Origin of the sequence: Leifsonia sp. NCR5 (assembly GCF_002105485.1) — a bacterium.
In the GTDB taxonomy this organism is placed as follows: Bacteria; Actinomycetota; Actinomycetes; order Actinomycetales; family Microbacteriaceae; genus Leifsonia.
Window position 1 is genome coordinate 1 of record NZ_NCSR01000018.1, and the last position, 85,761, is coordinate 85,761.

Below are 85,761 nucleotides of genomic sequence, written 5' to 3' on the forward strand. Positions count from 1 at the left end.
GCGGGGTGGGTGGGGGCGGCTCGCGTCAGTCGGCGGCGCGCAGCTGCACGCGCAGCGAGTCCACGCGGGTCGCGATCACGTCGTCGGCGGCCCAGCGCTGAGCGAGTCGGCCGAGGACCGCATCCAGTTCCTCCCTGGTCAGCCCGGCGGAGAGCGTGAGGCGCACGACCAGTTCTTCCCCAGCCAGCCGGGCGCCGGGGTCGCCGGCGATCAGCTCGATGTCGTGCACGCCGAGCTCCGACCCGATGGATGCGGTGAACGCCGTGAACACCTCCGGGTCGCGGTCGCTCGGCAGCCAGGGGCGGCTCTGCGCGATCGCCCACAGCGCTGGGCGCCGCAGCACGAACTCGGTCTCCGAGGTCGGGTCGAGCACGACCAGCTCGGTGTCCTCCGCGGCGGCGGCGAGCGCGACGCGCATCCCGTCTGCCGGCACAGGACGCGCATCCCTGTTCCAGGTCTGCATCGCGGTCACCGAGGAGAACACGGGCAGCACGGTGCGTCCGTCCGGACCGGCGACGGTCACGATGGCGAGTTCCTGGGTCTTGTCGATCAGCAGGCCGTCGTCGGTGGTGTCGCTCTCGCCGAGCCGCGCCATCAGCGGGATCAGCAACCGCGACGCGCGCACGGCGTCCACGACGGCTTCCGCACCCACTTCGCCGGCGCGGAACGCCGCCAGCGCACCGAGCAATGCGGGAGGCGCGCTGCCGTCGTCGTCGCCGAACGCGTTGTCGTCGAACTCCCGGCCCTCCCACGGCTGGCCCGCCGAGTCCGCCAGACGACCGGCGTCGGCCGCCAGCTGCGCCGCGAAGCCGCTCAGCCGCGCGGCGCCCTTCGCGCTCGGGCCCGTGGATGCGTGGTCGTCGCCCGACCCGTCGCCCGGCTCAGTTCCCTGCGACATCCAGCGCCTCGGGCAGCGTGAACGCGCCGGCGTAGAGGGCCTTGCCGACGATCGCGCCTTCGAGGCCGCGCGGAACCAGTTCGCGCAGGGCGGCGATGTCGTCGAGGTTGGAGATGCCGCCGGACGCCACCACCGGGCGTGCCGTGCGGTCCATCACCTCGCGCAGCAGGTCGAGGTTGGGGCCGCGGAGGGTGCCGTCCTTGGTGACGTCGGTGACGACGTAGCGGGCGCATCCCGCGTCTTCGAGGCGGTCGAGGACCTGCCACAGGTCGCCGCCGTCGCGGGTCCAGCCGCGGGCCGCGAGGGTGGTGCCGCGCACGTCGAGGCCGACCGCGATGGCCTCGCCGTACTGGCCGATCACGTTCGCCGCCCACTCGGGGTTCTCGAGCGCCGCCGTGCCGAGGTTGATGCGCTTCGCGCCGATCTCGAGCGCCGACTCCAGGGAGGCGTCGTCGCGGATGCCGCCGGAGAGTTCCACGTTCACGCCGCGGACCTGCTTGATGACCTTCTTCAGGATGGCGTGGTTGTCGCCCCGGCCGAACGCCGCATCCAGATCGACCAGGTGGATCCACTCCGCGCCCTGCTCCGCCCACTCCGCTGCCGCGTCGACCGGGTCGCCGTAGCTCGTCTCCGAGCCTGCCTCGCCCTGGGTCAGGCGCACCGCTTTGCCGTCGGCCACGTCGACCGCCGGCAGCAGGACGAGCCGGGGGGTGTTGTTGAATTCGCTCATGATCTTCCTCGGTTGGGTCCGCGCGTCCGCGCGGGCTCGGGGTGTTGCCTGTCGGCTTAGAGGGTGCCGATCCAGTTGCGCAGCAGCTGGATGCCCGCGCGTCCGGACTTCTCCGGGTGGAACTGGGTCGCACTCAGCGGCCCGTTCTCGACGGCCGCGATGAACGGCTGGCCGTGCGTGGCCCAGGTGACACGCGGCTTCGGGAACGGCGGGACCACATCCAGAGTCCAGTCCTGCGCGGCGTAAGAGTGGACGAAGTAGAACCGTTCGTCGTGCAGCCCGTCGAACAGCGCGGAGTTCTCCGGAGCGTCGACCGTGTTCCAGCCCATGTGCGGCACCACGTCGGCCTTCAGCAGGTCGACCGTGCCCGGCCATTCGCCGAGCCCCTCGGTTTCGAGACCGTGCTCGACGCCGTGCTCGAACAGCACCTGCATGCCGACGCAGATGCCGAGGACCGGCCGTCCGCCGGCGAGGCGCCGGTCGACGACCTCGTCGCCGTGGGATGCGCGCAGCGCGTCGATGACGGCGGCGAACGCACCGACACCGGGAACGAGCAGCCCGTCCGCCTCCTGGGCGCGCTTGCGGTTGCCCGTCAGCTCGACGTTCGCACCGGCCTCTTCGAGCGCCTTGACGGCCGAGTGGACGTTGCCCGTCCCGTAGTCGAAGACGACGACATCGGGTTTCGTCACAGCGCCCCCTTGGTGGAGGGGATGCCGGTGATCAGCGGGTCGAGCGCCTTGGCCTGGCGGAACGCGCGGGCGAACGCCTTGAACTCGGCCTCCGCGATGTGGTGCGGGTCGCGCCCTCCGACGACGGTGATGTGCGTGGTGATGGCGGCGTTGAACGAGATGGCCTCGAAGACGTGGCGCACCATCGACCCGGTGAAGTGACCGCCGATGAGGTGGAACTCGAACCCGGCGGGCTCGCCGGTGTGCACGAGGTACGGACGTCCGGAGATGTCGACGACCGCCTGCACCAGCGCCTCGTCGAGCGGGACGAGGGCGTCGCCGTACCGGGAGATGCCGCGCTTGTCGCCGAGCGCCTGCTTGATGGCCTGACCGAGGACGATGCCGATGTCTTCGACGGTGTGGTGCACGTCGATGTCGGTGTCGCCACTCGCGCGGACCCGGAGGTCGGTGAGCGAGTGCTTCGCGAACGCCGTCAGCAGGTGGTCGTAGAACGGCACGGACGTCTCGATGTCCGTAGCGCCCGTGCCGTCGAGGTCGATGCTCAGCTCGATGCTGGACTCGCTGGTCTCCCGCTGCAGGGTGGCGATGCGATTCGTCATGACAGCGAGTTTACCGGGGCGCCCGGACGCCCGAGCGCCGCGAGAGCGTCGAGGAAAGCGGTGGTCTCCTCCTCGGTGCCTGCTGTAACGCGCAGTTGGTTCGGGATGCCGACATCCCGAATGAGCACCCCGCGTTCGAGCAGCGCTTCGAACGTCGCGTGCGGGTCGGCGACGCCGCCGAACAGCACGAAGTTGCTGCCGCTGCGGTGCGGCTGGTAGCCGAGCCGCGCGAGCTCGGTGACGAGCCGGTCGCGCTGGGTGCGGATCTCGCCGACCATCGCCAGCATCTCGGCGGAGTGGGCGAGCGCCGCGACGGCGGCGGCCTGGGTCAGGGCGGAGAGGTGGTACGGCAGGCGGACGAGGCGGAGTGCATCCACCACGGCAGGATCGGCGGCGAGGTACCCGACGCGCGCGCCGGCGAACGCGAACGCCTTGCTCATGGTGCGCGAGATCAGCAGCCGCGGACGCCCCGGCAGCAGGCTCAGCGCCGTCTGTTCGCCGTCGGGCATGAACTCGGCGTACGCCTCGTCCACGATCACGATGCCGCGCGCGGCGTCGTATGCGGCCTCGATCGTCGCGAGAGACAGCGGCGTGCCGGTCGGGTTGTTCGGCGAGCACAGGATCACGATGTCCGGGTCTTCCCGCCGGATCTGCTCGGCCGCGGTCTCGGCGGAGAGCTCGAACTCGTCGTCGCGGGCGGCGGCGATCCAGCCGGTGCCTGTTCCGGATGCGAGGAGCGGGTACATGGAGTACGTCGGGGAGAACCCGAGCAGGGTGCGGCCCGGTCCGCCGAACGCCTGCAGGATGTGCTGCAGCACCTCGTTGGACCCGTTCGCCGCCCAGATGTTCTCGGCGGTGAGCCCGTGCCCGAGGTACCGCGCGAAGCTCTCGCGCAGCTCGGTGAACTCCCGGTCGGGGTAGCGGTTGACGCTCCCGATCGCGGCGGAGATGCGGGCGACGATGTCGGCGGCGACGTCTGCCGGCACCGGATGCGTGTTCTCGTTCACGTTCAACGCCACGGGAACGACCTTCTGGGGCGCTCCGTACGGGGTCTTCCCCCGCAGGTCATCACGAATCGGCAGATCGGAAAGAGAGGTCACCCATCAATGCTAGTCACGCCGCGAGCCGTGTGACGCCGGGCTGCGCGGGCCCGGGCAGCTCCGCAACCCACCGCGCGCATCTATCCGCTCAAACGGAGTCCCCCGCCGACACGCCGCCAGCCCCTCCGCCCAGACGGAGAATACACGCACGACCGCCAAAAGTTCCGTATGAGCGGATTCCCGTCGCACGCGCTGCCCTACGGCCCATTCCGCCCATTCGACCCCCCACTTTCTCCGGTCAAACGGAACCCTGCTGAGACACGCCGCCAGCGCCTCCGCTCAAGCGGAGAACGCGGCCCACGTTGCCACACGTTCCGTGCGAGCGACGCCCGGCGTGGCACCCATCGCAGCCTTCCAGCTCGATCCCCACAGCCGCGTAGATCCCCMCCCCCGCGGGCACCCGGGAGCGGACGCCCCCGCCGTAACTTCGCTCACGCCTCCCCCGCAACTTCGCGAAGGCCCCTTCTCTGCTTCGCGCACGGACTACTTCTCGAAAGGGGGCCCACTTCGCGCACGGACTACTTCTCGAAAGGGGGCCCACGTCGCGTACGGACTGCTTCGCGTACGGCCCTACTTCGCGTACTGGGACGGGATCGCGAGCTGCTGCCCGGGCGAGACGACCGCGGTGTCGAGCTGGTTCAGGGAGACGATGCTGGCGATCACGTCGCGGGGGTCGGCACTCGGCGCGACCTTCTCGGCGATGCTCCACAGGGACTGGCCCGACTCGACCGTGACGTACTGGAAGCGCACGTGGGCCTGGTCGCCGGAGGCGAGGGCTCCCCCGCCGTTGAGGGCGAAGACCAGGGCCCCGACGATGAGCGGGACGGAGGCGAGCGTGGTGAGGACCGCGCGCCCACGGCGCGTGAGACGCAGGCGCGTGCGAGCGCCGGCGGGCGTCTGGAACTGCGACGACGACATCGTGACCGTTGCTGTGCTCATGCTGTTGACCTCCTAAGATTCCGCACCCGGTGCTTGGCCGGCAGGCCGGATGCGAAGCTGTGTTCCGAATATATCTTCGAATGTTCGAAACCACAACTGTGATTCAGTGGCGAAAACATCCGGGCGATTTCGAGACACGCTCGAACACATGTTTGTTTTAGCCCTGCATCGTGGATACAGTTTCGATTGTCTGGACTTCACTCAACCAGGCACCACCGACATTCGGGCCGGCCGGATGCGCAGACGGGTCACGAAAGGGACGACCGTGGCGAACGACAACCAGGGAGCACGCGAGCGCGGAGGCACGCGCAGACGTAAGAACCTGAGCGACAAGCAGCTGGCCATCCTCGACGTCATCCAGCGCTCGGTGAGCCAGCGCGGCTATCCGCCGAGCATGCGCGAGATCGGAGACGCCGTCGGCCTCTCCTCCCTGTCGAGCGTCACGCACCAGCTCAACCAGCTCGAGTTGAGCGGATACCTGCGCCGCGACCCCAACCGGCCGCGCGCGCTCGAGATCCTGATCGACCTGCCGTCCACCTCGTCCGAGTCCGTCGACTACGAGAACCAGACGCCCGTGGGCGACGCCGCGATGGTGCCTCTGGTCGGCCGCATCGCCGCCGGTGTCCCGATCACCGCCGAGCAGCAGGTGGAAGAGGTCTTCCCTCTCCCCCGCCAGCTGGTCGGCAACGGCGAGCTCTTCATGCTGAAGGTCGTCGGGGAGTCGATGATCGACGCGGCCATCTGCGACGGCGACTGGGTGGTCGTCCGCACCCAGAAGACGGCGGAGAACGGCGACATCGTCGCGGCCATGCTCGACGACGAGGCAACGGTCAAGGTCTTCCGCCAGCGCGACGGCCACACCTGGCTGCTGCCCCGCAACTCCAACTTCGAACCCATCCTGGGCGACTACGCCGAAGTCCTCGGCAAAGTCGTCGCCGTCCTCCGCGCCGTCTGACCCACCCCCAAACAATCGAGTCCGAAGTTGTTCACCCTCGCCACCGGCGTGGCGCGTGAATAACTTCGGACTCGATTGTTTTTGCGAGGCGAGGCGGGACGAGCGGGGCGCGGGGTCAGGCCCAGCCGAGTTCCTGGAGGCGGGCGTCGTCGAGGCCGAAGTAGTGGCCGATCTCGTGGACGAGGGTGATCCGCACCCGGGCGCGCAGCGCATCCATCGTCGACACGCTCGCGGCGAGATTGTTGCGGTACAGGGTGATCCGGTCGGGCAGCTCGCCGAAACCGTACACGCCGCGCCTGGTCAGTGGATGCCCGCTGTACAGCCCGTAGAGCCGCGGCCGCGCGCCAGGGGGCTGGTCTTCGATCAGGATCGCGACGTTCTCCAGCGGCTCGACCATGTCGGCCGGGAGCGCATCGAAGACCTCTCCCACCAGTGCCTCGAACGCGTCGGCGTCAATCTCCACCATTCCCCCATCCTCGCCCCGCACGCGACAGAGCCCGGGGTTTTTCGCCGCAGACGAACAGACTGCGGCGAAAACCCCGGGCTCAGAAGCGAACGTGCTACACGGGAGTCGGCGCCGAGGCGGAGGCGCGCACGGCACGCGTCGCCTCAATGATGTTGCGCAGCGACGCAACGGTCTCGTCGTAGCCGCGCGTCTTCAGCCCGCAGTCCGGGTTCACCCACAGCTGCCGCCCGGGGATCGCCCCGAGCGCCGTCTCCAGCAGCTCGGTCACCTCGGCCACCGACGGCACGCGCGGCGAGTGGATGTCGTACACCCCCGGGCCGATGCCGTGCTCGAACCCGGAGCTCTGGATGTCGTGCACGACCTCCATGCGCGACCGGGCCGCCTCGATGCTGGTGACGTCCGCATCCAGGTTGCGGATCGCGTCGATGACCACGCCGAACTCCGAGTAGCAGAGGTGCGTGTGGATCTGCGTCTCGTCGCGCACGCCGGAGGTCGCGAGCCGGAACGATCCGACCGACCAGTCCAGGTAGGAGGCGTGGTCGGACTTCTTCAGCGGCAGCAGTTCGCGCAGGGCAGGCTCGTCCACCTGCACCACCCGGATGCCCGCGGCCTCCAGGTCGGCGATCTCGTCGCGGAGCGCCAGCGCCACCTGCCGCGCCGTCTCGCCGAGCGGCTGGTCGTCGCGCACGAACGACCAGGCGAGGATCGTCACCGGCCCGGTCAGCATGCCCTTGACCGGCTTGGGCGTGAGGCTCTGCGTATACGTCGACCACTCCACGGTGATCGGCTTCGGCCGAGACACGTCACCCCAGAGGATGGAGGGGCGCGTACAGCGCGAGCCGTACGACTGCACCCAGCCGTTCTGCGTCACCGCGAACCCGTCCAGGTTCTCGGCGAAGTACTGCACCATGTCGTTGCGCTCGGGCTCGCCGTGCACGATGACGTCGATGCCGATCTCCTCCTGCAGGTCGACGACGCGCTTGATCTCGTCGCGCATCCTGCCCAGGTATTCGGCCTCGGTGATGAGTCCCTTGGCGAACTGCGCACGCGAGCGGCGGATGTCGCCGGTCTGCGGGAACGACCCGATGGTGGTCGTCGGCAGGAACGGCAACCCGAGGGCTGCATCCTGGGCGGCCAGCCGGTCGGCGTACTCTCCGCGGGCGAAGTCGGCCTCCGTCAGCGCCTCCTCGCGCTCGCGAACGGCCGCCACGCGCACGCCCGGCGCCGACGCGCGGTCCGCCAGGGCGGCGGAGGCGGCGCTCAGCTCCTCCTGAATGGCCTCGTGGCCGTCCACCAGCCCGCGCGCCAGCGTGGCGACCTGCGCGACCTTCTGGTCGGCGAAGGCGAGCCAGCTCTTCAGCTGGTCGGACAGCTCCGGCTCGTCGTCCACGTCGTGCGGAACGTGCTGCAGCGAGGTGGAGGTCGAGACGGCGACGTCCGGGCTCAGCGAAAGCAGTTCGGTGAGGGTGCCGAACGCGGCTTCCAGGTCTCCGCGCCAGATGTTGTGCCCGTCGACCACCCCGCCGACGACGGTCTTGCCCGACAGCCCGGATGCGGTCGCCGCGTCGAGCCCGCGCGGCACGGCCCCGCGCACCAGGTCGAGCGAGATCGCCTCGACCGGGGAGGCGGCGAGCACCGGGAGCGCGTCGTCGAGGCTGCCGTACGGCGCTGCGACGAACAGGGCGGGACGGCCCGGCACCGCGCCGAGCGTGTCGTACGCGGTCGCCAGGGCGGCGAGCACCGCATCCCGCGGCTCGTCGATGGACTCGCTCACAAGCGCGGGCTCGTCGAGCTGCACCCACGGTGCACCGGCAGCGGCGAGGCGCGACAGCAGCTCGGCGTAGACCGGCAGCAGGTCGCCGAGGCGCGACAGCGGACGGAAGCCCTCGGGCGCCTCGTCGCTCGCCTTGCTGAGCAGCAGGAAGGTCACCGGCCCGACGATCGCCGGACGCGTGACGAAGCCCGCGGCCTTCGCCTCCTCGAACTCGCGCACGATGCGGTCGGACGCGAGCCGGAACTCGGCCTCCTGCCCGATCTCCGGCACGAGGTAGTGGTAGTTGGAGTCGAACCACTTGGTCATCTCCAGCGGCGCGTTCTCGCCCTCTCCGCGGGCGATCGTGAAGTATCCGGCGAGGTCGACGGACCCGTCGGCGTGCGCGAGCGCGGCGAACCGGGACGGGATGGCGCCGACGGTGACCGCGGCGTCGAGCACCTGGTCGTAGTAGCTGAAGCTCTCCGGAATGGATGCGTCGTCGCGGCCGAGGCCGAGCGCGGCGAGCCGGTCCCTGGTGGCGGCGCGGAGGTCTGCGGCCGTGGCTTCGAGTTCGTCGGCGGTGATCGTTCCCGCCCAGAAGCTCTCGACGGCCTTCTTGAGCTCGCGGCGGCGCCCGATGCGCGGGTAGCCGATGATCGTCCCCGTGGGGAACGGGATGCGGGGAGTGGTGTCGGTCATGCTGGTTCCCTTTCGGTGGTGCTGGCGTCGGTGGTGCTGGCGTCGGTAGGTCTGGTGGTGGTCGTCGTGGTCTGCTGCACGGGCGCGGCGGCCCCGAGCAGCCCCACCCGCTCCAGCACCGACAGCACCGCCTCGTGCTGGTTGAACGTGTACAGGTGGATGCCCGGAGCGCCCCCGTCGAGCAGCTTCTGCGCGAAGTCGGTCGCCCAGGCGATCCCGATCTCCCGCTGCCCCTCCTCCGTCGGCTCGACCTCCAGCTGGATGGCGAGCTCGCTCGGCAGGTCCTCCCCGCTCAGTTCGAGCATCCGCGTGAGCCTGGCCGGGCTGGTGACGGGCATGATGCCGGGCAGGATCGGGAACAGCACTCCGGCATCCCGGGCCTTCTGCGCGAAGCCGAGGTAGTCCTCCGGGTGGAAGAACAGCTGGGTGATGCCGAGGTTCGCGCCCGCCGCCTGCTTGGCGAGGAGGGTGTCGATGTCCTGGCTGACGCCGTGCGACGTCGGGTGGCCGTTCGGGAAAGCCGCGACCGCGATCTGCACGTGCTCGCGGTGCGACAGCACGGTGCTCGCTGGCAGGCCGGGCACGGGCAGTTCGCCGTACGGCACCCGCTCCGCCTGCACCCGGTGGATGAGCTGCACCAGTTCGGCGGAGCTGTGCAGGTCGCCGAGGCCGGTCTCCCCCGGCGCCAGGTCGGCGGGCGGGTCGCCGCGCACCGCGAGGAACCGCCGGATGCCCGCATCCAGGAACTCCCGGATGAGCTGGGCCGCCTCCGCGTGCGACGAGCCGACGCAGGTGAGGTGCGCCATCGGGCTCACGTGGGTGTGGTCGAGGATGTAGCGCAGCACGTCGAGCGACGACGACCGGGACGACCCGTTCGCGCCGTATGTGACGGAGATGAAGTCTGGATGCGCGGCCGCGAGCTTCTGGATCGTCGCGGGCAGCGCCTCGGCGGCGCGCGCATTCCGCGGCGGGTACAGCTCGAAGGAGAACCGCGCGTCCGTACAGCTCATGGCGTCCTCTGGTGTCGGTGGTGTGACGCTGAACCCCGCCCGGGGCCGCGCCCGCCTCGGTCAAGGTGGGACCCCGCCGCCCGGCGCAAGCCGGTCGGTGAGGTGGTTCGCGGGCGGGTGCCGGGCTCGGCTGTCGCACCACCGAGCGGGTGCCCGCTGCGGTTGAAAGGCAATCTACAACCCTTTGGACCCGGTGTCGCCGTTCTGTGTCATCGTGTGACGATCGAGGGCTCCGGAAACACAGAAGCCGGGACAGGATGACCCTGTCCCGGCTTCGTGACGTCCCGGCTTCGTGACGTCTCGACGTCAGACGGTCTGCTCCACGGCGAACGCCTCGAACACCGACAGGTATTCGGGCATCACCTTGGCCTTGACCCTGGTGCCGTCTTCCACGTAGTCCGTGGAGATGACGCGCCCGCGCTCGTGCAGCGCCGAGATGAGGTCGCCGCGGTCGTACGGGACGACCAGGTCGACCTCGACGGAGCGGTCGGGCAGCAGGCGCGCGATGGCGGCGAGGATCTCGTCGATCCCCTCACCCGTGCGTGCCGAAGCGAAGATCGCCCCAGGCTCGAGTCCGCGCAGCACCAGCCTGTCGTCCGGCGAGACCAGGTCGGACTTGTTGAAGACCACGATCTCCGGCAGCTCGCGCGCTCCCACCTCGCCGATCACGTCCCGCACCGTCGCCAACTGACTGGCGGGGTCTGGATGCGAACCGTCCACCACGTGGACGATCACGTCGGACTCCGCCACCTCTTCCAGCGTGGAGCGGAACGCCTCGACCAGCTGGTGCGGCAGGTTGCGCACGAAGCCGACGGTGTCGGCCAGCGTGTACAGGCGGCCGTCGGCGGTCACCGACTTGCGCACGGTCGCATCCAGCGTCGCGAACAGCGCGTTCTCGACGAGCACGCCCGCCTTGGTGATGCGGTTGAGCAGGCTCGACTTGCCCGCGTTGGTGTATCCGGCGATGGCCACCGACGGCACCGAGTTGCGGTTGCGGTTCGCCCGCTTCGCCTCGCGCGCCGGCTTGAACCCGGCGATCTGCTTGCGCAGCTTCGCCATCCTGGTGTGGATGCGGCGACGGTCCAGCTCGATCTTCGTCTCACCAGGACCACGCGACCCCATTCCGGCGCCTGCACCACCCACCTGGCCACCGGCCTGGCGGGACATCGACTCACCCCAGCCGCGCAGACGCGGCAGCAGGTATTCGAGCTGTGCGAGCTCGACCTGCGCCTTGCCCTCCCGGCTCTTGGCGTGCTGGCTGAAGATGTCGAGGATCACAGCCGTGCGGTCGATCACCTTCACCTTCACCACGTCTTCGAGCGCGCGCCGCTGGCTCGGGGCCAGCTCGGTGTCCGCGATGACCGTGTCTGCGCCGAGCGCAGCGACGATCCCGGCGAGTTCCTGCGCCTTGCCCTTGCCGAGGTAGGTGCTGGGGTCGGGATGCGGCCTCCGCTGCAGCAGACCGTCGAGCACCACGGCGCCCGCCGTCTCCGCCAGGGCGGCCATCTCCCTGATCGAGTTCTCCGCATCCTGCAGCGTGCCCTGCGAGTACACGCCGATGAGGACGACGTTCTCGAGCCGCAGCTGCCGGTATTCGACCTCCGTGACGTCTTCGAGCTCGGTGGACAGCCCGGCGACGCGGCGCAGCGCTGCCCGCTCCTCGCGGTCGAACTGGTCGCCGTCGTGCCCTGCATCGTCGGTGTGCTCGGTCTGCAGCGCCTGGGCGCCGCCGCCGAACAACGTCATTCCTGCACGGCTCTCGGCGCTGGCGAGGACGCGGGCGACGACGTCGTCGTCGCGCGTGTCGTCCGTGACCTGATCCGTGCTCACATGTTCATTCATCTGAAAATCCTGCATCTGGGTTAACCCTAGTTTCTTAGCGTCCTGTACGGTCCTCTTATGGCCAGCGGAGATCACTACTTTTCCCCGGCGCCCGAGAGTGAACTGAAGCTCCGCCCGATCACGGTCCGTCTCGCTGGACAGACCTACGAGTTGACGACGGCGAACGGAATCTTCAGCCCCGAGCGCGTTGACACGGGTACGCGAGTGCTCCTCGACCATGTCCCCTCCGCGCCGCCCGGCGGTCAGCTGTTAGACCTCGGATGCGGCTGGGGGCCTGTGGCTCTCACACTTGCTCTCGAATCCCCTCACGCGACCGTCTGGGCCGTCGATGTCAATACCCGAGCGTTGGACGTGGTGCGCAGGAACGCGCAAAAGCTCGGACTCACCAATGTAAACACATCCACGCCGGATGATGTTCCCGATGATGTATTTTTTACGACGATCTGGTCGAATCCGCCCATCCGGGTGGGCAAGAACGAGCTGCACAACCTCCTGGAGCGCTGGCTCCCGCGCCTCGAGCCCGGCTCGGATGCGTGGCTCGTCGTGCAGCGCAACCTCGGCTCCGACTCGCTGCATCGCTGGATGCAGGCCACCTTCCCCGACCTGACCACCACCCGCGCGGCCACCTCCAAGGGCTACCGCGTCCTCCGCTCCCGCCGTTCCGCCGACTGACGCCCCGCGCCGCCTCCGGCGCGAGTGCGGGTCAGGCGAGGTCGAGCGTGCCGGTGTAGACGAGTTCGGCCGGACCGGAGAGCGCGACGTGCTCGCCGTCCTCCGTCGCGAACATGCGCACGCCCACCGTGCCGCCCGGAACATCCACGCGCCACTGGTTGGGCGCACCCTGGCCTGCCCAGTAGCGCACGGCCAGCGCCGCAGCAGCCGCGCCCGTGCCGCAGGACAGCGTCTCTCCGCTCCCCCGCTCGTGCACACGCATCCGGATGCGTCCGACGCCGTCGACCACGAGCGGCTCGTGCGGCACGACGAACTCCACGTTCGCGCCGTCCACGGGCTCCGGCTCGATGTGCGGGATGTAGCTGAGGTCGGCGGCTTCCAGCTCGGACTCGTCGGCCACGGCGACCACGACGTGCGGGTTGCCCATGTCGATCCCGAGCCCCGGCCGCGCCACCGGAAGTTCTTTCGCCCGCACCAGCGGCTCTCCGCCGTCGAGGGCCCAGCGGCCGAGATCCACCTGGAACCCGGTGAGGTTGCGCTGCACATCGCGCACGCCGGAGCGGGTGCCGATCGCGAGCGTGTCCCCGTCGGCGAGTTCGACCAGCCCGGAGGCGATCAGATAGCGCACGTACACCCGGATGCCGTTGCCGCACATCTCCGCGGGCGACCCGTCGGCGTTGTAGTAGTCCATGAACCACTCGGCGCCGTCGTCCTCCGCCAGCGCTTCCGCGCCCTCCGGCAGGTGCTTCGACCGCACGGCGCGGATGATCCCGTCCGCGCCGATCCCGAAGTGCCTGTCGCAGATCTCGGCGATCTGCGTGGGGGTGAGGTCCACCTGGCCGTCCGGGTCGGAGAACAGCACGAAGTCGTTTCCCGTGCCTTGACCTTTGGTGAAGTGGAGGGTTGTCGCCATGCTCACAGCCTACCGAGCGCCGCGGCGGTCAGATTCTCGTCGTCGTAGTCCAGCCAGTGGATGCGCGGGTACCGCTTGAACCAGCTGACCTGCCGCCGCGCATACCGCCGGGTGAGCTGCTGCGTCTGGGCGATGGCCTCGGCGCGCGTGAGTTCGCCGCGCAGTTCCGCGAGGGCCTGGGCATACCCGATGGCGCGACTCGCGGTGACGCCGCGTTCCAGCCCGAGCGGGATGAGGGCCTCGATCTCGTCGAGGAGCCCCGCCTCCCACATCCGCTCGACGCGCGCATCCAGTCGCGCGGTGAGTTCGTCGCGCGGGGCGGCGAGCCCGATGATGGTGGACGGCCGCCACGGCACGGGCTCGTCGGGCAGGGAGGCGCTGACGGGCTCGCCGGTGAGCGCGACGACCTCCAGAGCGCGCACCAGCCTCCGCCCGTTGCTCGGACCGATGTTCGCCGCGGCGGCGGGGTCGGCGTCGAGCAGGCGGCGGTACAGCATCCCGGGCCCGTGGGCTGTGAGTTCGGCTTCGAGCTGTGCGCGCAGTTCGGGGTCGGTGCCGGGGAACCGGAAGTCGTAGATGACGCTCGATACGTATAGCCCGGACCCGCCGACGAGGATGGGCACGTTGCCGCGATCCAGGATGCCGGTGATGGTCGCGCGCGCCTCCGGCTGGTAGCGGGCGACGGTGGCCTCGTCGGTGACGTCGAGCACGTCGAACAGGTGGTGCGGGATGCCCCGCCACTCCCCCTGCCCGATCTTCGCGGTGCCGATGTCCATGCCCCGGTAGAGCTGCATGGCGTCGGCGTTGACGATCTCCGCCCCGCGCCCGTCGGCCAGCAGCCGCTCCGCCAGCGCAAGCGAGAGGTCGGTCTTGCCTGTGCCGGTCGGCCCCACGATGGCGACGATGGGAGTGGAAGCGGAAGGCGCGGCGCTCGGCGTCGGTGCGGTGTTCGGTGCGGGCGCGGACACGGCGGCCGCGGTCAGCGCAGGCGTCGCCACGCCGTCGGCGGACGGCTCCGGCGGCTCCGCGGCGGGCGCGGTCAGCGCAGGCCGTCCGTCGGGTCGTAGATGGGCATCGTGCCGACGCCGGGCGAGGTGAGCGGCTCGCCGACGCGGAGGGTGGGGAGGCCGAGCGAGACGCGGCCCTTTCCGCCGGAGGCGACGCCATCGGCGTGCGTCGGGACCGCGCAGGACTCCGCTTCCGCCCTGTCCCACGCGTCGCCGGCCCTGGTGCGCCGGATGGCGAGGGGTGCTCCGTCGGCCGAGTCGGCGATCAGGTAGAAGGGCGCCGCCTGGGTGACCGTCACCGTGACCACGTCGCCGGGCCGCGGGACGGGCGAGCCGGCTGGGACCTCGAAATGCACGAGGCGGCTGTCGTGGGCGCGCCCGCTGAGGCGGTGGGTGTCGGCGTCTTTGCGGCCCTCGCCGTTGGCGACGAGCAGCTCGACCTGGCGGCCGATCACGTTCTGGTTCTCTTCGAGCGAGATTCGCTCCTGCAGCGCGGTCAGCCGCTCGTACCGATCTTGCACGACCGCCTTGGGAACCTGGTCGGCCATCGTCGCCGCGGGGGTGCCGGGACGGATCGAGTACTGGAACGTGAACGCGGAGGCAAAGCGTGCCGCTTCGACCACACGCATCGTCTCGAGGAAGTCTTCCTCGGTCTCGCCGGGGAAGCCGACGATGATGTCGGTGCTGATCGCCGCATCCGGCAGCTTCGCGCGGACGCGGTCGAGGATGCCGAGGAACTTCTCGGAACGGTACGAGCGGCGCATCGCCTTGAGGATGCGGTCGGACCCGGACTGGAGCGGCATGTGCAGCTGCGGCATCACCGACGGCGTCTCCGCCATCGCGTCGATCACGTCGTCTGTGAACGCCGCAGGGTGCGGGCTGGTGAACCGGATGCGTTCCAGCCCGTCGATCTCGCCGGCGGCGCGCAGCAGCTTGGAGAACGCCTGACGGTCGCCGAACTCGACGCCGTAGGAGTTGACGTTCTGGCCGAGCAGCGTGACCTCGATGGCACCGTCGTCGACGAGCGCCTGGATCTCGGCGAGGATGTCGCCGGGGCGACGGTCTTTCTCCTTGCCGCGCAGCGACGGCACGATGCAGAACGTGCAGGTGTTGTTGCACCCGACCGAGATGGACACCCAGCCGCTGTAGCTGGAGTCGCGCTTGGTCGGCAGGGTCGACGGGAAGGTCTCGAGCGACTCGAGGATCTCGATTTCAGCGGCGTCGTTGTGCCGCGCCCGCTCCAGGAGGCTGGGAAGCGAGCCCATGTTGTGCGTGCCGAAGACCACGTCGACCCACGGTGCCTTCTCGAGGATGACGTTCTTGTCTTTCTGGGCGAGGCAGCCGCCGACGGCGATCTGCATGCCGTCGTGCCGCTTCTTCACGGCGGCGAGGTGCCCGAGGTTGCCGTAGAGCTTGTTGTCGGCGTTCTCGCGGACGGCGCAGGTGTTGATGACGACGATGTCGGCCTCTTCACCGTCTGCGGCGATGTAGCCCGCCGCTTCGAGCGACCCGCTCAGCCGCTCGGAGTCGTGCACGTTCATCTGGCAGCCGAACGTTCGGACCTCGTAGGTGCGCGCCCGACCGTCCGGGCGGACGGCCGCGTCCGACGGCGCGATGGTGCTTCGCTCTTCGGTGATGCTCATAGTGCGACAAGTTTACGTTCGACGCGCTGAAGAACCGAACCGCGCGAACGACGCCGGATGGCGCACGTCGACTCGGGGCACACTACTGGAACCGCACCCCGCCGCGACGGCCCCGGGTGGCGAGTGCCGCATCCATCGCCTGGCGCACGATGGCGGAGCTGTAGCCCTTGCGCGCGAGGAAACCGTGGAGCCTGCGCTTCGCCGTCTCGTCGTCGTAGGTGGACAGCTGCCCGACACGCTTCATGGCCAGTTCGGTGGCGCGTTCCAGCTCGTCGTCGTCGGCGATCTCGGCGAGGGCTTCCTCGATCAGCTCCGGCGCGATGTGCCGCCTGTTCAGTTCCTGGGCGATGGCCGACAGACCAAGCCCCTTGCGGTTGTGCTGGGTATAGACGAGCGTGACGGCCAGCGCGGCGTCGTCGAGCAGGCCGACGCTCTCGAGCCGGTCGAGCTCGGCCTGGGCGACGGCCGGGTCGATCTCGCGCTTGGCGAGCACCTGCTCGAGCTCCCACCGCGACATGCCGCGCCGGGCGAGCTGGTGGATCGACACGTTGGATGCGCGCTTGACCTGCTTCTCGGCGACGCTCTCCGTGTCGCGCGCTGCCCCGCCACGCTCCGGCTCATCGCCGGAGTCCGACGCGTCTGCACCGCGCGACCCATCAGCATCGTCGGCGGAGTCTTCCAGGAACGCCTTCGACCACAGACCCGTCGTGCGCTTGCGATCGGCCGCCGCGCGCTCAGTGTCCACAGCCGCCGGCCCCGTGGACGGAAAGGCGACGACCGGACGAGGCGAATCGCTCTCCGCCGCGTTCGTGTGCGCGCCTCTGCCCAGCCGGGAAGGATGGTCGGCGCCGCGAGACCGCGGCAGGTAGGTCACCGGGGCCAGCTGCTCCGCAGCACGGTCCTCAGCGGCCGCGCCGCGAGCAGCAGCACCGTCACCGGCCGTGCCGTCGCCCGCGGGCTCACGACCCGCGCCCGACTCGGACTCGGAGGGAAATCGCACCACCACGGGTCACTCCTCGTTCTTCTCGCCGTGCTTCTCGCCTCGATCGAATCGTGCGGCACCCAGTAAGCCATCGGCTGCCGGGTGCCACACGGCAGACGCTACGCGCCCTTCTTCGCCTGCAGCCTCGCCTCGATGGACCCGACGTTGTCGGGCGCCTCGGCGACCGCGTTCGGGTCGGCGACGATACCGAGCTTGATCTTGATCTTGTTCTCGATGTCGAGCGCGATGTCGGGGTTGTTGATGAGGAAGTTGCGCGAGTTCTCCTTGCCCTGGCCGAGCTGGTCGCCCTCGTAGGTGTACCAGGCGCCGGACTTCTTGACGATCGCGTGCTCGACACCGAAGTCGATCAGGCTGCCCTCGCGGGAGATGCCGACACCGTAGAGAATGTCGAACTCGGCCTGCTTGAACGGCGGCGCCATCTTGTTCTTGACGACCTTGACGCGGGTGCGGTTGCCGACGGCGTCCGCTCCGTCTTTCAGGGTCTCGATGCGACGGATGTCGAGGCGGACCGACGCGTAGAACTTGAGCGCCTTACCACCGGCGGTGGTCTCCGGGCTTCCGAAGAAGACACCGATCTTCTCGCGCAGCTGGTTGATGAAGATCATCGTGGTGTTGGTCTGGTTGAGCCCACCGGTGAGCTTGCGGAGCGCCTGCGACATGAGGCGGGCCTGCAGACCGACGTGGGAGTCGCCCATCTCGCCCTCGATCTCGGCGCGGGGCACGAGCGCCGCGACGGAGTCGATGACGATCAGGTCGATGGAGCCGCTTCGCACGAGCATGTCGGCGATCTCGAGCGCCTGCTCACCCGTGTCGGGCTGCGACACGAGCAGGGCGTCGATGTCGACACCGAGCTTGCGAGCATATTCGGGGTCGAGCGCGTGCTCGGCGTCGATGAAGGCGGCGATGCCGCCTGCGCGCTGAGCGTTGGCGATGGCGTGCAGAGTCAGCGTGGTCTTACCCGACGACTCCGGACCATAGATCTCGACGATGCGGCCTCGCGGGAGGCCGCCGATGCCGAGCGCGACGTCCAGGGCGATCGAGCCGGTGGGGACGACCTCGACGGGTGCGCGCTCGTCGCTGCCCAGTCGCATGACCGAGCCTTTGCCGAACTGGCGGTCGATCTGCGCGAGCGCGGTCTCGAGCGCCTTTTCGCGGTCTGCGGGTGATGGCATGTGCGGTTCTCCTTCTCGGCTTCGCTAACGAGATCGACTGTACGGGGGACGTCCGACACCCGGACATCGAGCGTGCAAACTGTGGACAACCCGTTTTCGATTGCCGTTGTGAAGGAGTCTAGCTACATCCGAACATATCTTCGAGACTTTCGAATGCGGCGTGTCGCGTCAGCGCTTCGGAGCCGGCTTGCCTGCGCCGTACCAGTGCGACTGCGGCACGCCGGTCTCGCGGCAGAGCGCGATCCACACCTCGCGCGGGGCGACCCCGGCTGCGAGCGCCTGCTGCGCCGTGCGGTTGCCGAGTTCGCCGAGCACCAGGTCGGTCGTGAGCGCCTGGCCGTACGTCGAACCGAACTCGTCGAGGATCGCGCGCTGGAACTCACTCAACTTCATGGGACCACCCTACGTGTCTGGACCGACGCTCTCCGTCGGCGGAAACGAAAGACGCCCCGGTCTCCCGGGGCGTCTTCTGATGAGTCTGAATCAGCGTGCGACCAGATCCGCGTCCATCGCCGACACGAACTCGTCGGGGACGGTGTCGGGGATGATGGGCTCGATCCCCTCCAGCACTGCGAGGCGGTCACCGACCTCGCGCATGATGACGGAGATGGGGGTGTCCAGCGCTTCGGCGACCGAGGCGAGAATCTCGGACGAAGCTTCCTTCTGACCGCGCTCGACCTCGCTGAGATAGCCGAGGGCGACACTCGCCTTGCTGGCCACCTGTCGGAGCGTACGGCCCTTTTGCAGGCGGAAGTCCCTGAGCACGTCGCCGATTTCCTGACGTACAAGAATCATTCGGAGCCTCCTTCTTCTACCCTGCCGACGGATCGGACCTTGTTAGGGATGCCAACACTAGCGCATCTTATGAGGCTCAACGATATCGATGACGACTGGGCTTTTCTTGTGAATGCAGCAGGTGTAACGAGACCGTAACAGCGCGTATTCCCGCCGGTTACGACGGATCGAGACCGACCTCATCGGCCAGCTCCGCGAGCACCCGCTCGACCACCTCACGCCGGATCTCCGCCCGCGTCCCGGTGAGCGCGAGCTCGACGGCGCGCGTCCCCTCCGCGGTCGAGATCCCGACGAACACCGTGCCCACCGCGCGGCCGCCCTGCGGGTCCGGCCCTGCGACGCCGGTGGTGGAGAGACCGATGGACGCCGGCCTGCCGTCGACCGCGAGCGCATCCCGGACCCCGGAGGCCAGCTGCCTGGCGACCTCGGGATGCACGGGGCCCTCCGCCGCGAGCAGGGCCGCATCCACGCCGGTGAGCGTGTGCTTCAGCTCGGTGGCGTAGACGACCACCCCGCCGAGCATCACCGCGGATGCTCCGCCGACCTTGGTCAGTTCTGCGCAGAGCTCCCCGCCGGTGAGAGACTCCGCCGCCGCGACGGTGAGACCGCGGTCGGCGAGGTACGGGATGAGGCGTGCGACCAGGTCAGGCGACGGCACGCTTCGCCCTCCGGCCCTTCCAGGCCTGCCAGAGGTAGTCGAACCCGGTGACGACGGTGAGGATCACGGCGACCGTCATCACGATGCCGTTGACCCAGAACACCCAGTCGCCGAACAGGGTCCAGAGCGGGAACAGCGCCAGGCTGATGGCGACGGACTGCACGATGGTCTTGATCTTGCCGCCACGGGATGCGGCGATGACGCCCTGCCGGATCACCACGAAGCGGTACACGGTGATGCCGATCTCGCGCACCAGGATGACGATGGTCACCCACCACGGGAGCTCGTTCAGGATGGAGAGCGCGACCAGGGCGCCGCCGGTGAGCACCTTGTCGGCGATCGGGTCGAGAAGCTTGCCCAGCTCGGTGACGAGGTTGTTGCGCCGGGCGATGGCGCCGTCGACGCCGTCGGTGGCGATGGCGATGACGAACAGCACGGCCGCCGCCCAGCGGAGCCAGCCGTCGTCGCCGGCGTCCGCCAGGAGCATCCACACGAACAGCGGGGCGAGCAGGATGCGCACCACGGTGATGATGTTGGGCAGGTTCCAGTTGCTCGCCCGTGCTGGCGTGCCCTCCGCCGGGGCAGGCGGAGGCGTGTCGTGCACCGACATGTGATCTACTCCCTGTCGGTCAGCTGCCAGGCGTCCTCGTCCGAGTCGCCGTCCACCTCAGGATAGCCCTCGGTCATCCGTGCGACCGGGTCTCCGCCGTACTGGTCGTCGTCCATGGCGCCGGCAGACGCGACGGTCGCGGCGGGCGCAGCAGGCGCACCGGACGGGGCGGACGCGGCAGGCGCAGCCCCGCCGGGCGATTCCTCGCCGCGCAGCATCGCGAGCACGGACGGGAGCTGGTCGGCCGTGGCGAGCACGTCCCTCGCCTTCGAGCCTTCGGACGGGCCGACGATCTCGCGCGATTCCAGCAGGTCCATCAGGCGCCCCGCCTTGGCGAAGCCGACCCGGAGCTTGCGCTGCAGCATCGAGGTGGAGCCGAACTGCAGCGACACCACCAGCTCGGCGGCGGCGAGCAGCAGCTCGAGGTCGTCGCCGATGTCCGAGTCGATCTGCTTCTTCTCCGCGCCGGCGGCGACATCCTGCCGGTACTCCGGCCGCGCCTGCCTGGTGACGTGCTCGACGACCTTCTGGATCTCGGCCTCGTTGACCCATGCGCCCTGCACGCGGATCGCCTTGGACGCCCCCATCGGCAGGAACAGGGCGTCGCCCTGGCCGATGAGCTTGTCGGCGCCCGGCTGGTCCAGGATGACGCGCGAGTCCGTGACACTGGTCACGGCGAAGGCCAGTCGCGACGGGACGTTCGCCTTGATGAGGCCGGTGACCACATCCACCGACGGCCGCTGGGTGGCGAGCACCAGGTGGATGCCGGACGCACGCGCCAGCTGCGTGATGCGCACGATCGAGTCCTCGACGTCTCGCGGTGCGACCATCATCAGGTCGGCGAGCTCGTCGACGACGACGAGGAGGTACGGGTACGGCTTGAGCGTGCGCTCGCTGCCGGCAGGGAGGACGATCTCGTTGTTGACGACGGCCTTGTTGAAGTCGTCGATGTGCCGGAAGCCGAAACTCGCGAGGTCGTCGTAGCGCATGTCCATCTCTTTCACGACCCACTGCAGCGCTTCCGCCGCCTTCTTGGGGTTCGTGATGATGGGCGTGATGAGGTGCGGCACGCCGCTGTAGATGGTCAGCTCGACGCGCTTCGGGTCGATCAGCACCATGCGAACGTCCGACGGCTTGGCGCGCATCAGCAGGCTGGTGATCATCGAGTTGACGAAGCTCGACTTTCCGGAGCCGGTGGAACCGGCCACGAGGAGGTGGGGCATCTTCGCCAGGTTGGCGACGACGAACCCGCCGCCGACGTCTTTGCCGACGCCGATGGTCATCGGGTGGGTGCTCTTGGTCGCCGCGCCCGAACGCAGCACATCGCCGAGGGAGACGATCTCGCGATCGGAGTTCGGGATCTCGATGCCGATGGCGCTCTTGCCGGGGATCGGGGACAGGATGCGCACTTCGTTGCTCGCGACCGCGTACGACAGGTTCTTGCTGAGCGCGGTGACGCGCTCGACCTTCACGCCGGGGCCGAGCTCGATCTCGTACTGCGTCACCGTCGGGCCGCGCGAGTATCCGGTGACCTGCGCGTCGACGCCGAACTGCGTCAGCACCTCGGTGATCGCCGCGACGATGTCTTCGTTCGCGCTCGACCGGGTCTTGGCCGGGGTCCCGGCCGAGAGCATCCCGGCGGAGGGCAGGTGGTATGGAGCGGCGGGCTCCGAGGCGGACGGGATGGCGGCGGTCTCGTCGAAGTCGTCTGCGCCTGCACCCTGTGCGTCGGGGACGAACCCGGGGAGCACGGCGGGTGCTGCCGCAGCGGCCGGTGGCCACGGAGCGGGAGCGGCGGGCGCGATCTCACCGGTGAAGCGCTTGAGGGCGTCCTCCGCGTTGGCGAGCTCGCTGAGCACCTCGGTGTTGTAGTGGTCGCTGGCCGGATCGGGCTCGAGGGCCGTGGCGAACTCGCCCTTGCCCTTCTTGGGACGGTCGCCGAACACCTCGGTGATGCCGTCTTCGACCACAGGGGTGTCGAACGCAGGGTCTTCCTCACGCCCGGACTTGTTCCTGCGCCACCAGGGCAGGTTCGCCTCCTGGTCGCCGTCGTCGCCGTCGACCCCGTCGAGCTCCACCTGCTGGGTCTTGGCCTCCTTGGCGGCCTGACGCTCCTCCTCCGTGGGAAGCTGCGCGCCGAACAGGTATGCGTAGAGCTCGCGCACCCGGACGCCCACCTTGTTCGGCGGGGTCTTGGTGATGATGAAGATGCTCAGGATGAGCAGCACGATGATCACGGCGGCAGCGCCATACGGCGTGATCAGCGCGGAGAGCGGTGCGGCGAGCAGCCAGCCGAGCACTCCCCCGGCTTCAGCGAGCTTCGCCATGCCGTCGCTGGGCTGCGGGTGGAAGCTGAACAGGTGGCACAGGCCGGAGATGGTGAGCAGCAGGATGCTCAGGCCGATGCCGATGCGCGTGTTGTCGTGGACGGAGCTCGGATGCCGGAACAACCACCCGGCGAACAGCACCATGATGACGGGGAGCGCGAACGCCACGCGCCCGAACAATCCGCCGAACGTCCACGCATCCAGAGTGCGGGCGACCTCGTCGTTGATGAGGAACCACTCGACCACGGCGCCGGCGACGGCGAGGAGGACGAGGAAGAACGGGAAACCGTCCCGGCGCTCCTCCTTGGCGAGCTTCTCGGGCCCGAGGGCGCGGAAGGCGGCGCCCGTGAGGTGAGCGAGGCCCATCCACGCGCGGACCAGGGGTTTCGGCCCCGCGTCGGCGGTCGGGTATGCGACCGTCTTCTGGGTCGCGGTCTTCGCCGCCGGCTTGCGCGCGGCCGAGCCGCCGCGGCCGGAGGAGTTCCGTGCGCGCGATGTCGACTTGGTGCTCGTAGCCATAGGGTCCACGGTACTTCGCGCCCCCGTCTTCCTGCGGTTACCGCGCGCTGATTGTGGAAAATCGGTCGCAGGCCGGTTCTGTGCAGGAGAGCCGGGTCAGTGCACGGCTCTGACCATCGTGTCCGCGTTCTCGCCGGACGCGACGGTGATGTATCCCTCGCTGATGTAGAGGCGCTGGGCGAAGTTCGCGCGCTCGACGCTCAGGCTGACGCGGCTGTGCCCGGCGGCGCTCGCCTGCCGGGCGACCGCCTGCAACAGCGCGCGCCCGACGCCTCGTGCACGCCACTGGGTGTTCACGCCGAGCGTCAGCTCCGGGACGCCGACGGCCACGAAGCCGTAGCCGGGCGCATTGGCGGGGAACAAGCGCCCCCAGCACGCCCCCACCGGCACGTCGCGCGCGTCGATCGCGACAGATCCGAAGTCGCCCGGCCGCATCCAGCCGCTGACGTAGCGGGACACCTTGGTGTCGTCGAGCACGGCGACCCTCGGCCGGCTGGTGGCCGGGTTCCAGTTGGACGCCTCGACGAGCATGTCGGCGAGGAAGCGCGCGTCGTCTCCGGTCGCCGCCCTGATCCGGAATGCTGTCATGCAGGAACGCTACCGGGAGACGTGTAACAGCGAGGTTACGAAAACCGCCGCGCGCCTGCCCGTCAATACCGGATGGCGTCGATCACCTTCACCCGCACCGCGACGAGCGCAGGAAGCAGCCCGGCGAGCGCTCCGACGGCGGTGGCGGCGACCATCCCGATCACCGCGGCCTCCACCGGGAACGGCGGCAGGTCGGACACCATCCCGCGACCGATCAGCTGCTCGAGCCACGGACTCTTCACGATCAGGATGGACAGGCCGACGCCCGCCGCTCCGGCGACCATCGTCGCGACGACGCTCTCCATCATCACGGCGAAGAACACCCGCCCGGCCGTCGCCCCGAAACTCCGCCGCACCCCGATCTCCCGGATGCGGTGGCGCACCGTCACCAGTGCGATGTTGACGAGCCCGAGAGCGCCGAGCAGCAGCACGAGCACGGCGATCCCCCCGACGGCGAGCTTCAAGAATCCGAGGGGATCGTCGCCGTGAGCCAGGTAGTCCTGCCGGTTGACGCTCGCCGTTCCTGCTCCGAGCGACTGGTCCAGCTCCTCCCGGATGGCCTGGGCGAGAGGATCGGCCAGGTGCGGCGGCACCCACGCCTCCAGGTTCGCCGGTGCGCCGCCCGTGTAGTCGACCGACATCAGCGGAGCGGACGCGGGGGTGAGCACGTACGCCGACGGCGTCATGTCCTCCCCGGCGGGCGTGCGGAAGACGCCGACGACGACCGCCGTCACTTCCCCATCGCCGCTCAGGACGCGTGCGGTGGGGTGCGACGCTAGCGACGGCGAGCCCAGCTTGCGCCAGAAATCGCCGTTGACTACGAGCGCCGGTGCCAACCGCTCCGTGTCGGACTTCGCGAACCAGGACCCTTCCGAGATGCGGAGGCGGTGCATCGCCGCATACGGCTGGTCGACGGCCGTGGTGTTGACCTCGGCGACGCCTCCGCGGAACTGCACGCGCATCCCGAATGGGCGCACGGACGAGGTGTACTCGATCTTGTGGCGTTCGACGACCCCGGCCCACGCCTGGGGCAGCCCTCCCCCCACGAGCGGCGTGCCGTCCGGGCCGTACGACGCGGAGACGGACAGCAGCGCCGGCCGGCCGCCGAACCGCTCGTTGGACTCCGTGAGGCCCTGCTGCGCGATGTTCGCGAGCCCGACGACGGAGCTCAGCGCGCACACCGCGACGGCGACGCCGATCAGTGACAGCAGCACGCGCACCCGGTGGATGCGCACCTCCTGCCAGGCTTCGACGATCGCGCCCCAGACCGACTCGACCGCCCTCACGCCGGCACCTCCGCGCCGGACTCGACCGGATGCAGCCGGCCGGCGTCCAGCCGGTGCCGCTCGTCGGCGAGCGCCGCGATCGCCGGGTCGTGCGTGATGGTGACGAGAGCTGCGCCGTAGTCGGTCGCGACGGTGTCGAGGAGCCCCATCACCGAGGTCCCCGTCTCCACATCGAGGGCGCCGGTCGGCTCGTCGGCGAGGATGAGGCGCGGTTCGCGCACGAGGGCTCTGGCGATGGCGACGCGCTGCTGCTCACCGCCGGAGAGCTTCTCCGGCATCGTGTCGAGGCGGTGGCCCAGCCCGACTTTGTCGAGCATCTCGGCGGCGATGGCCCTGCGCCGCCAGAACCGGCGCCCGCTCGCGTAGAGCAGCGGGGTCATCACGTTCTCGAGCGCGGAACGCCCCGACAGCAGGTTGAACTGCTGGAAGATGAAGCCGACGTCCGCACCGCGCTGCCGATCGCGCGCACCCGACCTCAGCCGGGCGACCGATCGGCCGTCGAACTCGAACACCCCGGAGGTCGGCGCATCCAGCAGGCCCAGGATGTTGAGCAGGGTGGACTTGCCGGAGCCGGAACGCCCGACGATCGAGGTGCGCTCCCCGTGTTCGACGACGAGGTCGACGCCGTGCAGGATGGTCAGCGGCTCGGCGTCCGGGATGTCGACCGTCTTGGTCACACCCTCGAGTCGCAGCAGGGTCACGAGCCGACCGACGCGCAGGACATCGAGCCGTCGGGCCCGGTGACGCACCCGTTCTCGTCGGGCATCGGTGCGCCAGGGACGAACTCGAGGATCGTGTCGCCCTCCTTCACCCCGCCGCGGACCTCGACGGCGGTACCGTCGGTGAGACCGAGGGTCACGGCGACCTCCTTCGGCGCCCCGCCCTTCGGGTCCGGCAGGAAGACGATGCCCTTCTCGGCCGTGCCCTTGATGGCCGTGGTGGGAACGGTGAGCACGCCCTCCGCCCGGCCGCCGGACATGGTGAGGTCGGCGGAGAGACCCGCGAACACGGTGACGCCGGCCGGGATCGCGCAGCGGACGGTGGTCGACGATCCGGATGCGCCTCCGCCGCCCTGCTGCTCGGAGCCGGCCGGCGGGGTCTGTGCCGTGTCGGCGGTCGCGGCGGGCGTGGTGATGCTGAGGCCGGTGCAGGTGAACGGCGCCGGGCCGTTCTTGATGGTCACCACGGCCTCCGTCGGTCGGTTGAGCAACCGGTACTGCTGGGCGGACGGCAGGGATGCCGTGGCCGAGAACGTGGGAGGCGCGATGCCGCCCGTCGCCTCGCCGACCGCCACCGACTGGCCGGGGATGACCGGCAGAGCGCTGACGATGCCGCCGATCGGGGCGGTGACCTCGACGTAGCTGACAGCGGGCTTCGGCTGCGTGACGACGGGAACGCCATCGGGCCCTGTCGTCTCGACCGGGTCGCGTGGCGTCTCCACCTTGATGTCGTAGAGCGTCGCTCCGGCCTCCACCGCGGCGCCGACGGCGACCTGCACCTCGTCGACCACACCGGCGGCCGTGGCCCTGACCGGTGCGGCGGGATCGGCGACGATGGAACCGCTCACGGTCACATCGTTGACGATCGTGCCGGTTTGCACGGCCACGGTCGGATCGCTCAGCTCGGCGGTCGGCTGCAGCGGATCGGACGCCGATGGGCCGTCACCGAAGAACGCCAGTTTGACGAGCGCCGCCGCAACCACTGCGACGAGAACCAGACGGATGATGGGAAAGACCCATCGTCGCGTTACCCCCACTGTTCCTGCTTTCTTCTTTGAGTTATCTAGTCCCTCGCCCGCGACGCGGACGAGGGGCCACCCCCCGGCGGCTTGTTCGCTAGCCCGTCACGCCTCGATCACGAGCGGAACGATCATCGGACGACGGCGGTAGCTGGTGTTGACCCAGCGACCGACGGTGCGGCGCACGACCTGCGAGAGCGCGTGCGAGTCGCGGACACCGTTGTGGGCCGCCTCCGCCAGCGCGGAGGCGATCTTCGGCTTGACCGCGTCGAACACGGCGTCGTCTTCGGCGAAGCCGCGCGCGTGGATCTCCGGGCCCGTGACGATGCGGCCGGTGGCCGCCTCGACCACGACGATGATCGAGATGAAGCCCTCTTCGCCGAGGATCCTGCGGTCTTTGAGGTCGGCGTCGGTGATCTCGCCGACGCTCGAACCGTCCACGTAGACGAAGCCGAGGTCGAGCTGGCCGACGACCCGGGCGACTCCGTCGCGCAGGTCGATCACGGTGCCGTCTTCGGCGAGGATGGTGTTCTGCTCCGGGACGCCGGTGTCCATCGCCAGACGCGCGTTCGCGACCAGGTGACGGTACTCGCCGTGCACCGGCATGACGTTCTTCGGCTTCAGGATGTTGTAGCAGTAGAGCAGCTCGCCCGCGGCCGCGTGCCCGGAGACGTGGACCTTGGCATTGCCCTTGTGCACGACGTTCGCGCCGAGCTTGGTCAGGCCGTCGATCACGCGGTACACCGCGTTCTCGTTGCCCGGGATGAGGCTGGACGCCAGGATGACCGTGTCGCCCTGGCCGATCTCGATCTGGTGGTCGAGGTTGGCCATGCGCGCGAGCACGGCCATCGGCTCTCCCTGCGAGCCGGTGGACATGTAGACGATCTCGTCGTCCGGCAGGTCGGCTGCCTTCTTGTAGTCGATCAGCACGCCCTCCGGCACCTTGAGGTAGCCGAGGTCGGCGGCGATGCCCATATTGCGCACCATCGAACGGCCGAGCAGCGCGACGCGTCGTCCGTTGGCGGCCGCGGCGTCGAGCACCTGCTGCACCCGGTGCACGTGGCTGGAGAAGCTCGCGACGATCACGCGGCGCGGAGCGCGGGCGATGACGTTGTCGAGCACGGGACCGATGGATCGTTCGAGCGGGGTGAAGCCGGGCACGTCGGCGTTCGTGGAGTCGGCCAGGAACAGGTCGACGCCCTTCTCGCCGAGGCGGGCGAAGGCCCGCAGGTCGGTCAGGCGGTCGTCCAGCGGGAGCTGGTCCATCTTGAAGTCGCCGGTGTGCAGCACGACGCCGGCCGGCGTGGTGATCGCGACGGCGAGCGCATCCGGGATCGAGTGGTTGACGGCCACGAACTCGAGCGAGAACGGCCCGAGCTGCTCGACCTGCCCCTCCTTGACGGTGAGGCTGTACGGCTGGATGCGGTGCTCCTTGAGCTTCGCCTCCACCAGAGCGAGGGTGAGGCCGGAGCCGATGAGCGGGATGTCCCTGCGCAGCTTGAGCAGATATGGCACGGCGCCGATGTGGTCTTCGTGGCCGTGCGTGAGCACGACGCCCACCACGTCGTCGAGCCGGTCGCGGACCGGTGCGAAGTCGGGCAGGATCAGGTCGACGCCGGGCTGGTTCTCTTCGGGGAAGAGGACGCCGCAGTCGACGATGAGGAGCTTGCCCTCGTATTCGAAGACCGTCATGTTGCGGCCGATCTCCCCCAGGCCGCCGGTGGGGATGATCCTGAGGGTGCCCGGTTCGAGTGCGGGCGGGTCGGAGACGAGGTTGGGCATGTGCCCTCCTAAACAGATACCGGCGCTGTGCGCCTGTTGTGGTTCACGCCGTGCAATCGCAGCGGCCTATCGAGTTGTTCCGGCGATTCGGGGCAGAGCACCGCCTGCTGCGGCGTTGCGATCCGGCCGGAAGTTGGAGAAGTCGACACCGGGGATGTCTTTGACGAGGTCGAGCTCGTCTTCGATCTGAGCAGCCTCCCACTCCTCCGGACCGACGAGCGGCAGGCGCACGCGCGGGCTGGAGATGCGGCCGAGGCCGTGCAGGATGTACTTCGCGGCGACCGTGCCCGGCACGTGCGTCATGACGGCGCGCACCAGCGGTTCGAGCTTCTGGTGCGCCGCGGTGGCAGTGGCGAGATCGCCCGCGTTGACCGCATCCACGATCTGGCGGTACGGCCGCGCGGCGATGTTGGCCGTGACGCCGATGAGGCCCGTTGCTCCGATGGCCAGGTGCGGGAGCACGTTGGCGTCGTCGCCGGAGAAGTAGAGCAGGTCGGTCTGGTTGAGCACCCGGCTGACCTCGCTGAAATCGCCCTTCGCGTCTTTGATGGCGAGCACGTTGGGGTGCTTGGCGATGCGGAGGATGGTCTCGTATTTGATCGGGACGCCGGTGCGGCCGGGGATGTCGTAGAGGATCACCGGAAGGTCGGTGGAGTCCGCGATGAGCCGGAAGTGGGTGAGGATGCCCGCCTGGGTGGGCTTGTTGTAATAGGGAGTGACGATCATCACGCCGTCCGCCCCCGCCTTCTCGCTCTGCTGATAGAGCTGGATGGCGTGCGCCGTCTCGTTGGAGCCGCCGCCCGTGATGATCTTGGCGCGACCGGCCGCCACGTCTTTGCCGACCTCGACCAGCCGCAGCTTCTCGTGGTCGGTGAGGGTGGAGGTCTCCCCGGTCGTGCCGGTGACGACGATGCCGTCTGCCCCCGCGGTGATCACGTCGTCGATGTGCTTCTCCACGCCGGCCCAGTCGACCTCGCCATCGGCGGTGAACGGGGTGACCAGGGCCACGAGGACCTGGCCGAACGGATTCGCGGAGTTCGACATGGCTCAAGGTTATCGGGTCGGTCGCTCCGGGCGCTCTCCCCCTCGTCGGATCTGTGGACAGTCCCCGTTATCCACATGCGCCTGCGTCATCCGCCGTCACACTCCGCATCCGGTGCCCCAGCGGGCGTAACGTCACGGTCCATGAACGCTTGGGAAGCGGCCGCCGTGCTCGTCGCGCTCGTCGTCGCCGCCACGGTGGGCGGGTTGCTCTGGCGCAGGACCACCGGACGCGTCCGCACCGCCAGGCAGACGCGTGTCGTCACGGCCGCAGAGGTCGGAGCCCCCACCTTCGGCAGCGCCGCGACGCTCCTCCAGTTCTCCACCGAGTTCTGCGCGCCGTGCACGGCGACCGCCCGCATCCTGAGCGGCATCGCCGACGAGCGGCCGGGCGTCGCCCACGTGGATGTGGACCTCACCCACCGTCCGGACCTCGCCTCGCGCTTCGGCGTGCTGCAGACGCCCACCACCCTCGTGCTCGACACCTCCGGCGCCATCCGCGCACGCATCGGAGGGGCGGCCCGCGCCGACGAGGTGCGCATCACCATCGACCAGATCACCGGGAGCGACCATGTCAACGCCTGAACAGACACCCACCGTCCGCGCCGGGATCGACCCCCGATCGCCCCGCTTCGGGGCGGGCATCACGGCCGTGCTCCTCCTCATCGACGTGTTCCTCGGCCTGGTCGGCGCGACGACGGCGGCGTTCTGGCTGCTGCTCGTGATCGCACTGCTCTTCGCCTGGGGTGCGTTCGCCGGCATCCGGCGCCACCCGTACGGCGCGCTGTTCCGCACCGTCGTGCGCCCCAGGCTCGCGCCGCCAGCAGAGCTCGAGGACCCTGCTCCCCCGACCTTCGCCCAGGGGGTCGGGCTGGTCGTCACCGGGCTCGGCCTGCTCCTGCACCTGCTCGGGGTGCCGGCCATGCTCCCGATCGCCGCGGCGCTGGCGTTCGTCGCCGCCTTCCTCAACTCCGTCTTCGGATACTGCCTCGGCTGCCAGATCTACCTGCTGCTCGTGCGCGCCGGCGTGATCCGCCGCGGCGGCGTCGCAGCCGCCTGAACGAATACCAGGGAATCCCCCGTACGCCCTGCCTCGGTGTCTGGGGGCGCGATTAGGCTGGTCGAACCGTCCGCGCACCGTGCGGGGGAACAACGAGGAGGACCACACATGGCAGTCACGAGCGCATCGACAACCGTTTGGACCGGCGACCTGAAGTCCGGCTCCGGCGAGGTCACCCTCGACTCGTCGCACTCCGCACAGTTCCCCGTCACCTGGGCCGCCCGCTCGCAGGGCTCCAGCGACGTGACGACGCCCGAGGAACTGCTCGGCGCCGCGCACTCCGCGTGCTTCTCGATGGCGTTCTCCAACGCCCTCAGCAGCTTCGGCACCACCCCGGAGCGCCTCCAGGTCACCGCGCACGTCGGCTTCGACCCCGCGGAGGGCATCACCGGCAGCCACCTGGTGGTCGAGGCGACCGTGCCCGGTCTCTCGGTCGAGGACTTCAACCGACTCGCCGACGAAGCGAAGACAGGCTGCCCCGTCTCCCGCGCGCTGGTCGGCATCCCGATCACCATCGACGCCACCCTGGTCTAGCCGATGAGGGTGCTCATCGCGGGCGCCTCCGGCATGATCGGCACCGAGGTCACCGCACAGCTGGCTGCGCAGGGGCACGAGGTGCTGAGACTGGTCCGCGGTGCGCCGTCGGCCGCGAACGAATACAACTGGGCGCCCGCCGCCCGCATCATCGACTTCACGCTGATGGACAGAGTGGATGCGGTGGTCAACCTGTCCGGCGCATCCATCAGCCGCCTGCCGTGGACGCCCGCGTGGAAGCGGACCATCCTCGCCTCGCGCCTGGAGGCCACGCACACCCTGACGGACGCGATGCGGATGGCCGGCTCTCCCCCCGCGGTGTTCGTGAGCGGCTCGGCCGTCGGGTTCTACGGCGACCGGCCCGGCCAGAAGCTGACGGAGACGGCGATCAAGGGCACGGGCTTCCTCTCCGACGTGGTCGAGGCGTGGGAGTCCGCCGCGCACCTCGCGCCGGAGAAGACGCGCGTGGTCACGGTGCGGACCGGCGTGGTCGTCGGGCGCGGGGGCGCGATGAAGCCGCTGCTCCCCGCCGGACGTCTCGGGCTGCTCGGGCCGATCGCGGGCGGCGGCCAGCACTGGCCGTGGGTGAGCCTGCACGACGAGGCCGCGGCCATCGTGCACCTGCTCGACTCGACGCTGCACGGACCGGTGAATGTGGCAGGACCGACACCGGCGACGGCCGACACGGTGCTGCGCGCGCTCGCGGCGACGCTGCGGCGGCCGTACGGACTGCCTCTGCCCGCCAAGGCGATCACGCTGGCACTCGGCGACGCCGGACGCGAGCTGCTGCTGGCCAGCCAGAAGGTGGTGCCGCAGAAGCTGCTCGACGACGGGTTCGTGTTCTCCGAGCCGACGGTGCGGGATGCGATGGAGCGGCTGGTCGCGAAGCGGTAGTCGCGGCTGCGGCTGCTGGGCGGTGCGCCGCTCTGCGGCCTGCTACGCCGCGCGCTGCTCCGTGCGGTACAGTCGGATCGACTCGCGCAGGGCGGAGCGCGCCCGCTTGCGGTCGCCGGACGCGTCGTAGGCGAGCCCGAGCCGGAACCACGCGCGCCAGCTCTCCGGCTGCGCCTCCACCTCGGCCTTGTAGCGAGGAAACTCCTCGTCGGCCGCGTCGCGCAGGGGACGGCCGCTGGCGCGGACGGGGAGGTCTTCGACGGGGAGGCCGCCCTCCGCATCCAGGATCTTGACCAGCTTCTCGGTGCGGGCGCCGAACAGCAGCTCCCGGCCGATCGCCCACGCCGCCACGATCGGCAGCGCGAGCAGCGCGACGCCCATCGCGATCGCGATGCCCTCGCCGGTCGCCATGAGCATGACGGCGCGCTGCAGGACGAGCACCAAGTAGACCGCGAGGATGACCGCCATGACGATGGCGGCGATACGGTTCCGCACGGCCGTTACGCCGTCTCGCGCACGGTGGGCCGGGGCGGCTCGCCGTCGGGCTCCGCGATGCCCAGGTCGATCAGCTTGTCGAGCCCGACCGTGACGCCGACGGTCGACGCCGCAGCGCGGAGCGCGAGCAGGATGCCCGCCTCGTACGACTCGGAGCCGACGGTGTCGTGCCGGATCGTCAGGGTCTCCCCCGCGCCGCCGAAGACGACCTGCTGCTGCGCGACGATCCCGCGCATCCGGAGGCTGTGGATGGGGACGCTCGCCACCTGCTGGCCGCGGGCGCGCTGGTCGGTGTGCGGGGCATCCACGGGGCCGCGTTCCGCTCGGGCTGCGCCGATCAGCTCGGCGGTGCGCACCGCGGTGCCGGAGGGCGAGTCGACCTTGCCTGGTCCGTGGGCCTCGATGATCTCGATGGAGTCGAAGAACCGGGCGGCGACCGTCGCGAAGGCGGTTCCGAGAGCGGAGCCGAGCGAGAAGTTGGGGATGACGACGGCGCCAACGCCCTCGTGGGCGGCCACGCGGCGCTCGAGGTCCAGGATGCGGTCGGCCGACCATCCGGAGGTGCCGACGAGCACGTTCAGCCCGTTGTCGACCGCGAAGGCGACGATGCCGGGGCTGACCGCCGGGAGGGTCATGTCGACCAGCACGTCTGCACCGAGCATGTCTTCCAGCGGGGAGCGGGAGCCGAGGCTGGCGACGAGTTCGACGTCGTCGGCCTCCTCGATCAGCCGCACGGCGACGCTGCCCAGTTTTCCGGTCGCCCCAGCGACGGCTACGCGAATAGTCACCAGACCAATCTACCCGCCGCGCCTCTGGGAAAGATCCGGGATGCGCGGCACACGCCCGCCACGGAACTACGCTGGGGCGATGGTGTCTTTTGCTGATGTCGCCGTCACGGATGCGACCGCCCACCGGATGCTCAGCGACTACTTCGCGGAGCGGGCGGTCTCCTTCCCCGCGTCGCAGGGCGCATACCGCACGACCTTCCCCGACCCCAGCCAGTTCGTGCCACCCGCCGGGGTGTTCCTGCTGGCGTACGACGAGGACGGCGAGGCCGGCTGCGGCGGCGTGAGAGAGCTCAGCGTCCCGCTCGCCGACGCCGACCCCGAGCTGCCGGTGGTGCGCTACGAGATCAAGCACCTGTGGGTCGCACCCGCGCACCGCGGACAGGGGCTGGGGCGCGCGATCCTGTCCGAGCTGGAGCACCGGGCGCGCGGGTTCGGTGCGACCGAAGTGGTGCTCGACACCAACGCCAGCCTGGAGGCGGCCGGCGGGCTGTACCGGTCGCACGGCTACGAGAACATCCAGCCGTACAACGACAACCCCAACGCGACGGACTGGTTCCTCAAGCAGCTGTGACTGCAGCGCGCGAGGCGCCCCGCGACTAGACCGGCTGCAGCTCCGGCAGGCCCGTGCGCAGCTCGACGGGCAGGTGCCCGAGATCGTTGTGGACGACGAGCACCGGCGGCTTCGCCGAGCGCACCCGGATGATGGTCAGCCCGCAGTTGGCCTGGTTGAGTCCCAGCCACCGCCACGCCGGAGCGTCGAAGACGTGCCGCACGAACCAGCCGATGACGAAGTTGTGGGTGACGAGCAGATCGTGCCTGTCGCCGAGCGCCGGCGTGAGGAACTCGCCGACCGCGTCGTCCATCTGCGCCCGCCCCGCCTCGATCTCCGCGTCCGTGACGTTGCCGAAGAACGACTCGAACGCCTTCGGCATGTCCGGGGTCGGCCCGGACGGGATGCAGTCGAACAGCAGGCTCGACGGCTCCGGCGTCAGTGCGGGCATCCGCTCCGCCATGATCGCTGCCGTCTCCGCCGCGCGATTCAGCGGTGAGTGGTACATGCCGGTGAACGGCACGCCGCTCAGCCGTTCAGCGACCAGCTGGGCCTGACGCTTGCCACGCGGCGAGAGCGGGCCGTCGGGGAGGCCGTGTTCTGCATCCTGCTGCTCACCGTGGCGAACGAGATAGAGGTAATGGGGCACCGGGAAGCCTTTCGGAGGTACGGATGGAAGCGGTGGGTCACGGAGCGAGGCCGGCGAACTGGTCGTCGGTCACGCTCCCCACCGCGGAGATGGAGACCGGTCGGCTCGCCAGGTCGGTGGCGAGGCTCTGCACATCGTCGGCGGTGACGAGGTGCAGGCGCCGGAGGCTCTCATCGAGGTCGGAGAACTCGCCCAGGCTGATCTCGGCTCTGCCGAGCCGAGACATCCTGGTGTCGGAGTCCTCGAGGGCGAGGGCGGCGCCCCCGGACAGCTGGCCGACGGCGCGGCGCATCTCGTCCGGCGTGACGCCGCCGTCGGCGAGGCGGTGCAGCTCGCCGAGCATCAGCTCGGCGACCTGCGTGGCCTTTGCGGGAGCGCATCCCGCGTAGAGGCCGAAGATCCCGGCGTCGGAGTATGCGCCGGAGAACGAGTACACGGCGTACGCCAGACCGCGCTTCTCGCGCACCTCCTGGAAGAGCCGGGACGACATCCCGCCGCCGAGGATGGAGTTGAGCACGCCCATCGTGGTGCGGCGCTCGTCGGTGGCGACGATGCCGGGGACGCCGATGAGGAGGTTGGCCTGCTCGGTGGGGCGCTGGACGGCGACGATCGACGCGCCGCGCTCGATGGCGGCGGCAGTGGATGCGCGGCGCTCGACCGGGGACGCCTCCACGCTCAGGTCCCAGCCCGCCGCGACGAGTGCGCGCTCGACGCCCGAGACGAGAAGGTCGTGGTCGACGGCGCCCGCCGCCGTGATGACGAGGTCCTGGGGACGGTAGTTGGCGCGATAATGCGCGAGCACCGCATCCCTGGTCGCCTCGCGGATGGTCTGCGGGCTGCCGCCGATCGGACGGCCGAGTGGATGCGCGCCGAGCACCGCCTCGAAGAACCGCTCGTTGGCCACGTCGGCCGGATCGTCCTCGGCCATCGACAGCTCTTCGAGGATGACGCCGCGCTCGTTCTCGAACTCGACGGGGTCGAGGAGCGAGGAGGTGAGCATGTCGGCGATGACCTCGACGGCCATCGGCAGGTCGCGGTCCTGCACCTTGGCGTAGTAGCAGGTGTACTCCTTGGCCGTCATCGCGTTGTGCTCTCCGCCGACCGAGTCGAAGGAGATGGCGATGTCGAGTGCCGTCCGGGTCGGAGTGCCCTTGAACAGGAGGTGCTCGAGGAAGTGCGTGGACCCGAAGCTCGCGGGGACGGCCGGGAGCGCGGGTGTGGCGGGAGCGCCGCCGGACGCCGGATGTGCCGGGGTGGCGGGGATCGCATCCACTTCGTCGCGGGAGCCCACGGCGACCCAGTATCCGAGAGTGGCGCTGCGGGCGCCGGGCACCTGCTCGCTCAGGATGCGGACGCCGCTCGGCAGGACGGTGCGCCTGACCAGCGCGTCGCCGGATGCGGCGAAAGAGAGGTCGGCCAGACCGAGCGGGAGGTCGACTGCGCTGTTCATCCCTTCCACCCTACGCCAGCGGCCCAGGAATCCTTTGGCACGAAATGAGGACAAACAGACTGGTCTGTCTACTATATACTGGTGTCACAGCGCTTCGACGGGTCCCTACGTCGGAGCAGAATCACGAGGGCGGACCCGACCGCCCTCCGCAGTGAAGGAGTCGTGCCGGATGGTCGTAAGTGCCCGAGCGACCATCCGGCCGCCCGCGCCGTCGAAGGTCAAGATCCTCGCGACGGCAGACGAGCTCTTCTACCAGGAAGGCATCCACACGGTGGGTGTCGACCGCATCATCGCGGGAGCGCGCGTCACCAAAGCGACGTTCTACAAGCACTACCGCTCGAAAGACCTGCTGATCATCGCGTACGTCGAAGGCCGCGACAAGCAGGTGCGCGACTGGTTCGACGAGCAGGAACGCGAAGGCCACGACCCGCGCACGATCGCCCGCGCTCTGGTCGACTCGATCAACCTCGAAGCGGTGCGCCCCGGATTCCACGGTGACCCGTTCATCAACGCCGCAGCGCAGTTCGCCGACGAGACCCACCCGGTGCGCGTCGCGGTCAGCACCCACCGCGACTGGTACGCGCGCCGCATCGAAGAACTGTTCCGCGACATCGGCCACCCGCGACCGGGCGACGCCGCAGACGACCTGATCCTCGCGCGGGATGGCGCGCTCGCCGGCGGCTACGTCGGCGACGCGATCGCGGCGGGAGCCGCGCTGCACCGCTCACTCGACCGCATCCTCGCGGAGGCGTAACGGCGGAGTTCTCGCCCGACACGCCGCGCGCGACTCCGCTGGAGCGGAGATCGTGGGCGGTATCGAGCGACATTTCCGCCTGAGCGGACGGCGTTGCGCGCCGCGCCTGAGCTACTCGGAGACGCGGTCGAGTTCGAGCATGTTGGCCCTGGTGAGGCGGATGCCTGCCGAGACCATGAGCGCATCCACCTGTTCGGGGCGGCTGGCGCTGGCGACCGGTGCGACCACGTTGCGCTTGGCGAGGAGCCAGGCGATGGCGATGCTCGCGGGCGTGACCTGCTGCTCGGCCGCGATGCGGTCGAGGGCGGCGAGGACGCGCTGGCCCTTGCGGTTGACGTATGCGGCGGCCCGGATGCTGCGGGCGTCGGCGTTCAGGTCGCCCTTGCTGCGGTATTTGCCCGTGAGGAACCCGTTCGCGAGCGCGTAGTACGGCATCACGGCGAGGCCCTGGGCCGCGGCGACGATGCGCAGTGCGCTCTCGAACTCGGTGCGGTGCATCAGGTTGTACTGCGTCTGCACCGCGATGAACTTGGGCAAGCCCGTCGACGACAGGATGCGCGCCTCGATGAGGCGGTCCGCGCTGAAGTTGGACGCGGCGAGGTACCGGACCTTGCCGGACTCGATCAGCCACTCGACCGTCGCAAGGCTGTCTTCGAGGGGCACATCCGGGTCGTCGTCGTGGAAGTAGAGCAGGTCGATGTGGTCGGTCTGCAGACGTTCGAGCGACGCCTCGACGGCGCGCACGATGCTGACCGAACCGAGGCCCGGGTTCTCGTGGTGGCGGCCGACCTTCGTGGCGACGACCACCTGGTCGCGGTTGCCGCGCTCGCGCATCCACTTGCCGATGAGCACTTCGCTGCGGCCGCCGACGTAGCTGTCCGCCGTGTCGATGAAGTTGCCGCCGAGGTGCGCGAACCTGTCCAGGATGCGCAGCGACGTGTCGCCGTCGGCCGTCCAGCCGAAGACGCTGGCGCCGAGCGACAGCGGGTAGACCGCGAGGTCGCTCTCGCCGATGCGGCGGGGCGCGATGATCGACAGCGGGCCCGTGCGTTCGAGGGCCGGATCGAGGGCAGGCATGGCAGCGGTCTCGACGCCGATCGACTCGGTCAGCACCTCTTCCGGGGTGCCGGCTTCGAAAGCGCCCGTCTCGAAAGCTCCGGTCTCGACCGTTCCCACCGACCGCGCTCCGGCGCCACCGCGAGCGGACGCACCGCGCGCGACCGTGGACGGCCGGGCAGTCTGACCGGCGTCGGCACCATCCGCGGGCTCCACCGGGGTGGCTCCGCGTCGCGCGACCGTATCACGCAGACGGAGAGGTAACAGCTGTGGCATGTTCCCTCCCCCTTACTCCGTGCGGTTCGAATCGATTCGAGGACCCCGGTTCCCCGATACTTACTTGCAGCGTAAGGCATACGTCCGACGGGCCAGGGACAATCGCGGTGAACTGTTACACAATGCTTGGTCACAGTTTCATCACGAAACCGGATGGCGTCGGATTCGTGCGCAAATCGGGCCCGAACACACGAAAACGGACCGCTCACGCGGGTCACCGCCGGGCGCGCTCCATCACCGAACGGGCGTGCGCGATCACCGGTCCGTCCACCATCCGGCCGCCGAAACGGAACACGCCGCCCGCGTCCGCCGCGGCATCCAGCAGCTCCCGCGCATCCCGCACCTGGTCGTCGGTCGGACGGTACGCCGCCCTGATCGTCTCCACCTGCCCGGGGTGAATGCACGTGGTCGCGGCGAACCCGACCGCCGCGGCATCCTCCGCCTCCGCCGCGAGCCCGGCGAGGTCGTCGATGTCGAGGTGGACGGTGTCGACCGCGGCGATCCCCGCGGCCCCGGCGGCGAGCAGCACCGCCGAGCGGGCGTGCACGGCGACATCCCGGTAGCGGCCGTCGGCGTGCCTGCTCGACGTGCCGCCGAGCGACGCCACCAGGTCCTCCGCACCCCACATCAGCGCGACGACCTCGCCCGCCGTCGCGAGCCGCGGGGCGGCGAGCACCCCGGCCGCCGTCTCGCACAGCGCGATCACCGCGAGACCGCCGAGGTCGCGCAGGTCGGCGACCGATTCCGCCTTCGGCAGCATCACCGTGCTGTAGGGCGTCGCGGCGAGCGCAGACAGGTCGGCGGCGTGGTCGGAGGTGCCTGCCGGATTGACGCGGACGATGACGCGTTCCGGGTCGAGGTCGGAGGCGGCGAGCGCCTCCCGTGCCACGGTGCGACGGGACGGGGCGACGGCGTCTTCGAGGTCGATGATGACGGCGTCGGCGCGTTCCAGCGCTTTCCCGTACCGTTCAGGACGATCCGCCGGGCAGAACAGCAGGGCGGGACCGAACGCGAACACTCCCCCGCTCACTCGTCGCCCCCGCCCGCTCCGCCCAGGTCGAGGTGCGCGTCCTTGCACCACATCATCACCTGGCGGGTGGCGGTCGCGACGACCGTGCCGTCCTGGTTGCGCCCGGTGTGCGCCAGCGTGACGATGCCCTGGCCGGGGCGCGACGACGACAACCGCTTGGCGACCACGACCGTCTCCGAGTAGAGGGTGTCCCCGTGGTGCAGTGGATGCGGGAAGGTCACGTCGCTGAAGCCCAGGTTCGCCACGATCGTGCCCTGCGTGAGCTGGGCGACGGAGGCGCCGACCAGTGTCGCCAGGGTGAACATCGAGTTCACCAGCCGCTCCCCGAACGGCTGGGTGGCCGACCAGGCGGCGTCGAGGTGCAGCGCCTGCGTGTTCATCGTGAGCGTGGTGAAGAAGACGTTGTCCGCCTCCGTCACGGTGCGTCCTGGACGGTGCAGGTAGCGGGTGTCCTCCTCGAACTCCTCGAAGTAGAGCCCGCGCTGCTCGATCTCCTTCATAATTCACTCCCCTCGCCGGTCAGCTCGACGGTCAGCGGTGCGCCCGTCGCGGCGATCACCTCGTCGACCGTGACGCCCGGCGCCGTCTCGCGCAGGACGAGCCGCGCGGTGGAGCCGTCGCCCTCCCGCACCACGTCGATGACCGCGAGGTCGGTGATGACGCGGTCGACGCATCCCGTTCCGGTCAGCGGCAGCGAGCACTCGGCGACGATCTTCGGCCGCCCCTCCCTGTCGACGTGCTCCATCATGACGATGAGGCGTTTGGCGCCGAACACGAGGTCCATCGCCCCGCCCATCCCTTTGACCATCTTGCCGGGGATCATCCAGTTGGCGAGGTCGCCGTTCTGCGAGACCTCCATCGCGCCGAGCACGGCGACGTCGACGTGGCCGCCGCGCACCATCCCGAACGACAGCGACGAGTCGAAGAACGCCGCGCTGCGGTTGACGGTGACCGTCTCCTTGCCCGCGTTGATGAGGTCGGGGTCGACGGCGGACTCCTCCGGGTACGGGCCGACGCCGAGCACGCCGTTCTCGGAGTGCAGGATCACCTCCACGTCGTCCGGGATGTAGTTCGGGATGAGGGTGGGCATCCCGATCCCGAGGTTGACGTACTGGCCGTTGCGCAGTTCGCGGGCCACCCGGGCGGCGAGTTCGGTGCGGCTGAGACTCATCGGGTGCTCCCCTCGTCGAGACGGACTGTCCTGCGCTCGATGCGCTTCTCCACGTCCGGCGCGTGCACCACCCGCTGCACGAAGATGCCCGGGATGTGCACGGAGCCGGGATCGAGGTCGCCGGGTTCCACGAGCTCCTCCACCTCGGCGATGGTGATGCGCCCCGCCATCGCGGCGAGCGGGTTGAAGTTCATCGCCGCAGCGTGGAAGACGAGGTTGCCGTATCGGTCGCCCTTCGCCGCGTGGACGAGGGCGAAGTCGGGCGTGAGCGAGCGTTCGAGCACGTAGTCGGCTCCCTCGAAGCTGCGCACCTCCTTGGGCTCGGACGCCACGGCCACCGAGCCGTCCGCGTTGTACCGGCGGGGAAGGCCGCCCTCGGCGATCTGCGTCCCGACGCCCGCCGGCGTGAAGAACGCCGGGATGCCGGCGCCGCCCGCCCGCAGCTTCTCGGCCAGGGTGCCCTGCGGGGTGAGCTCCACCTCCAGCTCACCGGAGAGGAACTGCCGCGCGAACTCCTTGTTCTCGCCGACGTAGGAGCTGATCATCTTCCGGATGCGCCCGTCCGCCAGCAGGATACCGAGCCCCCAGTCGTCCACGCCGCAGTTGTTGCTCACGACCTCGAGCTGCGTCGTACCGCGCTCGTGCAGCGCCGCGATCAGCGCGCTCGGGATACCGCACAGCCCGAACCCGCCCACTGCGAGCGACGCGCCATCCGGGATGTCCGCCACCGCGTCCTCCGCGCTCGCCACCACCTTGTCAATCACCGTCGACCTCTTCTCTGCTCCCGGACTCGCGTGTTTCGGTGTCAGGCGTTGAAGCCGAGGGCCCGGGAGATGACCATGAGCTGGACCTCGGTGGTGCCCTCGCCGATCTCCAGGATCTTGGAGTCCCGGTAGTGGCGGGCGACGGGGTTCTCGTTGAGGAAGCCGTATCCGCCGAAGATCTGGGTGGCGTCGCGGGCGTTGTCCATCGCCGCCTCGCTGCAGGTGAGCTTGGCGATCGAGGCCTCCATCTTGAACGGCTTGCCCGCCATCAGCTTGAAGCAGGCGTCGTAGTACGCGAGGCGCGCGGTGTGCACGCGGGCCTGCATCCTGGCGATCTTGAACGCGATGTACTGGTTGGCGCCGATCGGACGGCCGAACACGTTGCGGCTCTTCGCATACCGGATCGCCTCGTCGAGGCAGCCCTGCGCAGCACCCGTGCAGAGCGCGGCGAACGCGACGCGGCCCTCGTCCAGGGTCTGCACGAAGTTCGCGTAACCTCGACCGCGCTCGCCGAGGAGGTTCGCCTCCGGCACGTGCACGTCGGTGAGGGTCAGTGGATGCGTGTCCGAGGTGTGCCAGCCGACCTTGTCGTAGGAGGGCTCCTGCACGAAACCGGACGTCCCGACCGGCACCAGGATCGCGGACAGCTCCTTCTTGACGGAGCCGTCCGGGCGCTCGGACTCGCCGGTGACGGCGGTGATTGTGACCAGCTTGGTGATCTCGCTGCCCGAGTTGGTGATGAACTGCTTCGAGCCGTTGATGACCCACTCGCCGTCGCGCAGCTCCGCCGTGGTCTTGGTGCCCGCCGCGTCCGAGCCGGCGTCCGCCTCGGTCAGGCCGAACCCGGCGAGCGCTTCGCCGCGGGCCAGCATCGGCAGCCACTCCTGCTTCTGCTCCTCCGTGCCGTTCCGGAAGATCGGCATCGCCCCGAGACCGATCCCGGCCTCCAGGGTCACCCCGATCGACTGGTCGACCCGACCCAGCTGCTCGACGGCGAGGCAGAGCGAGAGGTAGTCCTTGCCCTGGCCGCCGTACTCGACGGGGAACGGCAGCCCGAACAGGCCCATCCTCCCCATCTCGGCGATGATGTCGTACGGCAGGCTGCGACGGGTGTCGTAGTCGTATGCGGCGGGCGCGACGACGGTGTCGGCGAAGTCCCGCACCTGATCGCGCAGGCGCAGGTGCTCCTCGGTGAGTTCGAAGCCGGCGACATCGGTGTTCGCCGCTTCCGATCGGGTCATCTGCATGGTCATGGGGTTCCCTGTCTCCTGGTGGATCGTCGTCGTGCGACGGTCACGGGGTGGTGGCCGATGGTGTCGGCCCTGTGGATGCGCGCGGCCCGCCGGTGGGCGCGGCCGGCGCGGTGGATGGGGTGGGGTCTACGTCCACGCTCGCGACGAGCTGGTCGAGCTTCACGAGGTCGCCCGGCGCGACCCGAACGTGCACCGTCCCGGCGAGCGGAGCCACCAGACGGTGCTCCATCTTCATCGCCTCCACGGTGACCACCGTGTCGCCCGCCTCGACGTGGTCCCCGCTCGCGACGGCGACCGCGACGACCGTTCCCGGCATCGGCGTGCGCAGCTCGGGGTCGGCGACGCCGGCCACCCGGGCGAGCCCGGCGAGGTCGCGCGCGATCCGCTCCTCACGGCCGACCAGCCGCAGCTGCCTGGCCGCTCCCCCGGCGCCCAGCCAGATGGCTGCACCGTCCCTGGCGTAGCGGAACGCCGTCACCGTGCCATCGAGGGTCAGGAGCGCCGTGGCAGGCTGACCGGACGACGCGGGGGGCAGCAGACGCAACCCGCCCGTGCGGGTGGCGGAGGACCGCGCGCCGTCCTGCCCGCTGTCGCGCGCATCCACGGTCACCGTCGCCGTCGCGGTGTCGAGGGCCGCGGCGTCGCCGGTGACGTTCACGGTGGCCGTTCCGAGGTCGTACGGGGTCGGCCGGTGCTCGCCGAGCCGCCATCCGGATGGGGTGGCCCACAGGCCGCCCGCCGCGCCAGCGGCCGTAGCGCCAGCACCTTCCGCCCGCTCGATGCGGTCGAGGTGCGCGATCAGCGCCGCCGCGATCAGCTCGGGCTCGCTCGCCTCCGTCGGCGCCTGCTCGGAGAAGCGCCGGTCGATGATGGTGGTGTCGAGGCGCCCGGCGCGCACGTCGTCGTCGGCGAGCAGGTCGCGCAGCCAGCGCACGTTCGTGACGGCGCCGAGGATGGCGGTGTCTGCCAGGGCTCTGTCGAGGCGTGCAAGCGCCTCCCGGCGGTCTGCACCCCAGGCGATCACCTTGGCGAGCATCGGGTCGTACTCGGTGACGATGGGCAGCCCGGCGGCCAGGCCGCTGTCCACCCGAACGCCGTCGCCGGATGCCTCGTGCAGGGCGAGCACGCTGCCGTCGCTCGGCAGGAAGCCGCGCTCCGGGTTCTCCGCGTAGACCCGGGCCTCGATGGCGTGGCCGGACAGGCGCACATCCTGCTGGGCGAAGCCGAGGGGTTCGCCGGCGGCGATGCGCAACTGCCACTCCACCAGGTCGAGCCCGGTCACCAGCTCGGTCACCGGATGCTCCACCTGCAGCCGGGTGTTCATCTCCATGAAGAAGAACTCGTCCGGGGCGGCGTCGGACACCAGGAACTCGACGGTGCCGGCCCCCACGTAGTCGACGCTGGCGGCGACGGCGCAGGCCGCCTCGCCGATGCGCGCCCTGGTGGCCGCGTCGAGCAGCGGGGACGGAGCCTCCTCGATCACCTTCTGGTGGCGGCGCTGCAGCGAGCACTCGCGCTCGCCGAGGTGCACGACGGAGCCGTGCCGATCGGCGAGCACCTGCACCTCGATGTGGCGGGGCATGTCGACCAGCCGTTCGAGGAACAGCGTGTCGTCGCCGAACGCCGCGGCAGCAACGCGCCGGGCCGCGGCGAGCGCCTCCGGCAGGTCTGCCGCGTTCCGCACCGACTGCATCCCCTTGCCGCCGCCGCCCGCCGACGGCTTGACGAGCACCGGGAAGCCGATCTCGTCCGCGGCCGCGATCAGCTCGTCGTCGGTCAGGCCGGGGCGCGCGATGCCCGGGATGGTCGGCACGCCGTGCGCCTCGACCTCCCGTTTCGCGGCGATCTTGTCGCCCATCACGTCGAGAGCGTGCACGCCGGGGCCGACGAAGACGATGCCCTCCGCCTCGCAGGCGGCGGCGAAGTCGGCGTTCTCGGAGAGGAAGCCGTATCCCGGGTGCACGGCCTGCGCCCCGGTGGCCCGCGCGGCGGTCACGATCGCGGCGATGTCGAGATAGCTCTGGGAGGCCGGCGCCGGCCCGATGCGGACGGCGACGTCCGCGAGGGCGACGTGGGGCGCATCCCGGTCGGCGTCGCTGAAGACGGCCACCGACCGGATGCCCAGGCGGCGCAGGGTGCGGATGACGCGGCAGGCGATCTCGCCGCGATTGGCGACGAGCACGGTGCCGAAGGGCGCGGCGGTCGCTGAGGGAGTGCTGGTGGAGTGGGAGGCCACGGCGATCACATCCGGAAGAGGCCGAAGGCCGTGTCGGGGAGCGGGGTGCGGGAGCAGACGTCGAGGGCGAGGCCGAGGATCGTGCGGGTGTCCGCCGGGTCGATCACGCCGTCGTCCCAGAGGCGGGCGGTGGAGTAGTACGGGCTGCCCTGCTGCTCGTACTGGTCGGCGATCGGAGCCTTGAACTCGGCCTCCGCCTCCGCCGACCACTCTTCGCCGCGTCCCTCCAGCTGTTCGCGCTTGACCGTCGCCAGCACGGACGACGCCTGCGCACCGCCCATCACCGAGATGCGCGCGGCGGGCCACATCCAGAGGAAGCGCGGGGAGTACGCCCGCCCGCACATCGAGTAGTTGCCTGCGCCGAACGAGCCGCCGATCACGACGGTGAGCTTCGGGACGCGCGCGGTGGCGACGGCGGTGACCATCTTGGCGCCGTTCTTCGCGATGCCGCCCGCCTCGTAGTCCCGGCCGACCATGAAGCCGGAGATGTTCTGGAGGAACAGCAGCGGGATGCCGCGCTGGTCGCACAGCTCGATGAAGTGCGCGCCCTTCAGCGCCGACTCGCTGAACAGCACCCCGTTGTTCGCGACGATGCCCACCGGATGCCCGTGGATGCGAGCGAACCCGGTGACCAGCGTCGTGCCGTACTCCTTCTTGAACTCGTGCAGCTCGCTGCCGTCGACGATGCGGGAGATGACCTCGCGCACGTCGTACGGCGCCTGCACGTCGGTGGGGACCACCCCGTACAGCTCGGCGGGGTCGGCCACGGGGTCGACGGCCGGATGCACGTCCCATGCCGGGCTCGCCGGCTCCGGCAGGGTGGCGACGATGTCCCGCACGATCTGCAGGGCGTGCCTGTCGTTCTCGGCGAGGTGGTCGACGACGCCGGAGGTCTTGGCGTGCAGGTCGCCGCCGCCCAGCTCCTCCGCCGTGACGACCTCGCCGATCGCCGCCTTCACCAGCGGCGGGCCGCCGAGGAAGATGGTGCCCTGGTTGCGCACGATCACGGTCTCGTCGCTCATCGCAGGCACGTACGCTCCGCCGGCGGTGCACGAGCCGAGCACGGCGGCGATCTGCGGCACCTTGGCGGCGGACAGCCTGGCCTGGTTGTAGAAGATGCGGCCGAAGTGGTCGCGGTCGGGGAACACCTCATCCTGCATCGGCAGGTATGCGCCGCCGGAGTCGACGAGGTAGATGCACGGCAGTCTGTTCTCGAGCGCGATCTCCTGCGCCCTGAGGTGCTTTTTGACCGTCATCGGGTAGTAGGTGCCGCCCTTGACGGTGGCGTCGTTGGAGATGACGAGCACGTGGCGGCCGTGCACCAGGCCGATCCCGGCGATGACTCCCGCCGCCGGCGACTCGTCGTCGTACATCCCGGTGGCGGCGAGCGGGGCGATCTCGAGGAACGGGCTTCCGTCGTCGAGGAGTGCGTCGATGCGCTCGCGCGGCAGGAGCTTGCCGCGCGCGATGTGCCGTTCCCTGGAGCGCTCCGGTCCCCCGGCCGCCGCGGTGGCGAGGCGCTGGCGGAGTTCGGTCACCAGGGCGCGCTGGGCGGCCTCGTTCTGCTCGTATCCGGCATCCGTTGCGCGTGTGGCGCTGGTCAGCGTTGGCATCGTCGGCTTCTCGCTCTTCGTCGTCGTCGACATTCGGTTAGTGGTCACTAACTCGGATTTAGGTTAGTGTTCATTAACTCAAAAGTCCAGCACCCGGAAGCAGACCATGACGGAACTCGCAGGCACCGCGCAGGACACGGGCCGGCCCACCCAGCGCAGCCAGGCCAAGGCCGACCGGCGCGCCGCCCTGCTCGACGCGGCGGCCACCCTCTTCTCCGAACGCGGCTTCAACGGGGTCTCCATCGAAGACCTCGGCTCGGCCGCCGGAGTCAGCGGACCGGCGGTGTACCGGCACTTCGCGTCCAAGCAGGCCGTGCTCGCCGCGCTGCTCGTTGGCGTCAGCGAGCGCCTGCTCGACGGAGGCACCCGCGTCGAAGACGCAGCAGACGACCCGGCGAGCGCCCTGCGCGCCCTCATCGTCTTCCACGTCGACTTCGCCGTGACGGAACCGGACACCATCCGCGTGCAGGACCGCGACCTCGACTCCCTTCCAGGGGAGGAGCGCCGCGCCGTGCGCCGCCTGCAACGCCGCTACATCGAGCTCTGGATGCGCGTGCTCGGCCGCCTGCACCCCTCCCTCTCCCCCGACGAGCTCCGGATGCGCGTGCAGGCCGCGTTCGGTCTGATCAACTCCACCCCGCACACGGCCCGCGTCGGCGGCACCAGCGTGGATGCGGCGACGGTGCGGCCGGTGCTGGAGCGGATGGCCTGGGCGGGGCTGAACGCACACTGACGGACGCCGGTGGCGGCATTCTGGGCGTCACCCCTATGCGTTACAGTCGCAGGACACCATCCACCGGAAGGACTGGCGCGTGGGCGACGACACACCCCGACTACGACGGCACCACCGTGTTCTGCGGGTCATCGGCATCGTCGTCGCCGTGCTGCTGGTGCTGGTGGTCATCGCGGGCGGGCTCGGGATCTGGACGGTCGTCCGGTCGTTCCCGCAGACCTCGGGGACGATCGACGTGCCCGGGCTGTCCTCGTCGGTCACGGTCACGCGGGACGACGCGGGCATCCCCCAGATCGAGGCGTCGACGGCCGACGACCTGTTCCGCGCGCAGGGCTACGTGCACGCGCAGGACCGGTTCTGGGAGATGGACTTCCGCCGCCACGTCACCTCCGGCCGGCTGGCCGAGATGTTCGGGGCCAGCCAGGTGCCGACGGACTCGTTCATCCGCACGCTCGGCTGGCGCACGGTCGCCGAGCAGGAGGTGAAGCTGCTCGACAAGACGCAGCTGCGCTACTACCAGGACTACGCGGACGGGGTGAACGCCTACCTCGCCAGGCACTCGGGCGCCGAGCTGTCGCTCGAATACGCGGTGCTCGGCCTGCAGAACCCGGGCTACACGCCGGAGAAGTGGACGCCCGCGGACTCGGTGGCGTGGCTGAAGGCGATGGCGTGGGACCTCCGCTCCAACCTCGAAGACGAGATCGACAGGGCGCTCCTGTCCACGAAGCTGAGCGCGCAGCAGATCGCGCAGCTGCACCCGGGATACCCGTACTCCACCCACCCGACGATCACCGCGGAGGGCAATGGGCACCCGGAGCGGACGACATCGGATGCGGCGGCCGACGCGAGCGACGGCACAGCGAGCGACGGTGCGGCGGGCGACAGCGCGGCGGCCACACCCACCACCTCGGCCTCCACGGCGACCACGTCCGCCTACGCGCCGGCGCTCACCCAGCTCGCGTCGAGCCTCGAGTCCCTCCCCACGCTGCTCGGTCCGGCCGGGAGCGACATCGGATCGAACTCGTGGGTCGTCTCCGGCGCGCACACCGCGAGCGGCAAGCCGCTGCTCGCGAACGATCCGCATCTCGGCGCGACCATGCCGTCCGTCTGGTATCAGATCGGCCTGCACTGCCGCACCGTCGGGCCGGAGTGCCCGTTCGACGTCGCCGGGTTCAGCTTCTCCGGCCTGCCCGGTGTCGTGATCGGGCACAACAACCGCATCGCCTGGGGCTTCACCAACCTCGGTCCGGACGTCGCCGACCTCTACGAGGAGAAGGTCACCGGGAACACATACGAGTACGACGGCCAGCAGGTCCCCCTGACTATCAGGAAGGAAACGATCCGGGTGGCCGGAGGGAAGGACGTGCACCTCACCGTGCGATCCACCCGTCACGGCCCGATCGTCACCGACCTCACCGACGGGTTCGGGATCATCGCGAAAGACCAGGCGGGCAAGCTCGGTGTCCCCGCCCAGAAGTTCCAGCTGTCGCTGCAATGGTCGGCGCTCACTCCCGGGCCGACCGCCGGCGCGATCTTCGCGTTCGACACGGCGACGGACTGGACCAGCTTCCGCGCGGCCGCCGCGAACTTCCAGGTTCCGTCGCAGAACCTCATTTACGCCGACGTGGACGGCAACATCGGCTACCAGGCGCCCGGCAGCGTGCCGATCCGCGCATCCGGAGACGGCACCGTGCCCGTCCCCGGCTGGACCAGCGCGTACGGCTGGACAGGCACCATCCCGTACGACGACCTCCCGTCGGTCTACAACCCGCCGAGCGGCGTCATCGTCACCGCGAACAACGCCGCCGTCGGGCCGGACTTTCCGCACCTCATCACCAAGGACTGGGAGTACGGTTACCGGGCCAACCAGATCCAGGTGCGGCTCGACGCCCTGATTGCGGCGGGCACGAAGATCACCGCGGCGGACTCCGCGGCCATCCAGGCCGACAAGTACGACGCGAACGCCGCGACCCTGGTGCCGATCATCCGGGCCATCGGCGACAAGGCCGACCCGTCGTCCGGGGCGTACCGCGCGGCCCAGCTGCTGGCCGGCTGGAACTTCCACGACGACGCGGACAGCCCGGCGGCGGCGTACTTCAACGTGTTCTGGCGCACCCTGCTGCAGGATGCGTTCGGGCGCAAGCTCCCCGCCTCCGCCCCTCCGGTGGGCGGCGACCGGTGGTTCGCGGTGGTGCAGAACCTGGTGAAGGCCGAGGACTCGTCCTGGTGGGTCGACAAGAAACTCGGCACGAGCAGCAGGGACTCGATGTTCGAGATCGTCGCGGAGAAGGCGTGGACGGAGGCCGGGCGACTGATGGGCAGCGACCAGACCCGGTGGCGCTGGGACAGCATCCACACCATCGAGCTGACGAACGCGAGCTTCGGCGAATCCGGGATCGCCCCGATCGAGTGGCTGTTCAACCGGGGGCCGTACCCGGTCGGCGGCAGTTCGAGCGTGGTGGATGCGGTGGGCTGGGACGCCTCCGTCGGCTACCAGGTGGACTGGGTGCCGTCGATGCGTCAGGTGATCGACCTGAGCGACTTCGACAAGAGCACCTGGATCAACCTCACCGGCGCATCCGGGCACGCGTTCAGCCCGCACTACACCGACCAGACTCCGCTCTGGCAGCACAACCAGACCAGGCCGTGGCCGTTCAGTCGCGCTGCGGTCTCCGCCGCGGCGGACACCACCCTCACGCTCCGCCCCGCGACGCGCTGACGCGCGCGCCGAAGAGAGCGAGCCGCGAGAGTTAGCGGCCTGTGGGCCAGGCGCGCTCGGCGGAGCCCGTGTACAGCTGCTGCGGGCGGCCGATCTTGGTCGCCGGGTCGCTGTTCATCTCGCGCCAGTGGGCGATCCAGCCCGGCAGGCGGCCCATCGCGAACAGGACGGTGAACATCCGGGTGGGGAAGCCCATCGCCTTGTAGATGACGCCCGTGTAGAAGTCCACGTTCGGGTAGAGCTTGCGGTCGATGAAGTACTGGTCGGCCAGGGCGACCTCTTCCAGTTCCTTCGCGATGTCGAGCAGCGGGTCGTGGACGCCGAGGGCGGCCAGCACCTCGTCGGCGGACTCCTTGACCAGGCGGGCGCGCGGGTCGAAGTTCTTGTAGACGCGGTGCCCGAAGCCCATCAGCTTCACGCCCTCTTCTTTGTTCTTCACGCGCTCGACGAACTTCTGAACGCTCTCGCCGGAGTCGCGGATGCCCGCGAGCATGTCGAGGACGGCCTCGTTGGCTCCGCCGTGCAGCGGGCCGTACAGCGCGTTGATCCCGGCGGACACCGAGGCGAACAGGTTGGCCTGCGTCGAACCGACCAGGCGGACCGTCGAGGTGGACGCGTTCTGCTCGTGGTCCTCGTGCAGGATGAGCAGACGCTCCAGCGCCTTGGACACGACGGGGTTGACCTCGTACGGCTCGGCCAGCGTGCCGAAGTTGAGGCGCAGGAAGTTGTCGACGAAGCTCAGCGAGTTGTCCGGGTAGAGGAACGCCTGACCAAGACTCTTCTTGTGCGCGTACGCAGCGATCACCGGCAGCTTGGCCAGCAGGCGGATGGTGGACAGCTCGATCTGCTCCGGATCGTGCACGCTGAGCGAATCCTGGTAGAACGTCGACAGCGCGGAGACCGCGCTGGACAGGACGGACATCGGGTGCGCGTCGTGCGGCAGAGCCGAGAAGAACCGGCGCAGGTCCTCGTGCAGCAGCGTGTGGCGACGGATCTTCTCGTCGAACTCCGCGAGCTCGCTCTGGCTGGGAAGCTCGCCGTAGATGAGCAGCCAGGCCACCTCGAGGAAGGTCGAGTTCTTGGCGACCTGCTCGATCGGGTACCCGCGGTAGCGCAGGATGCCGGCGTCGCCGTCGATGTACGTGATCGCCGAGCGCGTGGCCGACGTGTTCACGAAGCCGTAGTCGAGGCTGGTGAGCCCCGTCTGCTTGGTGAGCGTCGAGAAGTCGATGCTCGACGCACCGGCGACGCTCGGCAGGATGGGGAATTCAGCCGTGCCACCCGGGTAGCTCAGCGAAGCGGTCGCCGCCTCGGTCCGGGCGGGTGCAGTTCGCTCCGCCTCTGCCTTCTCGGTGCCGAGTCCGCTCACAACGCCTCCAGGGATATGGGATGAGTTCGCGCGCCGATCGTGGCAGCGCTGCAAAAGTCGTGCGGATACAGCCTAACGAACGACGGCGACAACTGTCGCATCGTGCAAAAGGGGGCTGATCCTGTTAGAGACTGTCTCCAACGGCCCGCAGGCGGGACGCCGCCGCAGCGATCCGCTCGTCCGTCGCCGTCAGCGACAGCCGCACGTGCTGGGGAGAGCCGTCGCCGTAGAAGACACCGGGACCGGCCAGGATGCCCAGGTCGGCCAGGCGCTGGATGCTGTCCCACGCGTCCCGTCCCTCCGTCGCCCAGAGGTAGAGGCCGGCCTCGCTCCTGTCGATGCGGAAGCCTGCGGCTTCGAGCGCTGGCCGCAACAGGTCGCGCCGCGCACGGTAGCGCTCGCGCTGCACGGAGACGTGCTCGTCGTCGCCGAGCGCGGTGACCATCGCCGCCTGCAGCGGGGCGGGCAGCATGAGTCCTGCGTGCTTGCGCACGGTCAGCAGCCTGCCGATCACGGTCGCGCATCCCGCGACGAACGCGGCGCGGTAGCCGGCGAGGTTCGACTGCTTGCTCAGCGAGTACACGGCGATCACGTTGTGGCGCGAGTCGCCGATCACCCGGCGGTCGAGGACGCTCGGGATGGGCGTCTCGTCCCACGGAGCATCCCAGCCGAGCTCGGCGTAGCACTCGTCGCTCGCGACGTATGCGCCCAGCTCCCTGGCCCGCTCGACAGCGGCTCGCAGCTCGTCGACGGACAGCACGCGGCCATCCGGGTTGCCCGGGCTGTTCAGCCAGACCAGCCGGGTGTTCTCCGGCCACAGCGCAGGGTCGTCGCAGGCGACGGCCTCGGCACCGGCCAGAGCGGCCCCGATCGCGTATGTGGGGTACGCGGCCTGTGGATGCACGACAGCGTCGCCCTCCCCCAGGCCGAGCATGAACGGCAGGAACGCGACCAGCTCCTTGGAGCCGATCGTGGGGAGCACATTGTCGACCGTCAGGCCGGTGACGCCTCTGCGCCGCGCGAACCAGGAGACGATCGCCTCGCGCAGGGCCGGGGTGCCGACCGTCTGCGGGTACGCGTGCGCGTCGGTCGCCTCGGCGAGGGAGCGGCGGATCAGGTCGGGGGTCGCATCCACCGGGGAGCCGATGGAGAGGTCGACGATGCCGTCGGCGTGCTCCCTGGCGCGGGCGGCGAACGGCGCCATCTGGTCCCAGGGGTAGTCGGGGAGTTCGGCGAGAGCCATCGGTGCGAGCCGCGGCTCAGTGGGCCTGCGGGGGCAGGGCCGCGATGACCGGGTGGTCCTTGGCGATGACGCCGACCTTGGCTGCTCCACCCGGGGAGCCGATGTCGTCGAAGAACTCGACGTTCGCCTTGTAATAGTCGGCCCACTGCTCGGGCAGGTCGTCTTCGTAGTAGATCGCCTCGACGGGGCAGACCGGCTCGCAGGCGCCGCAGTCGACGCACTCATCGGGGTGGATGTAGAGCGACCGTTCGCCCTCGTAGATGCAATCGACAGGGCATTCGTCGATACAGGCCCGGTCTTTCACGTCGACGCAGGGGAGGGCGATGACGTAGGTCACAGTGCAGTATTTCCCTTCGCGAGTTGTACTCGTCTAGCTTAGGCCGTTTCCGCCCGTGCTTGTTCCGGCAGGAGCGACCGCCGGGCGCCGCGACTTCGACAGGTCCGGCCACGCGAGCACGATGGCGGCAATCACGATCGGACCGGCGAGCCAGAGCTGTCCGAGCAGGTTGTTCGGGATGAGCACCGAACCGCCCGCGCTCTTCTGCGAGAACAGCAGGATGGCCAGGATCGCGCCGACGGCGGTCACCAGGGTCGGGATGCGGTTGCGCCCGAGCAGCCGCAGCCCCACCAGCAGCGCGGTGTACGCGGCGAGCGAGCCGATCAGCCCGAGCGGGATGGGCACGCCCCAGGTGACGGTGGCCTGGTGCGCCACCGTTCCGACCGCGCCGACCACGGCTCCCACGAGGAAGAGCAGCACGTAGTTGGCGATCCGGCTGAGCATTCTCGAATCCTAGCTGGACATGCTGGGTGCGGATGTCTAGAGTCGGAGTAGGTAAGGTTAGCCTTACCAATCCCCCATCCTCTCCCCCGAAAGTCCTCTGTGTTCGCGAACTATCTGATCGGCCTCCGCGAAGGTCTCGAAGCCTCTCTCGTCGTCGGGATCCTGATCGCGTACGTGGTGAAGATCGGGCGCCGCGACGTGCTGTCCAAGCTCTGGGTCGGCGTCGGGATCGCCGTCGTCGTCCCGCTCGGGCTCGGCGCGCTGCTCACCTGGGGGCCGTACGGTCTCAGCTTCCAGGCGCAGGAGATCCTGGGCGGCACCCTCTCCCTCGTCGCCGTCGCGTTCGTGACCTGGATGATCTTCTGGATGGGCAAGACGGCCCGCAGCATGAAGTCGACCCTGCACTCCAAGCTCGATTCCGCCCTGGTCGGCGCCGGCTGGGGCGTGATCCTGCTCGCGATGCTCAGCGTCGGACGCGAGGGCATCGAGACGGCCCTGTTCGTCTGGGCGACCGTCGCCAGCGTCGGCGGCGGCTGGGAACCGGCCGTCGGGGCGCTGCTCGGCATCCTCACGGCCGCCGTGCTCGGCTTCCTACTCTACCGCGGCATGGTCAAGATCAACCTCGGCACCTTCTTCACCTGGACGGGCGCGTTCCTCATCCTGGTCGCGGGCGGCGTGCTCGCATACGGCATCGGCGACCTGCAGGAAGCAGCCGTCCTTCCCGGCGCCGGGGTGCACGCGTACGACATCAGCGGCATCATCCCGTCGTCCAGCTGGTACGGCACCCTCCTCACCGGCATCGTCAACTTCAACCCGTCGCCCACCTGGCTGCAGGTGTTCGGCTGGGTCGCATACGTCGTGATCGTCTCCGCGTTCTACCTGCGGCAGCATCGCGCGTCGGCCACGCCGGTGAAGCGTGCCCCCGAGGAGACGTCCCCGGCCTCCACCCTTTCCAGCACCACAGCATCCTGAACAGCGTCGCACCGACGTCTCCCCGCGAACGAGAAAGCACAGCCATGCCACGATCCCGCTCCATCGGCATCCTCGCCGGAACCATCGGCGCCGCCACCATCGCCATCGCCCTGACCGGCTGCGTGCCGAACAAGGCGGCCGCAGATGCCGAGGCGATCAGCGTCACCCTGAACGACGAGAAGTGCACGGTCTCCACCGCCACAGCGCCGAGCGGCGCCGTCACCTTCCAGGTGACCAACACCGGCAGCGACGTGAACGAGTTCGAGGTGCTCGCGGAGGACAAGCTGCGGATCGCTGGCGAGAAGGAGAACGTCGGACCGGGCACCACGGTCAACTACGTGGTCCAGCTCGCCGAGGGCGACTACTTCACCGCCTGCAAGAAGGGCATGGTCGGCAGCCCGACCTCCTACGCGAAGTTCACCGTCACTAAGGGCGAGAAGGCGAACGTCTCCGCCAGTGACAGCAAGCAGGTCTCGCAGGCCGTCACCAACTACATCTCGTACGTCAAGGACCAGAGCGGCCAGCTGCTCACGGCAACGCAGGCGTTCGCGAAGGCGTACGAGGCCGGAGACGACGCGACGGCCAAGGCCCAGTACCCCGCCGCCCGCGCGTTCTACGAGCGCATCGAGCCGACCGCCGAGCAGTTCGGCGACATCGACCCGGCCATCGACCTCCGCGAGGCGGACCTCGAAGCTGGTCAGAGCTGGACCGGCTGGCACCGGATCGAGAAGGACCTCTGGGCTCCCGCAGGCTTCACCCCGTCCGACGCGGCGGGAAGGAAGGTCCTCGGCGACCAGCTCGTCGCCGACACGCAGAAGCTCTACGACCTCGTCTACGCGAAGAACTTCAGCCTCACCATCGACCAGATCTCCAACGGCGCCATCGGCCTGATGGAGGAGGTCTCGCGCAGCAAGATCACCGGCGAGGAGGAGACCTTCTCGCACACCGACCTGTGGGACTTCCAGGCCAACGTCGAGGGCGCGCAGGTCGCATACGGCATCGTCCGCGACATCGCGGAGGGCAAGGGCTCCACCGGCAAGCAGGTGGTCGCGAAGCTCGACACCGAGTTCGCGGCGATCACGAAACTGCTCGGCCAGTACAAGTCCGGCGACGGGTTCGTCAGCTACACCGACCTGAGCACCTCCCAGGTCAAGGAGCTGTCCGACGAGGTCAACGCGCTCAGTGAGCCGCTCAGCCAGCTCACCTCGATCATCGTCAAGTAGGGTCGCGGGGTGACTTCGGAGACCACGGGCGAGAACGTGCCTGCAGCGGAGGAGACCGGTCGGCCCGGCCTCTCCCGCCGCGGGCTGCTCGGGCTCGCCGGTGCGGCGGTCGGAGCAGGCGTCGTCGGTGTCGGCGCGGGCATCGCCGTGGACAGGACGCTGCTCGGCGCATCCACCGACGCGTCGGCCACGTACCCCTTCTACGGAGAGCACCAGGCCGGGATCACCACTCCGGCGCAGGACAGACTGCACTTCGCCACGTTCGACATCGCCGGGGACCTCGACCGCGCCGGGCTGATCGAGCTGCTGCAGGACTGGACCACCGCTGCCGCACGCATGACGCAGGGCCGCCCGGCCGGCAAGTACGGACCGGCCAGCGGGCCGATGGATGCGCCACCGGACGACACGGGAGAGGCCCTCGACCTGCCGGCCGGCGGGCTCACCCTCACCTTCGGGTTCGGCCCGACCCTGTTCGAGACGGAGGACGGGCGCGACCGCTTCGGCATCGCATCCCGTCGCCCTGCCGCCCTGGTCGACCTCCCGCATTTCCCCGGCGACGCCCTGCAAGACGCGCTCGTCGGCGGCGACCTGTGCGTCCAGGCGTGCAGCGACGACCCGCAGGTGGCGGTGCACGCCATCCGCAACCTGTCGAGGATCGCGTTCGGGCGCGCATCCATCCGGTGGTCGCAGCTCGGCTTCGGGCGCACGTCGTCCACGTCGAAGAGCCAGACCACGCCGCGCAACCTGTTCGGGTTCAAAGACGGCACGGCCAACATCAAGTCGGAGGACACCACGGTGGTCGACGACCAGGTGTGGGCGGCCTCGGACGACGGCGCAGAGTGGATGCGTGGAGGTTCGTACCTGGTGGCGCGCAAGATCCGCATGGTCATCGAGACCTGGGACAGGCAGCAGCTCGGCGAGCAGGAGCGCATCATCGGCCGCGACAAGGGCGAGGGAGCACCGCTGTCGGGCGGCACGGAGTTCAGCGAGCCGAACTTCCTGGCGGTCTCCCCCTCCGGCGGCACCAAGATCGACCCGGACTCGCACGTGCGCCTCGCACATCCGTCGACCAACGGTGGCGCGCAGCTGCTGCGGCGCGGCTACAACTTCGTGGACGGGAACGACGAGCTCGGACGGCTGAACGCCGGGCTGTTCTTCATCGCGTTCCAGCGCGACCCGCGCAAGCAGTTCATCCCGATCCAGTCACAGCTGGCCAAGAACGACGCGATGAACGAATACCTGAAGCACGTCGGCTCCGGCATCTTCGCCGTGCCGGGCGGCGCCGCCTCCGGCTCCTACGTCGGCGCGTCCCTCTTCGCCTGACCCGCCCCCCAAACAATCGAGCCGGGAGTTATGTACGCTGCGCTCGGCGCATCGCGTACACAACTCCCGGCTCGATGGCGCCGGGACGCTGGTTAGGCGTTCTGGTCCTGCTTCTTGAGGCGGGAGGTCGCACGGGCGCGGGCGTTCGAGTCGAGCTCGACCTTGCGGATGCGCACGGCCTCCGGGGTGACCTCGACGCACTCGTCCTCGCGGGCGAACTCCAGGCACTCCTCGAGCGTCAGCTGACGCGACGGCGTCATCGACTCGAAGTTGTCTGCCGTGGACTGACGCATGTTGGTCAGCTTCTTCTCCTTGGTGATGTTCACGTCCATGTCGTCTGCACGCGAGTTCTCACCGATGACCATGCCCTCGTAGACCTCTTCGGTCGGGTTCACGAAGAACGTCATGCGCTCCTGCAGGGCGATGATGGCGAACGGCGTGACCACACCGGAGCGGTCGGCCACGATGGAGCCGTTGCTGCGGGTGATGATCTGGCCGGCCCAGTCGTCGTATCCGTGCGCGATGGCGTTGGCGATGCCGGTGCCGCGCGTGGTGGTGAGGAACTCCGTGCGGAAGCCGATGAGGCCGCGCGACGGGACGATGAACTCCATGCGGACCCAGCCGGTGCCGTGGTTCGACATGTTCTCCATGCGGCCCTTGCGGGCGGCGAGGAGCTGCGTGATGGCGCCGAGGTACTCCTCCGGCGCGTCGATGGTCAGGTGCTCGAACGGCTCCTGCAGCTTGCCGTCGACGCGCTTGGTGACCACCTGCGGCTTGCCGACGGTGAGCTCGTAGCCTTCGCGACGCATCTGTTCGACCAGGATGGCGAGCGCGAGCTCTCCACGGCCCTGGACCTCCCACGCATCCGGGCGCCCGATGTCGAGCACGCGGAGCGAGACGTTGCCGACCAGTTCGCGGTCGAGGCGGTCCTTGACCATGCGAGCGGTCAGCTTGTGGCCCTTGACCTTGCCGACGAGCGGCGAGGTGTTGGTGCCGATGGTCATCGAGATGGCGGGCTCGTCGACGTGGATGGCCGGGAGGGCACGGATGTCCTCCGGGTCCGCCAGCGTGTCGCCGATCATGATGTCGGCGAAACCGGCGACGGCGACGATGTCGCCGGGGCCGGCGCTCTCGGCCGGGTAGCGGTCGAGGGCCTTGGTGATCATCAGCTCGGTCACGCGCACGTTGTGCACGTCGCCGTCGTGACGGACCCAGGCGACCGTCTGGCCCTTCTTCAGGGTGCCGTTGAAGATGCGCAGCAGCGCGAGACGACCGAGGAACGGCGAGGCGTCGAGGTTGGTGACGTGCGCCTGCAGCGGTGCGCTCGGGTCGTAGGTGGGGGCCGGGATGTGCTCGAGGATCGCCTCGAACAGCGGCTCCAGGTCGTCGTTGTCGGGCAGCTCGCCGTTGGCGGGCTGGTTGCGGCTCGCGGCGCCTGCGCGGCCGGAGGCGTAGACGACGGGAACGTCGAGGATCGCATCCAGGTCGAGGTCGGGCACGTCGTCGGCGAGGTCGCTGGCGAGACCGAGCAGCAGGTCCTGGCTCTCGCTCACGACCTCCTCGATGCGGGCATCGCCGCGGTCGGTCTTGTTGACAGCGAGGATGACGGGAAGCTTGGCCTCGAGCGCCTTGCGCAGCACGAAGCGGGTCTGCGGCAGCGGACCCTCCGACGCGTCGACGAGCAGGACGACGCCGTCGACCATCGACAGGCCGCGCTCGACCTCGCCACCGAAGTCGGCGTGGCCGGGGGTGTCGATCACGTTGATCGTGATGGGGCCGTTCGTGGCGTGCTTGCCCTTGTACGAGATCGCCGTGTTCTTGGCGAGGATCGTGATGCCCTTCTCGCGCTCGAGCTCGTTGGAGTCCATGGCACGCTCTTCGACGTGTTCGTGGTCGCCGAACGAATTCGTCTGCCGGAGCATGGCGTCGACCAGCGTGGTCTTGCCGTGGTCGACGTGGGCGACGATTGCGACATTGCGCAGATCATCGCGGTGGGCGACGGCGTTCTCGGACATGCGTGCAGACTCGACTCTCGTCAGAAGGATAAGTGGGGAACGGTCCATTCTATCAGGGGAATGGCGAAGGGCCCGACGCATCCCGCGCCGGGCCCTCCTCTGTGTGCTGGTGCGACGTGCGCGGGCTACAGCCCCTGCGCGACGGGCGGCTCCGCCTCCGGCAGGGTGACGGAGGGCACGACGCCCTCGTCGGAGCCGGCGGCCAGCAGTTCCAGCCGCAGCGTGCGGCGGGCGCGCTGCTGCTCGGGGTCCGGCAGCGGCACCGCGGCGAGGAGGCGCTGCGTGTACGCCTCCTTCGGGTAGCGGAGGATCTCGTTGCGGGTGCCGACCTCGACCAGGTTTCCGTGGTGCATCACCGCGATGCGGTCGGCGAGCACGTCGATGACGGCGAGGTCGTGGGTGATGAAGAGGCAGGCGAAGTTCATCTCGCGCTGCAGGTTCTGCATCAGGTCGAGCACGCGTGCCTGCACGGACACGTCGAGCGCGGAGGTCGGCTCGTCTGCGATGAGCACCTGGGGCTTCAGCGACAGCGCGCGGGCGATGCCGACGCGCTGCTTCTGACCGCCGGAGAGCTCGTGCGGGAAGCGGCTGCGGTACGCGCGCGGCAGCTCGACGCTGTCGAGCAGGCGGTCGACCTCCTTCGCCAGGTCCTGGCCCTTGAGGCCCTTCGCCAGGCGCAGCGGCTCACCGATCGAGTCGGCGATCTGCAGGCGCGGGTTCAGCGACGACGACGGGTCCTGGAACACGATGCCGACGTTGCGGTGCAGTTTGCGGATCTCGTCGCGGTTCGCGTCGCTGATGTCCTGTCCTGCCACCACGAGCTTCCCGGAGTGGATGGGCAGCAGGCCGATCGCCGCACGGCCGAGGGTGGTCTTGCCCGAGCCGGACTCCCCCACCAGTCCGACGACCTCTCCCTCGTGGATCTGCAGGCTGATGTCGCTCGCCGCGCGGAACGCGGGAACGCGTCCGTGCTTCGGGTACTCGATCGCCACGTTCTGGAAGTCGACGACCACCGCGCGCTTGTCCATCTCGGACTTGGCGTGCTCCTCGGCGGCGATGCGCTCGTTGGTGCGGATGCGCTCGGCGTACTCGGCGTCCGGGTTCTCCGTGCCAGCCGCGAGGGCTGCCGTGGTGTCGATCGCGTCGTCGTCGCGCTGACCGAGGTGCGGGACCGCATCCAGCAGCGCGATCGTGTACGGGTGCTGCGGGGCGGCGAACACGTCGGCGACGGTGCCGGACTCGACGATGTCGCCCTTGCGCATCACGACGATGTTGTCCGCCAGGTCGGCGACGACGCCCATGTCGTGCGTGATCAGCAGGATGGCGCTGTCGAGGCGGTCGCGCAGCGAACGCAGCAGCTCCAGGATCTCAGCCTGCACCGTGACGTCGAGGGCCGTGGTCGGCTCGTCCGCGATGAGCAGCTTCGGGTCGCAGGAGATCGACTGCGCGATCATGGCGCGCTGCCGCTGACCGCCGGAGAGCTGGTGCGGGTAGGAGTTGAACGCCTTCACCGGGTCGGGCAGCTCGACCATGTCGAGCAGCTCGAGGGCGCGCTCCTTCGCCTCGTGCGGCGACATCCCGAAGTGGATGCGCAGGGTCTCGACGATCTGGAAGCCCACCGTGTACACGGGGTTCAGCGCCGTCATCGGCTCCTGGAAGATCACGGACACCTGGCGTCCGCGCACGCGCCGCATCTGCTGCGGGGAGAGCCCGGTGAGCTCGCGGCCGTCGAGCTTGATGCTGCCGCGCACGCGCGAGTTCTGCGGCAGGAGGTCGAGGATCGCCATCGAGCTCGCGCTCTTGCCCGAGCCGGACTCGCCGACGATCGCCAGCACTTCGCCGGCCTTGATCGAGTAGTTGAGCTTCTTGGCCGCCGGCACCCAGACGTTGTCGACGCCGAAGTCCACCGAGAGGTCGGTGACCTGCAGAACGGGGGCGTCGGTCACGACGCCGGCCTGACCGTTGGTGTTGTCGGTCATGAGTTGATGTTCCTTTCGCGAGCGCCGGGGATCGCCCGGCGTCTCCGGTCGCCGTCCGCCGACGGAAGGAATGAGAGCATGGTCACATGCCTCACACCTCCGCCGACGAACGCGAGGTGTTCGTCTCCCGGTTCAACCGGGTCGTTGCCGCCCTGATCTGGGCGGCGTGCGCCGCGCTGAGCGTCGGACTGCTGGTGAGCATCCACGATCGGCGCCTGCTGTACATCGTTCCGTGCGTCTTCATCGCCCTGCTGGCGTGGGTCACGCTGTGGCGTCCGCTGTTCGTGGTCGATACCCGCGGCCTGACGGTGGTCAACGTGACCGGCACCGTCGAGATCCCGTGGGAGGCGCTCATCAACGTCGACACGAAGTACGCACTGACGCTCTACACGCCCGGCCACAAGTACGCCGTCTGGTCGCTTCCGGCTCCCGGGACGTCCAGGACCCTGCGGGCGACCCGCAGCGAGACCAAGGGACGCGTCGGACGGCCGAGCGTCGAAGACAGTGTGCGCCGCCCGGGCGACCTGCTGTCCACCCCGTCCGGCGCGGCCGCCGAGGTGGTGCGCCGCCGCTGGACGCAGCTGCGCGACAGCGGAGCGCTGGAGGCGGGAATCGCCGACCAGACGCCCGTGACGGTGCGCTGGCACCTGGTGAGCCTTGCGGCCCTGGTGCTCCTGCTCGCCGGCACGGTCGCCGCCCTGCTCCTCGCCTGACCCGAGGGACACGGCCCAGGAGGTCACGGCGGCGAGGGGCAGGGCGAGGACGGCGCTGGTCACAGCACGTCCTCCGCGATGGCGGCTCCGGTCTTCCTGCTTCCGCCGTCTCCCTCACCGGGCTCCGGCTCCTCCTCGCGCATCTTGCGCAGGTTGAACCGGCGGTGGCGGGGGTCGAACGCATCCCGCAGGCCGTCGCCGACGAAGTTGACGAGCAGCGCGAGCGTCACGATGAACGCACCGGGCCACCAGAACAGCCACGGTCGCGTCTGGAACGCCGACTGGTTCGAGCTGATCAGGAGGCCGAGCGACGCGTCCGGCGGACGGATGCCGTAGCCGAGGTAGGACAACGCGGTCTCGAGGAGGATGGCCGCGGCCATGATCAGCGTCGAGGACACGATGACGACGCCGATGGCGTTCGGCAGGATGTGCTTGAAGATGATGCGCATGTCCGAGGCGCCTGCGACGCGCGCAGCCTCCACGAACTCGCGCTCGCGCAGCGAGAGGAACTCGCCGCGCACCAGACGCGCGATGCCCATCCAGGAGAAGAACCCGAGCATCAGGGCCAGGGTCGGGGCGCCGAGGCCGCCGGTCCAGTGACCGACGACGGAGCCGACGACGAGGGCCGGGATGACGATGAACACGTCGGTGATGCGCATCAGGATGGCATCGACCAGGCCGCGGAAGTAGCCGGCGATGGCTCCGACGACGACGCCGACGATGCTGGCGATCGCGCCGATGATGACCATCACCAGCACCGAGTTCTGGATGCCGCGCATCACGAGGGCGAAGTAGTCCTTGCCGATGCGGTCCTGGCCGAACGGGTGCTCCGCGGTGGGGACGCCCTGCTTGACCTGGTCGTTCAGCTCCTTGAAGTCGTACTTCCACCAGCCGTGGATCGGGCCGATGCCGATCGCGGAGATCGAGAACAGCAGGATCAGGATGAACAGGATCGCGCTGACGATGGCGATCTTGTTGGACAGGAACCGCTTCCAGATGAGTCTGCCCTGGCTGACCGGGGGTGCGGTCGGGGCCTGCAGCTCATCGGCGATCATGGGTTCGGTGCTGGACATTATCGGACCCTCACTCTCGGGTCGAGTGCGGCATACGCGAGGTCCGCGAGGAAGTTGAACAGAATGGCCATCGCGGCGATCACCACGAAGTACGCCATCACGGGGTTGAGGTCACCACGCTGGAGGCCCAGGTTGAACAGCGAACCCATGCCGGGGATGGCGAAGACGTGCTCCGTGATGATGGCGCCACCGAGGAGGGCGCCCACGTCGAACGCGATCAGGGTGGTGATCGGGATGAGCATGTTGCGGAAGGCGTGACGGACGACGACGGTGCGCTCCGGCAGACCCTTCGCCCGCGCGGTGCGGATGAAGTCCTGGTTGAGGACTTCGAGCATCCCGGCCCGGGAGTACCTGGTGTACGAGGCGAACGAGATGAGCAGCAGCGCGACGGTCGGCAGCGCCAGGTGGGTGAACGTGTCGAGTCCCGTCACCCAGATGTCGCCGTCGAGTCCCGGCGTCGACGAGCCGACGGTCGCGATCGGGCGGCCGTTGGTGTCCTGGAAGTACTGCGGCCACGCCTGCATGAAGCGGTCGAGCAGCACCAGGGCGCCGGAGACGATCGTGACGATGACGCCGACACGCATGTTCTGACCGCGGTCGTACCCGCCGACGAAGTAGCCGATGGCGAGGCTCACCAGGATGGCGACGACGATCAGGATGATGATGGTCGCGACCGACGAGATGTCGAATAGCGGCTGCAGCGCGAAGTAGCAGACGATCGTGATCGCGCCGGTGATCCCCGCGGTGAGCAGCGCCCTGCGGTTCTGCAGTCCGGAGACCAGCGCGGTCGTTCCCAGCACGACGGCAGCGGTCAGGATGATCATGACCACCGGGCCGAGGCCGGGGGCCAGGAACCAGTTCGTCGCGGACATGAGCAGCAGGACACCGGCAGTCGCGACGCCGGAGATGAGGAACGTGGTGGCACGCCGCCTCATGTCACCGCCGATCAGCGACTGCCAGATCAGACCGGCGACCACCCCGATCAACGCGGCGACCCACCATTGGATCGTCGGATGCGCGAGGAAGTTGTTGAAGCCGATCGCGACGAACTCCTTGAGGAGCACGGCCACGAGGAACGCCGGGAGCGAGTACAGGAAGAAGCTGAGGAACGTGACGACATTGTCGAGTCCGCTGTACTGGCGGAGGGCGGTGACGATACCGATGGTGACACCGAGCAGGATCGCGAGGATCAGTGCGACGGTGACCAGCTGGACCGTCGCCCCGAGGGCCTGCGGCAGGATGTCGACGACCTTCGCGTTCGAGATCGTGGAGCCCAGGTCACAGGAGTTGGCGAACGGGATGAGGCACTTGGCCGCACCTCCCAGCCAGAGCACCCAGCGCAACGGCGGGGGCACATCCAGTTGCAGGAGCTGGATCCTGGCGTTGATCAACTGGGTCTTGTTGGGGGAATTGCTGCTCCGCAGGTCTGCAAGCGGGTCGGCGCTATACGCGACCAGCATGTACATCAGGAACGATGCGGCGATGATGATGAGCACCGAGACGAGGAGGCGTCTCAGGATGAAACTCGCCATAGGTTGAAAACCTCACTGACAGTGCGCGCCAACTCGGGGGTGGCGGGCACTCGGCCCGCGTCGACGCGTTTCGGAATGGATGAACGGGTCTCGTCCACCGACTACATGATACGGGGCGTCGACGAAACCGCCGACGCCCCGCGGCAGGAGAGTGCCCGGGGTTCACCCGGGCACTCTCACTGTTGGAGCTGTTACTTCGCGGTGGACGACTTGACCGACCACTCCCAGAAGTTCCAGAACGGACCAGACTGTCCGCCGTTGAACTTGACGCCGTCCACACGGGACGTCGCGCCGAAGACACCGGGCAGCTGGAAGAGCGGCAGGCCGTAGCCGTCAGCGAACGTCTTGGCGTCGATCTGCTGCTCGATCTTGGTGAGCTCGTCCTTGTCGAGCGTGATCTGCGACTTCACCGCGAGGTCGTTCGCCGCCGAGTAACGGTTGTAGTTACCGCCACCGTTGGTGGTGAACAGCTGCGGGAGCTGCGTGGTGCCTGCACCAGGGCTGATCCAGCCGAAGAGCGAGGCGTCGTAGTCGCCACCCGGGAGGAGCTTGCTCCAGTCGGGCGAACCGGCGTCGACAACCTTGAAGCCAGCCTTGGAGGCCGAGGCCGAGATGGCCTGGAACTCGTCGACGCGGTTCGGGTTGTTCGTGTTGTAGAGGATCCGGACGGTCGGGGTGGCACCGGCGAGGAGCGCCTTGGCGCCGTCGATGTCGACCTTGTCGAACTTGTCAGAACCGTTCATCTTCACGGTGTCCGCGTACTGTTCCTGGTTGGGCAGGAAGATCTGCGAGTTGAGGACCTTTGCCTTCGAGTCGACCGGGGTGACGATCGAGTCGAGGATCTGCTGACGCGGGATGGTCTTCAGGAACGCTTCGCGCACCTTGGCGTCCGCGAACGTCGGCGAGCCGAAGTTCAGGTCGAGGTGGTCGTACGAGGCCTGGGCACCGGTGAGGACCTTGGCGCTGGTGTTCTTCAGCGCGGTGATCGTGTCGGCGGAGGCCTGCGGGTTGATGATGTCGACCTCACCGTTCTGGAGAGCGGTGACCTGGGCGTTCGCGTCGGGGATGATGCGGAAGACGACCTTGTCCACGTTCGGCTTGAGGCCGCCCGCGTAGTACTTGTTCTTCGTCATCGTCAGCGACTGTCCGGGGGTCCAGCTGGACACCACGAACGGGCCGGAGGAGACCAGGAGGTCCTTGTCGGTCGGGAACGCGGTCACGTCGTAGCCGGTGTTGACGAAGTCAGCAGCCTTCTTGAGCGTGGCGTCCGGAGCGGCGGGGTTGTCCTTGTCGCCCTTGGGCAGACCCTTGAGCAGCTTCGTCAGGTCGGCGGCCGAGGAGAGGCCGGCCTTCTTGGCGACGATGTGCGCGGGCTGCGCGATCGGGTTGACGAGCTCCCAGTCCACGTAGGGGGTGCCGTACTTCAGGGTGATCGACGTGTTGTTGTCGCCGACGGTCGGGAAGCCGGTGGTGTCGAGACCGGCGGTCGAGCCGGCGATCGAGAAGTACTGCGTTCCCTTGGTGACGGCGCCCTGGTCGTCGGTGGTCGCCGAGTCGTAGTATCCGGAGGCGATCGCCCAAGCGAGGACCATGTCGTCAGCGGTGACGGGCTGGCCATCCGACCACTTGTCGTCCTTGTTCAGCGTGTACTTGACCGTCAGCGGGTCGTCCGAGGTCTTCTCGAACTTGCCGAACTTGTCGTCGTGGACGATCTTGTAGTTGTTGTCGATGTACTGGAACCCGGTTCCGTACGAGCCGTTGAGGTAGCCGACCTGGCCGTTGGTGTCCAGGTTGCCCTGCGGGGTCTGCGAGTTGAACGACGTGAAGTCGTTCACGACGGCGACCGTCACGGTGCCGCCCTTCGCCGCGCTGGACCCGCCGGTGCTGCCGGTCGTGGTGCAGGCAGACAGTGCGAGCGCTGCGACGCCGGCAATGGCGACCGCGCTGACCGCGTACCTGACCTTTCTTCCCTTGATGTGCAATGTTCCTCCTGTGCGAAGTGTGCGACGGCCGCGGACATGCGAGTGCGTCCGGACCGCGCTGGATAAGAATGACCCTAGGTATCGCACGGTTTGAATGCAAAACGGGGCGGCAAAACGTTACACAGTGGTAACTCGGTTGGCGGAAAATTGCACGATGCACACAAAAACGGCTGAATTCGCGTGTGTCGCGCAATGAATCGAGCGCATCCACCCGTTTGGAGTGGACAAACCGCATCCAGAGGTGGATGCGCGAGACCTGGCAAGATGCCTCTATGAGCCGTGAAACACCCTGGTCCGCCGAGATTCCGCTCGAACGCGCGCAGCGCCCGCGGCTCTGGTGGGAGATCGCGATCGTCCTCGGCCTCTCGCTGGGAGCGTCGGCGGTCTACTCGATCGTCGAGATCATCGCCCGGACGACGGACACGACACCGCTGGCCGACCAGACGGCGCAGGTGAACCCGTCGCAGAGCACCAGGGAGTGGCTGGACTTCACCTATCAGTTCCTCGGCAACCTGTTCCCGCTGTTCGCCGTCGCGCTGGTGATCTTCCTGCTCTGGCAGCGCGAGCGCAGCGGATTCCGGCGGATCGGCTTCGACCTCACGCGCCCGCTGCCCGACCTGGGCGGCGGGATGCTGCTGTTCCTCGCGATCGGCGTGCCCGGCATCCTGTTCTACGCGCTCGGGCGGCTGGTGGGGGTGACCGTGCAGGTGCAGGCGTCCCCGCTCGACACGCACTGGTGGACCATCCCGATCCTGGTGTTCGCCGCACTGCGCGCGGGGCTGCAGGAGGAGGTCATCATCGTCGGCTACCTCTTCACCCGGCTGCGCCAGCTCGGCTGGGGGAAGTGGACCATCATCGTCTCCGCCGCCCTGCTGCGCGGCAGCTACCACCTCTATCAGGGGTTCGGCCCGTTCGTGGGCAACGCGATCATGGGCGTCGTGTTCGGCTGGTGCTACACCCGCTGGGGCCGCGTGATGCCGCTGGTGGTCGCCCACGTCGTCATCGACATCGTCTCGTTCGTCGGCTACCCGCTCGCCGTCGCCCTCTGGCCGCACGTCTTCGCTTAAAGCGACAATCGAGCCCGAACGTATTCACGCGACACGCCGAATGAGGGCGTGAACAAGTTCGGACTCGATTGTTTTGGTCTAGGCGAAGGCTTCGGGAGGCGGGCAGGCGCAGAAGAGGTTGCGGTCTCCGTATGCCTGGTCGATGCGGCGGACGGGCGGCCAGTACTTGGCGCGCACGATGCCGGGGACGGGGTAGACGGCCTGCTCACGGGTGTACGGGTGGGTCCACTCGCCGGAGATGACGGACTCCGCGGTGTGCGGGGCGCCGCGCAGCGGGTTGTCGTCGACCGGCCAGTCCCCCGCCGCCACGGCGTCGGCCTCGGCGCGGATCGCGATCATCGCGGTCACGAAACGGTCGAGCTCCGCGAGGTCTTCGCTCTCGGTCGGCTCGACCATCAGCGTGCCGGCGACAGGGAAGCTCATCGTCGGGGCGTGGAAGCCGAAGTCGATCAGGCGCTTCGCCACGTCGTCGACCGTCACGCCGGTCTGCTCTGTGAGCGGCCGCAGGTCCAGGATGCACTCGTGCGCCACCAGCCCGTTGTCGCCCGCGTAGAGCACCGGGAACGCGTCGCGCAGCTTGACGGCGACGTAGTTGGCGGCGAGGACGGCCGCACCTGTCGCATCCCGGAGCCCGGCGGCGCCCATCATCCTGACGTACGCCCAGCTGATCGGCAGGATGCTCGGCGATCCGTACGGCGCGCTCGACACCGGGCCGCCCGCGTGCTCGACGCGGTCTCCGCCGGCACCACTCGACGTCGACAGAGCGTGCGTCGCATCCTGAGCCAGCGGGTGGCCGGGCAGGAACGGCGCGAGGTGCGCCTTCGCCGCGACGGGGCCGACACCGGGGCCGCCACCGCCGTGCGGGATGCAGAACGTCTTGTGCAGGTTGAGGTGGCTGACGTCTCCGCCGAAGTCGCCGAACCGGGCGTAGCCGAGCAGCGCGTTGAGGTTCGCGCCGTCGACGTAGACCTGGCCGCCGGCGTCGTGCACGGCCTGCGTGATCGCGAGGACCTCGTGCTCGTACACGCCGTGGGTGGACGGGTAGGTGATCATGAGCGCCGCGAGCGTGTCCGCGTGCTCGGCGATCTTGGCGCGCAGGTCGTCGAGGTCGACGTTGCCCAGCTCGTCGCAGGCCACGACCACGACCGACATCCCGGCGAGCACGGCGGACGCCGCATTGGTGCCGTGGGCGCTCTGCGGGATCAGGCAGACCGTGCGGGCGAGGTCGCCACGCGAGCGGTGGTAGCCGCGGATCGCGAGGAGCCCGGCCAGCTCGCCCTGGCTGCCGGCGTTCGGCTGCAGCGAGACGGAGTCGTATCCGGTGACGTCGGCCAGCCAGGTCTCCAGCTGGTCGATCAGCGCGAGGGAGCCGCGCACGTCGTCAGCGGGGGCGTATGGGTGCAGTCCGGCGAACTCCGGCCAGGTCACCGCCTCCATCTCGGTCGCCGCGTTGAGCTTCATCGTGCAGGAGCCGAGCGGGATCATGCCGCGGTCGAGCGCGTAGTCCTTGTCGGCCAGGTACTTGAGGTACCGCATCATGGCGGTCTCGGAGTGGTGGGTGTTGAAGACCGGGTGGGTCAGGTATGCGCTCGACCGGATGAGCGAGGGCTCGAACGACGGGGTGCCGCCAACCATTCGGATGTCCGCGCCGCCGGTGCGCTCCCCCGCGCCGAGGATGGCGAGCAGGTCGGCGTAGAGCGACGAGCCCTCGGCGATGTCCGTCGCCGTCTCCTCGTCGAAGCTGATCGACACCGTGGACGCGTCCGCGGCGTGCAGCAGGATGCCGCGCTCGTGGGCGGCGGCGACCGTGGCCGCCGCGTCGGCGACGCGCACCTGGATGGTGTCGAAGAACGAGTCGGAGATCACGTCGACGCCGCGCTCGCGGAGCACACCGGCGACCGTCGCGGCCGTCAGGTGAACGCGCCGGCCGATCGCCTTCAGCCCACGCGGGCCGTGGTAGACCGCGTACATCGCGGCCATGACCGCCAGCAGCACCTGTGCCGTGCAGATGTTCGAGGTGGCCTTCTCGCGCCGGATGTGCTGCTCGCGCGTCTGCAGGGTGAGCCGGTACGCGGGCTTGCCCACCGCATCCTGGGACACCCCGACGAGGCGGCCGGGCAGCTGGCGCTCCAGACCGGAGCGCACGGCCATGTAGCCGGCGTGCGGGCCGCCGAAGCCCATCGGGACGCCGAAGCGCTGGCTGGTGCCCACGGCGACGTCCGCGCCCAGCTCGCCCGGCGAGCGCAGCTGGGTGAGGGCGAGCAGGTCGGCGGCGGCGACGATGATCGCGCCGCCCGCCTTCGCGGCGGCGAACACGGCGGACGGGTCCCAGACCCGGCCGGACGCCCCCGGATACTGCACGAACAGCCCGAATGCGTCGGAGAGCCTGGCGTCATCCGCCGGCGTGGAGGCGAGGTCGAGCACCACGAGCTCGATGCCGACAGCGTCCGCCCGGTTGCGCAGCAGCGCGAGCGTCTGCGGGAACGTGTCGGCGTCGACGACGAACGTCGACGACTTCACCTTGGATGCGCGGCGTGCGAGCAGCATCCCCTCGACGACCGCGGTGCCCTCGTCCAGCATGGACGCGTTGGCCGTGTCGAGCCCGGTGAGGTCGGAGACCATCGTCTGGAAGTTGATCAGGGCTTCCAGGCGGCCCTGCGAGATCTCGGGCTGGTACGGCGTGTACGCGGTGTACCAGCTCGGGTTCTCCAGCACGTTGCGCTTGATCACGGCCGGGGTGATCGTGCCGTAGTACCCGAGGCCGATCAGCGACGTGTTGACCGTGTTCTGCGCGGCCAGGCCACGCAGTTCGCGGAGGGCGGCGCGCTCACTGGCCGCCGCGGGAAGCACGGACTCGTATCCGGGGTCGACCCTGATCGTGTCCGGCACGGCGGCGGTGACCAGGTCGGCGACCGTCTCGTAGCCGATGGAGGACAGCATGGTGCGCTGCGCGTCGTCGCCGGTGCCGATGTGACGCGTCTGGAAGAGTTCAGTCATCGAAGTGGGAGTGCCTCACTCGCCCGTGAGGGCGGCGTATTCGTCGTAGCTCAGGAGGGTGGGGAGAGTGGTGAAGGCGACCTTGACGAGCCAGCCGTCGCCGAACGGGTCGCTGTTGACGAGCTCCGGCGCATCCACCACCGCGTCGTTGATCTCGGTGACGGTGCCGTCGACCGGCGCGAACAGCTCGCCGACCGACTTGGTCGACTCGATCTCGCCGACGACCTTTCCCTCCGCCACCTCGCTGCCGACGGCAGGGAGCTCGACGAAGACCACGTCGCCCAGCTTCTCCGCCGCGTACGCGGTGATGCCGACCGTCGCGGTGTCGCCGTCGACGAGGAGCCACTCGTGCTCGGCGGTGTATTTGAGGTCCTGTTCTGCGGCCATGACTAGTGCTTCTTTCTGCTGTAGAAGGGGAGGGCGGTGACGGTGTACCCGAGGCGGTTGCCGCGGATGTCGACGTGCAGTTCTGTTCCCGGCCGTGCGAAGCGCGGAGCGACGTACGCCATCGCGATGGGTACGCCGATGGTCGGCGAGAGGGCGCCGGAGGTGACGACGCCGACGGCCTCGTCTCCGCCGTCCACCGCGCTGGTGGCGTAGACGGGATATCCGGCGCGGGCGGCCCTCTTCCCCTCCCCCATCAGTCCGACGAGCACCGGAGCCTCGGCATCCGGTCCGTCCTCGCTGGCGGCGCGTCCGACGAAGTCGGTGTCCTTCGCCAGGTTGACCACGCGGCCGAGCCCGGCCTGTGCGGGGTAGACGTCGAGGCCCAGCTCGTGACCGTAGAGCGGCATGCCGGCTTCGAGGCGCAGCGTGTCGCGGCTGGCGAGCCCGGCGGGCACGAGGCCCTGCTCCGCTCCCGCCTCGAGCAGCGCATCCCACAGCTGCGGGGCGTTGTCCGGCGCGAGGTACAGCTCGAAGCCGTCCTCCCCGGTGTATCCGGTGCGTGCCACGAGCACGGGATGCGTCTCGTACAGCGCGGGGAGCGACCAGTAGTACTTGAGCGCGCCGACGCGGGCGGCGAAGTCGTCTCCGTCGTGCGCCCCGCCCTCGACGGCGAAGCCGGGAGTGGCGGTGAGGATGGACAGCGCCGCCGGTCCCTGCACGGCGATGAGGGCGATGTCGTCGCTCTCGTCGAACACCTCGGCGTCGAACGGCGCTGTGCGGCTGCGCAGCTCCTCGGCGACCTGGTGCCGGTTGGAGGCGTTGGCGACCACCATGTAGCGGTCTTCGCCGGTGCGGTAGACGACGAGGTCGTCGACGATCCCGCCCGAACGGGACAGCAGCAGGCTGTACTTGGCCTGGTCGATGGCGACGGCGGACAGCTTGCCGGCCAGCGCGTAGTCGAGCGCGGCCCCCGCCTCCGGCCCGATGACCACGATCTCGGCCATGTGGGACAGGTCGAAGAGACCGGCAGCCTGCCGGACGGCGTGGTGCTCGGCGAGGTCGCTGGAGTACCGGACGGGCATCTGCCAGCCGGCGAAGTCCGTGAAGGATGCTCCTGCCGCCTGGTGGGCGTCGTGCAGCGGGGAGAGGCGGTCTGTGTCGTGCGAGGTCATGAGTTCTCCGATTCGCCGGCCGTCGCCGGGAGTTGGGCACGGAGCGCAGCGCGATCCGTGTGAGAACTCCCCCTCTGTCATCCGGCCTGAGAGTTTCACCGCGCTGACGCGCGGCTTTCACCGTGGGCGAGGGCGCGGTTGTGGCGTCGCCCTGCTTTTCAGAGTGGCCAGTCCGATGCGGTACGCGTACCTGAGAGATTGTCGGGGAGGATTGCTCCTTCGGTGCCGATTCCGCGCCATAGCGCTTCCGGCTCTCCCGCATCGACCTCGATGGCCCAGTGTTCTGTTGTGTGGTGCTGCTGCCGCTCAGCATAACCGACCACACCCGATTGTGGTTCTGGTCACCATGACACTAAGATGATCGCAACCACTTAGTGTCACAGTGACCTTTACGTGCGTCGCGGCGGAGGGAGGACGGGATGGCCGACAGCCACCAGCGCGTGAGCGCCATGCTCGCCGTCTCCACCGTGATCTTCTCGCTCCGCAACGACGAGGAGACGGGCGACATCGCGAGCGTGTGGCTTCCGCTCGTGCGCCGCGTCCGCCAGCCGTTCGAGGGATGCTGGGCACTGCCGGGCGGTCCCCTGCACGGGGACGAGGACCTCGCGTTCGCCGCCGCGCGCACCCTCAACGACACGACGGGGCTGACCCCGCGCTACCTGGAGCAGCTGTACGCGTTCGGCGACGCATCCCGGTCGACGGGGGCGGAGCGCGTCGTGTCGATCGTCTACTGGGCGCTGGTGCGCAGCGAGGAGGCCGCACGAGCGAGCGTCGGGGAGAACGTGCGCTGGTTCCCCGCCGACGACCTGCCGAGCCTCGCCTTCGACCACAAGCTCATCGTCGAGTACGCCCTCTGGCGCCTGCGCACCAAGATGGAGTACTCCCGCATCGCGCACGCCTTCCTCGGCGAGACCTTCACGCTCGCCCAGCTGCGCGAGGTGCACGAGGCGGTGCTCGGGCGCCCGCTCGACCCCGCCAACTTCCGCCGCACCATCGAGGGCTCCGGCGCCGTGGTCGCGACAGACCAGTACCTCACCGGCACCCGGCACCGGCCGCCGCGCCTCTACCGGTACAACGACTCCATCGACCTCGCCGACGCCGGACCACTCCCCCGCCAGCAGCATCCCTTCGCCGCACAACCAGCAGCAGTACCGTTCGAGAGTAGAGAAGAATGAGCACCATCGCCTCGGTCGACACCACCATCCAGCTCATCGCCACCGGCGAGCTGAACGGCGAGACCTGCACCCCCGACCTCGTCGACGCCCCCTGGACGTTCGACTCCCTCGCGCCGTCGTACGGTCCAGGCGCGTCGATGGCCGACCCCATCCCGGTGGATGCGCCGCGCCAGGGCGAGCTGCCGGAGGAGTACCGCACTGCGTCCAAGGAGGAACTGCACGACCGCATCCTCGCCGCGAAGGCGACACTCGGCGACAGGGTCGTGACGCTCGGCCACTTCTACCAGCGCGATGAGGTCGTGCAGTACGCCGACTTCGTTGGCGACTCCTTCCAGCTGGCCAACGCCGCGAAGGCCAAGCCGGAGGCGGAGGCGATCGTCTTCTGCGGCGTGCACTTCATGGCGGAGACCGCCGACATCATCTCGCGGCCGGAGCAGGCGGTCATCCTGCCCAACCTCGCTGCCGGATGCTCGATGGCCGACATGGCGGACATCGACTCCGTGACCGAGTGCTGGGAGCAGCTCGAAGAGCTGTACGGCACCGAACCGGATGCGGACGGCCGCGTGCCGGTCATCCCGGTCACGTACATGAACTCGTCCGCCGCCCTCAAGGGCTTCTGCGGCGAGCACGGCGGCATCGTCTGCACCTCCTCCAACGCGGAGACCGTGCTGACCTGGGCGTTCGAGCGCGGGCAGCGCGTGCTGTTCTTCCCCGACCAGCACCTCGGCCGCAACACCGCCAAGGCGATGGGCGTCCCCGTCGAGCAGATGCCGCTCTGGAACCCGCGCAAGCCGCTCGGCGGCACCGACGTAGACACGCTGCAGGATGCGCGTGTCATCCTCTGGCACGGCTTCTGCTCCGTGCACAAGCGCTTCACCGTCGGCCAGATCGAGCACGCGAGGGCCGAGTTCCCCGGCGTGCGCGTGATCGTGCACCCGGAGTGCCCGATGGAGGTCGTCGACGCCGCGGACGAGTACGGCTCGACCGACTACATCGTCAAGGCCATCGCGGCGGCCCCGGCGGGGTCGACGTTCGCCATCGGCACCGAGATCAACCTGGTGCAGCGCCTGGCCGCGCAGTTCCCGCAACACACCATCTTCTGCCTCGACTCGATCGTCTGCCCCTGCTCGACCATGTACCGCATCCACCCCGGCTACCTGGCCTGGGTGCTGGAAGGCCTGGTGCGCGGCGAGGTGCTGAACCGCATCCAGGTGTCGCCGGATGTCGCGGAGCCGGCCAGGGTCGCGCTCGAGCGCATGCTCGCCGCGCGGCCGGACACCACGATGGCGGCCTGACATGGCCAGGGTCGTGGTGGTCGGCAGCGGCATCGCCGGACTGGTCGCCGCCGTCGAGGCGAGCAGGACTAACAGTGTCACGCTCGTCACGAAAGCCGAGCTCGCCGAGAGCAACACCGCGTACGCGCAGGGCGGGATCGCCGCAGCGTACTTCGCCGACGACAGCGTCGAGTCGCACGTCGCGGACACGCTGCGCGCCGGGGCCGGACTGAACGTGCGGGATGCGGTGGTCGCGCTCTGCGCGGAGGGCCCGGACCGCATCCGCGACCTGATCGCGTTCGGCGTCGCCTTCGACCGCTCGGGCCGCGACCTCGCCCGCGGTCTGGAAGCCGCCCACTCGAACGCGCGCGTGCTGCACGCGGGCGGAGACGCGACCGGCGCGGAGATCGAGCGGGCGCTCGTGCGCGCCGTTCGGGCATCCGGAACGCGGATCGTGGAGCAGGCGTTCCTCTGCGACCTGATCGTGCAGGACGGCGCCGTGACCGGCGTCGAACTGCTGCTCGCCGACGGCACCACCGAGGTGCTCGACGCCGACGCCGTCGTGCTGGCCAGCGGAGGGGCAGGACAGCTCTACGCGCACACCACCAACCCGGCGGTCACCACCGGAGACGGCGTCGCCGCAGCGTGGCGCGCGGGTGCCGCCGTCGCCGACCTGGAGTTCTACCAGTTCCACCCGACAGCGCTCGCGATCCCCGGCTCGTTCCTGGTGTCGGAGGCCGTGCGCGGCGAGGGCGCGGTGCTGCGGAACGCGCGCGGCGAGCGGTTCATGCTCGACGTGCATCCGGATGCGGAACTCGCGCCGCGCGACGTGGTCGCCCGGGGCATCGCTGTCGAGATGGCCGCGCAGGGCGGGCGTCCCGTCGTCCTCGACGCGACGGCGCTCGGCGCCGACTTCCTGGCGAAGCGCTTCCCCACCATCGACGCCGCCTGCCGGGCGGCCGGGCTGGACTGGTCGCACGAGCCCGTGCCCGTCACGCCCGCTGCCCACTACTGGATGGGCGGGGTCGCCACGGACACGAGCGGTCGCAGCACACTGCCCGGGCTGTACGCGGTCGGCGAGGTGGCCTGCACGGGAGCGCACGGCGCCAACCGGCTGGCGTCGAACTCGCTGCTGGAAGGGCTGGTGTTCGCGCACCGCGCCGTCGCCGCGATCGACCGCGGCGATGCGTGGCCGGAGGCGCCGGCGTGGCTGGACGGGGCTCTCGCATCCACTGCCGGAGAGCGGACGGAACGACCCGATGCCGTACCGGTGGACCGCGCGCAGCTGCAGGCGCTGCTCTGGGACGCCGCGGGCGTGCACCGCGACAGGGAGCGACTGGATGCGGCGCTCGGCGTGCTCACCGGGTGGCGCGCATCCAGGACGCACCGCACGCGCGCCGAGCGCGAGGACGCCAACCTGCTCGACCTGGCCAGGCTCGTCGTCTCGTCGGCGCTCGGCCGGGAGGAGTCGCGCGGCGCGCACTTCCGCTCCGACTTCCCCGCGCCGTCGGCGGACGGGCGGCACACCGTGCGCACCGCGCGCCCCGCGCACTCCGCTTTCGCCACTGCCCTGATCGACACCGAGGTGACCGTTCCATGCTGACCGACCAGACCATCCAGACCGTCGTGCGGGCCGCCCTCGTCGAGGACGCGCCGTGGGGCGATCTCACCTCGGCTCTGCTCATTCCCGAGACGGCATATGCCACGGCCCGGCTGGCCGCGCGCGAGGCGGGGACGTTCTCCGGCGGGGCCGTGTTCGCCGCCGCGATGACGATCACCGACCCGCGCATCGCGGTCGAGCTCGCGGTCGCGGACGGCGACGCCTTCCAGGCCGGGGACACGCTCGCCACGGTGTCCGGGCCGGCACGATCCGTGCTGCAGGCGGAGCGGGTCGCCCTCAACTTCGTGCAGAGGATGAGCGGGATCGCGACCCTCACGGCGTCCTACGTCGCCGAGGTCGCGCACACCGGCGCCCGCATCGTCGACACCAGGAAGACCACGCCGGGACTGCGCGCCTTCGAGCGCCACGCCGTGCGCAGCGGCGGCGGCCACAACCACCGGTTCTCCCTGTCCGACGCGGTGATGGCGAAGGACAACCACCTGGCCGTGCTCACCGAGCAGTCCGGGCTGTCGGTGACGGAGGCGCTGCTGGCCGTGCGCGCGCAGCTCTCGCACACCACGCACCTCGAGGTCGAGGTGGACCGCATCGACCAGATCGAGCCGGTGCTCGCCGCGGGCGTCGACACGATCATGCTCGACAACTTCACCGTCGAACAGCTGCGCGAAGGGGTCGCACTGGTCGCCGGTCGGGCCATCGTGGATGCGAGCGGCAACGTGAACCTCTCCACCGTGCGCAGCGTCGCGGAGACCGGCGTGGACGTCATCTCGGTCGGCGCGCTGACGCACAGCGTGCGCGCGCTCGATCTGGGGCTCGACGTCGTGCTGGATGCGGAGCCGGACGCGACATGATCTACCTCGACGCGGCGGCCACCTCGGCGGTGCGTCGCGAGGTCCTCGAAGCGATGTGGCCGTATCTCACCGGCGACTTCGGCAACCCGTCGAGCCACCACGGCGTCGGAGAGTCAGCGGCGCGCGCCCTCGCCGACGCGCGGGCGACGGTGGCTGCGTGGCTGGGCTGCCGTGCGTCGGAGGTCGTCTTCACCTCAGGAGGCACGGAGGCGGACAACCTCGCGATCAAGGGCATCGCGCTGGCCACCCCACGCGGGCGGCACATCGTGACGACCGCCATCGAGCACGAGGCGGTCCTCGCCTCCGTGGACTACCTGGTGCGGCAGCACGGCTTCACCGTCGACTACGCGCCGGTCGGCCGCGACGGGCTGATCGACGTCGACGCGTTCGCCGCGCTGCTCCGCCCGGACACCACTCTCGCCAGCGTGATGCTCGCCAACAACGAGGTCGGCACCGTCCAGCCGATCGCCCGGCTGACCGCGCTGACGCGCGAGCTGCGCGTCCCGTTCCACACGGACGCCGTGCAGGCGGCGGGCTGGCTGCCGCTCGACGTGACGACGCTCGGCGTGGATGCGCTCAGCGTCTCCGGCCACAAGCTCGGCGCCCCGAAAGGGATCGGCGCCCTGTTCGTTCGCGGACGCATCCCGATCGAACCCGTGCTGCACGGAGGAGGGCAGGAGCGCGGCAAGCGCTCCGGCACCGAGAACGTCGCCGGTGCGGTCGGGCTGGCCACGGCGGTGCGGCTCGCGGCGGCGAACCGCGAGCCGCAGGCCGCTGCCGCCGCCCGCGCACGGGATGCGTTCGTGGCCGCCGTGCTGGCCGAGCTCCCGGATGCGCGGCTCACCGGGCATCCATCGGCGCGGCTGCCCGGCACGGCGTCGTTCGTGTTCCCCGGCAGCAACGGCGAGACGATCCTGCTCGAACTGGAACGGCGCGGTGTCGTCTCGTCGAGCGGATCGGCGTGCGCCGCGGGCAGCGAGGATGCGTCGCACGTACTGCTGGCGCTCGGCTACGAGGAGGACGTCGCCCGCACGGCCGTGCGGTTCTCCTGGGGTCCGGAGGTCGACGTCGACCAGCTCGCCGGGGTGGCCGCGGCCGTCGGGGACGCCGTCAGAGAGGTCGCGGCGCTCGGCCGCTGATCCGCCGATGCGAACGCATCGATTACGCGCAGAGTGAACGCCGGAAACGTTAACACGGCCGACACCCCGCATGTCGGTGGCCGTCGCTACGCTCGAACCCGTGACTGAGAACACCCCGCCCGCGCCTGAGGCGCTCGCCGACCCCGCCTTCGACGACCTCGCGGTCGCCGGATCCGCCGCCGACGTCTCGACGGGAGGAACGGCCGGTGCCGGCGTCGCTGCGGCGCCCGATCACACCAAGCGCAACAATCGGGTGATCTGGCTGCTGCTCTCCGCCACGTTCGTCGTCATCCTCAACGAGACGATCATGTCGGTCGCCATCCCGAAGCTGATGGACGACCTGCGGATCGACGCGCTCGCGGCCCAGTGGCTGTCCACGGCGTTCATGCTGACGATGGCCGTCGTCATCCCGATCACCGGCTTCCTGCTGCAGCGATTCAGCACGCGCAGCATCTTCATCGCCGCGATGAGCCTGTTCTCGCTGGGAACGCTGTCGGCCGCCCTGGCGCCCGGCTTCGGGCTGCTCGTCGTCGCGCGCGTCATCCAGGCGTCCGGCACGGCCATCATGATCCCGCTGCTGATGACCACCCTGATGACGCTCGTGCCGCCGAACAAGCGCGGCCGCACGATGGGCAACGTCTCGATCGTGATCTCCGTCGCGCCCGCCATCGGCCCGACCATCTCCGGCTTCATCCTCAACTACCTCGACTGGCGCTGGATCTTCCTGATCGTGCTGCCGATCGCCGTGGTCATGCTGCTCATCGGCATCAAGTTCGTCGAGAACGTCACCGACCCGCAGAAGGTCAAGGTCGACGTGCTCTCCGTCATCCTGTCGGCGTTCGGGTTCGGCGGGCTGCTCTACGGTCTCAGCCAGACCGGCGCATCCGGCCCCGGCAGCTCGCCAGCGGTGATGTGGGTGTCGCTGGCGGTCGGCGTGGTGGCCCTGACCGCGTTCATCCTGCGCCAGCTCATCCTGCAGCGCCGCGACAGCGCACTGCTCGACCTGCGCACGTTCCGGTCGCCGATCTTCACGGTGTCGATCGCGCTGATGGCGATCAGCACGGCGGCGATGTTCGGCGTCATCATCGTGCTCCCGCTCTACCTGCAGCACGTCCTCGGCCTCGACACGCTCGCGACCGGTCTGCTGCTCCTCCCGGGCGGTCTCGTCATGGGGCTGCTCGCGCCGTTCGTCGGCCGCGTGTACGACCGGTTCGGGCCGCGCGTGCTGGTCGTGCCCGGCGCGATCCTGGTCAGCCTGGCGCTCTGGGGATTCACGCTCATCACCGAGCACACCTCGCAGTACCTCGTCCTGGCCGGGCACGTCACGCTGAGCATCGGACTCGCCCTCATGTTCACGCCGCTGTTCACGGCAGGGCTCGGCGCGGTGCCGCCGAACCTTTACTCGCACGGCAGCGCGATCGTGGGCACGGTGCAGCAGGTGGCGGGAGCAGCGGGAACAGCCCTGCTCGTCGCGATCATGTCGGCGCACACGGCCTCGCTGGTCAGCGCGGGCACGAGCATCGTCCCCGCCACGGCGGGTGGCATCCGGATGGCGTTCCTCGCGGCGGCGATCATCTCGCTGTTCGCGGTGGTCGGCGCGTTCTTCATCCGCAAGCCGGCGGACGTGATCGCACCGGAAGGGCACGTCGCGCACTGACCGCGCGGCGGCCGGACAGGAGGCAGGCATGGCACGCGGAGTCGACGCAGACACGGTCGACGAATACCTCGACCGGATCGGCGAACCCTTCTCGTCGGCGCTGCGCACGGTGCGCGACCGCATCGTCGAGGTGCTGCCGGACACGGAGCAGGTCATCAGCTACCGCGTGCCGATCTTCCGGCACCGCGGCCGCGCCCTGATCGGCCTCTCGGCCACGGCGAAGGAGTGCAGCCTGCTGTTGATGAGCCCGTCTGCGGCGGCGGCCCTCGCCGGGACGCTCACCGAGGGCACGCTCAGCGGCGCGACCCTGCACTTCGCGCCGGAGAAGCCGCTCGGGGTGGAGACGCTGCGCACCATCATCGAGTACCGCGTGGGCGAAGCGGCGGGGTGAGCGTGAGGTTCGCGGCGGCGGGTTGACGGCGTCGTCGTTGATCGCGGGGCAGAGTCGGTCGCTGCGCCCGGGTGCAAATACCGAGTCGATCGCTCCGGTCGGCCGTGGGTCAGGTGAGGTTGACGAGCCCGAAGATGCTCATGGCAGCGACAGCGGCGAGTGCGGCGACGGAAATCGTGCGGTGGCGGGATAGCCACGGCAGAAGCATCACTGCGACGGTCATGCACCAGATGATGGGGATTCCGAATCCGAGTACCGCGAGGAAGAAGTTGATGCCGAATGCGGTGGCGATTGCGGCAACAAGAATGGCTAGCCCGAGCGAGAGGGCGAAAACGAGTATTCCTGTGGCAAACGAGCCAACGTAGCGTCGCCTGATGAAGCCGAGCGTGGCGAGTCCGACGATCAGGGTCCCTGCCGTGAGAGGTCCGAGACCCGTGAGTGTGTACGTGCTGGCGAGGGCGAACGTGTTGGTGGGTGGTGGGAGCAGGAGGGCGAAGGCGAGCGCTCCGGTGAGCAGACCAACCCCCGCTCCGGCGAACAGGCCGAGAACGGTGTAGCGGGGGCGGGGGTCGGTCCGGTCGTTGTCCACTGGTATCAGTATGTCGCGGAACCGTAGAGCTGTTTGGAACCGCAGACACCGGTCAGGCAAGCGAAGCCCTCGTTGCTCAACCGGGTGAGGGGACGCCAGACCTTGGTGCCGTTGCCGTTGTCCCATCCTCCATAGACCTCGTGGGCGGGCACTGGAAAGCGGCTTCCGCTAACCTCGAAGGTGCCGCTCCGGTAGAAGCGCGCCCACGCGTTATACGTGATGGCTCCCGCTGCGCAGAAGGGATTGCCAACGGCATGGTTGATGTGTGCCTGGGCATAGTTGGAGGTTGCGGAGATGTTGGAGAGCTTGATGCTATCGGCCGAGGCGGTCCGCTGTTCCTTCAAGACGCCGTTCTGGTAGAGCGTTGTCGGTCTCACTTCTTTGGTCCACACGACGTCGTAGGGGGCCGCGTTGTCCCAGTTGATGTTGATGAAGACGGATGAGCGGAAGGACGTAGCGTCCCATGGCGTGTTGTACGGCGGCGTCACCCAACTGCGGCCGTCCCCACCGAACGTCATTCCTGTCTTCCCGGCCTGCCCACAGCCCAGAGTCGTCATCAGATCCATATTGACCTTGGAGTCAGGAATGAAGGTCCGGTAAACGAACCCGGAGACCCACGGCTGGTAGGTGCGCGCGGCACGCGGCATGGCGCTCGTTGTAGGAAGAGAGACGGGAATCATCCGGGTACCCACGATCTCGCCAGCCGAGTCTCGGAGAGGATTCGGTACTCGTACTGCCGGTTCGTCTCCAGCCCGGTCTCGGTGAACGCTGCCGCCACGCCGTCAGCGACGACCGCGCCGTCGCGGAGCACCTGCGTCGTCGCGACGCCTTCGTCGCGCTCCCACGCAAACGAGACAGAGTGCGGTGTGAGTGCCTGAACGAAGCGGAGTGCGAAAGTCGACGGGTCGGGCGACTCCGTCCGCTCCTCTTCGCTCATCGTCTGAGTGTTCGCGCCCTCGACGTATTCCGTTCCCACAAGCTCGGCGGGGAGCGAGCCATCGACGTGCTGCGCCACCCGCACAGCGTCTGCAGAGGCCTCAGGAGGGAGCGTTGCGGGCGATGCCTCGACGGGGGCACTCTGCCGGACGATGACCACTGGAGTGCCAGAAGCTGTGTTGGCCCGAGTGGTCGACTCGCCTTCGTCACCGGAGGTGGACCTCACGCTGAGTTCGGCTCCCGATGCGTCGGTGACCCGGTTCTGCTGGAAGTCGATCGTGGGAGGCGGTTCAGGGGCCGATCCCCAGGCGGCTGGTGCGCCGACGATCAGAGAGCCCGCGAAGACCAGGGATGCGGATCCCAGGATAAGGCGGCGGGGGTGGATTCTCACAACAAGACTCCTTTGAACTGTTGAAACCATTGAATAGGTAACACCCAGCATATTAGGTTTCTTGCGAGCGTTTCACAGCGGGCAGCGCGACGCGATCGGCGAGCACACAGTTGCCATTACCCGTCAGCCGCCAGCGTTGGGCGCGCCAGTCCGTCGGCATTCGCCCGCCGAGGCGCAGCCGCAATACTCCACCCGCGCTACACCGGGCGGGCGTCGTCGTGCCGGGCCTGCTACACCGGGCGCGCGTCGGCGACCACGATCAGCTCGGTGGTCGTGTCCGTGACCGGGCCACGCATCCAGTCGCCGTAGACCGCGCGCACCCCGAAGCCCGCGCCGACCAGCGACGCCCGCAGCTCCTCCTCGGTGCGGAAGCGCAGCGCCCCCTCGTCGGTGACATGCTCGCCGTCCTCCCACTCGTAGTGGCCCACCAGACCGACCACCCCGCCCGAGGCTCCGGTGACCTCGTTCCACGCCGTCACCCGGCCGTCCGGGGTGTCGAGCACCTCGCGGCCGTCGCCCCAGCGCAGCCAGGCCTGCGCCTGCGGGTCGCGGCTCTCGAACACGAGGAGTCCGCCCGGCCGCAGCGCCCGGTGGGCAGCGGCGAGCGCATCCGTCCAGGCGTCGTCCGTGACGAACACCTGGGCGACGTGTCCGGTCATGATCGCCAGGTCGGCGTCGCCGGGCGGGAGTTCGCTCGCCTCCGCGCGCAGCCACTCGACCAGGTCGCCGCCGTCGCGGGTGCGGGCGATGTCGAGCATGGCCTCCGCGGGGTCCGCTCCGAGCATCCGGTGGCCTCGGCGTGCGAGCTCGACGGTCAGCAGGCCGGTGCCGCAGCCGATGTCCAGGATGCGCGACCCGGGATGCTCGTCGGCGAACGCCAGGTAGAACTCGGTGTCGGCCGCGAACGGATTCATCCGGTCGTACAGGGCGGCGAGACGGGGGTCGCGGTAGCTGGCATCCTCGGTCACCTTCCCACGCTAGCGGTGCGGTCGCGCCGGTGCGAGCATGGAGTGCGGGGTTCTGCGACGGAGGAGGAAGCCATGTCCATCATCTCGACGACGGCACCGGAGGACGCGGAGGGCGAGGTCGCCGCGATCTACGCCAAAGAGGAAGCAGACCTCGGCTACGTCGCGTCGCACACGCGCGCGATGGCGGTGAATCCCGAGGCGTACCGGGCGTGGGAGCAGCTGGTCCGGTCGATCGTGTCGCAGCTGGGCACGCGCCGGTTCGAACTGGTCACGCTCGCTGCCGCGCAGGGCACGCACTCCGAGCACTGCAGGCTGGCGCACGGACGCAAGACCCTCCCGCTGATCGAGGAGGACCAGCTGATCCGCATCGCCCGCGACTACCACGACGCCGATCTCACCGAGGCCGAGGTGGGGATGATGGAATACGCGGAGCGGGTCAGCCGCGACTCGTACGCGATGACCGACGCCGACAGCCAGCGCCTGCGCGACCTCGGCTTCAGCGACAGGGAGATCGTCGACATCACGCTCGCCGCGTCGGCCCGCAACTACTTCAGCCGCGCTATCCAGGCGCTCGCGGTCGACGTGGATGTGCCGCCCGGCCTCAGCCCGCACCTCCGCGGGGCGCTGCTCGCTCCGCTCTGACCGGCGAGGCGGGCGGCGCGCGGCCGATTCCCCGACCGGCATACGGCGATCGCTATGGTCGGCTTATGGAGCAGCCAGCAGAGAACCCCGTCGTGCGGGTCGACGTCCAGGATGTGACCCTCCCCGTGCCACGCACGGTCGGGCGCATCGTGTCGCGCCGCATCACCATCGCGCCCGGCGCCGCGTCGGGGGTGCACATCCACAACGGTCCGGTCGTCGGGAGCATCGAGGCGGGCAGCGCCGTCTACCAGGTGGAAGGCGAGAAGGAGCGGCTGCTCTCCCCCGGCGACGTCTTCTACGAGCAGGAGGCGGTGCGCATCGCCCGGTTCGACGCCGGACCCGACGGGGTCACCTTCCTCGCCCACTTCCCCGTCGATGCGGACACCGACCCCACCATCGAGTTCCCCTGACCGCACCGAGATGCCAGTAACTGTCGCGAAAACGGCGGATTCGGCGACAGTTGGTGGCATCTCGTCGGACGGAATGGCCGGAAACCTGTGGAGAAGGCGACGGAGTTCTGTGGTGGGGACGCGCTCGGGCCGCGAGAATGTGGGGACCGGAACCGGGATCAGCCCCGGGACCGTCACCCGGCGGCGGAAAGGGCGAGTGGCGTGGGCAGCACCGTATTCGAGAGGAACCGGCCGGACGCATCCACGGTGCGGCACGCGCTGAGCGGCACCAGGCAGGCCGTGTTCTGGACGGAGGACGCGCCCGGCGACGCGTACCCGACGCTCACCGGCGACATCAGCTGCGACCTCGTGGTGGTCGGCGGCGGGTACTCCGGGCTGTGGACGGCGCTGCTCGCCAAGCGCGAGAACCCGGCCGCGCGCGTCGTTCTGCTCGAAGCGCGCAGGATCGGCTGGGCGGCGTCCGGACGAAACGGCGGCTTCTGCGAGGCGAGCCTCACCCACGGGGAAGAGAACGGCCGCAGCAGGTTCCCCGCCGAGTTCGACCAGCTGCAACGGCTCGGGATGCGCAACCTCGACGAGATCGAGGCCACCGTTGCGGAGCTGGGCCTCGACGCAGGGTTCGAACGCAACGGCGCCATCGACGTGGCCACGGAGGAGCACCAGGTGGAGTGGCTGCGCGAGGCGGCAGCGGCGGACGGCGCGGCGGAGGCGGCGGACGGCGACGCAGCGGCGGACGCACCCTTCCCCTCCAGCACTCCTACCGTCCGTTTCCTCGACGGCGACGCCGTGCGGGCCGAGGTGCACTCCCCCACCTACCTCGCCGGGCTGCTGCGCACCCGCGACTCGGCCCTCGTGCATCCGGCGAAGCTCGCCAGGGCCCTCGCCCGGGCCTGCGTCGACGCCGGGGTGGAGGTGTTCGAGCACAGCCTGGTGCTGAGCATCGGCGACGGCACGGTGATCGAAACCCCGCACGGGGTGGTCAGGGCGGAGCGTACGGCGCTCGCCACCAACGTGTTCCCGAGCCTCCTGAAACGGAACAGGCTCGCGACGGTGCCCGTGTACGACTACGTGCTGATGACCGAGCCGCTGACGGATGCGCAACTCGCCTCCATCGGCTGGTCGGGCAGGCAGGGCATCGGCGACTCGGCGAACCAGTTCCACTACTACCGGCTGTCGCAGGACAACCGCATCCTGTTCGGCGGCTACGACGCGATCTACCACTACGGCGGTCGCGTGCGCGAGCGCTACGAGAACAGGCCGGAGACGTTCGCGCGGCTGGCTAGCCATTTCTTCACGACGTTCCCGCAGCTCGACGGGCTCCGGTTCAGCCACCGCTGGGCGGGCGCGATCGACACCTGCAGCCGGTTCTGCGCGTTCTTCGGCACGGCCCGCGGCGGGAAGGTGGCGTACGCGACCGGGTACACCGGGCTCGGAGTGGCGGCGACGCACTTCGGCGCACGGGTGATGCTGGACCTGCTCGCCGGGCGCACCACGGAACGCACCGAACTGGAGATGGTGCGCAGCCGCCCGCTGCCGTTCCCGCCGGAGCCCGCGGCCTCCATCGGCATCAACCTGACCAGGTGGTCGCTCGACCGCGCCGACCACGCAGACGGCCGACGCAACCTGTTCCTGAAGGGGCTGGATGCGGTCGGGCTCGGCTTCGACAGCTGACCCGCGCCGTCAGCCGCGCGCGCTGCGCGCCAGGAGGGCCGCATGCAGGGCGGACAGGGTCTCGCCGTCGTCGAGGTCCATCCCGAGCAGGTCCTCGATGAGGGCGATGCGCTGGTAGAAGACCGAACGCGACAGGTGGCTGGCCGCGGCCGCCCTGGTGCGGTTGCCCGGGTGGGCGGCGTACGCGCGGAGCACGTCGAGCAGGTCGCCGCCGTTGGCGAGGTCGAAGTCGATGAGGGGCCGCAGCATCAGCTCGCTGTGCTCCTGCATGCGCGGATCCGCGCCGAGCGTGGTGACGAGTCGGAGGAGCGGCCGGTGCTCCGCGCGCAGGATCGTCACGCCGCGGGAGCGCCTGCCGTCGGCGCGGGCGATCAGCTGCCCGGCCTCCGCGATCGACGCCAGCAGGCCCGGGATGCCCGGAGCCTGCGACCCGAGGGCCACGGTCACGGCCGCCCCATCGCCTGCCGATCCATCGCCCGCCGCCCCACCGACCGCCCGGCCGATCGCCTGAGCGACGGCGGTGAGAGCGGCGTCCGTCACCGGCCGCTCCGCGCGCGACGACACGGCGAGCACGAGCATCCCCTCTGTGCGCTCCGGATGCTGCGCGACGAGCACGTCGAGCCCCTGGCCGCGCGCCGCCTGCCGGGCAGCATCCGCGAGCGCTGCAGCGTCGAGACGGCCAGGACGCCCGGAGCCCTGCGAACCGCCCGAACCACCCACACCCGCACCACCACCAACCCCCACGACCGCCCCGCTCAGCAC

80 protein-coding genes and 1 riboswitch are annotated in these 85,761 nt (G+C 69.4%); of the genes, 25 read left to right on the plus strand and 55 right to left on the minus strand.

All coding sequences use genetic code 11. The features are described 5' to 3' along the window. Positions 1–25 precede the first annotated feature (25 nt). The 6 genes from B7438_RS14625 to B7438_RS14650 all read right to left on the minus strand — a co-directional run bounded on the left by B7438_RS14625 (position 26) and on the right by B7438_RS14650 (position 4,955). On the minus strand, positions 26–898 hold the full coding sequence (locus B7438_RS14625; RefSeq protein WP_085370379.1) for an SseB family protein: 873 nt from the start codon (positions 896–898) through the stop codon (positions 26–28). Beyond that, positions 882–1,628, minus strand: coding sequence for a bifunctional 1-(5-phosphoribosyl)-5-((5-phosphoribosylamino)methylideneamino)imidazole-4-carboxamide isomerase/phosphoribosylanthranilate isomerase PriA (gene priA / locus B7438_RS14630; RefSeq protein WP_085370381.1), 747 nt, complete (start codon positions 1,626–1,628; stop codon positions 882–884). The genes B7438_RS14625 and priA overlap by 17 nt, the downstream gene beginning before the upstream one ends. A 56-nt stretch (positions 1,629–1,684) precedes the next feature. Continuing rightward, positions 1,685–2,317: an imidazole glycerol phosphate synthase subunit HisH gene (gene hisH, locus B7438_RS14635; protein WP_085370383.1), complete on the minus strand. Its 633-nt coding sequence runs from the start codon at positions 2,315–2,317 to the stop codon at positions 1,685–1,687. After that, positions 2,314–2,916 (minus strand): imidazoleglycerol-phosphate dehydratase HisB, encoded by a 603-nt coding sequence (gene hisB / locus B7438_RS14640; protein WP_085370384.1) that lies wholly within the window; start codon positions 2,914–2,916, stop codon positions 2,314–2,316. Before hisB ends, hisH begins: the two co-directional genes overlap by 4 nt. Beyond that, on the minus strand, positions 2,913–4,016 hold the full coding sequence (locus B7438_RS14645; RefSeq protein ID WP_085370386.1) for a histidinol-phosphate transaminase: 1,104 nt from the start codon (positions 4,014–4,016) through the stop codon (positions 2,913–2,915). Before B7438_RS14645 ends, hisB begins: the two co-directional genes overlap by 4 nt. A gap of 570 nt (positions 4,017–4,586) precedes the next feature. Continuing rightward, a complete protein-coding gene (locus tag B7438_RS14650; protein ID WP_085370388.1) occupies positions 4,587–4,955 on the minus strand; it encodes a LysM peptidoglycan-binding domain-containing protein in 369 nt (122 codons plus the stop codon). Positions 4,956–5,190: 235 nt separating this feature from the next. Here B7438_RS14650 and lexA point away from each other — a divergent pair, with 235 nt between their 5' ends. Further along, positions 5,191–5,910: a transcriptional repressor LexA gene (gene lexA, locus B7438_RS14655; protein ID WP_085370390.1), complete on the plus strand. Its 720-nt coding sequence runs from the start codon at positions 5,191–5,193 to the stop codon at positions 5,908–5,910. A 115-nt stretch (positions 5,911–6,025) separates the two neighbouring features. On the opposite strand, the gene B7438_RS14660 is transcribed toward lexA, so the two are convergent. From B7438_RS14660 to hflX, 4 genes are all read right to left on the minus strand, one after another. Then, the gene (locus B7438_RS14660) at positions 6,026–6,376 is read right to left on the minus strand and encodes a metallopeptidase family protein (protein WP_085370392.1); all 351 of its coding nucleotides are present in this window, start codon (positions 6,374–6,376) and stop codon (positions 6,026–6,028) included. A gap of 94 nt (positions 6,377–6,470) precedes the next feature. Next, complete coding sequence (gene metE, locus B7438_RS14665; protein ID WP_085370393.1) at positions 6,471–8,828, minus strand: 5-methyltetrahydropteroyltriglutamate--homocysteine S-methyltransferase; 2,358 nt, start codon at positions 8,826–8,828, stop codon at positions 6,471–6,473. Then, the gene (locus tag B7438_RS14670; protein WP_085370395.1) at positions 8,825–9,838 is read right to left on the minus strand and encodes a methylenetetrahydrofolate reductase; all 1,014 of its coding nucleotides are present in this window, start codon (positions 9,836–9,838) and stop codon (positions 8,825–8,827) included. Before B7438_RS14670 ends, metE begins: the two co-directional genes overlap by 4 nt. A 306-nt stretch (positions 9,839–10,144) precedes the next feature. Then, entirely contained in the window at positions 10,145–11,680 is a 1,536-nt protein-coding gene (hflX, locus tag B7438_RS14675; protein WP_085370397.1) for a GTPase HflX, read from the minus strand. Positions 11,681–11,737: 57 nt separating this feature from the next. Between hflX and B7438_RS14680 the strand changes: the two genes are divergently transcribed. Continuing rightward, a complete protein-coding gene (locus B7438_RS14680; RefSeq protein ID WP_179150836.1) occupies positions 11,738–12,352 on the plus strand; it encodes a class I SAM-dependent methyltransferase in 615 nt (204 codons plus the stop codon). A gap of 31 nt (positions 12,353–12,383) precedes the next feature. On the opposite strand, the gene dapF is transcribed toward B7438_RS14680, so the two are convergent. The 16 genes from dapF to dapA all read right to left on the minus strand — a co-directional run bounded on the left by dapF (position 12,384) and on the right by dapA (position 29,437). Then, a complete protein-coding gene (gene dapF, locus B7438_RS14685) occupies positions 12,384–13,265 on the minus strand; it encodes a diaminopimelate epimerase (protein WP_085370487.1) in 882 nt (293 codons plus the stop codon). 2 nt (positions 13,266–13,267) lie between these two features. Continuing rightward, complete coding sequence (gene miaA / locus B7438_RS14690) at positions 13,268–14,170, minus strand: tRNA (adenosine(37)-N6)-dimethylallyltransferase MiaA (protein ID WP_179150837.1); 903 nt, start codon at positions 14,168–14,170, stop codon at positions 13,268–13,270. 134 nt (positions 14,171–14,304) lie between these two features. Continuing rightward, positions 14,305–15,915 carry a tRNA (N6-isopentenyl adenosine(37)-C2)-methylthiotransferase MiaB gene (miaB, locus tag B7438_RS14695; RefSeq protein WP_085370398.1) on the minus strand — a complete coding sequence of 537 codons (1,611 nt, stop codon included), beginning with the start codon at positions 15,913–15,915 and terminating at the stop codon, positions 14,305–14,307. 82 nt (positions 15,916–15,997) lie between these two features. After that, positions 15,998–16,921, minus strand: coding sequence for a regulatory protein RecX (locus B7438_RS20895; protein ID WP_256922057.1), 924 nt, complete (start codon positions 16,919–16,921; stop codon positions 15,998–16,000). Positions 16,922–17,016: 95 nt separating this feature from the next. Continuing rightward, positions 17,017–18,090, minus strand: a complete 1,074-nt coding sequence (gene recA / locus B7438_RS14710) for a recombinase RecA (protein ID WP_085370401.1) — start codon at positions 18,088–18,090, stop codon at positions 17,017–17,019. 168 nt (positions 18,091–18,258) lie between these two features. Next, positions 18,259–18,483: a DUF3046 domain-containing protein gene (locus B7438_RS14715; RefSeq protein WP_085370403.1), complete on the minus strand. Its 225-nt coding sequence runs from the start codon at positions 18,481–18,483 to the stop codon at positions 18,259–18,261. Positions 18,484–18,573: 90 nt separating this feature from the next. Next, positions 18,574–18,885 (minus strand): helix-turn-helix domain-containing protein, encoded by a 312-nt coding sequence (locus tag B7438_RS14720; RefSeq protein WP_055895785.1) that lies wholly within the window; start codon positions 18,883–18,885, stop codon positions 18,574–18,576. Between the two features lie 157 nt (positions 18,886–19,042). Next, positions 19,043–19,543 carry a CinA family protein gene (locus B7438_RS14725; protein WP_085370404.1) on the minus strand — a complete coding sequence of 167 codons (501 nt, stop codon included), beginning with the start codon at positions 19,541–19,543 and terminating at the stop codon, positions 19,043–19,045. Further along, positions 19,530–20,153 carry a CDP-diacylglycerol--glycerol-3-phosphate 3-phosphatidyltransferase gene (gene pgsA, locus B7438_RS14730; RefSeq protein WP_085370406.1) on the minus strand — a complete coding sequence of 208 codons (624 nt, stop codon included), beginning with the start codon at positions 20,151–20,153 and terminating at the stop codon, positions 19,530–19,532. The genes B7438_RS14725 and pgsA overlap by 14 nt, the downstream gene beginning before the upstream one ends. Positions 20,154–20,158: 5 nt before the next feature. After that, positions 20,159–22,999 carry a DNA translocase FtsK gene (locus B7438_RS14735; RefSeq protein WP_085370407.1) on the minus strand — a complete coding sequence of 947 codons (2,841 nt, stop codon included), beginning with the start codon at positions 22,997–22,999 and terminating at the stop codon, positions 20,159–20,161. Positions 23,000–23,095: 96 nt separating this feature from the next. Then, a complete protein-coding gene (locus B7438_RS14740; RefSeq protein ID WP_085370409.1) occupies positions 23,096–23,587 on the minus strand; it encodes a GNAT family N-acetyltransferase in 492 nt (163 codons plus the stop codon). Between the two features lie 62 nt (positions 23,588–23,649). After that, entirely contained in the window at positions 23,650–24,873 is a 1,224-nt protein-coding gene (locus tag B7438_RS14745) for an ABC transporter permease (RefSeq protein WP_085370411.1), read from the minus strand. Beyond that, complete coding sequence (locus tag B7438_RS14750) at positions 24,870–25,574, minus strand: ABC transporter ATP-binding protein (protein ID WP_085370489.1); 705 nt, start codon at positions 25,572–25,574, stop codon at positions 24,870–24,872. The genes B7438_RS14745 and B7438_RS14750 overlap by 4 nt, the downstream gene beginning before the upstream one ends. Further along, positions 25,571–26,575: an efflux RND transporter periplasmic adaptor subunit gene (locus B7438_RS14755; RefSeq protein ID WP_085370413.1), complete on the minus strand. Its 1,005-nt coding sequence runs from the start codon at positions 26,573–26,575 to the stop codon at positions 25,571–25,573. The genes B7438_RS14750 and B7438_RS14755 overlap by 4 nt, the downstream gene beginning before the upstream one ends. A gap of 141 nt (positions 26,576–26,716) precedes the next feature. Next, complete coding sequence (locus tag B7438_RS14760) at positions 26,717–28,393, minus strand: ribonuclease J (RefSeq protein WP_085370414.1); 1,677 nt, start codon at positions 28,391–28,393, stop codon at positions 26,717–26,719. A gap of 66 nt (positions 28,394–28,459) precedes the next feature. Further along, entirely contained in the window at positions 28,460–29,437 is a 978-nt protein-coding gene (gene dapA, locus B7438_RS14765; protein WP_085370416.1) for a 4-hydroxy-tetrahydrodipicolinate synthase, read from the minus strand. A 141-nt stretch (positions 29,438–29,578) separates the two neighbouring features. Here dapA and B7438_RS14770 point away from each other — a divergent pair, with 141 nt between their 5' ends. The 4 genes from B7438_RS14770 to B7438_RS14785 all read left to right on the plus strand — a co-directional run bounded on the left by B7438_RS14770 (position 29,579) and on the right by B7438_RS14785 (position 31,922). Beyond that, complete coding sequence (locus B7438_RS14770) at positions 29,579–30,019, plus strand: thioredoxin family protein (protein ID WP_085370418.1); 441 nt, start codon at positions 29,579–29,581, stop codon at positions 30,017–30,019. Beyond that, positions 30,006–30,494, plus strand: coding sequence for a DUF4395 domain-containing protein (locus tag B7438_RS14775; protein WP_085370420.1), 489 nt, complete (start codon positions 30,006–30,008; stop codon positions 30,492–30,494). The genes B7438_RS14770 and B7438_RS14775 overlap by 14 nt, the downstream gene beginning before the upstream one ends. 108 nt (positions 30,495–30,602) lie before the next feature. Further along, complete coding sequence (locus B7438_RS14780) at positions 30,603–31,028, plus strand: OsmC family peroxiredoxin (protein ID WP_085370422.1); 426 nt, start codon at positions 30,603–30,605, stop codon at positions 31,026–31,028. 3 nt (positions 31,029–31,031) lie between these two features. Continuing rightward, the gene (locus tag B7438_RS14785) at positions 31,032–31,922 is read left to right on the plus strand and encodes a TIGR01777 family oxidoreductase (protein ID WP_085370424.1); all 891 of its coding nucleotides are present in this window, start codon (positions 31,032–31,034) and stop codon (positions 31,920–31,922) included. Between the two features lie 42 nt (positions 31,923–31,964). On the opposite strand, the gene B7438_RS14790 is transcribed toward B7438_RS14785, so the two are convergent. Further along, a complete protein-coding gene (locus tag B7438_RS14790) occupies positions 31,965–32,417 on the minus strand; it encodes a hypothetical protein (RefSeq protein WP_373270203.1) in 453 nt (150 codons plus the stop codon). Between the two features lie 5 nt (positions 32,418–32,422). After that, positions 32,423–33,205, minus strand: coding sequence for a 4-hydroxy-tetrahydrodipicolinate reductase (gene dapB, locus B7438_RS14795; RefSeq protein ID WP_085370426.1), 783 nt, complete (start codon positions 33,203–33,205; stop codon positions 32,423–32,425). A gap of 79 nt (positions 33,206–33,284) precedes the next feature. On the opposite strand from dapB, the gene B7438_RS14800 reads away from it, so the two are divergent. Then, a complete protein-coding gene (locus tag B7438_RS14800) occupies positions 33,285–33,776 on the plus strand; it encodes a GNAT family N-acetyltransferase (protein ID WP_085370428.1) in 492 nt (163 codons plus the stop codon). A gap of 25 nt (positions 33,777–33,801) precedes the next feature. Here B7438_RS14800 and B7438_RS14805 read toward each other — a convergent pair whose 3' ends face one another. Together B7438_RS14805 and B7438_RS14810 are read right to left on the minus strand one after the other, a co-directional pair. Continuing rightward, positions 33,802–34,404 carry a histidine phosphatase family protein gene (locus tag B7438_RS14805; protein ID WP_085370429.1) on the minus strand — a complete coding sequence of 201 codons (603 nt, stop codon included), beginning with the start codon at positions 34,402–34,404 and terminating at the stop codon, positions 33,802–33,804. A 37-nt stretch (positions 34,405–34,441) separates the two neighbouring features. Next, a complete protein-coding gene (locus B7438_RS14810) occupies positions 34,442–35,854 on the minus strand; it encodes a pitrilysin family protein (protein WP_085370431.1) in 1,413 nt (470 codons plus the stop codon). 169 nt (positions 35,855–36,023) lie between these two features. Here B7438_RS14810 and B7438_RS14815 point away from each other — a divergent pair, with 169 nt between their 5' ends. After that, the gene (locus B7438_RS14815; RefSeq protein ID WP_085370433.1) at positions 36,024–36,608 is read left to right on the plus strand and encodes a TetR/AcrR family transcriptional regulator; all 585 of its coding nucleotides are present in this window, start codon (positions 36,024–36,026) and stop codon (positions 36,606–36,608) included. Between the two features lie 111 nt (positions 36,609–36,719). On the opposite strand, the gene B7438_RS14820 is transcribed toward B7438_RS14815, so the two are convergent. The 8 genes from B7438_RS14820 to B7438_RS14855 form a co-directional block, all read right to left on the minus strand. Continuing rightward, complete coding sequence (locus B7438_RS14820; RefSeq protein WP_256922058.1) at positions 36,720–37,880, minus strand: aldo/keto reductase; 1,161 nt, start codon at positions 37,878–37,880, stop codon at positions 36,720–36,722. Positions 37,881–38,154: 274 nt separating this feature from the next. Further along, positions 38,155–38,970, minus strand: a complete 816-nt coding sequence (locus B7438_RS14825; RefSeq protein ID WP_085370434.1) for a CoA ester lyase — start codon at positions 38,968–38,970, stop codon at positions 38,155–38,157. Further along, entirely contained in the window at positions 38,967–39,470 is a 504-nt protein-coding gene (locus B7438_RS14830; RefSeq protein WP_085370436.1) for a MaoC family dehydratase, read from the minus strand. Before B7438_RS14830 ends, B7438_RS14825 begins: the two co-directional genes overlap by 4 nt. After that, a complete protein-coding gene (locus tag B7438_RS14835) occupies positions 39,467–40,141 on the minus strand; it encodes a CoA transferase subunit B (RefSeq protein ID WP_085370438.1) in 675 nt (224 codons plus the stop codon). The genes B7438_RS14830 and B7438_RS14835 overlap by 4 nt, the downstream gene beginning before the upstream one ends. Beyond that, complete coding sequence (locus tag B7438_RS14840; protein ID WP_085370440.1) at positions 40,138–40,905, minus strand: CoA transferase subunit A; 768 nt, start codon at positions 40,903–40,905, stop codon at positions 40,138–40,140. Before B7438_RS14840 ends, B7438_RS14835 begins: the two co-directional genes overlap by 4 nt. A 41-nt stretch (positions 40,906–40,946) precedes the next feature. After that, positions 40,947–42,158 (minus strand): acyl-CoA dehydrogenase family protein, encoded by a 1,212-nt coding sequence (locus B7438_RS14845; RefSeq protein WP_085370442.1) that lies wholly within the window; start codon positions 42,156–42,158, stop codon positions 40,947–40,949. Positions 42,159–42,198: 40 nt separating this feature from the next. Then, complete coding sequence (locus B7438_RS14850) at positions 42,199–44,394, minus strand: biotin carboxylase N-terminal domain-containing protein (RefSeq protein ID WP_085370492.1); 2,196 nt, start codon at positions 44,392–44,394, stop codon at positions 42,199–42,201. Positions 44,395–44,399: 5 nt separating this feature from the next. Beyond that, positions 44,400–46,007 (minus strand): carboxyl transferase domain-containing protein, encoded by a 1,608-nt coding sequence (locus B7438_RS14855; protein ID WP_085370493.1) that lies wholly within the window; start codon positions 46,005–46,007, stop codon positions 44,400–44,402. Between the two features lie 106 nt (positions 46,008–46,113). On the opposite strand from B7438_RS14855, the gene B7438_RS14860 reads away from it, so the two are divergent. Both B7438_RS14860 and B7438_RS14865 read left to right on the plus strand, forming a co-directional pair. After that, positions 46,114–46,740 carry a TetR/AcrR family transcriptional regulator gene (locus B7438_RS14860; RefSeq protein ID WP_085370444.1) on the plus strand — a complete coding sequence of 209 codons (627 nt, stop codon included), beginning with the start codon at positions 46,114–46,116 and terminating at the stop codon, positions 46,738–46,740. 79 nt (positions 46,741–46,819) lie between these two features. Next, on the plus strand, positions 46,820–49,459 hold the full coding sequence (locus B7438_RS14865) for a penicillin acylase family protein (RefSeq protein WP_085370445.1): 2,640 nt from the start codon (positions 46,820–46,822) through the stop codon (positions 49,457–49,459). Between the two features lie 31 nt (positions 49,460–49,490). Here the strand turns inward: B7438_RS14865 and B7438_RS14870 are convergent, their stop codons facing one another. The 4 genes from B7438_RS14870 to B7438_RS14885 all read right to left on the minus strand — a co-directional run bounded on the left by B7438_RS14870 (position 49,491) and on the right by B7438_RS14885 (position 52,852). After that, positions 49,491–50,828, minus strand: coding sequence for a citrate synthase (locus tag B7438_RS14870; protein WP_085370447.1), 1,338 nt, complete (start codon positions 50,826–50,828; stop codon positions 49,491–49,493). 124 nt (positions 50,829–50,952) lie between these two features. Continuing rightward, complete coding sequence (gene dapC, locus B7438_RS14875) at positions 50,953–52,071, minus strand: succinyldiaminopimelate transaminase (RefSeq protein ID WP_085370449.1); 1,119 nt, start codon at positions 52,069–52,071, stop codon at positions 50,953–50,955. Between the two features lie 16 nt (positions 52,072–52,087). Next, the gene (gene fdxA / locus B7438_RS14880) at positions 52,088–52,408 is read right to left on the minus strand and encodes a ferredoxin (protein WP_055895722.1); all 321 of its coding nucleotides are present in this window, start codon (positions 52,406–52,408) and stop codon (positions 52,088–52,090) included. 33 nt (positions 52,409–52,441) lie between these two features. Further along, entirely contained in the window at positions 52,442–52,852 is a 411-nt protein-coding gene (locus B7438_RS14885) for a DUF6113 family protein (RefSeq protein ID WP_085370451.1), read from the minus strand. A gap of 99 nt (positions 52,853–52,951) precedes the next feature. On the opposite strand from B7438_RS14885, the gene efeU reads away from it, so the two are divergent. Genes efeU through efeB form a run of 3 tightly spaced genes read left to right on the plus strand, consistent with a single transcriptional unit; the run spans position 52,952 to position 56,370 of the window. Next, entirely contained in the window at positions 52,952–53,824 is an 873-nt protein-coding gene (efeU, locus tag B7438_RS14890; RefSeq protein ID WP_085370453.1) for an iron uptake transporter permease EfeU, read from the plus strand. A 44-nt stretch (positions 53,825–53,868) separates the two neighbouring features. Further along, positions 53,869–55,047, plus strand: a complete 1,179-nt coding sequence (gene efeO / locus B7438_RS14895; protein ID WP_085370455.1) for an iron uptake system protein EfeO — start codon at positions 53,869–53,871, stop codon at positions 55,045–55,047. A 9-nt stretch (positions 55,048–55,056) separates the two neighbouring features. After that, positions 55,057–56,370 (plus strand): iron uptake transporter deferrochelatase/peroxidase subunit, encoded by a 1,314-nt coding sequence (gene efeB / locus B7438_RS14900; protein WP_085370456.1) that lies wholly within the window; start codon positions 55,057–55,059, stop codon positions 56,368–56,370. A gap of 92 nt (positions 56,371–56,462) precedes the next feature. On the opposite strand, the gene typA is transcribed toward efeB, so the two are convergent. Both typA and B7438_RS14910 read right to left on the minus strand, forming a co-directional pair. After that, complete coding sequence (typA, locus tag B7438_RS14905) at positions 56,463–58,385, minus strand: translational GTPase TypA (protein ID WP_085370458.1); 1,923 nt, start codon at positions 58,383–58,385, stop codon at positions 56,463–56,465. 125 nt (positions 58,386–58,510) lie between these two features. Next, a complete protein-coding gene (locus B7438_RS14910) occupies positions 58,511–60,364 on the minus strand; it encodes an ABC transporter ATP-binding protein (protein WP_085370460.1) in 1,854 nt (617 codons plus the stop codon). 86 nt (positions 60,365–60,450) lie between these two features. On the opposite strand from B7438_RS14910, the gene B7438_RS14915 reads away from it, so the two are divergent. Continuing rightward, on the plus strand, positions 60,451–61,077 hold the full coding sequence (locus tag B7438_RS14915) for a PH domain-containing protein (RefSeq protein ID WP_085370461.1): 627 nt from the start codon (positions 60,451–60,453) through the stop codon (positions 61,075–61,077). 59 nt (positions 61,078–61,136) lie between these two features. On the opposite strand, the gene B7438_RS14920 is transcribed toward B7438_RS14915, so the two are convergent. The 3 genes from B7438_RS14920 to B7438_RS14930 form a co-directional block, all read right to left on the minus strand. Further along, a complete protein-coding gene (locus B7438_RS14920; protein WP_085370463.1) occupies positions 61,137–62,150 on the minus strand; it encodes an ABC transporter permease in 1,014 nt (337 codons plus the stop codon). Beyond that, positions 62,150–63,682: an ABC transporter permease gene (locus tag B7438_RS14925; RefSeq protein ID WP_085370465.1), complete on the minus strand. Its 1,533-nt coding sequence runs from the start codon at positions 63,680–63,682 to the stop codon at positions 62,150–62,152. The genes B7438_RS14920 and B7438_RS14925 overlap by 1 nt, the downstream gene beginning before the upstream one ends. Positions 63,683–63,873: 191 nt before the next feature. Next, the gene (locus B7438_RS14930) at positions 63,874–65,664 is read right to left on the minus strand and encodes an ABC transporter family substrate-binding protein (protein ID WP_085370466.1); all 1,791 of its coding nucleotides are present in this window, start codon (positions 65,662–65,664) and stop codon (positions 63,874–63,876) included. 272 nt (positions 65,665–65,936) lie between these two features. Here B7438_RS14930 and B7438_RS14935 point away from each other — a divergent pair, with 272 nt between their 5' ends. Continuing rightward, positions 65,937–66,731 (plus strand): CPBP family intramembrane glutamic endopeptidase, encoded by a 795-nt coding sequence (locus tag B7438_RS14935; protein WP_085370468.1) that lies wholly within the window; start codon positions 65,937–65,939, stop codon positions 66,729–66,731. A gap of 78 nt (positions 66,732–66,809) precedes the next feature. Here B7438_RS14935 and gcvP read toward each other — a convergent pair whose 3' ends face one another. Genes gcvP through gcvT form a run of 3 tightly spaced genes read right to left on the minus strand, consistent with a single transcriptional unit; the run spans position 66,810 to position 71,287 of the window. Next, on the minus strand, positions 66,810–69,728 hold the full coding sequence (gene gcvP, locus B7438_RS14940) for an aminomethyl-transferring glycine dehydrogenase (protein ID WP_085370469.1): 2,919 nt from the start codon (positions 69,726–69,728) through the stop codon (positions 66,810–66,812). 15 nt (positions 69,729–69,743) lie between these two features. Further along, positions 69,744–70,115, minus strand: coding sequence for a glycine cleavage system protein GcvH (gene gcvH / locus B7438_RS14945; protein ID WP_085370470.1), 372 nt, complete (start codon positions 70,113–70,115; stop codon positions 69,744–69,746). Between the two features lie 2 nt (positions 70,116–70,117). After that, on the minus strand, positions 70,118–71,287 hold the full coding sequence (gcvT, locus tag B7438_RS14950) for a glycine cleavage system aminomethyltransferase GcvT (protein WP_085370471.1): 1,170 nt from the start codon (positions 71,285–71,287) through the stop codon (positions 70,118–70,120). Between the two features lie 168 nt (positions 71,288–71,455). Continuing rightward, positions 71,456–71,556: riboswitch (glycine riboswitch) on the minus strand. A 150-nt stretch (positions 71,557–71,706) separates the two neighbouring features. Between gcvT and B7438_RS14955 the strand changes: the two genes are divergently transcribed. From B7438_RS14955 to B7438_RS14985, 7 genes are all read left to right on the plus strand, one after another. Continuing rightward, a complete protein-coding gene (locus B7438_RS14955) occupies positions 71,707–72,462 on the plus strand; it encodes an NUDIX domain-containing protein (protein WP_085370472.1) in 756 nt (251 codons plus the stop codon). Further along, positions 72,459–73,757 carry a quinolinate synthase NadA gene (nadA, locus tag B7438_RS14960; RefSeq protein WP_085370473.1) on the plus strand — a complete coding sequence of 433 codons (1,299 nt, stop codon included), beginning with the start codon at positions 72,459–72,461 and terminating at the stop codon, positions 73,755–73,757. The genes B7438_RS14955 and nadA overlap by 4 nt, the downstream gene beginning before the upstream one ends. Position 73,758: 1 nt before the next feature. Continuing rightward, positions 73,759–75,339: an L-aspartate oxidase gene (gene nadB, locus B7438_RS14965; protein WP_085370474.1), complete on the plus strand. Its 1,581-nt coding sequence runs from the start codon at positions 73,759–73,761 to the stop codon at positions 75,337–75,339. Next, on the plus strand, positions 75,333–76,205 hold the full coding sequence (nadC, locus tag B7438_RS14970) for a carboxylating nicotinate-nucleotide diphosphorylase (protein WP_085370475.1): 873 nt from the start codon (positions 75,333–75,335) through the stop codon (positions 76,203–76,205). The genes nadB and nadC overlap by 7 nt, the downstream gene beginning before the upstream one ends. Then, a complete protein-coding gene (locus B7438_RS14975; protein ID WP_085370476.1) occupies positions 76,202–77,344 on the plus strand; it encodes a cysteine desulfurase family protein in 1,143 nt (380 codons plus the stop codon). Before nadC ends, B7438_RS14975 begins: the two co-directional genes overlap by 4 nt. Before the next feature lie 70 nt (positions 77,345–77,414). Further along, complete coding sequence (locus tag B7438_RS14980; RefSeq protein ID WP_085370477.1) at positions 77,415–79,001, plus strand: MDR family MFS transporter; 1,587 nt, start codon at positions 77,415–77,417, stop codon at positions 78,999–79,001. 28 nt (positions 79,002–79,029) lie between these two features. Further along, complete coding sequence (locus tag B7438_RS14985; protein ID WP_085370478.1) at positions 79,030–79,392, plus strand: iron chaperone; 363 nt, start codon at positions 79,030–79,032, stop codon at positions 79,390–79,392. Positions 79,393–79,501: 109 nt separating this feature from the next. Here the strand turns inward: B7438_RS14985 and B7438_RS14990 are convergent, their stop codons facing one another. From B7438_RS14990 to B7438_RS15005, 4 genes are all read right to left on the minus strand, one after another. Further along, positions 79,502–79,981: a hypothetical protein gene (locus tag B7438_RS14990; protein ID WP_085370479.1), complete on the minus strand. Its 480-nt coding sequence runs from the start codon at positions 79,979–79,981 to the stop codon at positions 79,502–79,504. Positions 79,982–79,986: 5 nt separating this feature from the next. Continuing rightward, on the minus strand, positions 79,987–80,628 hold the full coding sequence (locus tag B7438_RS14995) for a hypothetical protein (RefSeq protein WP_085370480.1): 642 nt from the start codon (positions 80,626–80,628) through the stop codon (positions 79,987–79,989). Between the two features lie 29 nt (positions 80,629–80,657). Further along, the gene (locus B7438_RS15000) at positions 80,658–81,308 is read right to left on the minus strand and encodes a hypothetical protein (RefSeq protein WP_085370481.1); all 651 of its coding nucleotides are present in this window, start codon (positions 81,306–81,308) and stop codon (positions 80,658–80,660) included. Between the two features lie 230 nt (positions 81,309–81,538). Beyond that, positions 81,539–82,276, minus strand: coding sequence for a class I SAM-dependent methyltransferase (locus B7438_RS15005; RefSeq protein ID WP_143465964.1), 738 nt, complete (start codon positions 82,274–82,276; stop codon positions 81,539–81,541). A 72-nt stretch (positions 82,277–82,348) separates the two neighbouring features. On the opposite strand from B7438_RS15005, the gene B7438_RS15010 reads away from it, so the two are divergent. The 3 genes from B7438_RS15010 (at position 82,349) to B7438_RS15020 (ending at position 84,999) form a co-directional block, all read left to right on the plus strand. Continuing rightward, the gene (locus B7438_RS15010; RefSeq protein WP_085370482.1) at positions 82,349–82,918 is read left to right on the plus strand and encodes a carboxymuconolactone decarboxylase family protein; all 570 of its coding nucleotides are present in this window, start codon (positions 82,349–82,351) and stop codon (positions 82,916–82,918) included. Positions 82,919–82,983: 65 nt separating this feature from the next. Further along, positions 82,984–83,328 (plus strand): hypothetical protein, encoded by a 345-nt coding sequence (locus tag B7438_RS15015; protein WP_085370483.1) that lies wholly within the window; start codon positions 82,984–82,986, stop codon positions 83,326–83,328. Between the two features lie 201 nt (positions 83,329–83,529). Further along, positions 83,530–84,999 (plus strand): FAD-binding oxidoreductase, encoded by a 1,470-nt coding sequence (locus tag B7438_RS15020; RefSeq protein ID WP_085370484.1) that lies wholly within the window; start codon positions 83,530–83,532, stop codon positions 84,997–84,999. A 9-nt stretch (positions 85,000–85,008) separates the two neighbouring features. Here the strand turns inward: B7438_RS15020 and B7438_RS15025 are convergent. Continuing rightward, positions 85,009–85,761 (minus strand): CdaR family transcriptional regulator (locus B7438_RS15025; protein ID WP_143465966.1); only part of this gene is annotated, 753 nt, incomplete at its 5' end.

Excerpts from the sequence above, each read along its gene's own strand:
- B7438_RS14625 (WP_085370379.1), bottom strand. The coding sequence starts at position 898 with ATGTCGCAGGGAACTGAGCCGGGCGACGGGTCGGGCGACGACCACGCA.
- priA (WP_085370381.1), bottom strand. The coding sequence starts at position 1,628 with ATGAGCGAATTCAACAACACCCCCCGGCTCGTCCTGCTGCCGGCGGTC.
- hisB (WP_085370384.1), bottom strand. The coding sequence starts at position 2,916 with ATGACGAATCGCATCGCCACCCTGCAGCGGGAGACCAGCGAGTCCAGC.
- B7438_RS14650 (WP_085370388.1), bottom strand. The coding sequence starts at position 4,955 with ATGAGCACAGCAACGGTCACGATGTCGTCGTCGCAGTTCCAGACGCCC.
- lexA (WP_085370390.1), top strand. The coding sequence starts at position 5,191 with ATGCGCAGACGGGTCACGAAAGGGACGACCGTGGCGAACGACAACCAG.
- B7438_RS14660 (WP_085370392.1), bottom strand. The coding sequence starts at position 6,376 with ATGGTGGAGATTGACGCCGACGCGTTCGAGGCACTGGTGGGAGAGGTC.
- metE (WP_085370393.1), bottom strand. The coding sequence starts at position 8,828 with ATGACCGACACCACTCCCCGCATCCCGTTCCCCACGGGGACGATCATC.
- B7438_RS14670 (WP_085370395.1), bottom strand. The coding sequence starts at position 9,838 with ATGAGCTGTACGGACGCGCGGTTCTCCTTCGAGCTGTACCCGCCGCGG.
- hflX (WP_085370397.1), bottom strand. The coding sequence starts at position 11,680 with ATGAATGAACATGTGAGCACGGATCAGGTCACGGACGACACGCGCGAC.
- B7438_RS14680 (WP_179150836.1), top strand. The coding sequence starts at position 11,738 with ATGGCCAGCGGAGATCACTACTTTTCCCCGGCGCCCGAGAGTGAACTG.
- dapF (WP_085370487.1), bottom strand. The coding sequence starts at position 13,265 with ATGGCGACAACCCTCCACTTCACCAAAGGTCAAGGCACGGGAAACGAC.
- miaB (WP_085370398.1), bottom strand. The coding sequence starts at position 15,915 with ATGAGCATCACCGAAGAGCGAAGCACCATCGCGCCGTCGGACGCGGCC.
- recA (WP_085370401.1), bottom strand. The coding sequence starts at position 18,090 with ATGCCATCACCCGCAGACCGCGAAAAGGCGCTCGAGACCGCGCTCGCG.
- B7438_RS14715 (WP_085370403.1), bottom strand. The coding sequence starts at position 18,483 with ATGAAGTTGAGTGAGTTCCAGCGCGCGATCCTCGACGAGTTCGGTTCG.
- B7438_RS14720 (WP_055895785.1), bottom strand. The coding sequence starts at position 18,885 with ATGATTCTTGTACGTCAGGAAATCGGCGACGTGCTCAGGGACTTCCGC.
- pgsA (WP_085370406.1), bottom strand. The coding sequence starts at position 20,153 with ATGTCGGTGCACGACACGCCTCCGCCTGCCCCGGCGGAGGGCACGCCA.
- B7438_RS14735 (WP_085370407.1), bottom strand. The coding sequence starts at position 22,999 with ATGGCTACGAGCACCAAGTCGACATCGCGCGCACGGAACTCCTCCGGC.
- B7438_RS14740 (WP_085370409.1), bottom strand. The coding sequence starts at position 23,587 with ATGACAGCATTCCGGATCAGGGCGGCGACCGGAGACGACGCGCGCTTC.
- B7438_RS14760 (WP_085370414.1), bottom strand. The coding sequence starts at position 28,393 with ATGCCCAACCTCGTCTCCGACCCGCCCGCACTCGAACCGGGCACCCTC.
- dapA (WP_085370416.1), bottom strand. The coding sequence starts at position 29,437 with ATGTCGAACTCCGCGAATCCGTTCGGCCAGGTCCTCGTGGCCCTGGTC.
- B7438_RS14770 (WP_085370418.1), top strand. The coding sequence starts at position 29,579 with ATGAACGCTTGGGAAGCGGCCGCCGTGCTCGTCGCGCTCGTCGTCGCC.
- B7438_RS14775 (WP_085370420.1), top strand. The coding sequence starts at position 30,006 with ATGTCAACGCCTGAACAGACACCCACCGTCCGCGCCGGGATCGACCCC.
- B7438_RS14780 (WP_085370422.1), top strand. The coding sequence starts at position 30,603 with ATGGCAGTCACGAGCGCATCGACAACCGTTTGGACCGGCGACCTGAAG.
- B7438_RS14785 (WP_085370424.1), top strand. The coding sequence starts at position 31,032 with ATGAGGGTGCTCATCGCGGGCGCCTCCGGCATGATCGGCACCGAGGTC.
- B7438_RS14800 (WP_085370428.1), top strand. The coding sequence starts at position 33,285 with ATGGTGTCTTTTGCTGATGTCGCCGTCACGGATGCGACCGCCCACCGG.
- B7438_RS14810 (WP_085370431.1), bottom strand. The coding sequence starts at position 35,854 with ATGAACAGCGCAGTCGACCTCCCGCTCGGTCTGGCCGACCTCTCTTTC.
- B7438_RS14815 (WP_085370433.1), top strand. The coding sequence starts at position 36,024 with ATGGTCGTAAGTGCCCGAGCGACCATCCGGCCGCCCGCGCCGTCGAAG.
- B7438_RS14830 (WP_085370436.1), bottom strand. The coding sequence starts at position 39,470 with ATGAAGGAGATCGAGCAGCGCGGGCTCTACTTCGAGGAGTTCGAGGAG.
- B7438_RS14835 (WP_085370438.1), bottom strand. The coding sequence starts at position 40,141 with ATGAGTCTCAGCCGCACCGAACTCGCCGCCCGGGTGGCCCGCGAACTG.
- B7438_RS14845 (WP_085370442.1), bottom strand. The coding sequence starts at position 42,158 with ATGACCATGCAGATGACCCGATCGGAAGCGGCGAACACCGATGTCGCC.
- B7438_RS14855 (WP_085370493.1), bottom strand. The coding sequence starts at position 46,007 with ATGCCAACGCTGACCAGCGCCACACGCGCAACGGATGCCGGATACGAG.
- B7438_RS14860 (WP_085370444.1), top strand. The coding sequence starts at position 46,114 with ATGACGGAACTCGCAGGCACCGCGCAGGACACGGGCCGGCCCACCCAG.
- dapC (WP_085370449.1), bottom strand. The coding sequence starts at position 52,071 with ATGGCTCTCGCCGAACTCCCCGACTACCCCTGGGACCAGATGGCGCCG.
- B7438_RS14885 (WP_085370451.1), bottom strand. The coding sequence starts at position 52,852 with ATGCTCAGCCGGATCGCCAACTACGTGCTGCTCTTCCTCGTGGGAGCC.
- efeO (WP_085370455.1), top strand. The coding sequence starts at position 53,869 with ATGCCACGATCCCGCTCCATCGGCATCCTCGCCGGAACCATCGGCGCC.
- typA (WP_085370458.1), bottom strand. The coding sequence starts at position 58,385 with ATGTCCGAGAACGCCGTCGCCCACCGCGATGATCTGCGCAATGTCGCA.
- B7438_RS14910 (WP_085370460.1), bottom strand. The coding sequence starts at position 60,364 with ATGACCGACAACACCAACGGTCAGGCCGGCGTCGTGACCGACGCCCCC.
- B7438_RS14915 (WP_085370461.1), top strand. The coding sequence starts at position 60,451 with ATGCCTCACACCTCCGCCGACGAACGCGAGGTGTTCGTCTCCCGGTTC.
- B7438_RS14920 (WP_085370463.1), bottom strand. The coding sequence starts at position 62,150 with ATGTCCAGCACCGAACCCATGATCGCCGATGAGCTGCAGGCCCCGACC.
- B7438_RS14925 (WP_085370465.1), bottom strand. The coding sequence starts at position 63,682 with ATGGCGAGTTTCATCCTGAGACGCCTCCTCGTCTCGGTGCTCATCATC.
- B7438_RS14935 (WP_085370468.1), top strand. The coding sequence starts at position 65,937 with ATGAGCCGTGAAACACCCTGGTCCGCCGAGATTCCGCTCGAACGCGCG.
- gcvP (WP_085370469.1), bottom strand. The coding sequence starts at position 69,728 with ATGACTGAACTCTTCCAGACGCGTCACATCGGCACCGGCGACGACGCG.
- gcvH (WP_085370470.1), bottom strand. The coding sequence starts at position 70,115 with ATGGCCGCAGAACAGGACCTCAAATACACCGCCGAGCACGAGTGGCTC.
- gcvT (WP_085370471.1), bottom strand. The coding sequence starts at position 71,287 with ATGACCTCGCACGACACAGACCGCCTCTCCCCGCTGCACGACGCCCAC.
- B7438_RS14955 (WP_085370472.1), top strand. The coding sequence starts at position 71,707 with ATGGCCGACAGCCACCAGCGCGTGAGCGCCATGCTCGCCGTCTCCACC.
- nadA (WP_085370473.1), top strand. The coding sequence starts at position 72,459 with ATGAGCACCATCGCCTCGGTCGACACCACCATCCAGCTCATCGCCACC.
- nadB (WP_085370474.1), top strand. The coding sequence starts at position 73,759 with ATGGCCAGGGTCGTGGTGGTCGGCAGCGGCATCGCCGGACTGGTCGCC.
- nadC (WP_085370475.1), top strand. The coding sequence starts at position 75,333 with ATGCTGACCGACCAGACCATCCAGACCGTCGTGCGGGCCGCCCTCGTC.
- B7438_RS14975 (WP_085370476.1), top strand. The coding sequence starts at position 76,202 with ATGATCTACCTCGACGCGGCGGCCACCTCGGCGGTGCGTCGCGAGGTC.
- B7438_RS14980 (WP_085370477.1), top strand. The coding sequence starts at position 77,415 with ATGTCGGTGGCCGTCGCTACGCTCGAACCCGTGACTGAGAACACCCCG.
- B7438_RS14985 (WP_085370478.1), top strand. The coding sequence starts at position 79,030 with ATGGCACGCGGAGTCGACGCAGACACGGTCGACGAATACCTCGACCGG.
- B7438_RS14995 (WP_085370480.1), bottom strand. The coding sequence starts at position 80,628 with ATGCCGCGTGCCGCGCGCACCTACCAGCCGTGGGTCTCCGGGTTCGTT.
- B7438_RS15010 (WP_085370482.1), top strand. The coding sequence starts at position 82,349 with ATGTCCATCATCTCGACGACGGCACCGGAGGACGCGGAGGGCGAGGTC.
- B7438_RS15015 (WP_085370483.1), top strand. The coding sequence starts at position 82,984 with ATGGAGCAGCCAGCAGAGAACCCCGTCGTGCGGGTCGACGTCCAGGAT.